General features: G+C 63.2%; 100 protein-coding genes and 1 tRNA gene (2 of these 101 running past the window's edge). 45 read left to right on the top strand and 56 right to left on the bottom strand.

Going from position 1 to position 114,017, the window contains the following annotated elements; genetic code table 11:
• Window positions 1-135: the 3' end of a precorrin-4 C(11)-methyltransferase gene (gene cobM / locus AYK65_RS14825; RefSeq protein WP_026616121.1), read on the top strand. The gene continues 624 nt to the left of window position 1, outside the view; the window shows 135 of its 759 coding nt (coding positions 625-759); its start codon lies off the left edge, out of view; its stop codon occupies window positions 133-135.
• 17 nt (window positions 136-152) lie between these two features.
• Here cobM and AYK65_RS14820 read toward each other — a convergent pair whose 3' ends face one another.
• Window positions 153-1,079 carry a LysR family transcriptional regulator gene (locus AYK65_RS14820; RefSeq protein WP_026616122.1) on the bottom strand — a complete coding sequence of 309 codons (927 nt, stop codon included), beginning with the start codon at window positions 1,077-1,079 and terminating at the stop codon, window positions 153-155.
• A gap of 93 nt (window positions 1,080-1,172) precedes the next feature.
• On the opposite strand from AYK65_RS14820, the gene AYK65_RS14815 reads away from it, so the two are divergent.
• A complete protein-coding gene (locus AYK65_RS14815) occupies window positions 1,173-1,985 on the top strand; it encodes an NAD(P)H-dependent oxidoreductase (RefSeq protein WP_046116552.1) in 813 nt (270 codons plus the stop codon).
• Here AYK65_RS14815 and mnhG read toward each other — a convergent pair whose 3' ends face one another.
• The 10 genes from mnhG to AYK65_RS14765 form a co-directional block, all read right to left on the bottom strand.
• A complete protein-coding gene (mnhG, locus tag AYK65_RS14810) occupies window positions 1,986-2,351 on the bottom strand; it encodes a monovalent cation/H(+) antiporter subunit G (protein ID WP_026616124.1) in 366 nt (121 codons plus the stop codon).
• Complete coding sequence (locus AYK65_RS14805) at window positions 2,348-2,629, bottom strand: K+/H+ antiporter subunit F (RefSeq protein WP_026616125.1); 282 nt, start codon at window positions 2,627-2,629, stop codon at window positions 2,348-2,350. The genes mnhG and AYK65_RS14805 overlap by 4 nt, the downstream gene beginning before the upstream one ends.
• Window positions 2,626-3,111, bottom strand: coding sequence for a Na+/H+ antiporter subunit E (locus tag AYK65_RS14800; protein WP_026616126.1), 486 nt, complete (start codon window positions 3,109-3,111; stop codon window positions 2,626-2,628). The genes AYK65_RS14805 and AYK65_RS14800 overlap by 4 nt, the downstream gene beginning before the upstream one ends.
• 3 nt (window positions 3,112-3,114) lie before the next feature.
• Entirely contained in the window at window positions 3,115-4,722 is a 1,608-nt protein-coding gene (locus tag AYK65_RS14795; RefSeq protein WP_172402002.1) for a monovalent cation/H+ antiporter subunit D, read from the bottom strand.
• Window positions 4,718-5,065, bottom strand: a complete 348-nt coding sequence (locus AYK65_RS14790; RefSeq protein ID WP_026616128.1) for a Na+/H+ antiporter subunit C — start codon at window positions 5,063-5,065, stop codon at window positions 4,718-4,720. The genes AYK65_RS14795 and AYK65_RS14790 overlap by 5 nt, the downstream gene beginning before the upstream one ends.
• Window positions 5,065-7,974, bottom strand: coding sequence for a monovalent cation/H+ antiporter subunit A (locus tag AYK65_RS14785; RefSeq protein WP_081158845.1), 2,910 nt, complete (start codon window positions 7,972-7,974; stop codon window positions 5,065-5,067). The genes AYK65_RS14790 and AYK65_RS14785 overlap by 1 nt, the downstream gene beginning before the upstream one ends.
• Window positions 7,975-8,299: 325 nt before the next feature.
• Window positions 8,300-10,885: a bifunctional diguanylate cyclase/phosphodiesterase gene (locus AYK65_RS14780; RefSeq protein WP_081158893.1), complete on the bottom strand. Its 2,586-nt coding sequence runs from the start codon at window positions 10,883-10,885 to the stop codon at window positions 8,300-8,302.
• Between the two features lie 244 nt (window positions 10,886-11,129).
• A complete protein-coding gene (locus AYK65_RS14775; RefSeq protein WP_046116548.1) occupies window positions 11,130-12,743 on the bottom strand; it encodes a cisplatin damage response ATP-dependent DNA ligase in 1,614 nt (537 codons plus the stop codon).
• Window positions 12,744-12,746: 3 nt separating this feature from the next.
• Window positions 12,747-13,757, bottom strand: coding sequence for a ligase-associated DNA damage response exonuclease (locus tag AYK65_RS14770; protein ID WP_034885702.1), 1,011 nt, complete (start codon window positions 13,755-13,757; stop codon window positions 12,747-12,749).
• Between the two features lie 128 nt (window positions 13,758-13,885).
• On the bottom strand, window positions 13,886-14,839 hold the full coding sequence (locus AYK65_RS14765) for a nucleoside hydrolase (protein ID WP_046116547.1): 954 nt from the start codon (window positions 14,837-14,839) through the stop codon (window positions 13,886-13,888).
• Window positions 14,840-15,069: 230 nt separating this feature from the next.
• Here AYK65_RS14765 and AYK65_RS14760 point away from each other — a divergent pair, with 230 nt between their 5' ends.
• Window positions 15,070-15,717, top strand: coding sequence for a hypothetical protein (locus AYK65_RS14760; RefSeq protein WP_026616134.1), 648 nt, complete (start codon window positions 15,070-15,072; stop codon window positions 15,715-15,717).
• A gap of 122 nt (window positions 15,718-15,839) precedes the next feature.
• Here AYK65_RS14760 and lysS read toward each other — a convergent pair whose 3' ends face one another.
• From lysS to AYK65_RS14740, 4 genes are all read right to left on the bottom strand, one after another.
• Window positions 15,840-17,336, bottom strand: a complete 1,497-nt coding sequence (gene lysS / locus AYK65_RS14755; protein WP_046116546.1) for a lysine--tRNA ligase — start codon at window positions 17,334-17,336, stop codon at window positions 15,840-15,842.
• 10 nt (window positions 17,337-17,346) lie between these two features.
• Window positions 17,347-18,804 carry a glutamate--tRNA ligase gene (gltX, locus tag AYK65_RS14750; protein WP_081158844.1) on the bottom strand — a complete coding sequence of 486 codons (1,458 nt, stop codon included), beginning with the start codon at window positions 18,802-18,804 and terminating at the stop codon, window positions 17,347-17,349.
• A gap of 401 nt (window positions 18,805-19,205) precedes the next feature.
• A complete protein-coding gene (locus AYK65_RS14745) occupies window positions 19,206-19,961 on the bottom strand; it encodes a TerC family protein (RefSeq protein ID WP_026616137.1) in 756 nt (251 codons plus the stop codon).
• A gap of 111 nt (window positions 19,962-20,072) precedes the next feature.
• Window positions 20,073-20,912, bottom strand: a complete 840-nt coding sequence (locus tag AYK65_RS14740; RefSeq protein ID WP_046116545.1) for a GyrI-like domain-containing protein — start codon at window positions 20,910-20,912, stop codon at window positions 20,073-20,075.
• Between the two features lie 220 nt (window positions 20,913-21,132).
• Here AYK65_RS14740 and AYK65_RS14735 point away from each other — a divergent pair, with 220 nt between their 5' ends.
• Window positions 21,133-21,459, top strand: coding sequence for a VOC family protein (locus AYK65_RS14735; protein WP_234706511.1), 327 nt, complete (start codon window positions 21,133-21,135; stop codon window positions 21,457-21,459).
• Between the two features lie 44 nt (window positions 21,460-21,503).
• Here the strand turns inward: AYK65_RS14735 and AYK65_RS14730 are convergent, their stop codons facing one another.
• The gene (locus tag AYK65_RS14730) at window positions 21,504-22,187 is read right to left on the bottom strand and encodes a TetR/AcrR family transcriptional regulator (protein WP_046116544.1); all 684 of its coding nucleotides are present in this window, start codon (window positions 22,185-22,187) and stop codon (window positions 21,504-21,506) included.
• A gap of 217 nt (window positions 22,188-22,404) precedes the next feature.
• On the opposite strand from AYK65_RS14730, the gene AYK65_RS14725 reads away from it, so the two are divergent.
• The 9 genes from AYK65_RS14725 to AYK65_RS14685 all read left to right on the top strand — a co-directional run bounded on the left by AYK65_RS14725 (window position 22,405) and on the right by AYK65_RS14685 (window position 34,817).
• Entirely contained in the window at window positions 22,405-23,619 is a 1,215-nt protein-coding gene (locus AYK65_RS14725; RefSeq protein WP_081158842.1) for an HlyD family secretion protein, read from the top strand.
• 23 nt (window positions 23,620-23,642) lie between these two features.
• Entirely contained in the window at window positions 23,643-25,232 is a 1,590-nt protein-coding gene (locus AYK65_RS14720; RefSeq protein ID WP_046116542.1) for a DHA2 family efflux MFS transporter permease subunit, read from the top strand.
• A gap of 210 nt (window positions 25,233-25,442) precedes the next feature.
• Window positions 25,443-26,528 carry a metallophosphoesterase gene (locus tag AYK65_RS14715; protein WP_026616143.1) on the top strand — a complete coding sequence of 362 codons (1,086 nt, stop codon included), beginning with the start codon at window positions 25,443-25,445 and terminating at the stop codon, window positions 26,526-26,528.
• An 86-nt stretch (window positions 26,529-26,614) separates the two neighbouring features.
• Entirely contained in the window at window positions 26,615-27,652 is a 1,038-nt protein-coding gene (locus AYK65_RS14710) for a LacI family DNA-binding transcriptional regulator (protein WP_046116541.1), read from the top strand.
• 8 nt (window positions 27,653-27,660) lie between these two features.
• Window positions 27,661-29,115 (top strand): xylulokinase, encoded by a 1,455-nt coding sequence (gene xylB / locus AYK65_RS14705; protein ID WP_081158840.1) that lies wholly within the window; start codon window positions 27,661-27,663, stop codon window positions 29,113-29,115.
• 122 nt (window positions 29,116-29,237) lie between these two features.
• On the top strand, window positions 29,238-30,548 hold the full coding sequence (xylA, locus tag AYK65_RS14700) for a xylose isomerase (protein ID WP_081158839.1): 1,311 nt from the start codon (window positions 29,238-29,240) through the stop codon (window positions 30,546-30,548).
• A gap of 287 nt (window positions 30,549-30,835) precedes the next feature.
• Window positions 30,836-31,888, top strand: a complete 1,053-nt coding sequence (locus tag AYK65_RS14695) for a sugar phosphate isomerase/epimerase family protein (RefSeq protein ID WP_081158837.1) — start codon at window positions 30,836-30,838, stop codon at window positions 31,886-31,888.
• 188 nt (window positions 31,889-32,076) lie between these two features.
• Complete coding sequence (locus tag AYK65_RS14690) at window positions 32,077-33,261, top strand: Gfo/Idh/MocA family protein (RefSeq protein WP_026616148.1); 1,185 nt, start codon at window positions 32,077-32,079, stop codon at window positions 33,259-33,261.
• A gap of 182 nt (window positions 33,262-33,443) precedes the next feature.
• Window positions 33,444-34,817, top strand: coding sequence for a GH1 family beta-glucosidase (locus AYK65_RS14685; RefSeq protein ID WP_081158892.1), 1,374 nt, complete (start codon window positions 33,444-33,446; stop codon window positions 34,815-34,817).
• Here the strand turns inward: AYK65_RS14685 and AYK65_RS14680 are convergent.
• The gene (locus AYK65_RS14680; RefSeq protein WP_026616150.1) at window positions 34,802-35,092 is read right to left on the bottom strand and encodes a hypothetical protein; all 291 of its coding nucleotides are present in this window, start codon (window positions 35,090-35,092) and stop codon (window positions 34,802-34,804) included. The genes AYK65_RS14685 and AYK65_RS14680 overlap by 16 nt on opposite strands.
• 58 nt (window positions 35,093-35,150) lie before the next feature.
• Here AYK65_RS14680 and AYK65_RS14675 point away from each other — a divergent pair, with 58 nt between their 5' ends.
• The 4 genes from AYK65_RS14675 (at window position 35,151) to AYK65_RS14660 (ending at window position 38,207) form a co-directional block, all read left to right on the top strand.
• Window positions 35,151-36,230: a methionine ABC transporter ATP-binding protein gene (locus AYK65_RS14675; RefSeq protein ID WP_046116539.1), complete on the top strand. Its 1,080-nt coding sequence runs from the start codon at window positions 35,151-35,153 to the stop codon at window positions 36,228-36,230.
• Window positions 36,220-36,885, top strand: a complete 666-nt coding sequence (locus tag AYK65_RS14670; protein WP_026616152.1) for a methionine ABC transporter permease — start codon at window positions 36,220-36,222, stop codon at window positions 36,883-36,885. The genes AYK65_RS14675 and AYK65_RS14670 overlap by 11 nt, the downstream gene beginning before the upstream one ends.
• Window positions 36,886-36,922: 37 nt before the next feature.
• Window positions 36,923-37,699 carry a MetQ/NlpA family ABC transporter substrate-binding protein gene (locus AYK65_RS14665; protein ID WP_081158835.1) on the top strand — a complete coding sequence of 259 codons (777 nt, stop codon included), beginning with the start codon at window positions 36,923-36,925 and terminating at the stop codon, window positions 37,697-37,699.
• 109 nt (window positions 37,700-37,808) lie between these two features.
• Window positions 37,809-38,207, top strand: coding sequence for a GFA family protein (locus tag AYK65_RS14660; protein WP_034885681.1), 399 nt, complete (start codon window positions 37,809-37,811; stop codon window positions 38,205-38,207).
• A 25-nt stretch (window positions 38,208-38,232) separates the two neighbouring features.
• Here AYK65_RS14660 and trhO read toward each other — a convergent pair whose 3' ends face one another.
• The 3 genes from trhO to AYK65_RS14645 form a co-directional block, all read right to left on the bottom strand.
• The gene (gene trhO, locus AYK65_RS14655) at window positions 38,233-39,192 is read right to left on the bottom strand and encodes an oxygen-dependent tRNA uridine(34) hydroxylase TrhO (protein ID WP_081158833.1); all 960 of its coding nucleotides are present in this window, start codon (window positions 39,190-39,192) and stop codon (window positions 38,233-38,235) included.
• Between the two features lie 207 nt (window positions 39,193-39,399).
• Complete coding sequence (locus AYK65_RS14650; protein WP_046116537.1) at window positions 39,400-40,308, bottom strand: CHAD domain-containing protein; 909 nt, start codon at window positions 40,306-40,308, stop codon at window positions 39,400-39,402.
• On the bottom strand, window positions 40,305-40,778 hold the full coding sequence (locus tag AYK65_RS14645; protein ID WP_026616157.1) for a CYTH domain-containing protein: 474 nt from the start codon (window positions 40,776-40,778) through the stop codon (window positions 40,305-40,307). The genes AYK65_RS14650 and AYK65_RS14645 overlap by 4 nt, the downstream gene beginning before the upstream one ends.
• Before the next feature lie 204 nt (window positions 40,779-40,982).
• Here AYK65_RS14645 and AYK65_RS14640 point away from each other — a divergent pair, with 204 nt between their 5' ends.
• The 4 genes from AYK65_RS14640 (at window position 40,983) to AYK65_RS14625 (ending at window position 43,569) form a co-directional block, all read left to right on the top strand.
• Complete coding sequence (locus tag AYK65_RS14640) at window positions 40,983-41,621, top strand: 2-dehydro-3-deoxy-phosphogluconate aldolase (RefSeq protein ID WP_026616158.1); 639 nt, start codon at window positions 40,983-40,985, stop codon at window positions 41,619-41,621.
• 179 nt (window positions 41,622-41,800) lie between these two features.
• Window positions 41,801-42,505 carry a tellurite resistance TerB family protein gene (locus tag AYK65_RS14635; protein ID WP_026616159.1) on the top strand — a complete coding sequence of 235 codons (705 nt, stop codon included), beginning with the start codon at window positions 41,801-41,803 and terminating at the stop codon, window positions 42,503-42,505.
• 153 nt (window positions 42,506-42,658) lie between these two features.
• Window positions 42,659-43,357: a GNAT family N-acetyltransferase gene (locus AYK65_RS14630; RefSeq protein ID WP_046116536.1), complete on the top strand. Its 699-nt coding sequence runs from the start codon at window positions 42,659-42,661 to the stop codon at window positions 43,355-43,357.
• Window positions 43,354-43,569 carry a hypothetical protein gene (locus AYK65_RS14625; protein WP_026616161.1) on the top strand — a complete coding sequence of 72 codons (216 nt, stop codon included), beginning with the start codon at window positions 43,354-43,356 and terminating at the stop codon, window positions 43,567-43,569. Before AYK65_RS14630 ends, AYK65_RS14625 begins: the two co-directional genes overlap by 4 nt.
• A gap of 11 nt (window positions 43,570-43,580) precedes the next feature.
• On the opposite strand, the gene AYK65_RS14620 is transcribed toward AYK65_RS14625, so the two are convergent.
• The 3 genes from AYK65_RS14620 to AYK65_RS14610 all read right to left on the bottom strand — a co-directional run bounded on the left by AYK65_RS14620 (window position 43,581) and on the right by AYK65_RS14610 (window position 46,252).
• The gene (locus AYK65_RS14620; RefSeq protein ID WP_081158832.1) at window positions 43,581-44,609 is read right to left on the bottom strand and encodes a nickel/cobalt transporter; all 1,029 of its coding nucleotides are present in this window, start codon (window positions 44,607-44,609) and stop codon (window positions 43,581-43,583) included.
• Entirely contained in the window at window positions 44,603-45,247 is a 645-nt protein-coding gene (locus AYK65_RS14615; protein ID WP_026616163.1) for a DUF1007 family protein, read from the bottom strand. The genes AYK65_RS14620 and AYK65_RS14615 overlap by 7 nt, the downstream gene beginning before the upstream one ends.
• Window positions 45,248-45,358: 111 nt before the next feature.
• Window positions 45,359-46,252 (bottom strand): LysR family transcriptional regulator, encoded by an 894-nt coding sequence (locus AYK65_RS14610; RefSeq protein ID WP_046116534.1) that lies wholly within the window; start codon window positions 46,250-46,252, stop codon window positions 45,359-45,361.
• A gap of 596 nt (window positions 46,253-46,848) precedes the next feature.
• Here AYK65_RS14610 and odc2 point away from each other — a divergent pair.
• Together odc2 and AYK65_RS14600 are read left to right on the top strand one after the other, a co-directional pair.
• The gene (gene odc2, locus AYK65_RS14605) at window positions 46,849-47,988 is read left to right on the top strand and encodes an ornithine/lysine decarboxylase (RefSeq protein WP_234706510.1); all 1,140 of its coding nucleotides are present in this window, start codon (window positions 46,849-46,851) and stop codon (window positions 47,986-47,988) included.
• Window positions 47,989-48,077: 89 nt separating this feature from the next.
• Window positions 48,078-48,668 (top strand): GNAT family N-acetyltransferase, encoded by a 591-nt coding sequence (locus tag AYK65_RS14600; RefSeq protein ID WP_046116533.1) that lies wholly within the window; start codon window positions 48,078-48,080, stop codon window positions 48,666-48,668.
• A 112-nt stretch (window positions 48,669-48,780) separates the two neighbouring features.
• Here the strand turns inward: AYK65_RS14600 and AYK65_RS32960 are convergent, their stop codons facing one another.
• The 3 genes from AYK65_RS32960 to AYK65_RS14590 are packed head-to-tail and all read right to left on the bottom strand — an operon-like array spanning window position 48,781 to window position 49,845.
• Window positions 48,781-48,981, bottom strand: coding sequence for a VOC family protein (locus AYK65_RS32960; protein ID WP_234706509.1), 201 nt, complete (start codon window positions 48,979-48,981; stop codon window positions 48,781-48,783).
• A gap of 7 nt (window positions 48,982-48,988) precedes the next feature.
• Entirely contained in the window at window positions 48,989-49,186 is a 198-nt protein-coding gene (locus AYK65_RS32955; protein WP_234706508.1) for a VOC family protein, read from the bottom strand.
• A 23-nt stretch (window positions 49,187-49,209) separates the two neighbouring features.
• On the bottom strand, window positions 49,210-49,845 hold the full coding sequence (locus AYK65_RS14590; RefSeq protein ID WP_046116532.1) for a LysE family translocator: 636 nt from the start codon (window positions 49,843-49,845) through the stop codon (window positions 49,210-49,212).
• A gap of 267 nt (window positions 49,846-50,112) precedes the next feature.
• On the opposite strand from AYK65_RS14590, the gene AYK65_RS14585 reads away from it, so the two are divergent.
• Complete coding sequence (locus tag AYK65_RS14585; protein ID WP_046116531.1) at window positions 50,113-50,556, top strand: glyoxalase superfamily protein; 444 nt, start codon at window positions 50,113-50,115, stop codon at window positions 50,554-50,556.
• A 157-nt stretch (window positions 50,557-50,713) separates the two neighbouring features.
• Here the strand turns inward: AYK65_RS14585 and AYK65_RS14580 are convergent, their stop codons facing one another.
• The 3 genes from AYK65_RS14580 to AYK65_RS14570 all read right to left on the bottom strand — a co-directional run bounded on the left by AYK65_RS14580 (window position 50,714) and on the right by AYK65_RS14570 (window position 53,759).
• On the bottom strand, window positions 50,714-51,703 hold the full coding sequence (locus AYK65_RS14580; RefSeq protein WP_046116530.1) for a WD40 repeat domain-containing protein: 990 nt from the start codon (window positions 51,701-51,703) through the stop codon (window positions 50,714-50,716).
• A gap of 64 nt (window positions 51,704-51,767) precedes the next feature.
• Window positions 51,768-52,859 (bottom strand): CobW family GTP-binding protein, encoded by a 1,092-nt coding sequence (locus tag AYK65_RS14575; RefSeq protein WP_081158830.1) that lies wholly within the window; start codon window positions 52,857-52,859, stop codon window positions 51,768-51,770.
• A gap of 108 nt (window positions 52,860-52,967) precedes the next feature.
• Window positions 52,968-53,759: a creatininase family protein gene (locus AYK65_RS14570; protein WP_026616172.1), complete on the bottom strand. Its 792-nt coding sequence runs from the start codon at window positions 53,757-53,759 to the stop codon at window positions 52,968-52,970.
• A 113-nt stretch (window positions 53,760-53,872) separates the two neighbouring features.
• Here AYK65_RS14570 and AYK65_RS14565 point away from each other — a divergent pair, with 113 nt between their 5' ends.
• From AYK65_RS14565 to AYK65_RS14555, 3 genes are all read left to right on the top strand, one after another.
• Window positions 53,873-54,376 (top strand): MarR family winged helix-turn-helix transcriptional regulator, encoded by a 504-nt coding sequence (locus AYK65_RS14565; RefSeq protein WP_026616173.1) that lies wholly within the window; start codon window positions 53,873-53,875, stop codon window positions 54,374-54,376.
• A gap of 92 nt (window positions 54,377-54,468) precedes the next feature.
• Window positions 54,469-55,491: a LacI family DNA-binding transcriptional regulator gene (locus AYK65_RS14560; RefSeq protein WP_046116528.1), complete on the top strand. Its 1,023-nt coding sequence runs from the start codon at window positions 54,469-54,471 to the stop codon at window positions 55,489-55,491.
• Between the two features lie 80 nt (window positions 55,492-55,571).
• Window positions 55,572-56,534, top strand: a complete 963-nt coding sequence (locus AYK65_RS14555) for a 2-hydroxyacid dehydrogenase (protein WP_046116527.1) — start codon at window positions 55,572-55,574, stop codon at window positions 56,532-56,534.
• Between the two features lie 21 nt (window positions 56,535-56,555).
• On the opposite strand, the gene AYK65_RS14550 is transcribed toward AYK65_RS14555, so the two are convergent.
• Entirely contained in the window at window positions 56,556-57,311 is a 756-nt protein-coding gene (locus tag AYK65_RS14550; protein ID WP_081158829.1) for a gamma-glutamyl-gamma-aminobutyrate hydrolase family protein, read from the bottom strand.
• Window positions 57,312-57,730: 419 nt separating this feature from the next.
• On the opposite strand from AYK65_RS14550, the gene AYK65_RS14545 reads away from it, so the two are divergent.
• The 5 genes from AYK65_RS14545 (at window position 57,731) to AYK65_RS14525 (ending at window position 63,803) form a co-directional block, all read left to right on the top strand.
• Entirely contained in the window at window positions 57,731-60,064 is a 2,334-nt protein-coding gene (locus AYK65_RS14545) for a putative bifunctional diguanylate cyclase/phosphodiesterase (protein WP_046116525.1), read from the top strand.
• A 210-nt stretch (window positions 60,065-60,274) separates the two neighbouring features.
• Entirely contained in the window at window positions 60,275-60,499 is a 225-nt protein-coding gene (locus AYK65_RS14540) for an aa3-type cytochrome c oxidase subunit IV (RefSeq protein WP_081158890.1), read from the top strand.
• Window positions 60,500-60,833: 334 nt separating this feature from the next.
• Window positions 60,834-61,982 (top strand): Re/Si-specific NAD(P)(+) transhydrogenase subunit alpha, encoded by a 1,149-nt coding sequence (locus AYK65_RS14535; protein ID WP_081158827.1) that lies wholly within the window; start codon window positions 60,834-60,836, stop codon window positions 61,980-61,982.
• The gene (locus AYK65_RS14530; protein ID WP_012709410.1) at window positions 61,983-62,393 is read left to right on the top strand and encodes an NAD(P) transhydrogenase subunit alpha part 2; all 411 of its coding nucleotides are present in this window, start codon (window positions 61,983-61,985) and stop codon (window positions 62,391-62,393) included.
• Between the two features lie 9 nt (window positions 62,394-62,402).
• Entirely contained in the window at window positions 62,403-63,803 is a 1,401-nt protein-coding gene (locus AYK65_RS14525; RefSeq protein WP_081158825.1) for an NAD(P)(+) transhydrogenase (Re/Si-specific) subunit beta, read from the top strand.
• Window positions 63,804-63,997: 194 nt separating this feature from the next.
• Here the strand turns inward: AYK65_RS14525 and AYK65_RS14520 are convergent, their stop codons facing one another.
• The 4 genes from AYK65_RS14520 to rpsU form a co-directional block, all read right to left on the bottom strand.
• Window positions 63,998-65,218: an adenylate/guanylate cyclase domain-containing protein gene (locus AYK65_RS14520; RefSeq protein WP_026616199.1), complete on the bottom strand. Its 1,221-nt coding sequence runs from the start codon at window positions 65,216-65,218 to the stop codon at window positions 63,998-64,000.
• Window positions 65,219-65,381: 163 nt separating this feature from the next.
• Window positions 65,382-65,855 (bottom strand): DUF992 domain-containing protein, encoded by a 474-nt coding sequence (locus tag AYK65_RS14515; RefSeq protein ID WP_046116522.1) that lies wholly within the window; start codon window positions 65,853-65,855, stop codon window positions 65,382-65,384.
• 259 nt (window positions 65,856-66,114) lie between these two features.
• Complete coding sequence (locus tag AYK65_RS14510; RefSeq protein ID WP_034885691.1) at window positions 66,115-67,002, bottom strand: tetratricopeptide repeat protein; 888 nt, start codon at window positions 67,000-67,002, stop codon at window positions 66,115-66,117.
• 251 nt (window positions 67,003-67,253) lie between these two features.
• On the bottom strand, window positions 67,254-67,466 hold the full coding sequence (gene rpsU, locus AYK65_RS14505; RefSeq protein ID WP_012709405.1) for a 30S ribosomal protein S21: 213 nt from the start codon (window positions 67,464-67,466) through the stop codon (window positions 67,254-67,256).
• A 343-nt stretch (window positions 67,467-67,809) separates the two neighbouring features.
• Between rpsU and AYK65_RS14500 the strand changes: the two genes are divergently transcribed.
• From AYK65_RS14500 to soxG, 4 genes are read left to right on the top strand one after another with little or no spacing between them, the layout of a single operon-like run.
• Window positions 67,810-69,063, top strand: coding sequence for a sarcosine oxidase subunit beta family protein (locus AYK65_RS14500; RefSeq protein WP_026616202.1), 1,254 nt, complete (start codon window positions 67,810-67,812; stop codon window positions 69,061-69,063).
• A 16-nt stretch (window positions 69,064-69,079) separates the two neighbouring features.
• On the top strand, window positions 69,080-69,421 hold the full coding sequence (locus tag AYK65_RS14495; protein ID WP_026616203.1) for a sarcosine oxidase subunit delta: 342 nt from the start codon (window positions 69,080-69,082) through the stop codon (window positions 69,419-69,421).
• Entirely contained in the window at window positions 69,418-72,411 is a 2,994-nt protein-coding gene (locus AYK65_RS14490) for a sarcosine oxidase subunit alpha (RefSeq protein WP_081158824.1), read from the top strand. Before AYK65_RS14495 ends, AYK65_RS14490 begins: the two co-directional genes overlap by 4 nt.
• Window positions 72,404-72,958, top strand: coding sequence for a sarcosine oxidase subunit gamma family protein (gene soxG, locus AYK65_RS14485; RefSeq protein ID WP_046116520.1), 555 nt, complete (start codon window positions 72,404-72,406; stop codon window positions 72,956-72,958). The genes AYK65_RS14490 and soxG overlap by 8 nt, the downstream gene beginning before the upstream one ends.
• A 167-nt stretch (window positions 72,959-73,125) precedes the next feature.
• Here the strand turns inward: soxG and AYK65_RS14480 are convergent, their stop codons facing one another.
• The 13 genes from AYK65_RS14480 to AYK65_RS14420 all read right to left on the bottom strand — a co-directional run bounded on the left by AYK65_RS14480 (window position 73,126) and on the right by AYK65_RS14420 (window position 95,595).
• Window positions 73,126-74,199 (bottom strand): DUF2332 domain-containing protein, encoded by a 1,074-nt coding sequence (locus tag AYK65_RS14480; protein WP_081158822.1) that lies wholly within the window; start codon window positions 74,197-74,199, stop codon window positions 73,126-73,128.
• Window positions 74,192-74,680 carry a MaoC family dehydratase gene (locus AYK65_RS14475; protein WP_026616207.1) on the bottom strand — a complete coding sequence of 163 codons (489 nt, stop codon included), beginning with the start codon at window positions 74,678-74,680 and terminating at the stop codon, window positions 74,192-74,194. Before AYK65_RS14475 ends, AYK65_RS14480 begins: the two co-directional genes overlap by 8 nt.
• Before the next feature lie 75 nt (window positions 74,681-74,755).
• Window positions 74,756-76,720 carry a glycogen debranching protein GlgX gene (glgX, locus tag AYK65_RS14470; RefSeq protein ID WP_081158821.1) on the bottom strand — a complete coding sequence of 655 codons (1,965 nt, stop codon included), beginning with the start codon at window positions 76,718-76,720 and terminating at the stop codon, window positions 74,756-74,758.
• 277 nt (window positions 76,721-76,997) lie between these two features.
• Window positions 76,998-78,626 carry an alpha-D-glucose phosphate-specific phosphoglucomutase gene (locus AYK65_RS14465; protein ID WP_046116517.1) on the bottom strand — a complete coding sequence of 543 codons (1,629 nt, stop codon included), beginning with the start codon at window positions 78,624-78,626 and terminating at the stop codon, window positions 76,998-77,000.
• 5 nt (window positions 78,627-78,631) lie between these two features.
• A complete protein-coding gene (gene glgA / locus AYK65_RS14460) occupies window positions 78,632-80,074 on the bottom strand; it encodes a glycogen synthase GlgA (RefSeq protein ID WP_081158820.1) in 1,443 nt (480 codons plus the stop codon).
• 6 nt (window positions 80,075-80,080) lie between these two features.
• Complete coding sequence (gene glgC, locus AYK65_RS14455; protein ID WP_026616211.1) at window positions 80,081-81,343, bottom strand: glucose-1-phosphate adenylyltransferase; 1,263 nt, start codon at window positions 81,341-81,343, stop codon at window positions 80,081-80,083.
• Between the two features lie 111 nt (window positions 81,344-81,454).
• Window positions 81,455-83,665: a 1,4-alpha-glucan branching protein GlgB gene (gene glgB, locus AYK65_RS14450; protein WP_081158819.1), complete on the bottom strand. Its 2,211-nt coding sequence runs from the start codon at window positions 83,663-83,665 to the stop codon at window positions 81,455-81,457.
• Window positions 83,662-86,127, bottom strand: a complete 2,466-nt coding sequence (locus AYK65_RS14445) for a glycogen/starch/alpha-glucan phosphorylase (RefSeq protein WP_139793188.1) — start codon at window positions 86,125-86,127, stop codon at window positions 83,662-83,664. The genes glgB and AYK65_RS14445 overlap by 4 nt, the downstream gene beginning before the upstream one ends.
• A gap of 233 nt (window positions 86,128-86,360) precedes the next feature.
• On the bottom strand, window positions 86,361-87,644 hold the full coding sequence (locus AYK65_RS14440; protein ID WP_046116514.1) for a vWA domain-containing protein: 1,284 nt from the start codon (window positions 87,642-87,644) through the stop codon (window positions 86,361-86,363).
• Between the two features lie 175 nt (window positions 87,645-87,819).
• Window positions 87,820-88,698, bottom strand: coding sequence for a transglutaminase family protein (locus AYK65_RS14435; RefSeq protein WP_046116513.1), 879 nt, complete (start codon window positions 88,696-88,698; stop codon window positions 87,820-87,822).
• A gap of 14 nt (window positions 88,699-88,712) precedes the next feature.
• Window positions 88,713-91,121, bottom strand: a complete 2,409-nt coding sequence (locus AYK65_RS14430) for a circularly permuted type 2 ATP-grasp protein (RefSeq protein WP_026616216.1) — start codon at window positions 91,119-91,121, stop codon at window positions 88,713-88,715.
• A complete protein-coding gene (locus tag AYK65_RS14425) occupies window positions 91,122-94,445 on the bottom strand; it encodes a transglutaminase family protein (protein ID WP_081158817.1) in 3,324 nt (1,107 codons plus the stop codon).
• Between the two features lie 115 nt (window positions 94,446-94,560).
• Window positions 94,561-95,595 carry an aldo/keto reductase gene (locus tag AYK65_RS14420; protein ID WP_046116510.1) on the bottom strand — a complete coding sequence of 345 codons (1,035 nt, stop codon included), beginning with the start codon at window positions 95,593-95,595 and terminating at the stop codon, window positions 94,561-94,563.
• Window positions 95,596-95,701: 106 nt separating this feature from the next.
• Here AYK65_RS14420 and AYK65_RS14415 point away from each other — a divergent pair, with 106 nt between their 5' ends.
• Complete coding sequence (locus AYK65_RS14415) at window positions 95,702-96,664, top strand: LysR family transcriptional regulator (RefSeq protein ID WP_081158816.1); 963 nt, start codon at window positions 95,702-95,704, stop codon at window positions 96,662-96,664.
• Window positions 96,665-96,743: 79 nt separating this feature from the next.
• Here AYK65_RS14415 and AYK65_RS14410 read toward each other — a convergent pair whose 3' ends face one another.
• The 3 genes from AYK65_RS14410 to AYK65_RS14400 all read right to left on the bottom strand — a co-directional run bounded on the left by AYK65_RS14410 (window position 96,744) and on the right by AYK65_RS14400 (window position 98,907).
• Window positions 96,744-97,505, bottom strand: coding sequence for a VOC family protein (locus AYK65_RS14410; protein ID WP_046116509.1), 762 nt, complete (start codon window positions 97,503-97,505; stop codon window positions 96,744-96,746).
• A gap of 87 nt (window positions 97,506-97,592) precedes the next feature.
• A complete protein-coding gene (locus AYK65_RS14405; protein WP_046116508.1) occupies window positions 97,593-98,066 on the bottom strand; it encodes a DUF1579 domain-containing protein in 474 nt (157 codons plus the stop codon).
• Between the two features lie 115 nt (window positions 98,067-98,181).
• A complete protein-coding gene (locus AYK65_RS14400) occupies window positions 98,182-98,907 on the bottom strand; it encodes a DUF899 domain-containing protein (protein WP_081158814.1) in 726 nt (241 codons plus the stop codon).
• Window positions 98,908-99,065: 158 nt separating this feature from the next.
• Here AYK65_RS14400 and AYK65_RS14395 point away from each other — a divergent pair, with 158 nt between their 5' ends.
• A complete protein-coding gene (locus tag AYK65_RS14395; RefSeq protein ID WP_046116506.1) occupies window positions 99,066-99,512 on the top strand; it encodes a MarR family winged helix-turn-helix transcriptional regulator in 447 nt (148 codons plus the stop codon).
• A gap of 5 nt (window positions 99,513-99,517) precedes the next feature.
• Here AYK65_RS14395 and AYK65_RS14390 read toward each other — a convergent pair whose 3' ends face one another.
• Window positions 99,518-99,979 (bottom strand): MarR family winged helix-turn-helix transcriptional regulator, encoded by a 462-nt coding sequence (locus AYK65_RS14390; protein ID WP_046116505.1) that lies wholly within the window; start codon window positions 99,977-99,979, stop codon window positions 99,518-99,520.
• A gap of 92 nt (window positions 99,980-100,071) precedes the next feature.
• Between AYK65_RS14390 and AYK65_RS14385 the strand changes: the two genes are divergently transcribed.
• Window positions 100,072-100,476, top strand: coding sequence for a GFA family protein (locus AYK65_RS14385; protein WP_026616225.1), 405 nt, complete (start codon window positions 100,072-100,074; stop codon window positions 100,474-100,476).
• 66 nt (window positions 100,477-100,542) lie between these two features.
• Here AYK65_RS14385 and ilvD read toward each other — a convergent pair whose 3' ends face one another.
• Window positions 100,543-102,381 (bottom strand): dihydroxy-acid dehydratase, encoded by a 1,839-nt coding sequence (gene ilvD, locus AYK65_RS14380; RefSeq protein WP_046116504.1) that lies wholly within the window; start codon window positions 102,379-102,381, stop codon window positions 100,543-100,545.
• Between the two features lie 299 nt (window positions 102,382-102,680).
• On the opposite strand from ilvD, the gene AYK65_RS14375 reads away from it, so the two are divergent.
• Window positions 102,681-105,959: an adenylate/guanylate cyclase domain-containing protein gene (locus tag AYK65_RS14375; RefSeq protein ID WP_046116503.1), complete on the top strand. Its 3,279-nt coding sequence runs from the start codon at window positions 102,681-102,683 to the stop codon at window positions 105,957-105,959.
• 94 nt (window positions 105,960-106,053) lie between these two features.
• Entirely contained in the window at window positions 106,054-106,734 is a 681-nt protein-coding gene (locus AYK65_RS14370; RefSeq protein ID WP_026616228.1) for a peroxiredoxin-like family protein, read from the top strand.
• Between the two features lie 277 nt (window positions 106,735-107,011).
• Here the strand turns inward: AYK65_RS14370 and AYK65_RS14365 are convergent.
• Window positions 107,012-107,086, bottom strand: a tRNA-Val gene (locus AYK65_RS14365).
• 265 nt (window positions 107,087-107,351) lie between these two features.
• Window positions 107,352-107,714, bottom strand: a complete 363-nt coding sequence (gene cpdR1, locus AYK65_RS14360) for a response regulator CpdR1 (RefSeq protein ID WP_003531148.1) — start codon at window positions 107,712-107,714, stop codon at window positions 107,352-107,354.
• 192 nt (window positions 107,715-107,906) lie between these two features.
• Between cpdR1 and AYK65_RS14355 the strand changes: the two genes are divergently transcribed.
• Together AYK65_RS14355 and hisN are read left to right on the top strand one after the other, a co-directional pair.
• Entirely contained in the window at window positions 107,907-108,788 is an 882-nt protein-coding gene (locus tag AYK65_RS14355) for an N-formylglutamate amidohydrolase (protein ID WP_026616230.1), read from the top strand.
• A 383-nt stretch (window positions 108,789-109,171) separates the two neighbouring features.
• Complete coding sequence (gene hisN / locus AYK65_RS14350; RefSeq protein ID WP_026616231.1) at window positions 109,172-109,954, top strand: histidinol-phosphatase; 783 nt, start codon at window positions 109,172-109,174, stop codon at window positions 109,952-109,954.
• Window positions 109,955-109,958: 4 nt separating this feature from the next.
• Here hisN and AYK65_RS14345 read toward each other — a convergent pair whose 3' ends face one another.
• Entirely contained in the window at window positions 109,959-110,942 is a 984-nt protein-coding gene (locus AYK65_RS14345; RefSeq protein WP_046116501.1) for an alpha/beta fold hydrolase, read from the bottom strand.
• A gap of 451 nt (window positions 110,943-111,393) precedes the next feature.
• Between AYK65_RS14345 and AYK65_RS14340 the strand changes: the two genes are divergently transcribed.
• A complete protein-coding gene (locus tag AYK65_RS14340) occupies window positions 111,394-111,852 on the top strand; it encodes an Hsp20 family protein (protein ID WP_046116500.1) in 459 nt (152 codons plus the stop codon).
• Between the two features lie 103 nt (window positions 111,853-111,955).
• Here AYK65_RS14340 and AYK65_RS14335 read toward each other — a convergent pair whose 3' ends face one another.
• Complete coding sequence (locus AYK65_RS14335; protein ID WP_046116630.1) at window positions 111,956-113,002, bottom strand: threonine aldolase family protein; 1,047 nt, start codon at window positions 113,000-113,002, stop codon at window positions 111,956-111,958.
• Between the two features lie 629 nt (window positions 113,003-113,631).
• On the opposite strand from AYK65_RS14335, the gene gltB reads away from it, so the two are divergent.
• A protein-coding gene (gltB, locus tag AYK65_RS14330; protein WP_476700515.1) for a glutamate synthase large subunit crosses the window boundary here: on the top strand, window positions 113,632-114,017 show its 5' end (the start). Its footprint extends 4,276 nt past the window's final position; only the first 386 of its 4,662 coding nucleotides appear in the window; it begins with the start codon at window positions 113,632-113,634; its stop codon lies off the right edge, out of view.

Genomic DNA, 114,017 nt, shown 5'->3' with positions numbered 1-114,017 from the left:
GCCGCGAGGGTCGCCGCCGAACCGATCGAGCGCACGGCGCTCATCTTCGTCGGCCCGGGCCTCGAAGCCTCGGACTTCCGCGAGAGCTCGCTCTACGATGCAGCCTATCAGCGCCGCTTCCGCGGACGCGAATAGGCGGAACAGCCGGTCGGCTATCGCCGCGCCTGCTCGACCCCGGGAACGCTGCCGATCTCATCTGCAAGGAAGTCGACGAGAAGCCGGACCCGGGCGATGCCCGCGCGCTCCGGAACGATCAACATGCTGAGCGGGACCGGTGGCAGCGAATAGTGGGGTAGGACCACTTCGAGCCTGCCCGCTGCCAGAAGGTCGCCGACAAGCCATCGATGCGCAGGCGCGATGCCGCGCCCGGCGACGAGCGCCTCGCGTGCGGCAAGCCCATGGTCGACCCGCAACCGTCCGCCGAAGGGCACCGCGTGATGACTGCCATCCGGCCCCTGCAGGACAAGAGTGTCGCTTCCTGCGACGTTCGACATCCGGATGCCCTCATGGCCGGTCAGATCCCGCGGAACGGCCGGCCTCCCCCGTTGGGCCAGATAGCCCGGCGCCGCCACGAGCAGGCGACGGCTCTGGCCGAGCGCCTTCAGCCGCATCGAACTGTCGGTGAGCGGACCCAGGCGGAGCGCGATGTCGACGCCTTCGCGCACGAGGTCGACCCGCTCGTCGGTAAGGCTCAAATCGACGCCGATGTCGGGATAGCGGTCCTGAAACGCGAAGATCAGCCGGCTGACATGGAGAACCCCGAAAGCCGCCGTGCACGAGACGCGGACCGTGCCGGCCGGCGCGCCTCGCGTGCCTCTTACCTCGTCGCCGGCCTGCTCCACGAGGCGGAGGATCTCGACGCTCCTGGCATAGTAGCGGCTGCCCTCATCGGTCATCGTCACGCGTCTGGTGGTCCTGGAGAGCAGAGGCACCCCGACTGCTTCCTCGAGCTCGCGCAAATGCCTCGTGACGGTCGACTGACCGACCCTAAGTTCGCGCGCGACCGCCGACAGGCTTCCGCGCTCTGCGACGCGCACGAAAGTGCGCATGCGCTCGAGAGTGACGTCGGATTTATCCATTATTCGGCACGATCTCATGCATTCCCTACACGTAGCGGATCGGGCGGATGCTGGCTACCTAGAGGGACGAAAATCTCACCAGGAGAATGATCCATGAAAGTTCTGCTCGTCTTTGCTCATCCGGAACCGCGCTCGCTCAACGGAGCGCTCCGCGACGTCGCGCTCAAGGAGCTCGAAGCACAAGGCCATGAAGTGCGGGTCTCGGATCTCTATGCCCAAGGCTGGAAATCCGAGGTCGACCGCGCCGACTTCCCCCTGCTGGCGCCGGACGCGCGGCTCGTGCCTGTCGCAGCCTCCAAGAAGGCCTTCGAAGCCGAGGCGCTGACGGAAGATGTCAAGGCGGAGATCGAGAAGCTTCTTTGGGCCGATGTCCTCATCCTCCAGTTCCCGCTCTGGTGGTTCTCCATGCCGGCCATTCTCAAGGGCTGGGTCGACCGCGTCTTCGCCTACGGCTTTGCTTACGGCGTCGGCGAGCATAGCGACAAGCGCTGGGGTGACCGCTACGGCGAAGGGAAATTGGCGGGCAAGCGCGCGATGCTGATCGTGACCGCCGGCGGCTGGGAAGAGCATTATTCGGCCCGCGGCGTCAACGGCCCGATAGATGACCTCCTGTTCCCCATCAACCACGGCATCCTCTACTATCCGGGCTACGACGTGCTTCCTCCATTCGTCGCCTATCGCGTCGATCGTTTCGACGAAGCGGCTTTCGAGCCGCTGGCCGAGCGCCTGCGCGAGAGGATGCGGAGGCTCGGCTCGACCCCGCCCATTCCCTATCGGCAACAGAATGGCGGCGACTATCTGATCCCGAGCATGCAGCTCCGTCCCGGCCTCGGCGAAGCAGGCGCAACCGGCTTCGCGCTTCACCTCAATGATGCGCGCGAGGCGTTTCGTCAGGCAGGCGAATAGCTATTCCTCATCGAGTGCGGGTCTCGGCTTTCGGGGAACGTCCTGCCGTTCCTCGAACCGGTCGCGGTAAAGGGCTGCCTGTCCGAGCAGCATCAGCGTTACGGGCGTCGTCACCGTAACGAAGAAGATGATCAGCAGCTCATGGAAGACCCAGCGGCCCTGCAACACGGCAAAGCAGAGGATCGACGCCAGGCAGATGAGGATCGTGCCGCCGCTGGTCGCGATCGTCGGGGCGTGCAGGCGCTCATAAAAATCGGAAAGACGCAGAAGGCCGAGCGACCCTATCAGCGTCGTCGCCGCGCCTAAAAGCAACAGCGCGCACACGGCAATCGCCGCCCAGGGCGGCAGGTCGGTCAGGTGGCTCATTCGATCACCTCGCCGCGCATGAGGAACTTGGCGAGCGCGATCGAAGAGGCGAAGCCAATCACGGCAATGATCAGAGCCGTTTCGAAGTAGACCGTGTTCGCGGTCCGGATGCCGAAGCTCAAGAGCAAGAGCATCGCGTTGACGTAAAGCGTATCGAGGCCGAGGATGCGGTCCTGCGCCCGCGGTCCCCTGGCGATGCGGTAGAGCGCGAAGGCCATGGCGAGCGCCAGCATGCTCTGCGCGAGAAGTACGGACCAGATGATCGCAAGCTCGATCATTGGAATATCTCCTTCAGTTGGGCCTCATACCCCTTGACGGTTCGCCGCCACAGGGCCTCGTTCTCGATGTCCAGCACGTGGATGAGTACCGTTTTCAGGCGGCGGTCATATTCGAGCCAGGCTGTTCCGGGCGTGGCTGTCACGATGCAGGCGAGCAGCGCCAACGCGTTTTCGTCATCGAGATCGAGATCGATGGTCAAGAAGCCGGCATTGGCTGGACGCCTGCGCGAGCGCAGGATGATGCCGGTGACGGCAATATTCGACCGTATGATGTCCCCCACGACGTGAACGGCAAGCCCGAAGGCGCGTCCCAGACGGTGCAGATTGGACCGCGCGGGCTGCAGCTTGAGCGTCACCCAGGCGAGCACCGCGCTCAGAACCAGGCCCAGCAGGATCGAGCCCGGTGCCACCGACTGGTTGAGCAGCAGCCACATGACGAACAGGCCGGTCGAAAGCAGTGGGTAGGGAAGCCAGGTGCGCATCGGCTAATTGCCTCCCGTCCTTGGCGCCGAAAGCACCCGCTCGCTATGAACGAGGGGCGAGAGCAGATCGTCGGCGGTCGCCTGCATGTAGCGCATGGCGGGCCCCGCCTGCAGGCTCAGGAAGACGCAGGCGCCGAGCAGAACGAGAACGGGCGCGATCTCGACGACCACGACGCGCGGTATCGTGCCCTCGATGGAGGCCCAGAAGGTGCGGATGCCGATGCGGTTCATGGCGATCATGGCGGCCAGGCCCGACAGGATGATGAGCAATACATAGGTCCAGTCGGCGGGCGATGTCGCGGCTGCAAGATCCGCTTTCGAACCGTCGAAGAGGCCATGCAGGAGCGCGAACTTGGCGATGAAGCCCGAAAGCGGTGGCAGGCCGGACAAGAGCACCGCGCACAGGCAGAAGCAGAGGCCGAGCACAGCCATCGTCCCGGGTATCGCGACGCCGACCTCTTCCTCTTCTTCATCCTCGTCGAAGTCGCCATAGGCCTCCATCGTCACCGCCAGCACGTCGGCCCCGGCATCGCGGCCGCGTTCGACGAGCTCGATGAGCAGGAAAAAGGCGGCGATCGTCAGTGTCGAACTGACGAGATAGAAGAGCGCGCCTGCCAGCATCCCCTGATGTCCGAGGCCGAGCGCGGCAAGTAGCGTTCCGGAAGAGACAAGTACCGAATAGCCCGCGAGGCGACCCATCGCCTGAGAGGCAAGCACGCCGATCGCGCCATAGGCGATCGTCAGCATGCCGCCGGCGACAAGCCAGTCCTGACCGAAGCCGGTCGAGGCTCCCGCCGCGGCGCCGAAGACGAGCAGATGCAGGCGGATGATAATGTAGATCCCGACCTTCGTCAGGATCGCGAAGGCGGCAGCGACCGGCGGCGTCGCCGCCGCATAGGCCGTCGGCAGCCAGAAGCTCAAGGGCCACATGCCGGCCTTCACGAGGAAGGCGACGCCGAGAATGGCGGCGCCCGCTTCCACGAAATTTCTGTTTTCTGGGGCAAGCGTTGCGAGTTTCGTTGCGAGATCCGCCATGTTGAGCGTGCCGGTCACCCCGTAGATCAGGCTTACGCCGATCAGGAACAGCGCCGAGGCGGCGAGATTGATGGCGATATAATGCAGCCCCGCTTTGACGCGCACCGGACCGGAGCAATGCAGCAGCAGGCCGTAGGACGCCGCCAGCATCATCTCGAAGAACACGAAGAGGTTGAACAGGTCGCCCGTCAGGAAGGCACCGTTGAGACCGGCCACGAGAAGCTGGAACAGCGAGTGGAAGTGGTGGCCCGCCGTGTGCCAGCGCGCCATGGAATAAACCTGGGCGGCGAGTGCGAGGCCGCTCGCAAGGCACAGCATCAGCGCCGAAAGCCGGTCGAGAACAAGCACGATGCCGAAGGGCGCAGGCCAGTTGCCGAGCTGGTAGACACCCGTTCCGGGCGAGCCGCCCGCTGCAAGGCGCACGAGGATCATCGTCACGACGAAGACGACGAGTGTCGAGGCGAAGCCGATGGCGCCCTTGAGCGTGCGCTTGCGCTCATCGATCGGGATCAGCACCGCCGCCACGGCGAGCGGCACGAGGATCGGCAGGACCAGGAGATGCTGCAGCCATTCAATCACCGCGCTGCTCCCTCCCGTCGACGTGGTCTGTCCCGGTGAAGCCGCGCGAGGCGAGCAGCACGACGAGGAAAAGCGCGGTCATGGCAAAGCCGATGACGATGGCTGTCAGCACCAGCGCCTGCGGAACGGGGTCGGTGTAACGAACGAGGTCGCCGACGCCGCCCGGTTCGAGCAAAGGTGGGGCGTTCACCCTGAGCCTGCCCATGCCGAAGATGAAGAGATTGACGGCAAAGGAGAGCAGTGAAAGCCCGATGATAACCTGATAGGTTCTCGGCCGCAGAAGAAGATATACGCCGGATGCCGTCAGCACGCCGATGCCGGTAGAGAGAACGAGTTCCATTACTCTGCCGCCTCCTTCTCCGGACGCGTGGCTCGGGCGTGTGCGCGCGGCGCGCGCACCGATTGGTGCGCTAGCGCAATGAGCATGAGCACGGTTGCGCCGAGCACGAGCGAGAATACCCCGAGGTCGAAGAGGCTGGCGCTCGCGAGTGGCACCTTGCCGATGATTGGCAGGGTCGCATATTCGGCGCGCGAGGTGAGGAACGGATAACCGAAGAGCCATGATCCTGCGCCCGTGGCGACGGCAATCAGGAGACCGATGCTCATCCAGCGAAGCGGATGGATGCGCAGGCGCTCCTCGACCCAGCGGGTTCCGCCCGACATGTACTGCAGGATGAAGCCGATCGACATGGCAATACCCGCGGCAAAGCCGCCGCCCGGCAGGTCATGCCCGCGCAGGAAGAGGAAGGCCGCGAGCATGCCGGTCACCGGGAACATCCAGCGCATGATCACGGACGGGACGAAGAGATATTCGGCGACACTGTCGCCCGCGGTGCGGTCGGGATGGTCGTCATCGAAGGCGTTCTGCACTCTTTGCTGTTCCGGAGTTTCGAGGCTGTCGGCCTGCGGTCGGAAGCGCAGGAGGAGCGCAAACACCGTCAGCGCGACGATGCACAAGACAGCGATTTCGCCAAGCGTGTCGAAGCCGCGGAAATCGACGAGGATGACGTTGACGACGTTGGTTCCGCCACCCTCCTGGTAGGCACGCGCGAGGAAGTAGTCGGCAACGGTCTCGGGGAGCGGTCGCGTCATCACCGTATAGGAGATGAGCATCAGTCCTCCGCCGGCGATGATCGCGAGCAGGAAATCGCGCAGGCGCCGGGCGCGGGTTCGCAACGGAATGTCCTCGGCGGTCTCCGGCCCCGCGATGCGTTTCGGCAGCCAGCGCAATCCGAGCAGGATGAGCACGGTGGTGACGATCTCGACGAGAAGTTGGGTGACGGCGAGATCCGGCGCGGACAGCCAGACGAAGGTGATGCAGGTAACGAGCCCCGCGCCGCCAAGGAGCACGAGCGAGGCGAGGCGATGGAACTTCGCCATGACCGCCGAGCCGACAGCGCAGGCTATCCCGACCGCCCAAAGCAGCGCGAAGGCGGGATCGATGCCGCGGATCACGAGTGGGGGCAGGGTGAAGCCGCGGATCAGAAGCGGCGACGCCCCTGCCACAAGGGCAAGAAAAACAAGGAGGCGCATCTGCGGCTGCAGGCGGCGCGTGCCGAGCTGCTGTTCGAGCGAGCGCGCCCATTTCCACGAAAGGGTCACCAGAACGCGTTCGAAGATGCGTTGCCCCTCCAGTAGGCGAAAGACCGGCGGTCCCTCTATGCCGGTCGCGAGATAGGAGCGCATCAGGAAATAGAGACCGACGCCGCCAGACAGCGCGACGAAGCTCATGATCAGCGGGATGTTCAGGCCGTGCCAGACCGCAAGGCTGTAGTCCGGCGTTGCGTCGCCGAGGATCGAGATGACGGCAGTGTGCAGGAAGGGGCCGATCGTCTGGGCGGGGATAATCCCGACGACGAGGCAGGCAAGCACCAGAAAATCGATCGGTGCCCGCATCCAACGCGGCGGTTCGTGCGGCTTGCGCGGCAGGTCCGTTGGAGTCGGACCGTAAAAGACACTGTGAATGAAGCGGAGCGAATAGGTCACGGCGAACATGCTGGCGATCGTCGCGACATAGGGCGTTGCCGTATCGAGCGGGTTGACGAGGTGCGTTTCGATCGCCTCGGCGAAGAACATCTCCTTTGACAGGAAGCCGTTCAGCAGCGGAACGCCGGCCATGGCGGCGCTGGCCACCATCGCGAGCGTCGCCGTGATCGGCATGAATTGGAAGAGCCCGCTCAGCCTACGCATGTCGCGCGTGCCGGTTTCATGGTCGATAATGCCGGCGGCCATGAAGAGCGAAGCCTTGAAGGTGGCATGATTGACGATGTGGAAGACCGCGGCGACGGCGGCGAGCGGGCTGCCGAGGCTCAGGAGCACGGTGATGAGACCGAGATGGCTGATCGTCGAATAGGCGAGCAGCCCCTTCAGGTCCTGCTGGAAGATCGCGAAATAGGCGCCGAGCAGCAAAGTCGTCAGGCCCGCGAGGCCGACGAGCCAGAACCAGGCCTCGGTGCCGGCCATCACCGGCCAGAGTCGCGCAAGCAGGAAGACGCCGGCCTTTACCATCGTCGCCGAATGCAGATAGGCCGAAACCGGCGTCGGCGCCGCCATGGCGTGCGGCAGCCAGAAGTGGAACGGGAACTGGGCGCTCTTCGTCAACGCGCCGAGCAGGATGAGGACGAGCACCGTCACGTAGAGCGGATGGTTGCGGATCGCATCGCCGGACGCGAGCACTGCGTCGAGATCGTAGCTGCCGACGATCCGACCGATGATCACCAGTCCGACCAGCATGGTGAGGCCGCCCATGCCGGTCATGGTCAGCGCAATGCGCGCGCCGTCGCGGGCGTGTGCATTGTGGTGCCAGTAGCCGATCAGCAGGAAGGATACGATGCTCGTCAGCTCCCAGAAGACCGCAAGCAGGATGAGGTTGCCGGAAAGGACGACGCCGAGCATCGAGCCCATGAAGGCGAGGAAGAGCGCGAAGAAGCGCGGCACCGGGTCTTCCTCGGCCATATAGTAGCGGGCGTAGAGAACGACGAGCACTCCGATCGCCGTGATCAGCGCGCAAAACAGCCAGGCGAAGCCATCCATGCGGAGCGTGAAGTTCAGGCCGAGCTCGGGGATCCATTCGAGCTGATAGCGAAGCACGTTGCCGGAGGCGACGATGGGGTAGAGGCCGGCCGTCACCAGGAAACAGACGAGAGCGATGGCGCCCGCGAACCAGGCTGTGGCACCACGTTGATCGGACGGAAAGAAGATTGCGATGAGGCTTCCCGCGAAGGGGGCGAGAATGAAAACCGAAAGCAATTTCTCCGCGTATTCGATCGTTCCGTCCCCTTATGGGTGTGTTGGAGATCGGGACTCCCGGTCCCGTAAGGACTGCCGCCGAGCGGCGGTCGCAGAAGGTGGCCCACTGCATGTTTCCTTAAATCGTAGCCGATTTAAGGATAAAACATGCAGCAATTCAAAGTGCTACAGCGACCTTTGCGCGTCTAAGACGCGCGGCGCTGTAGATCATCCGCGAAGCGGCAGAAGGCATATGTTTTTATGACTTTTTTCCGGACGGCTGCCAAGAGTCGGGGGCAAGAAAAAGACCTGCGCCGAGCGACTTTTGGGTCGTTGCGCTGTCACGTCAGGCGGCGCGCCATCTCCGCTCGAAGACGAAGGTGGCGAGATCGTTGGCGCTCATCGGCCGGGCGAAGGCATAGCCCTGCAAACCATGGCACTCCAGCTCTTTCAGGATATGGGCATGGTCGAGTGTTTCGACGCCCTCGGCGATGACCTCGATGCCGAGCGATGTGCCGATATCGATGATCGACTCCACGAGCCGGCGCTCAGCCGGAGAGTCGAGAATCGGCAGCACCAGTTGGCGGTCGATTTTCAGGCGGCGCGGCGTGAGTTTCAGAAGGCTCAAGATCGAGGCATAGCCGGTGCCGAAGTCATCGATCTCGATATCGATACCGAGCTCCTTGATGCGCCGGATATTCGACATGACCGTGACGTCGTTCTCGTCGAAGGAGATCGATTCAAGCAGTTCGAATGAGAGCCGCCCTTTCGGTATGGACATCTGCTCCAGCCGGGCGACCAGGCCCTCGTCCCGCAGACGCGAGTAGGAAAGGTTGACCGAAACTTTGGGGATGTGAATGCCGTTCGCCTCCCAGCGGCAGATCTGAAAGAGTGCCTGTTCCAGGATCTTCTGGTCGATCGCGGCGACCACGTTGATGTCTTCCGCCGTCTTGAGGAAGGCATGCGGTCCGATCAGCCCCTTGGTCGGATGATCCCACCGCGCCAGGGCTTCGACGCCGATAATGTCCAGCGACTTCGGAGAGAACTGCGGCTGGAAATAGGCGACGAATTCGTTCTGTTCCAGCCCACGCAGGATCTCGTCGGCCGTCTGTTTCGTCTGGAAGACGGCTGTTTTCAACGCGCCGGTGAAGGTTTCGTGCCGGTTGCGGCCGCGGCGCTTGGCCTCGTAGAGGGCGATATCGGCATTGACGAGAATCTGGGAAAGTTCGTCGGCCGCGGCAGTTTGCGCGGCGATGCCGATGCTGACGCCGATGCGGCACTCCTGATCCTTGTAACGAACCGGCGAGCTCATCGCCTCGATGATGCGCGAGGCCAGCGCCGTATCCTCCTCGGAGCTGCCGCCTGCGCGAATGATGACGAACTCGTCGCCGCCGATCCGGGCGACGAAGTCGCTCTCGCGCGCGTTCGAGCGCAGGAGCCCGGCGGCGTGCCTGAGAATTTCGTCCCCGGCCGCATGACCCATCGTATCGTTGATCTGCTTGAAGCGGTCGAGATCGATGTGGAAGATGCTGAGCCTGGCACCGGCGTCGAACTTTCGGACGCGGTCGGCGAGGATCTGGTCGAGGAAGCGGCGGTTCGGCAGGCCAGTCAGCGGATCGTGCAGCGCGTTGAATTCCATGCGGTGGCGAGCGGCTTCCAGCTCGGCGCTGTGCGCTTCGGCGAGGCGTTTGGCCTCCGATAGGGTCGCGCGCGTCTCGACGTCGGCCGTGACGTCCCAGTTGACGCCGACGATCTTCCTGTTGCCGTTCGCCCCGACATAGGTCGAACCGATGGCACGGATGTGGCGGATCTCGCCGCTTGGCAGGCGGATGCGAAATTCGGTGTTGTAAGCGCCGCCCGTCGCCAACGCCTCGGCGAATTCCGCTTCGGCGCGCGCGAGATCCTCCGGATGCAGCGTGTCCCTCCAGTCGTCATAGACCTCGCGCATCGAAGATCCGATGCCGTAAAGCTCCTTCATGCGGCTGTCCCACAGGAGCTTGCCGCTGTCTATATCGAGCTCCCATACGCCGATCTCGGAGGTGTCGAGGGCGATCTTCAGCCGGTGGGACAGCTCCTGTAGCTGGTCCTTGTTCTGCCGGAGGGCGCGCATGTTGTCTTGTCGTTCGGTCGTCAAATGCCCGGTCACGATCATCGGGACGACGATCATCAGGCCGCCGAGCAGGATGAGCAGTCGAACCAGCCAGGCATTCTGCGGCGTGGTCGGCCAGCCGCCCTTCGGTATGGCCGCCATTCGCCAGGTGCCGCCGGGCAGCATCACGTTCAACTCCACCGGCGCCTTATCGAAGATCGCCGCATCGCCAAAGAAAATCGCGCCACTTCGACCTTGGCCGTCACGGCCGGCAATGGCGATGTCTAGCGTAGAGGACACCAGGCCGCTGTCGCGGTAGAGCCGGTCGATATCGATGACCGCTGAAATCAGGCCCCAGAAACGTTTGTTGCCGCCGGCACTCGTCGTCACCGGAAACCGGCCGATCAGTCCGCGCCCGCCCTGGACAAGATCGACCGGGCCGGCAAGCACCATCTTTCCGCTTGCCACTGCACGCATGACGGATCCGCGTTGTTTGTCATTGGTGCGGTAGTCGAGCCCGATCGCCTTTTCGTTACCTGCCACCGGATAGACCATCGAAACGACCAGGCCAGGTGCGGCCGCAAGGTTGCGCAGTTGCGAACGCTCGCTGAAGACGCTTCGGGCCAGGTCACTGAACCGAGGCTGTTGCATGTCGGGCTCGGTCGCGACCGTACCGATCAGACCACGGACGAGCTGGACGTTTCCATTGATATAGGTCTCCAGTTTGGAACGGATCGGATTCAACTCGTCGGCCACGATCGAACGCATGCGGGCTTCCGAAATGATCCGATTCTGATTGTCGGCGAGAATGCCGGCAATCAGAACAACAAAGGTCGCGATCATTGCCGGCAGATAATTGAGCGTCAGAAATCGCGAGAGGCGGGATTTCCCAAGATGCTGAAGATTTGTTTCTGACACAAGACGGCCCTGCGAATGCGAACTGGTGCGTTAGTCAGCCTGAATATTCCCAAACTCTCCTTAACAATTCTTCATTCGCATTCGCTGAAATAGCTGAGTTCGCTTTAGCTCATTTGTTTTTGAGCATGTCGATGTCTTAAAACCGCTGCACATTTTTGGGCGACATGCATTAGGCTTTCATCCCGATCATCGCCTGCAAGGTCTCCAGCCTGTCGGCGTCGCGGGGCAGCTTGTCGGGCCTCAGCCGCGCGATGCGCGGAAAACGCATGGCCACGCCCGACTTATGCCGGGTCGAGCGGTTGAGACCTTCGAAGGCAACCTCGACGACGAAGCCGGCGTCGGGCTCGGCGCGCACCGCCCGCACCGGGCCGAAACGCTCGACCGTGTTGTTGCGCACGAACTGGTCGAGGATTTCGAGCTCGGCGTCGGTGAAGCCGAAATAGGCTTTGCCGACCGGCACCAGACTGGTCACGCCTTCGCTCTCGGTCCAGACGCCGAAGGTGAAATCGGAGTAGTAGCTGGACCGTTTGCCGTGGCCGCGCTGCGCATACATCAGCACGGCATCGATGTTGAACGGCGCCCGCTTCCACTTGAACCACGGACCCTTCGCTCGTCCGGCCACATAGGGCGAATCGAGCCGTTTCAGCATGACGCCCTCGATCACGGGATCCGGAGGGTCCGAGCGCAGGCGGTCGAGTTCTTCCCAGGTCGAGAAGGCGACGAGAGGCGAGAGGTCGAAATGCTGCGGCGAGGCGGCCTCGATCAGCGCCGACAAGGCCTCACGGCGGACGCGAAAGGGTTCGGGCCGGATATCACGCTCGCCTGAAAAGAGGATGTCGTAGCCGCGAACGAAGGCGGGATAATCCTCCAGCAGCTTGCGGCTGACGGTCTTGCGGTTCAGCCGTTGCTGCAAGTCGGCGAAGGTGGCGGTCGCGCGGTTGCTGCGCATCGTTCCGCCGACGAGCAGCTCGCCATCGATCACGCCGGAAAAGTCGGCCGCTTCGATGATTTCCGGAAAGGCGGCCGAGATCTCGTCGCCGCTACGCGAATAGAGGCGCCGAAGCCCGCCGACATTGGCAAGCTGGACCCGGATGCCGTCCCATTTCCATTCCGCCGCGAAGTCGGCCGGATTGAGCCCCTCGAGATCGCCTTCGCCGATCGGCGTCGCAAGCATGACCGAGTGGAAGACGGCGGGCGTCTTCAGTACCGGCATTTCCGCCTGGCCGGTGAGCCAGAGGAAGAGGGGCAGATAGGGCGGCGCCAATCCGTGCCAAAGCGTCTCTATCTCGCCCACTTCCTTGCCGCCCATTTCCGCCAGCGCCTGCTTGGCGAGCCGCGCCGAGGCGCCGATCCGCAAGCCTCCGGTGACGAGTTTCAGCAGCGCAAAACGGCCGGAGGTGTCCAGCCGGTCCAGCATGTCGCGGACGAGCGAACGCACCTCGGAACGCCCCGCCCTCTGAAGCCGCTCGACAGCCTCGCCGAGCGAAATGTCTGCAGGCGCAACACCCTCCGGCGGCTCCCAGGCAAGCGAAACCGTTTCCGCGAGGTCGCCGACATAGTCATAGGAGTAGTGGAACAGCACCTCGTCCATACGTTCGAGCAGCAGGTCGCGGATGAGCGCCGGCTTCACCGTGTTGAGCGAGAGCGTCCCGGCGATCGCCGCCAGCGCGTAGCCGCGGCTCGGATCGGGGGTGCTGCGGAAATAATCGGCGAGCAGCCGTATCTTGCCGTTCCGTTGCGGCGTGAGAACGAGGCGGTCGAGGAGTTCGGCGAAGGTTTTCATCCGTCATTCTCCCTCGTCCTCGTAACCGACCAAGTGAAGCGGGCGTGCCGGGATGCCCTGCAACTCGCACCAGCGCACCAGCGCTTCCTCGCGGCCGTGCGTCACCCAGACTTCCGCCGGCGCGACCTCGCGTATCGTTTCCGTCAGTTCCGCCCAGTCGCAATGATCGGATATGACGAGCGGCAGCTCGACGCCGCGCTGCTTGGCACGCTGGCGGATGAGCATCCAGCCGGAGGCGAAGCTGGCAAGCGGATCGGGGAAGCGCCGCGCCCATCGCTCGGCGAAGGCCGCCGGCGGGCCGATGACGATCATCCCGGCGAAGTCCTGGCGGCTTGCGGGGCCGAGGGTCGCCGGGCGGATGTCGCCGAGGTCGATGCCTTGGCTCTGGTAATAATCGCAGAGTTTCGCGAGCGCACCATGAATATGGATCGGCTCGTCGTAGCCTTGCCGCCGCAGGAGCGCGATGACGCGCTGCGCCTTTCCGAGCGCGTAGGCGCCGACCACATGGGCGCGCTCGGGAAACTGCTTCAGCGACATGAGGAGGCGCGCAATCTCTCTTTCGTCGTCCGGGTGGTGAAACACCGGCAGGCCGAAAGTCGCCTCAGTAATGAAGACGTCGCAGCCGATCGGCTCGAAGGGCGGGCAGGTCGGATCCGCCCGCCGTTTGTAATCGCCGGAGACGACGATCCGCGTCCCGTCCGCCTCGACGCATATCTGCGCCGAACCGAGCACATGGCCGGCCGGGCGGAAAGTGACCCTCACGCCGTTGATCGCAATCGTTTCGCCGAAGCGTGCTATTGCGCTCGCGCCGCAGAAGCCATCGCCATAGCGCAGGCGCATGATGTCCAGCGTCTCGCGCGTCGCGAGCACGTGGCCGTGCCCAGCGCGCGCGTGATCGGAATGTCCATGCGTTATCAGCGCCCTTTCGACCGGCTGCACCGGGTCGATATAGAAGTTCCCGAGTTCGCAGTAGAGCCCTTTTGGGGCGGGGTAGAGTAAGTTGTCCGGCTTCATGCCGAGAAAGATAGCCGGTGCTGGCATATCTGCCAGCTATCCGCGCAAGTTTTTCGCCGCAAGCCGCGGCGGATCGGATTGACCCGCGACCAAGGCCTCCCCCCAATGGGAGGGGCTCTTTCTGAGGCTCAGCGGCCGTTCGCGAGTGTCTCGCCGATGAGGCTCAACACCGCGCCGGCATCGATGCCGATGCAGGCCCGCTGGCTCGGCAGTCCGTCCCAGGCATTTGGGGGGAAAAGCCGCCCATCCGGCTTCTGGATCGTCTGGCCGTCGGCGATGCCGCCGCATATCACTCGGATGGCGCCGCTGCGGGTTCGAAACAGGTCCGGCGCGACGACATAGGCGCAGGCGCAACTGTCGTGCACGACCATGCCGTCCTCGACATGCTGCTCGTAGAAGTCGACGTAGAATTGCGAGATGTCGTAAAGAAGCCTGGCCGGCGCGCCGCCGCGCTCGGCGATGTCGGAGAGCATGGAGCGTGTCATCACGGTCCGCATCGTCACGTCGAGCCCGATGACGGTCACGGGCCAGGGTGCTGTCATCACGAGATCCGCCGCTTCCGGGTCACCGTGGATATTGGCTTCCGCGGCCGGGGTGATGTTGCCGGGAACGTCGAAAGCGCCGCCCATGATCACGACGCTCTTGACGAGGGCGGCGATGGCGGGGTCGTCGCGGAGCGCCCGCGCCAGATTGGTCATGCGGCCGACGGCGACGAGCGTCACTTCGCCGGGATTGGCCCGAACCGTGTCGATGATAAAGCGATGCGCGGGCCGCGGGTCGAGCGGCAGATCGATCTCGCTCGGCACGTCGATATTGCCGAGCCCGTCGTCGCCGTGAACGCTCGTCGGCCAGCCGACATGCGGCCGTTCGGAATCGAGCGTTTCGCCGATCCCCTTTGCGACTGGTGCCGCGATATCCCAGGACCGCTTGAGGAAGAGCGCGTTGCGGGTGGTCGTCTCGACTGAGGCGTTACCGAAAACCGTGGTGATGCCTACGAGGTCGATAGCCGGATGGCGGTGCAGGAAGAGAAGGGCCATGGCGTCGTCGACACCCGGGTCAGTATCGAAAATAACCTTGTGCATGTCGTCTTCTCTTCCTCAAAGGTGGCCGCCGGCTGCGTCCTGTTCGTAACGTCGTGAAAGGCGGCAAATGGACAAGATGCGAGCGAAAGTCAATCGGCGTTCCCATGCTTGAAGCGGCGTGCCACAGCCGCATGCTTTCCCGCTTAAACTTTCCGAAAGGTGGTTGGCCTATCGTTGAGGGAGCCCTTAAGTTTTTCTTGCAACCTTGACGACGACAGCGGAGCCGCCCCGTGAAGGCAATCCTCAGCAAATTGCGCCCTTCGAAGCGGCTGGTGGTCATCCTGTCCGCCGCGCTTGGGGTCTCTGCTGCCTCCGGCGGCGCCGCCGTCTATGTCGGCCGCGACAAGTTCCTGAACCGATTTGCGGAGCCGTCCGCTTCCGGTCTCGAATGCACGGCGCTTAGGACGCTGAAGCTCGATCACAACGGCCAACGCTGGATCCGCCTGCATGTGAAGACGGACAGGGCCGGCGGACCGGAGCGGATCAGAACGGCGCTGCGCGTCGTCGGCGCGCTCGCCAACAAGGAAAAGGCAGACCTCTATCAAGTGGTCGTCCTCGATGCGGCGGGTCCGGAGGATCGCGCCGGCGTGCGCGGAGCGGCCGTCGGCGCGGAGGTGCTCTTCGCTCCCGGCCCGCGCAGCGTCCCAGGTATGGATGAGCCGTTCCGCGCCTCCTACAACGAGGCCATGGCCAATGCGGCCGGCATGTTCCGCGGCAAGCTCGTCACGCTCGGGTTGGACGAGGTACGCGCCATCATGGCCAGGATGGACGATCGCTCCTTATGCATCGATCCGGCAGCGGCGCAGATAGAAGGTGCGGATACCGCGCCAGCAGCCAAGGAGACGACCGCGAATGCCGAAGGGCACGGCGGCCACTAGAGCAATTCCATGAAGAGGTAACGGTTTCCCGCTCGGAATTGCGTAGTTTCAAAGAGTTAACTCACAAAACGAAAAGCCCACCGCTTGCGCGGTGGGCCTGTCTCTGAGCGGCTGTCGCGGGCTCAATCAGCCTTGTGGCGTCGTGCCGGGAAGAGAATGACGTCGCGGATCGACGGCGAGTTGGTGAGCAGCATGATCAGCCGGTCGACGCCGATGCCCAAGCCCCCGGCGGGCGGCATGCCCTGGTCCATCGCGTCGAGGAAGTCCTCGTCCAGCGTCTTTTCCTTCTCACCGCGGGCATGCGACTGCTCCATCTGCTCGACCATGCGGGCGCGCTGCTCGACCGGGTCGTTGAGTTCGGAAAAGGCATTGCCGATCTCCCAGCCGTTGCAATAGGTCTCGAAGCGCTCGACGAGCCGCGGTTCACCCGGTACCTCCTTGGCGAAGGGCGAGATGTCCTTCGGGAAGTGGATGACGTGGGCCGGTTGAATCAGCGTCGCCTCGACCTTCTCCTCAAAGATGAAGGCGAGGACTTCGCCCCAGGTCGCATCCTTCTCAACCTCGATCCCGGCATTGCGGGCTGCCTGGCGCGCTTCCTCGTCGCTCTGGATCGCAAGGAAGTCGATACCGATCGCGTCCTTGACGGCAGCCGGCATGGAGACGCGCGGGAACGGCCCCTTGAAGGAGAGCTGCTTGTCGCCGAACTCGAACTCGGTCTTGCCGTGGATCGTCAGCGCCAGCGTCTCGAACAACCGTTCGACGAGGCCCATCATGTCCTCGTAATCGGCATAGGCCCAGTAGCACTCCATCATCGTGAATTCCGGATTGTGCCGGGTGGAGACGCCTTCGTTGCGGAAATTGCGGTTGATCTCGAAGACCTTGTCGGTGAGGCCCGAAACCAGCACGCGCTTCAGGTAGAGCTCGGGCGCGATGCGCAGATACATGTCGAGCTTCAGCGTATTGTGATGGGTCTTGAAGGGCTCGGCCGTGGCACCGCCGTAGATCGGCTGCAGCATCGGCGTTTCCACTTCCATGAAGCCTTCGTCCTCGAGGAAACGGCGAATACCGGAGACGATGCGGCTTCTCTGCTGGAAACGGAGCTTCGATTCCTCATTGACCATGATGTCGAGATAGCGCTTGCGGTAGCGCGTCTCGATGTCGGCAAGCCCGTGATACTTCTCCGGCATCGGCAGCAGCGACTTGGTCAGCATCGTGATCTGCTGCGCGTTGATCGTAAGCTCGCCGCGCTTCGTGCGGCGGACAAGGCCGGTGACGCCGATGATGTCGCCGAGGTCGATCATCGGCAGCAGGGCGCGTGCCTTTTCCGGCGTCGTATCCTTGTGAGAGAAGATTTGGATCTTGCCGGAGGCGTCATGGATGTCCATGAACATGCCGGAATTGCGCGAGGAATAGACGCGGCCCGCGACGGTGACGACGTCCTGCGTCTCGGTGTCCGGCGCGAGGTCCTGGTATTTCTCGGCCAGTTCCGCATTGGTCATCGTCCGGTGGAAATGCGCCGGATAGACATCGCCGATCTGCCCACGCAGGAGCTTCAGCTTCTGGGCGCGCACTTCCGTCGCGTCGGAGGAGAGGCCGGCGGTTTCTGTCTTGTCGTTCATGGTCCTGTCCTTACTTTCCGCTGCCCACCATGGAGGCGACCACCTGCGCGGCGACCTTCAGCCGCTGGCGCACGACGGAGCGGCCGAGGAGCTCCATCGAATCGAACAGCGGCAGCGAGCGCTGCGAACCCGAAACGGCGACGAAGAGGGGGGCGACAACCGCTTTCAGCTTCTTGCCCATGCGCTCGGCGCTGGCGCGCAGTTCCGCTTCGATCGATTCCTTGTTCCACTCGAAGATCTTTTCGAGATCCGGCTGGACGGTGTTGAGGACTTCGAGCATCTCCTCGGGCGAGGTCTTGACCCGGGCAAAGGCCGCCGGCTGCAGGCCGAGATCCGACTTGAAGAGGAAGCCGGCAAGGTCCGGCAGCTCGCCGAGCTTCGAAATGCGCGACTGCGACAGCTTCAGACCTTCCTTGAGACGATCGTTCTCCGACGCCCAGGCGAAGACCCGTGCGGCGAACTCCTCCTCGGAGAGCTTTTCGCGGATCCAGCGGGCATTCAGCCAGTCGAGCTTCTGGATGTCGAAGATCGCGCCGGCCTTCGAAAGGTTTTCCGGATCGAACTTCTCAGCCAATTCCTCCATCGTCAGCAGTTCCTCGCCTTCGGCGATCTGGATGAAGAACAGGCCGAGGAAGTTCATCAGCGCTTCGGGCAGATAGCCGAGCGCCGTGTAATAGGAGATCGAGGTCGGGTTCTTGCGCTTCGACAGCTTCGACTTGTCGGCATTGCGCATCAGCGACAGGTGCATGAACTTCGGCGGTTCGAGGCCGAGATACTGATAGATCAGGATGTGCTTCGGCACCGAGGCCAGCCACTCCTCGCCGCGCGCGACGTGGGTGATCTTCATCAGATGGTCGTCGACGACGTTCGCCATATGATAGGTCGGCATGCCGTCGGCCTTCAGGAGCACCTGCATGTCGACCGCATCCCACGGAATTTCGACATCGCCGTAGACGCCGTCGTGGAATTTGCACGAGCCTTCGGTCGGAATCTTCATCCGCACGACATGCGGTTCGCCGGCATTGACGCGCGCCGTCACTTCCTCGGCCGAGAGGCTCAAGCAGAGGCCATCATATTTCGGCGGCTTGCCGGCGGCGCGCTGAGCCTCGCGCATCTGTTCCAGCCGCTCGGGCGTGCAGAAGCAGCGGAAGCCGTGGCCGTTTGCGACGATCTTCTCGACGTAGGGCTTATAGATGTCCTTGCGGTCGCTCTGGCGATAGGGGCCGTAGGGGCCACCAATGTCGGGACCTTCCGACCATTTCAGTCCGCACCACTTCAGCGCGTCGAGGACCTTTTTCTCGAATTCCGGCGTCGAGCGCGTCGCGTCCGTGTCCTCGATGCGCAGGATGAATTCGCCGCCGTGCTTCTTGGCGAAAAGATAGTTGAACAGCGCGATATAGGCGGTGCCGACATGCGGTTCGCCGGTGGGAGAAGGTGCGATACGCACCCGGACTGCAGAATCTGCCATGGTCGTTGCCCGTCTTGACGTGCTTTCGAGGCCCTTGCCGGAGTGTCCTCCGGCCCGCGGGCGCGTATTTTATGGGAAGGAAAGGCCCGCATGGGTGTCGCACCAGCGGTATCGGCGGGCAATTCCAGTCGGCAGGGGTGAGACCATAGAAAGCCCCACATGTCAACGGAAAGAGCAGAGGCCGACCCTGGAACGTTCGCGAGGCTGACGCGTTAGAGGCACGAGGACGCGCGGGCCATGGCAGCCGAGCGTGACGGAATCGCGAACAAGGATCGTTCCGGGTTCCGTCCGTGCCCGATGAGATGGCAGCCAATTCCTCCCCTTCCGGCCCGCATCCTCATCCCTCCCGCAGCAAGAGGCCCGCATTCGCGAATGCGGGCCTCCGTTTGCGACGTGAACGGTCAGTGCAGCTTCTGGGCCTGTTGTTTCCTGAGGCGCGCGTTGCGGGCCATCATATTCAGCGCTTCGACGAGCGCCGAGAAGGCCATGGCAGCGTAGACGTAACCCTTCGGCACGTGGAAGCCCATGCCTTCCGCGATCAGCGTGGTGCCGATCATCAGGAGGAAGGCGAGCGCCAGCATGACGATCGTCGGATTCCTCTCGATGAAATTGGCAAGCGGCGTCGCCGCCAGCAGCATTACGGTGACGGCGACGACGACCGCGGCGACCATGATCGGCAGATGCGGAGTCATGCCGACGGCGGTGATGATGCTGTCGACGGAAAAGACGAGATCGAGCAGCAGGATCTGGCCGATGGCGGCGGCGAAGCTGTTGATCGCCGAGCTCGCGATGAAATCCTCTTCATGATCGCTCGGATCGACGCTGTGGTGGATTTCTTTGGTCGCCTTCCAGACGAGGAAGAGGCCGCCGGCAATCAGGATCATGTCCTTCCAGGAAAAGGCGTGGCCGAAGATTTCGAAGACCGGCTGCGTCAGTTGCACGATCCAGGCGATGGTACCGAGCAGCGCCAGACGCATGATCAGGGCGAGGCCGATGCCGATGCGGCGGGCGCTGACGCGGTTCTCGGCGGGCAACTTGTTGGTGAGGATCGAGATGAAGATCAGATTGTCGATGCCGAGGACGACCTCCATGACGATGAGTGTGATGAGGGCGACCCATGCCTCGGGGCTTTGGGCGAGCGTGAGGATTTCCTGCATCGGCGATCTTTTCCTTTCCTAAACCACGCGTCATCGCGCGAGACCGCCGCAGTATTTAAGGATACTTCCGAAAGTGGCAAGGCCGCCGCGCCTTCGCGGCGGCCTTTCGGATCAGGCTTTGAGCGGCACCCAAATCTCCACCGCCCCCATGCCCGAGTGCGGATCGAAGCGCTCGTCGTAGCGCTCGAACATGTCCGGTACTTCGCCGTGCTGGTACCCCGATTGCGGCAGCCAGTTCGCGAAAATGTGATGCGCAGTTGCGGCGATCGTCGAGATATGCCCGCGATGCACGAAGACTGCATAGCGCTGCCGGGGCAGCTTTAGCGTCGAAAAGCCGGCCGGCAGAGCATCCGTGTCCTCCACCTCCAGGGCAGTCATGTAGCGGAAGCTGCCGGCCTCGGCATCCGAGTGCGTGCAGACGCCATAGGCAATGTTGCCGCGCTGGCCGGGAACATGGCCGAAATGCGCGTTGAAGCGCTGCCAAAGCGAAGGAATGCCCTCGGTGCGGTCATAGGCGTAAGTTTCCGCGAGACCCGCGAGAAGAAGCTCGGGACTCTCCTCGAAGCGGGGCGGTTCGATTTTCGATGTGCGTGCGTCGTCCATCCTGATCGGCTCCATCAGCTCGATGTTGCGGACGTGCCCTTGCTTGCGGACGGATTCGGGTGTCACGCCGAATTGCTCGCGAAAGGCACGAGTGAATGCCTCATGCGAGCTATAGCCCGCATCGAGGGCCACCTCGAGAATGGTCGAGGTGCCGTTCGCCAGGAGGAGCGCCGCCGAGCTCAGGCGGCGCCCGCGGATATAGGCACTGATCGACCGCCCGGTCGCAAGGCCGAACATGCGCGACAGATGATAGCGCGACTGGCCGGCGGCGTCGGCGATCTGGTCCAGCGATATATCCTTTGCGAAATGGCTCTCGATGAACCAGATCGCCCGTCCGACGGCACTCATGGTCACTCCCGTGATAGACAGCTCGCTCATACGGACTTATCGGAAAGCGCGCTTGATCGCGCTTGCTCGATTGTAGGGACGTAGCGCTGCGCGTCGACAGCAAACTCTCCGGTTCGGCCGCAACAACCAGCCATTGCACTCGCATTTCGGTGATCTATGTTCATCGTCATGGAAACGACCGGCGCTCTTTTTTCGTGGGATCAATGTCGTCTCGATTTCGGTGACGGATCTCGATCGTGCGCGAGAGTTTTACGGGAACGTGCTCGGCTTCGGGCGGCCGGTCTACGACCTTCCAGACGCGGGCTGGATCGAGTTCTCATCGGGTGGAGCGGGCGGAAACGTCGCAGTGGTTCTGGCGGAGAGCGGCTGGGTACCCTCCACCGGGACGACGCTCGTCCTTGACGTCGAGGATTGCCGCGCAGCGGTCGACGAATTGCGTCGCCGTGGGGTCGATTGCGAGGACGCGCAGGTGTTTCCCGGTTTCGTGACCTACGCGAGCTTTTACGATCCTTTCGGCAACCGCCTGCAGATGTGCAGTCCGGCGTAGCGTTCTTGCACTAGCAACAAAGCCATGTGCGGTACCCGCTGCCTTTATCGGGCCCGCCGAGCGTAGGCGGCGAGGAAGATACGGACTGCCGAGGCCACATTCTTTTCGATCCGGTCCGCCGGAACCGTGTCGCACATGCCGAAGAGGCGGCCTTTGAAGATGCCAGCGTTCGACAGTTCGATGAACTGTTTAGCCGCCAGTTCCGTGTCGTCGATTAAGAGCGCGCCTGCCTCCACCTGCCGATCGAGATAGGCTTTCAGCACGGTGTAGCCGTTCTCCGGCGTTGCCGTGAAGAAGCGCTGCGCCAGCCGCGGCATTCGGTCGATGACGCCGAGCACGGTGCGCATGGCGCGGATCGTGTAGTCGGAGGTAATGCTCGTGACCAGCGTTACGCCGAAATCGTGCAACGCCTCCTCGATCGGTGCATCGTCGTTCAGGGACTGCTTGGCGCTGCTGACGATGCGGCTACGCTCGCGTGCGATGAGCGCCTCGAAAAGGTCTTCCTTGTTTTCGAAATAGACATAGAGCGTGCCCTTCGAAACGCCCGCCTCACGGGTGATGTCGTTCATGCTGGCAGCGTCGAAATTGCTGCGCATGAACACGCGCTTGGCGCCTTCGAGGATCTGCTCGCGTTTGACCGGATCCTCGCCGGCGGCGCGCCGCCCCGAAGCTTGCTGTTCCTGGTCCCGCAGGGACTTTTCCTGCCGTGCGCTTTTCTCTGACGTCATGACGCCGGGTGTTTCCAATCCTTCAGATCACGAGATCATAAACGCGATCGATTCCGACAAAAAGCAAGGGGCGCGGGAAGGGGCCGCACATTTTCCCTCGTTTTCATGTATCGAACCGCTTGGTTCGATTTGCTCTTGATATGCGATGCAAAAGGCATTATGTCAAGTGCAATCGAACCGAACGGTTCAGTTCAATTTTAGCGAAAATCGGTGTTCCATGTCCGCTTCCAGCACCTCCAGCGCCGCCCGTGTTCGCCCCGTCGGCGACGATTTCGAAGTAATCGATACTCAGAAGACCACGGCCAAGGACGTCACAGACGAGGCCCCATCCGTTGCCGAAGTCCCGGCTGCCGAGGCTGCGGTCCCGCAGAAGAAACGCCGCAAGCTGATCGTCCCCATCCTGGGCCTGGCGCTCCTCGGAGCCGCCGGCTGGTACGGTTACGACTGGTGGACCAACGGGCGTTTCATGGTCTCCACCGACGACGCCTACATCGAGGGCGACATCGCCACCATCTCGCCTAAGGTTTCCGGCTATGTCGCCAAGGTCGATGTCGTCGCTAACCAGCATGTGAAGGCGGGCGATCCGCTCGTCACGCTCGATCACGGCGATTATCGCATCGCGGCCGAGCAGGCTGAGGCGCAGATCGCGACGCAGAGGCTGGCGCTCAGCCGTTTCGACGCGCAGATTGCCGGCGCCAAGGCGAGCCTCATCCAGGCCGAAGCGCAGAAGAGGGCCTATGAGGCGACCGTGCGCGGCGCGGAACTGACGCAGAAGCGCGCCAGCGACCTTCAGTCCAAGGCCTTCGGAACGGACGCTTCGCGCGATAGCGCCGATGTCGCGCTCGACCAGGCGCGGGCAAATCTCGCCGGTGCCGAGGCCAACATCGCCGCCGCCAAGGCCAACATCACCGTACTCGAGGCGCAGCGGACCGAAGCGGAAAGCACGATCCGCTCGCTGGAGCTCGCGCGTGACAAGGCGAACCGCGATCTCGGCTTCACCGTGCTCAAGGCACCCTATGACGGCGTCATCGGCAATGTCGCGGTTCAGGTCGGCGATCTTGTATCGGCCGGCCAGCGGCTCGCCGCCCTCGTGCCGACCGATCAGCTCTATATCGATGCCAATTTCAAGGAGACACAGATCGCGCATCTCGTGCCAGGCTCCAAGGTCCAGATCCATGTCGACGCCTATGAGGATCATCCGATCGAAGGCACCGTCGCATCGATTTCGCCGGCTTCCGGCTCGGTCTTCTCGCTGCTGCCGGCGGAGAACGCGACCGGCAACTTCACCAAGGTGATCCAGCGTGTACCGGTGCGCATCACGCTTCCGGCCGACGTGCTCGCCGCAGGGCATCTACGTGCGGGTTTGAGCGTCGTTGTCGACGTCGACACCCGTACGGCCCCGGAACAGTCGAAGGTCGCAGAGGCGAAGTAAGCGCGCAGCGAGGAGTGGCGGAAATGGCCGCAACGGCAACAGCGGGCGCGGCTGCGCCGAGCGTACCTCAAGCCGAGGAGCAGATGGACCCGCGGCGGCTCATCGCTTTCTTCGCGATGGTCGTCGGCATGTTCATGGCTATCCTCGACATTCAGATCGTCTCGGCCTCACTTGCCGAAATTCAGGCAGGCCTCTCTGCCGGGTCGGACGAGATCGGCTGGGTTCAGACCTCCTATCTGATCGCCGAGGTCATCATGATCCCGCTGTCGGGGACGCTTGCCCGCATCGTCTCGACGCGGGTGCTCTTCTTCGTCGCCGCCGCCGGCTTCACCGCCGCGAGTGCGCTTGCCGCCACCGCCACCAATATCGAGCAGATGATCGTCTATCGGGCGATCCAGGGCTTCATCGGCGGCGGCATGATCCCGTCGGTCTTTGCCGCGGCCTTCACGATCTTCCCGCCCTCGAAGCGCAACATCGTCTCGCCGATCATCGGCCTCATCGCGACGCTTGCGCCGACCATCGGCCCGACGGTCGGCGGTTATCTCAGCCACGCCTTCTCCTGGCACTGGCTCTTCCTCGTCAACGTCATTCCCGGCATCATCGTCGCGACGCTCGCCTGGACCTTCATCGACTTCGACAAGCCGGAACTCGGGCTGATCAAGAAGTTCGACTGGTGGGGGCTCGTATCCATGGCGATCTTCCTCGGTTCGCTCGAATATGTGCTGGAGGAGGGCAACGCCAACGACTGGTTCAGCGACGAGCACATCGTCATGGGCGCGGTCGCCACGGCACTTGGCGCCGTCGTGTTCTTCTACCGCGCGTTCAAGGTCGAGTTTCCGGTGGTGGATCTCAGGGCCTTCGCCAATCGCAACTTCACTTTCGGTTCGCTGTTCTCCTTCGTGATGGGCATCGGCCTCTACGGCCTCACCTATCTTTATCCGCTCTATCTCGGGCGCATCCGCGGCTACGATTCGCTGATGATCGGCGAGACCATGTTCGTCTCAGGCCTCGCCATGTTCTTGACGGCGCCGGTCGCAGGCTTCCTCGCGGGCCGGGTCGATCCGCGGGTGATGATGACCGTCGGCTTTGCCGGCTTCGCGGCGGGCACCTGGACAATGAGCCAACTGACGGCCGATTGGGATTTCTGGGAACTGCTCGTGCCGCAGATCCTGCGCGGCTGCTCGCTGATGCTCTGCATGGTGCCGATCAACAATATCGCGCTGGGCACGCTGCCGCCGGCGCGCATCCGCAATGCCTCCGGTCTCTACAACCTGACGCGCAATCTCGGCGGCGCCGTTGGTCTCGCGATCATCAACACGATCCTGACGCAGCGCCAGGATTTCCACTACGCGCGGCTTGCCGAGCATGTCCAATGGGGCAATCCGGAGGCGGTGGAGCGGCTCAACAATATGGCCTCGAATTTCACCGCCCACGGCCTCGACGGAACCACGGCCGCCGTCAAGCAACTAGCGGCGATGGTCCAGCAGCAGGCGGTGATCATGTCGTTCATCGACGTTTTCCTGCTGCTGACGGCGCTGTTCCTGTCGATGATCATCGGCGTCATGATGATCAAGAAGCCAGAGGGTGCCGGTCCTGGGGGTGGTGGGCACTAAAGAGTTGGTGCCAGGGATTCTCAGCCCCACATCCGCCTGCGGCGAGAGGGCTAGGGTGACGGGCCGGCTACGCCGCGTGATCGAACGGCACGCTTTACGCGCTCCCAGCGTTGCTGCAAAATCCCGCGTCGTCCGAGCTGACGGAGGCGCGTGGAGGGACCGCGCGGGCGCCGCATGAATGATTATCCTCTCTTTCGCCCATCGCGGCGCATGTTTCTTGCCGGCGCCGGCGGGTTTGGCCTGTCGCTGGTGGTGTTCAGCAAAGGTGCGAAGGCGGCCGCTCCTCCAGTCGATGCCACCTTTCTTTTCTCCTGTGACATCCATGCCTGTCTCATTTCGACGGAGGGGCTCGCGCCGAATTGCGAGGAGGAAGGTAAGACCGATGCGAGCCTCCTGCGCCACGTCGCGGCGCTGAACGCGATTTCCGCGCTTGATTGGCCGGAGACGATCGAAGGCAAGCCGAGCGGTCTTGCGGGGGCCGGTACGAAGATCGGGCGTCCGCTCGGCCTCGTGCTCGGCGGCGACATCACCGACGACGGTGGCGGCCAGGTTCGCGAGCCGCGCGAAGGGCGGCAGTTGCAGCAGTTCCAGAGCCGGTACGAGCAGGCGCCAGGCCCGCATCATATCCACGTTCCCGTCTATGTCGGGCTTGGAAACCATGACCTCGACCAGGACGGTCCGCCGCCCAATGTCGACTGGTACCGGCGGGAATTGCGCGACTACGTCGAACTCACCCATCGCCAGACCGTATTCTACAAGCCGCCGGTGCCGGTCGCGAATTACGATCCGCTATCGGACAGCTATTCCTGGGACTGGGGCGGCCTTCATCTCGTGCAGTTGCAGCGTTTCGGCGGTGATGAGAACAAGGGCGCCGTGAGCGGCCTGCCGTGGCTCAAGCGCGATCTTTCCTCCTTCGCCGTCGACGGCCGGCCGGTCGTGCTTTTCCAGCATTATGGCTGGGACCCGTTTTCGATCGAGGTCTGGGACCCGGCGGCGAAGACCTTCGACGATCAGGGGACGGGCGAGCCGCATTGGTGGAGCGCCGGCGAGCGCCAGGCCCTCCTCGATCACCTGAAAGGATACAATGTCGTCGGCCTCTTCCACGGACACGAGCACGACCGGGTCATGACGTACAGGGTCGGCGACATCGACATCTTCAAGCCCAAGGCCGCGTTTCTCGGCGGTTTCGCGGTCGTCCGCGTGGCCGGCAGCTTCATGGACGTGGCCTTCGGCGAGGCGCAGGACGAGCCCGGCCGCGTCGTCTTCACGCAGGCCTTCAGCAAGCGTTTCGACTGAGACATTTCACCCTTTGCGTGCCCGCTTCGAGATTTTTGATTTACGTACATCAAAAATTCCTCTATGGGGTTTGCCGGGAGGAAGAAATGCGACCGACAGTTCACGATATCGCCGCCGAGGCGGGCGTCAGTCTCGCGACCGTCGACCGGGTCCTGAACAATCGCCCAGGGGTCAGAACCGTCACGCGCCACAAGGTCGAACGGGCGATCGCCACGCTCGGCTATGTGCGCGATGTCGCCGCCGCCAATCTCGCCAAGGGCCGGAGCTACCCCCTTGTCTTCATCCTACCCGCCGGCGAAAACTCGTTCATGCGCGGCCTCGAAGCCGAGGTGAGGGCCGCGATGGCGCGCTCTGCGGCCGAGCGGACGGATATCACCATCCTTTCCGTTCCGGCCTTCGACGCGCCGGCGCTTGCCGCTGCGCTCATGGAAGCGCGCGAACGGCGGCCTGCGGGCGTGGCCGTGGTTGCCGTCGAGGCACCCGAGGTGACGGAGGCGGTGAAGCGGCTGCGCGAAGACCGCATTGCCGTCGTCACGTTGGTTTCCGATTTGCCGGGTTCGGGCCGCGACCATTTCGCCGGCGTCGACAATATTGCGGCCGGGCGGACCGCCGGCAGCCTGATGGGCCGCTTTATCGGCGGCCGCGAGGGCGCGGTGGCGGTGGTCGCGGGTTCCATGCTGGTGCGCGACCATCGCGATCGGCTGGAAGGATTCCGGGCGGTGATGACCGAGGACTTTGCCGGGCGCTGCATCCTGCCGGTGATCGAAGGCCAGGATAATCCGACACTCGTTGAGAAACTCGTAGGCGCACTCCTTGAACGGCAGCCCGACCTTGCCGGCATCTACAGCCTCGGCGCCGGCAATCGCGGTCTTGTCGCCGCACTCGAAAAGGCTGGCAGGGAAAAGACCATTTGCGCGATCGCGCATGAGCTGACGCCGCACAGCCGCGCGGCGCTCGTTTCCGGCACGATCGACGCGCTCCTCAATCAGAATGCGGGCCACGAGGTCAGAAGCGCAATCCGGGTTCTGAAAGCCAAGGCGGATGGCCTGCCGGTTATCTCGGCGCAGGAGCGTATTCGCATCGACATTTTTCTGAAGGACAACCTGCCCCTCGAGCAGGCATAGGAGGACCCATGTATCTCGGACTGGATCTCGGCACGTCCGGCGTCAAGGCCATGCTGATCGATAGCGGGCAGAAGATCGTCGGGTCCGCTTCCGCCGCGCTCGATGTCTCGCGGCCGCATCCCGGCTGGTCGGAGCAGGACCCGGCGGATTGGATTCGCGCCGCCGAGGTGGCGATCAATGGCCTCAAGGAGACGCATGCGCAAGCGCTTGCCGCCGTCCGTGGGATCGGCCTCTCCGGTCAGATGCACGGCGCGACGTTGCTCGACGAGAAGGACGCGGTGCTCCGGCCTTGCATCCTCTGGAACGATACCCGCAGCTTCCGTGAGGCGGCGGCGCTCGACAGCGATCCGCAGTTCCGGGCGCTGACCGGCAATATCGTCTTTCCCGGCTTCACCGCGCCGAAGCTCGCCTGGGTGCGCGAGAACGAGCCGGAAGCTTTCGCCAAGGTGCAGTGGGTGCTCTTGCCGAAGGACTATCTGCGCCTGTGGCTCACCGGCGAGCATATGTCGGAAATGTCGGATTCCGCCGGCACGTCCTGGCTCGACACGGGCAAACGGAAGTGGTCGGAAAATCTGCTGGCGGCGACCCATCTTGACGAGCGGCAGATGCCGACCCTCGTCGAAGGGACCGACGGTGCCGGCACATTGCGCCAGGAACTCGCCGCACGCTGGGGCATGGGTTCCGGCGTCGTCGTTGCCGGCGGCGCCGGCGACAACGCGGCCTCCGCCTGCGGCATGGGCACAGTGGCCGAGGGCCAAGCCTTCGTATCGCTCGGCACATCCGGCGTGCTCTTTGCCGCCAATGCAAGTTATCTTCCCAATCCGGAGAGCGCGGTTCACGCGTTTTGCCACGCGCTGCCCAATACCTGGCACCAGATGGGCGTGATCCTCTCGGCGACGGATGCGCTGAACTGGCATTCGAGTATTACCGGCCGGAGTGCTGCCGATCTCACCAATGAGCTCGGCGACAGCCTCAAGGCGCCGGGTTCGGTGACGTTTCTTCCCTATCTTTCCGGCGAACGCACGCCGCACAACGATGCGGCGATCCGCGGCGTCTTTGCCGGTCTCGGCCACGAAAGCTCCCGCGCTGTCCTGACGCAGGCGGTGCTCGAGGGTGTTTCCTTTGCGATCCGCGACAGTCTTGAGGCCTTGCGCGCCGCCGGAACGAGGCTCACGCGCGTGACGGCCATCGGCGGCGGTTCACGTTCGCGCTACTGGCTGAAATCGATCGCGACCGCGTTGAACCTGCCGGTCGACCTGCCGGCGGATGGCGATTTCGGCGCCGCCTTCGGCGCGGCCCGGCTCGGCTTGATCGCCGCCACCGGGGCTGATCCCGTCGCCGTCTGCACCGCGCCCGAGACGGCCGAGACAATCGCTCCGGAGGCATCGCTCGTGCCGGCTTACGAGGATGCCTATCGGCGTTATCGCCGGCTTTATCCAGCGATCAAGGAAGCGACAATGTAACCAGCCCGCCCAGCCGGTCCGCGCCGGTCGCCGCGAGCGAGAGAATGAAAACGATTACCTTTCCACCTAACGGCCGGCCCGGCGAACGGTACCGGCACCACATTCCATGAGAGGAGACTGTCGTGAGCACGGGATTTTTCGGCGATATCGCCAAGATCAAATATGAGGGGCCGGAAAGCACCAATCCGCTTGCCTTCCGCCACTACAATCCAGACGAGATCGTCCTCGGCAAGCGGATGGATGATCATCTGCGCTTCGCCGTTGCCTATTGGCACACCTTCGTCTGGCCGGGCGGCGATCCCTTCGGCGGACAGACCTTCGAGCGTCCCTGGTTCAAGGATTCGATGGAAGCGGCCAAGCTGAAAGCCGACGTCGCCTTCGAGTTCTTCCAGCTTCTCGGTACGCCGTTCTACTGCTTCCATGACGCCGACGTTCGTCCAGAGGGCCGGAACTTCGCCGAGAATACCAGCAATCTCAACCAGATCGTCGATTACTTCGCCAAGAAGCAGGCGGAGACCGGCGTCAAACTGCTCTGGGGCACGGCGAACCTCTTCTCCAACCGTCGCTACATGGGCGGTGCAGCGACCAATCCGGATCCGGACGTTTTCGCCTTTGCCGCCGCGACGGTGAAGACCTGCATCGACGCGACGCAGCGGCTCGGCGGCGAGAACTACGTGCTCTGGGGCGGGCGCGAAGGCTACGAAACGCTGCTCAACACGGACCTAAAGCGCGAGCTCGACCAGCTCGGCCGCTTCGTCAACTTGGTCGTGGAATACAAGCACAAGATCGGCTTCAAGGGCACGATCCTGATCGAGCCGAAGCCGCAGGAGCCGACCAAGCACCAGTACGACTTCGACGTCGCGACCGTCTATGGGTTCCTCAAGAAGTACGGTCTCGAGAACGAGGTGAAGGTGAATATCGAGCAGGGCCATGCAATCCTTGCTGGCCATTCCTTCGAGCACGAGCTGGCGCTTGCCAATGCGCTCGGCATCTTCGGCTCGATCGACATGAACCGCAACGACTACCAGTCCGGCTGGGATACCGACCAGTTCCCGAACAATGTTCCCGAAATGGCGCTTGCCTATTACCACGTGCTTGCAGGCGGCGGTTTCAAGACCGGCGGCACCAATTTCGACGCGAAGCTCCGCCGCCAGTCGATCGATCCGGAAGACCTCTTGATCGGCCATGTCGGCGGCATGGATTGCTGCGCACGCGGCCTCAAGGCTGCGGCGAAGATGATCGAGGACAAGGCGCTCTCCGCGCCGCTGGAAAAACGCTATGCCGGCTGGAACGTGCCGGAGGCGAAGAAGATGCTCGAGGGCGGCTTCTCGCTTGACGAGATCGAGGCCTGGGTGCGCAAGGCCGATCTCAATCCGCAGCCGAAATCCGGCAAGCAGGAACTGCTGGAGAACATCGTAAACCGCTACGTCTGATGGCGGCATCGGCCGGAAACGGACGGGCGGCCTCGCACGACCCGACGCCCTTCCGCCGTTTCCGGAACTTATTCGCGGCTCCTGTTTCGGCGCCTGCGGATGCAATAAATCCTCTTCGCAGTGGGGCAGAAGCGGATTGCCCCTTGCGGAGAATCTGCTAGCTTCTCGCTCCTGCAACGTTGCAGGTTTATGAGTTATCACGAGTTTGCGGAGCGAGGCGGTTAGAGATCATCAGTCGACCGGCGTGCCGGTTTCTTAGACAGTGATTCACCAGGGAGGAAATTTGCATGAAGACGATCAAAGGACCGGGGCTCTTTCTTGCGCAATTCGCCGGCGATGCGGCGCCGTTCAACTCGTGGGACACCATCACCAAATGGGCGGCGGATTGCGGCTACAAGGGCGTGCAGGTCCCAAGCTGGGACGGCCGGCTCTTCGACCTCAAGAAGGCTGCCGAATCGAAGACCTATTGCGAGGAGATCTCCGGCAAGGCACGCGAGAACGGCGTGGAGATAACCGAGCTCTCGACCCACCTGCAGGGACAGCTCGTTGCCGTACATCCGGCCTATGACGAGGCTTTCGACGGCTTCGCCGCACCGGAAGTGCGCGGCAATCCGAAGGCGAGGCAGCAATGGGCAGTGGAACAGGTGAAGTTGGCGCTGACGGCGTCGAAGAACCTCGGGCTCAATGCGATGGCGAGCTTCTCCGGCGCGCTCGCCTGGCCCTTCGTCTATCCTTGGCCGCAGCGTCCGGGGGGGCTGGTGGAAACCGCTTTCGACGAACTCGCCCGTCGATGGAAGCCGATCCTCGACCACGCGGAGGACTGCGGCGTCGATGTCTGCTACGAGATCCATCCGGGCGAGGACCTGCACGACGGCATCACCTATGAGATGTTCCTCGAGCGCACCGGCAATCACGCCCGCGCCTGCATGCTTTACGATCCGTCGCATTACGTACTGCAGTGCCTCGACTATCTCGAGAATATCGACATCTACAAGGACCGCATCCGGATGTTCCACGTCAAGGACGCGGAGTTCAACCCGACCGGACGGCAGGGCGTCTATAGCGGCTATCAGAGTTGGGTGAACCGCGCCGGCCGGTTCCGCTCGCTTGGCGATGGACAGGTCGATTTCGGGGCGGTGTTCTCGAAGATGGCGGCGAATGATTTTTCCGGCTGGGCGGTGGTCGAGTGGGAATGCTGCCTGAAGCATCCGGAAGACGGCGCGCGCGAGGGGGCCGAGCTCGTCAAGGCCCATATCATCCGCGTCACCGAGAAGGCCTTCGACGATTTCGCCGACAGCGGCACCGACGAGGCGGCGAACCGACGGATGCTGGGGATCTAGCTCGGGATCTAATTGTCTGCCCCTCACCCTAACCCTCTCCCCGCAAGCGGGAGAGGGGATCCACCCCGCTCTCCCGCTGCGACAAGAGGCGGCGTCGCCACGAGTCCTTTCTCCCGCCTCGGGGAGAAGGTGGCGGCAGCGGGATGAGGGGCAATTCCACGCCAAACACTTCAGGAGAGGAAAACACGATGGCAATAGAGGGAAGCAGTACGGAAACGCGTCAACAGCGCATCCGTCTCGGCATGGTGGGCGGCGGCTCGGGTGCCTTCATCGGGGCGGTGCACCGGATCGCGGCACGGCTCGACGACCACTATGAGCTCGTCGCCGGCGCTTTGTCGTCGACGGCAGAGAAGGCGCAAGCATCGGGCCGCGAGCTCGGGCTCGATCCGGCGCGCGTCTATTCGGATTTCAAGGAAATGGCGATCCGCGAAGCTAAGCTCAAGAACGGCATCGAGGCGGTGGCGATTGTGACGCCGAACCATGTGCACTACGCCGCCGCCAAGGAATTTTTGAAGCGCGGCATCCACGTCATCTGCGACAAGCCGCTGACTTCGACGCTTGCCGATGCGAACAAGCTCAAGAAGGCCGCGGAGGAAAGCGATGCGCTCTTCGTGCTGACGCACAACTATACAGGCTATCCGATGGTGCGGCAGGCGCGTGAAATGATCGCCAGCGGCGACATAGGCGCGGTCCGCCTCGTGCAGATGGAATATCCGCAGGACTGGCTGACCGAGAACATCGAACAGTCCGGGCAGAAGCAGGCGTCGTGGCGGACGGACCCGGCCCGCTCCGGCGCGGGCGGCTCGACCGGCGATATCGGGACGCACGCTTACAACCTCGGCTGCTTCGTCTCCGGCCTCGAACTGGACGAGCTCTCCGCCGACCTCGACAGCTTCGTCAGCGGTCGTCAGCTCGACGACAACGCGCATGTGATGCTGCGCTTCAAGGAGAAGGACGGCGCACGCGCCAAGGGCATGCTCTGGTGCAGCCAGGTGGCGCCCGGCAACGAGAACGGCCTGATGCTGCGCGTCTATGGCACCAAGGGCGGCCTGGAATGGACGCAGAAGGATCCGAACTACCTCTGGTACACGCCCTTCGGCGAGCCGAAGCGCCTGCTGACGCGCGCCGGCGCCGGGGCCTCGCCGGCGGCGGCTCGCGTTTCGCGCATCCCCTCCGGCCACCCCGAAGGTTACCTCGAAGGCTTCGCGAACATCTACTCGGAGGCTGCGCGGGCGATCTACGCCAAGCGCAACGGCGAGAAAGTTGACCCTGCTGTCACATATCCGACGATCGACGATGGCATGAAGGGCATGATCTTCGTCGATGCCTGTGTGCGCTCCTCCAAGCGCAACGGTGCCTGGATCAAGGTCTGAGCCGGGTCGATACCTCCGGGGGAGGGCGACGCGCGCGTCGCCCTCTTTGTTGGGGTTGACATTTGTCGCCGCGGCCTTAGGCCACGCTCACGAACGAGAGCCGGCACTGTGTGCTTCCGGTTCCCTACAATCAGATGCAGCGGCATCCGTGCGCCGACTGCGCAGAAGACGAGGGCTCACTGATGATCGAAGCCAAGAAACTGGCAGAGCGCTTCCCCGGCGATTTTGTTTTCGGCGTTGCCACCGCATCCTTCCAGATCGAGGGCGCCAGCAAGGCGGATGGGCGCAAGCCGTCGATCTGGGACGCCTTCTCCAACATGCCGGGCCGTGTTTACGAGCGCCACAACGGCGACGTCGCCTGCGACCACTACAACCGGCTGGAACAGGATCTCGACCTCATCAAGAATCTCGGAGTCGAGGCCTACCGCTTCTCGATCGCCTGGCCGCGCATCATTCCGGAGGGCACGGGGCCGATCAACGAGAAGGGGCTCGACTTCTACGACCGTCTCGTTGACGGCCTGAAGGCCCGCGGCATCAAGGCCTTCGCGACCCTGTACCACTGGGATCTGCCGCTGGCGCTGATGGGTGATGGCGGCTGGACGGCTCGTACGACCGCCTATGCGTTTCAGCGCTATGCGAAGACGGTCATCGCCCGCCTGGGCGATCGGCTCGATGCGGTCGCGACCTTCAACGAGCCCTGGTGCTCGGTCTGGCTCGGCCATCTTTACGGCGTCCATGCGCCGGGTGAGCGCAACATGGATGCGGCGCTCGCCGCGCTCCACTTCACCAATCTCGCTCATGGCCTCGGCGTCGAGGCGATCCGCTCGGAGCGGGCGGACCTGCCGACAGGCATCGTCATCAATGCCCACTCGGTCTATCCCGGCAGCAACGGTGCCAAGGACAAGGCCGCCGCCGAACGGGCCTTCGATTTCCACAACGGCGTCTTCTTCAGCCCGATCTTCAAGGGTGAGTATCCGGAAGGCTTCCTTTCGGCGCTCGGGTCCCGCATGCCGCTCATCGAGGACGGCGACATGGCGACGATCGCCCAACCGCTCGACTGGTGGGGCCTCAACTATTACACGCCGATGCGGGTCTCGCACGATGCGGCCGCGGGTGCCGAATATCCGGCGACGATCAACGCCAAGCCCGTCAGCGACGTGAAGACGGATATCGGCTGGGAAGTCTACGCGCCGGCTCTTGGCACATTGGTCGAGACGCTGAACGCCGGCTACAAACTTCCCGATTGCTATATCACCGAGAACGGCGCCTGCTACAACATGGGCGTCGAGAACGGCGTCGTCGACGACCAGCCGCGGCTTGACTACATCTCCGATCATCTCTCGGTGACCGCGGACCTCATCGCCAAGGGCTATCCGATGCGCGGCTATTTCGCCTGGAGCCTCATGGACAATTTCGAATGGGCGGAAGGCTACAGGATGCGCTTCGGCATCGTGCATGTCGACTATGAAACGCAGGTCCGCACCATCAAGAAGAGCGGCCACTGGTACAAGGAACTGGCGGAGCAATTCCCCAAGGGCAATCACAAGCCGGCCTGAAGCAGACGCTTCTCCGAGTGCGACCGTTCTGCATAAAAAGAGTAGACTTTTTTGCTGAACACCGCGGCTTCGAAAAAACGTACCTGTGAAACCGGACTCTCGGCGGCGATAAGAAGCACATGTTGCGCGGCATGCCTGCCATGCCGCAGATGCGTTGAACCGATCGGTTGTCCGATGATAGAAAGTTGCTCCCCGTTCCGAATGCGTTGTCGAGTGTCGGTTTGACAGACAGCGTTCCCGTCCCGGCAGCGCGCTTGGGCCAGAGTTTCGAACATCCGAGAGCATCATGTATCCTTCCATCGCTCAGATCCCTCTTTCGGGGGCGACCGGACAATGACCATTCCTCCTTCCGACATTTCGCCTGAAGATGCGTCCGTCGTCTTCGATGCCGTTTCCAAGCGCTTCGCGGCGTCCGGCGGAAATGCGGCCTTCACCGCGCTCGACAATGTCAGCCTGACCGTCGCGCGCGGCTCGATCACCGGCATCATCGGCCGTTCGGGCGCCGGCAAATCGACGCTGATCCGGCTCGTCAACGGCCTCGAAAAGCCCTCGAGCGGCAAGGTGCTCGTCGACGGCGTCGATGTCGGCGCTCTCGACGAGGCGGGCTTGCGCGATTTGCGCCGCTCGGTGGGCATGATCTTTCAGCATTTCAATCTGCTTTCCTCGCGCACCGTGTTCGGCAATGTCGCGCTGCCGCTCGAGATCGCCGGCATGGATCGGCGAGCGATCGAGCAGCGCGTGCGGCCGCTGCTCGATCTCGTCGGCCTCGCCGACAAGCATGGCCGCTATCCGGCCGAGCTTTCCGGCGGCCAGAAGCAGCGTATCGGCATTGCCCGGGCGCTCGCCACGGAGCCCAAGCTCCTGCTCTCGGATGAGGCGACGTCGGCGCTCGATCCGGAAACGACGCAGTCGATCCTGGAGCTCCTGAAGCGGATCAATGCGGAACTGGGCCTCACCGTTCTGCTCATCACCCATGAGATGGAGGTGGTGAAAGCCGTCACCTCCGACGTGGCGGTGATCGACAGGGGCGAGATCGTCGAGCGCGGCCGGACCTTCGATGTCTTCACCCATCCCAAACACGAGACGACGCGGGCGCTTCTCTCCGGCCTGCCGGGCTCGAAGCTGCCGGAAGCGGTCGCCAGGGGCCTGAAGTCCGCGGCGGCTGCCGGCGACCGTGTCGTGGTGCGTCTTACCTTCTTCGGCGCGGCGGCTGAGCGGCCCTTAATCTCGCAGCTCATCCAATCGATCGGCGCCGAGGTCAACATAATCGCCGGCACCATCGACGAAATCGGCGGCAAGCCCTACGGCTCGCTCGTCGTCGCTTATGGTGCCGACGCCGAAACCGCCGGGAAGGCCGAGCACTTCTTCGCCGAGAACGGACTGGTCACGGAGGTGCTCGGCTATGTCGCCTGATCTTCTCATGCTCATCGGCAAGGCCACGCTCGACACGCTGCGCATGGTGGCGATCGCCGGTCTCATCGGTTCGCTGATCGGTCTGCCGATCGGCATCTTCCTTGCGACCAGCGGCAAGGGCGAGCTGTTCCCGGCGCCCAACGTGAACCGGATCGTTGGCCTCTTAGTCAATGCCACGCGTTCGACGCCTTTCATCATCCTCGTCGTCGCGATCATTCCCTTCACGCGCCTCGTCACCGGCACCTCGATCGGCACCAAGGCGGCGATCGTGCCCCTGACGATCGCGACCATTCCCTTCTTCGCGCGTCTCGTCGAGGCGGCGATCCGCGATATCGACAAGGGGCTGATCGAGGCGGCCCGCGCCATGGGCGCCACCCCGATGCAGATCGTCTTCAAGGTGCTGCTTGCCGAGGCGCGGCCGGCGCTGACCTTGGCACTCACCATGACCCTCGTCAGCTTGATCGGCTATTCGGCCATGGTCGGTGCCGTCGGCGGCGGCGGCCTTGGCGATCTCGGCATCCGCTACGGCTACCAGCGCTTCAGGCCGGACGTGATGCTCATCGTGGTCGTGGTGCTCATCGTGCTGGTACAGCTCGTGCAGAGCGCCGGCGACCGGCTGGCACGCCGCTTCGACAAGCGCAGCCGCAAGACCTGATCCTTCCAAGGCACCAACAGCGACAAAGGAGATATCCATGAAGAAGCTCATTCTAGCGGCGGCATTCGCCGCCCTTGCTGCCGGTACGGCGCTTGCAGAGACGATCAAGGTGGGCGTAACCCCGGGTGAACATGCCCAGATCATGGAGAAGGTGAAGGAAGTCGCCGCTCCCAAGGGCCTCGACATCGAGATCCTCGAATTCTCCGATTATGTTGTTCCGAACCAGGCACTCGCCGATGGCGAGCTCAATGCCAATTCCTTCCAACACCGGCCCTATCTCGACAACCAGATCGCCGACCGGGGCTACGAGATCGTCAGCGTTGGCCTGACCATCACCACGCCGATGGGCGTCTATTCGAACAAGGTGAAGAGCCTCGATGAGCTCACGGATGGCGCGACGATCGCCATTCCGAACGATCCCACCAATGGCGGTCGCGCGATCCTGGTTCTCGCGTCGAAGGGCCTCATCAAGGTCAATCCGGATGCCGGATTGAAGGCCACCCCGGCCGACGTCACGGAAAATCCGAAGAACATCCAGTTCGCCGAGCTCGACGCGGCCCAGCTTCCACGCTCGCTGGCCGACGTCGATGCGGCCGTGATCAACACCAACTACGCGCTTGAGGCTGATCTTCATCCAAAGGAAGACGCCATCGCCATCGAAAGCGAGAAGTCTCCCTACGCCAACGTCATTGCGGTGCGGGCCGCGGACAAGGATGCACCCTGGGTGAAGACGCTCGTCGAATCTTATCACGACGAAACGGTCAAGGCGTTCATCAACGAAACTTTCAAGGGTGCGCTCATCCCGAGCTGGTAAGCCTACCTGTGAGCGAGAACATGGACCGCGCACCGCGAGTCGGTGCGCGGTTTTCTTTGACGGCGAGAGCCGCTTCGCTATCCTCCGGGCAGTTCGAGGAGGAGCTGACATGAGCGGCATGAAGGGTGGATGTCTGTGCGGAGCGGTGCGCTACGAGGCGAAACGGGCGCCGCTTTACTCCGGCTTCTGCCATTGCCGGGATTGCCAGCGGGCCACGGGTACCGGCCATTGCTGTTATATGATGTTCTCGCGCGCCGACGTCGACGTCACCGGCGAGCTCCGCGCTTACGAGAAGCTCGCGGAAAACGGTAATGTGACGATCCGCTACTTCTGCCCCACCTGCGGCAGCCAGATCTTCTCGTCCGGTCCCGACCGCTGGACGGTCTATGCCGGCACGCTCGACGATATGTCGCTGTTTGAGCCCACCAATGCGGTCTTCACCCGCAGTCGCCCGCACTGGGACCGACCGGCCCATTGCGTGGACGAGTACGAGGCGTTGCCGGGCTGATCGGCCCGGAAGGTATCCAGCCGCCTCAGCTTCCGAGATGCCGTTCGCCGCGCTTCTTTGCTAGCGTGATCTGCCGCTGCCGTTCGCGGTAGCGCTCGCGGTCCTCTTCGGTTCGCGTGTCATGGCAGTGCACGCAGGAGACGCCTTCCTCGTGCAGGGGCGACAGGAGGTCTTCCTGCGTCAGCGGCTGCCGGCATGCGTGGCAGAGAGTATGCTCGCCTTCCTTGAGCCCGTGGGTTACCGACACGCGCTCGTCGAAGACGAAGCAAGCGCCATCCCAGAGGCTCTCCTCCGGCGGGATCTCCTCCAGATATTTGAGAATGCCGCCTTTGAGGTGATAGACCTCCTCGAAGCCCTGCTCCTTCATGAAGGCGGTCGCCTTCTCGCAGCGAATGCCGCCGGTGCAGTACATGGCGATCTTCGGCCTGTTGTTGAGGCCGTTATTATTGCGCACCCAGTCGGGGAATTCGCGGAAGGTCTTGGTCTTCGGGTCGACGGCGCCGCGAAAGAGGCCGATTGCCGTCTCGTAGTCATTGCGTGTGTCGATCACCAGCGTGTCCGGATCGGAGATCAGCGCGTTCCAGTCCTTCGGCTCCACATAGGTGCCGACCACATTGTTGGGGTCGATGTTCTCGACGCCCATGGTGACGATCTCCTTCTTCAGCCGCACCTTCATGCGCAGGAAGGGCATGGTGGAGGCCCGGCTCTCCTTGTGTTCGAGGCCGGCGAATTCCGGCTGCGCGCGCAGGAACGCAAGCACCGACCCTATGCCTTCATCGGTGCCCGCAATCGTGCCGTTGATGCCCTCATGTGCGAGAAGCAACGTTCCCTTCACGCCGTTCGCATGGCAGGCAGCCTGCAGCGGCTCGCGGAAAACTGCGAAACGCGGGAAGGAAACGAAATGATAGAGCGCAGCCACCAGAAACTGGCCTTGCTTTTCTGGGCTTTGTGTTACTGGGCGCGGTGTCGTAAGCATGTCCGTCATGCGGCACGCAAATACAGCTTTCGGGTCTCAAGCGCAATTGCGGCGAATCGCGCCGTGACCGCCCCTCGCGCGAGATGGCCCCTCACCCTAACCCTCTCGCCGCACGCGGCGAGAGGGGATAGAGGCGGCGCGGCATCGTCCCTTCTCCTCGTCTCTTACGGGGAGAGGGTCGCGGCAGCGGGATGAGGGGCAATTCTGCCAACGAGCCTACCTTCCGGCCTCGAGCCAGAGCAGCGCGACTGTGCGGCTCTCGCTCTCCGGATCGTCGAGGAAGACCGCCTCTGCTCGTTGCAGCACTTCCGTCCTCAGTTCCTCCTGCCGGGCGATGACCGCGGAGAGGAGATGCGCCTGGTTCTGGCTGTCGCCGGCAAGTTCCGGCTGCTCGTTAATGAGCGACGTCATCGTCGAAAGGTCATTCAAGTGGCCGAGCACATCGACCAATTCCTTCGCGTCCGCCCTTTTTGCTTGCATCGCCGAAGGCCATGCCGCGCGCAGCAGGGCCAATTGCATTCGATAGTCTTGCACACGCTTGCGCAGTTCGTGGAAGACCGAGGCATCAGTGCTTGTTTCGCAAGCGCATTTGGTGCGTGCTGCGCGCCTCAATGTTCTTCGCCAACCCTTCTCCAGTCGGCTCGCGGATTTGCGCCGACCATCGTTGAAGGAAACATGGGCGAGGGCTGCGAGTGCCTGTTCGCAATTGACGATGGTCACGTCGATCTTGCCGTTGAGGTCGGTTTCGCTTGTCGCAATCTGGTCACGGCGCGCCGTCAGGATCGAGCAGACCTTGTCTAGCGCGACCTGCTGCTCTTCGTTTGCCGCGTGCAGGCGCAGATAATTGGCGTTCTCGACAAGAGCGGCTGCGTCGCGAACGGTCGACAGATTCCGCGCCATGTCGCGGATGCGGGCGTTTTCCTGTCGCTGGAATTCCGGCGCGTCGGCGGCGACGAGCCGATAGAGCGAGCGCAGGCGTTTGAAGCTCTTGCGGGCGTCGTGGATCGCCTCGTGCACGCCAGCCGGCTTTTCCCGCAGCACAGCCACGGCACGCTCGATCTGTTCCGCTCCGACGGCGCGGAAGCCCTCGGTGAAAGGCCGACCCGGATCGAGCGCATAGGTCATGATTGCGCTTCCAGGAGCCCCTCTGTGGCAAGCGCCTGGTTGGAATAACGGCGGTCGCCGGTGATCTCGCGCCCGAGCCAGGCCGGCAAGGCGGGCAAGTCGGTTTCCCGCTTCATCTCGACTTCGGCGACGACCAGCCCTTCGAGCGCGCCCTCGTAGACGTCGACCTCCCAGGTGAAGCCCTTGTACGGCACGCGGTACCGCCGCTTCTCGATGACGACCCCCACCGCCTGCGTCAGCAGCTCTCGGGCGTCGTCCATGGGCAGGTCATATTCATATTCGTGACGCACGAGCGCCGATTTGCCGATCTTGATTGTGAGGCGGGCCCGTTTGTTGCCATGGATGCGGACGCGCACCGAGCGGTCCTCCATGGTTACGATATAGGCCTGCCGGAGCCTGGTGCCGCCGTCGGCATGCTCGCGCCAGCCGCTGGAAGCGACCAGGAATTTGCGCTCAATCTCCTTCGCCATGGATGTCCTGCCATCTCGAGAGGTCGACGGCCATCAAAGTACCGTATTGCGGCTGAGGCTCAAGCCATCTCGTTGCCGCAGATGATATTTATCGTCTGCTTCCAATCGGCGCCGGCGCGGCGCGGCAGCTTTCGGTCTCGACAATGACGAACAGGGAGGCTATGCGAAGTGCGGCATTCAATCGTTTTAAAAGGGACGGCGGGCATGAGCGTGAAGACCGACAAGCTTCTTTCCATCCTCAAGCTGCAACCGGTGGTGCCGGTGCTGGTGATCGACGATGCGGCAACCGCAGTTCCGCTCGCGCGGGCGCTCGTCGCCGGCGGATTGAAGGCGATCGAGATCACGCTCAGGACACCGGCGGCGCTGGAGGCGATCCGCGCCGTTGCGGCCGAAGTCGAGGGTGCGGTTGCCGGCGCCGGAACCATCCTCAACGCCGCCCAGTTCGAAGAGGCGGTAAAAGCCGGATCCGAGTTCATCGTGAGCCCCGGCACGACGCAGGAATTGATCGAAGTCGCCAATGACCACGAGGTACCGCTGCTTCCCGGTGCGGCGACGGCCAGCGAAGTGATGGGCCTGCGTGAAGAGGGCTACAACGTCATGAAATTCTTCCCGGCCGAGCAGGCCGGCGGCGCCGGCTATCTGAAGGCGCTCTCTTCGCCGCTTGCCGGTACCCTGTTTTGCCCGACCGGCGGCATCTCGCTTGCCAACGCGCGTGACTATCTGTCGCTGCCGAACGTTATCTGCGTCGGCGGTTCCTGGGTGGCGCCGAAGGATCTGGTCGCCAAGGGCGATTGGGCCGGCATCACCAAGCTTGCGGCCGAGGCCTTCGCGCTGAGAGGTTGATCCGGCAGCAGGCATGCGAGCAGGTGAGGGCCGGCCCTGTCCGGCCCTTCTTCGTTCGGGGCGCCAATTTGTATTTGCGCCGGAGCGTTCCTATGTCTCAATTCGCCAACAAAAGAGCGGCATGGGAGCGATAGTCGCGTGCATGTAAATCGCGCGTGGAACCTAAAGGAGCAAGACCGATGTTCGATGCGAAGAAATTGCTGGATCAGTTCCTGGGTTCGCAGGTACCCGGCGCCGGCGGCACCGTCCGCGGCCGGGCGGATCAGGTGACGAAGCTCGCCAAGGACAATCCGCTCGCCACCGGCGCGATTACGGCTGTCCTCCTCGGAACCAAGTCGGGGCGCAAGCTTGCAGGCAATGCGGCCGTGCTCGGCGGCCTCGCCGCGATCGCCGGTCTCGGATATCAGGCCTACAAGAACTATCAGGCCGGACAGGCGCCGGCGGCGGAGCCTGCCTCAAAGCCGCTCGCCGAATTGCCGCCGCCGCCGGCCAATTCCGGTTTCACAGCACCCCATGCCTTGAGCGAGGACTTCGCACTGGTGCTCGTTCGGGCGATGATCGCTGCCGCGCGGGCGGATGGCCATATCGACGAGGCCGAGCGCCGCCACATCATGGACAAGCTGTCCGTCTCCGGCCTTTCGGCGGATGCGGCGGCTTTTCTGGAAGCCGAGCTTTCCAATCCGATCGATCTCGACGCCATCGTCGCCGCCGCCAAGACCGAGGAGGAGGGGGTGGAACTCTACACGGCATCCCGTCTGGCGATCGAGCCGGAAAGCCGGGCGGAGCGCGGCTATCTCGATCTGCTCGCCGGAAGATTGGGACTTGCCGATGCGCTGGTCGACCACATCGAGGCGACGGTTTCGGCGGCAAAGGTTCCCGCCTGATCGGGGGACGCGCGATCTGAAGTCCGAAGGGAGGCGGGGGCCGCGCCTCCCTTCGCGCCGTTTCATGGGTTCATCAACCAGTTTGAATTTGTAACGGTCCGGCCTCTGTCCTATTGCGAAGGCAATTGGAGTGGGATGAGGGAAGGTTGGTCAATGCGTGATCTCAGCGATTGGAAAGGCTGCCCGGCGCCGAAACCGGTGACCATCGAAGGGCGCTATGTGCGGATCGAGCCCTATGATCGGGCGATGCATCTGCAGGCGCTCTGGAACGAGGCCTTCGGCGGCATGGCCATCAACCCGCTCTTGAAATATTTCTCCCAGGACGATTTTTCCGGCATCGAGGACTTCGACGCTTGGCTGTCTGGGGTTCAGCAAAAATCCGGATGGATCACCGAAGTCTTCCGCGACAAGGCGACCGGCAAGATCGTCGGCATGGCGAACTACATGCGCGCGGACCCGGCCAACGGCGTCGTCGAGGTCGGCGGTGTGGCGCACGGAGCGGCCATGGCGCGCTCGCCGCTTTCGACGGAAGCGCATTATCTGATGGCGAGGCACGTCTTCGAGGATCTCGGCTACCGGCGCTACGAGTGGAAGTGCCACAGCGAAAACCAGCCGAGCCGGACCACGGCGGCGCGCCTCGGCTTTACCTTCGAGGGCATCTTCCGCCAGCATATGATTTCAAAACGCGCCAATCGTGATACCGCCTGGTATTCGATGATCGACAGCGAATGGCCGCTTCTCAAGGCGGCGTTCGAGCGCTGGCTCTCGGCCGACAATTTTGACGGCCAGGGACGGCAGAAGCGGCGCCTCGAAGAGATTCGCGAGGAGCTTGCGACGAAGGAGCAAACGTGACCGCACCCGATAAAAAGGAAAAATCCGCGGCAGTCGCCGCCGCTGTCATCCTGCTGGTGGTCGGGATCGGCTTTTTCGCGCTGCCGTCGATCATGCTGGTCCTTGGCGATATCTCGCCCTGGCTCGCCGCCGGCTTCGGCGCACTCTTCGTGCTTGCCTTCTTCCTGATCTTCTGGCTGCGCGCCCGCCATCAGCGCCGGAAAGGGCTGTAGCTGACTGCGTCTCACCCCTGCAGCGCAGCGCCCAACAGAACGAGCCCAAGAACAAGCACCATGAGCGCCCCCGCGATCTCGATGCCGTTGGAGATTCGCGTCGCGGCCGAATCGCTCGAGGCGTAACGCACGGCGACGCCCTTGGCCGTGACGGCCAAGGTTGCGAGGATCGAAACGGTGATCGCCGTGCCGATCGACATGGCGAAAACCGAAAGCACGCCGCCGAGATAGAGCCCGTTCAGAAGCGCGAAAGAAAGCACGATGAGCGCGCCGGAGCAGGGGCGCAAGCCCACAGCGACGATCGCCGACCAGGCTTCGCTGAGCGCAAATCGGTCGCCTTTCAATAATGCCGGATCGGGGGCATGGGCATGCCCGCAGGTTGCGCAGACCTCACCCGCCCCATGTGCATGGTCGTGATGATGATCGTGGCTGTGGCCGTGATCGTGATGGCCATGGTCATCGTGGGTGTGCCCGCCGGCGAGCTGGGATGCCGGGCGTGCCATTGCGCGCAGCTTGCGGAAGACCAGCCAGCCGCCGAAGGCGGCGATCAGCGCGTAGCTTGCGACCTCCAGCGAATGGGTGGCGTTCGTCATGCTGATCGACGAGCCGCGCAGCACGAGATAGACGGCGCCGATCAGCAGGATGGCGACGACGCCCTGCAGGAGCGAGGAGAGAAAGGAGAGCAGCACCCCGCGCTTAAGTTCCGTCTCGTTGGCGATCATGTAGGAAGAGATGACCGCCTTGCCATGGCCGGGACCGGCGGCGTGAAAGACGCCATAGGCAAAGGAAAGGCCGATCAACGACCAGAGCTGCCAGGGGTTCTCGCGCATGCCTTTGAGCGCGCCGGTCAGCATACGGTAGAAGCCCTGCTGCTCCATGTTCACCCAGGCGAAGAAACCGCCGAGAAAACCGGTCGTCTGGACAGAGGGTTCGGCCGTACCGATGCCCAGCGGCGACTGTGCCATCGCCATCGTCGCGGAAAGGGCCGTCAACAACAGCGCAGCCGCGAGCGGGCGGCCGATCCGACGGGCGTTCAGCATGTGACCTCGATCCTCGTTGCGAAGAGCTTCGACATGTCGGTCCCGGTCGGATCGTTCCAGAAGGCGTCTGTAAGCGTGTCCTTGTTCTCGGCCAGCACTTCGTCCGGATCGGGGCGCACCACCTGATGCTCGCAGGCCTCGATCTTGTCGCCGACAACCTTGAGGTCCTCGTCGGTCGGAAAGTCCATCGCCGTATACATGGTCGGGTCGTAGACGCCGAAGGAGAGCTTGCCCTTGAGCGGCATCGCCTCGGCCGGTTTGACCGCGAACATCATGAGGAGCTGGTTGTCCTTGTAATCGACGGTGATGCTGTCCGGCCTACTGACCTTCACCGATTTCCCGTTGTCGGAAATCGTCGTGTAATAGTTGTACTCCGCAAGCGATTCGAGCACCGTCTGGCCGACTTCCTTCAACTCATCCGGGTCGAGGGTAGCATTGGAGTTCTTGTCGAAGTCGAGCACCACGCTTGCCGAGAACAGCTCGTCGAACCGCCAGACATTCCTCAATTCGCCGATCTCGCCCTTGTCGTCGGAGACGATCTCCAGCCGTGCTTCGGCGAAGATATGCGGATGGGCGAAGGCGAGCGTGGGCGCAACGAGCGTCGCAAGGCCGGCTATGGCGAGGCTTTGTATTTTCATGGGAATGGAAATCCTTTCGGCCGGAGCCGTGCGAATCGTCTTCCGAATGTACTGCAAATGGGACGGAATTGGGACTTGGCACCTTGGCTTTGGTCCCGATGCGCAAAGACTCTAACGGATCTTGCGGAACCAGCCATGCAGGAAATCGACGAAGGTGCGTACCTTGGCCGGAAGATAGCGGCGATGCGGATAGATCGCGTAGATTCCGCGATCCTTGGGCAGGAAGTCCTCGAAAAGCGTCACGAGCTCGCCGGAATTGATTCTCGGCCGGGCAATGAAGTCGGGCAGGATCGCCACTCCGATGCCGCTTACGGCGGCGCGAGCCGCGGCAAGCGGGCTGTTGACCTCGATCGGCCCGCTCACGGGCACCGTGAAGGGCGAACCGTCCGGCTCGACGAAACGCCAGTTCGAGTAGGATCGGCCGTTGGTGTCGAGGATGCACGGGACATGCGCGAGGTCGGTCGGATGCGCAAACGGACCGGCCTTCGCCAGGAAGTGCGGTGAGACGCAGACCAGTATCTGGAAGTCGTCGAGCTTGCGCGCGATCAGCGTCGAGTCCTCTAGCCGCGTTATGCGCACCGCGACGTCGAAGCCTTCTTCCACCAGATCGATGAAGCGGTCGTCGGAGACGATCTCGAGCGACAATTCCGGGTGCTCCTTGCCGAAGTCGATCAGCGACTGGCCGATATCCGCATCGACGAAGGTCCGCGGCACGGTGATTCTGAGCCGGCCGCGCAGGTCGGAATTGTTGGCGCGCACGAGATCGGCGAGGTTATCGATCTCCTTCAGGATCTCGGACGCCGTGCGGTAATAGGTGTGGCCGGCCTCGGTGAGCGAAAATTGCCGCGTCGTCCGGTTAAGGAGGAGGGCACCGAGTTCGTCTTCGAGCTCCCGCACATATTTCGAGAGCAGAGCCTTGGACTTGCCGACGCGCCGAGCGGCCGCCGAAAAGCCCTCCGCGTCCACGACATCGATGAAGGCGCGGATGCGGGTTAGGGTATCCATGATTCGTCTTTCTCTTCTCGCCTGCGGGCGCCCGCAGACTCTCGGAATCCCGATATTTCGCGCCTCTGCCCGCACGCACCGGCGTCGCTGCGATCGTTCATTGAAAGTGAACACTGGCGCCGCTGCCCGGTCCAGAAAAATTTATAGCCGAGGCGGAAAAAACTCTTGATTACGACAGTGATTTTTCTTACCTACGCCCTTGCCCAAAGTCGCACGTGCCTGTGGGTGTCCGCCGACCCTCGATTAGGTGAGGTCATCGGTAAGGTACCTGGAACTAACCCCTCCAGTCGCTATTCCGGCCAACCGGGAAATGCGAGGACATCTTGAAGCAACGACGGTGCGGGCCTTTCTGGTGTCTGCCGGCTTTCCATCAGCCGGGGTTACTGAAGAGGCACACCTTCATTGCCGGAAGTGCGGTTGGGTTATTCCCTCCAATCCATGGCAGACAAAGCCGAATCTTAGCCTTCGCGGGCTTCGATTCATCGTTCGCGCATCGAGCGCATGCATGGTTCCGGGGTCTCCACCGGCTGGTTCCAGAGCAAGCGCGCGTATGCCCTTTGTCCTCCACAGTTGTGGACTTTAATGGATCGGGGAATATGGCCATGACCACCGCACGCATCATCGACTTCCTCAACACCCGACGACCCGAAGGTCCTTGCCTCGTTGTCGACCTCGACGTCGTGCGTGACAATTTCAGGGCCTTCCGTCATGCGCTGCCCGACAGCGCGATCTACTACGCCGTCAAGGCCAACCCGGCGCCGGAAATCCTGCGCCTTCTCGCCGGTCTCGGCTCCAATTTCGATTGCGCGTCCGTCGCTGAAATCGAAATGGCGCTCGATGCCGGTGCGACCCCGAGCCGCATTTCTTATGGCAACACCATCAAGAAAGAGCGCGACATTGCGCGTGCCCATGCGCTGGGGATCAACCTTTTTGCGGTCGACAGCCATGAAGAGGTCGAGAAGGTTGCGCGAGCGGCTCCGGGTGCCCGTGTCTTCTGCCGCGTGCTGACGGACGGCGAAGGCGCCGAATGGCCGCTGTCGCGCAAGTTCGGCTGCGTACCACAGATGGCGGTCGACGTGCTCGTCTACGCGCATCAGCTCGGCCTCGTCTCCTATGGCGTGTCGTTCCATGTCGGCTCGCAGATGACGAAAGTCGACGCCTGGGATTCGGCGCTCGCCGACGCCAAGCGCGTCTTCGTGCAGCTTGCCAAGCAGGGCATCGAGCTCAAGATGGTCAATATGGGTGGCGGCTTCCCGACGAAGTACTTGAGGGACGTCCCGTCGGCAGAGGCCTATGGTCAGGCGATCTTCGGTGCGTTGAAGAAGCACTTCGGCAACAATATCCCGGAGACGATCATCGAGCCGGGCCGCGGCATGGTCGGCAATGCCGGCGTGATCAAGGCGGAAGTCGTTCTCGTCTCGAAGAAGTCGGACAACGACAATCATCGCTGGGTCTTCCTCGACATCGGCAAGTTCGGCGGTCTCGCCGAGACGATGGATGAGGCGATCCGTTACCCGATCCGCACGGCGCGTGACGGCGACGCGATGGAGCCCTGCGTGCTCGCCGGCCCGACCTGCGATTCGGCCGACGTGCTCTATGAGAAGAACATGTATCCGCTGCCGATCTCGCTGACGATCGGCGACGAGGTTCTGATCGAAGGCACGGGCGCCTACACGACCACCTACTCGGCCGTAGCCTTCAATGGCTTCGAGCCGCTGAAGGCCTACGTGATCTGATCCAGCCTGCTCCCGCGGTTCCGCGGGAGCGGCGATTTCACAATTCTTCTCTGGTCCGCCTGAAGCGGTTTTGATGACGGGAGGCCCCGATGGCCGCTGTTGTTGATACCCTGCGCGCGTTCTTCGCGCCGTCCACCTTTGTGATCGACTCCGAAAATCCGGGCGACGTCGTCGCGCGCGAAAACCTGCTCGACCGTGCCATGGGTCCCGGCCGCCGCAGGAAATCGTCGGAGAAACTGCGGCGCGGGCGCGTGCCGGCCGAGGGGCTGGCCCTCGTTGCCCGTGATGTCGACGGTCACGTCATCGGTACCGTCCGTCTCTGGAACGTCGAGGCGGGCGTCAATCGCGAGGGTCAGGCCGTGCCGGCATTGCTGCTCGGTCCGCTCGCAGTCGATCCGGCGTATGAGGGCAAGGGCATCGGCGGTACGCTGATGCGGGCAGCGATTGAGGAAGCCAAGAACCGCGGGCATGGCGCGATCCTGCTCGTCGGCGACGCAGCCTACTACGAGCGCTTCGGCTTCTTCGCCGCGCGGGCGCAGCATCTCGTTATGCCGGGCCCGTTCGAGCGCAATCGCTTCCTCGCGCTCGAACTGAAGGAAGGCTGGCTCGAAGGGGCCGCCGGCATGCTCGTCGCCAGCGGGCGGAAACTCGCGCTGCCCCCGGTCAGACGCGCCGCGTGAACTTTCTTCCGCCTCTCACCCTGCGGAGGCGGATAACGAACAGCGCTCCTGCCTTCGGCGGCGGGAGCGCTGTAATGTTTTCAGAAATCTTTTTCGAGGCCCCGCCGTTGCCTCACGGTGCAAAGGGCTTCCTCGCGTCGTAGCAGACGAAGGCAAGCTTGTTTCCATCAGGATCGCGCGCGTAGGCGGCGTAAAAGCCTTCCCCGTATTGCGGGCGAAAGCCAGGCGCGCCTTCGCTGCTGCCGCCATTCTCAAGCGCAATCCGGAAAAGGCGATTTATGACGTCCGCCGTTTCGATAAGAAACGCCGTCATTATGCCATTACCGACCGTCGGCTGCCTCGCCGTTGAACGGATAGCCCGTGAAGAAGCGCGGAGTTCGATCGTCATCCTTGCGTCCCCAAGAGGCGACCTGTTCGTCGCAATAGCAGCGCTCCTGACCTATAAGGGCCATCAGCGGATCGTAGAATCGCATAGCCCGCTTCAGATCTTTCGTTCCGACCATCGTATATCCGATCATCCACTGTCCTCTCTGCGAGCGCGTTAGTTGGCGGCACGCCGGTAGAATGCCAGCGAGCCAGCGAGCGCCAGGAGCGCGCCGCCGCATGCGCGGTCGAGCCAGATCGCGCCGGAGCGTTTGAGGAAGCGCACGGCCTGCGAGCCGAGCAGCGCATAGCCGAACATCACGGCGAAATCGATCGAAGCGAAGACGAGAGCGAGCATCGCATATTGCGGTGCCTGCGGCAGCGTGGGCTCGATGAACTGCGGCAAGAAGGCGGAAAAGAACAGATAGCCCTTGGGATTGGTGACGGCGACGAGGAAGCTCTTCATGAAGATCGAGCGCGGAGTTCCGCCTCCCGCCCCTTGCGGTGCTTGCGACGAGATATCCAGCGTGCCCTGAGAACGCAGCAGGGTGACGCCGAGGAAGGCGAGATAGGCGGCGCCCAGCCATTTGACGACCGAGAACCAGAACTCCGATGCCGCAAGCAGCGCGCCGAGGCCGAGCGCCACGGCGCCGATCAGCACGAAGTCGGAGAGCACTGCCCCGACCATGCCTACCGTTGCCCGCTTCACCCCATAGCGCGAGCCATTGGTGAGCGCGAGAAGCACGGTTGGCCCGGGCGTCGCGATGCCGATCAACGCGACGAGCGCAAATGCAAGAATGGTGACTTCGCTCATGGTGTCCTCCCCTGCCGATAGCCAAGTCCTCCCACAGCTTTCGCGTGTGCGCAAGGCGCCAATTCGTGGTCGTAGGCATCGGCCGCCTCGTTTGACAGCCTCCGCAGTTTCCCCTATGGAGGCGCCGGGCGAGGGCCCCCGCCGTCCGCGAGCGTCAAGCTTTGGTGAAGCCCCTCTTTGCGACACGGTCACGCCGAAACGGCATGCGCGCCGATGGCAATGCGGACACCCATCCTGAAATCGCATGCCGCAGCAGGAGACCCTGTCATGACGCATGAAACACGAAGACTTCCCTCGCTCGACGTGCTGAAGGATCAGGCAAAACGCCTGCGTTCCCGGCTTGCGTCAGAGGGCGAGGAAATCAGTCATTCCAAGTCGCTTGAGTTGATCGCTGCTCAATACGGCTTTCGCGATTGGAACACGCTCCACGCCGCCGCCGGCAACCGGCCGCCCTTCAATCCCTGGATGCTAGGCTCGCGTGTCACAGGCCACTATCTCGGCCAGGCCTTCGAGGCGGAAATCCTCTCGGCCCAGGCGCTCGGAGCAACGGGACGCTATCGTCTGACGTTCAGGTTCGACGAGCCGGTCGATGTCGTCACCTTCGAAAGCTTCTCGGCGTTTCGTCACCGGGTGACGGCAACCATCGATGAAAGCGGGCGGACGGTCGAGAGGACTTCGAACGGCCGGCCGCATCTGGAGCTCGAGTGGTGAGGATCGGCGGGAGATTTGCCCCCAATCCGGCTGCCGCCACCTTCTCCCTCAGGCGGGGAGAAGGCACACGCGGCGCTGCCTTCGCCCGCCTTGGCGGCTTCGCACGTCCCCTCTCCCCGCGTGCGGGGGGGAGGGGCTATCGCATGCACAAGGCTAGCTACCCGGCAATGTCCACCACGCCGCAGTCGCCGGCTGCCGAACCAAAGGCGAGCTGACGGCCGCTTCTGTTCCAGGCCATGGCAGTGACCGCGCCCTTGCCGGGGCGGCGTAAAAGCACTTCCTTGCTGTCGGCGAAGCGGGCGGCGAGGATCATGCCGTCCTCGTAGCCGATCGCGACGATATCCTCCGCCGGATGGCAGGCGACCGTCGTCACCATCGTGTTGCCCCGCGTGCCGAGTTCGAGCGGCGCCTTGCCCATCGGGCCGTCCTTTCCCTGGAAGGGCCAGACGATCGCCGCCGGGGCGCCGGAGGAGGCGAGCCATTTGCCCTTGGCGGACCAGGAAAGCGACTTCACCTTGGCGGGGTAGCCGGTCATGCGCATGTGCCGCGTTTCGGCGCCGGGTTTCGCATCGAGTTTCCAGCCATGCAGCGCGTTTTCCTGCATGGTGGTGACGACGAAGCGGCCGTCCGGGGAGAAGGTGACGCCCGTATGCGCTCCCTTCCACTCGAGGTCGATCGGCTGGCCTGTCATCGCGACCCAGTGCAGCGACACGCCATTGTAGCGCGCGACCGCAATGCGCAGCCCTTTGGGAGCAAAGGCAATGCCCTCGACCGTGCGCTCCTCCGGGAATTCCCTGGTCGTGCCGTCGCCTAGGCGGACGAAGGTGGTCTTGCCATAGGCGTAGGCGACCGCGCCTTGCGGTCCGGCGGCGACTTCGGAAATCCACTTGCGTGCGGTTTCGGCCACGGGAGTTGCGCTGCCGTCTGCCGAAATGCGCATCACCTTGCCGTCTTCGCCGCCCGTCAAAAGCGTGTCGCTGGCCTCGTCATAGGCGAGCGAAAGCAGGCCATCATGGGCTTCGGTCGTCTTGTGGCCCTGGTCGAGGCGATGAATCGTGCCGGCGGCCCCGGCGAAGAAGGGGACATCCTTGAGAAAGGCCACGCTGACGACGTGGCCTTCGAGATCGAGCGGAGCGACGGTCGGCATCAGTTGGTCAGGCTCTCTTGTTTCAGCATGATCTTATCCGAAAACCCGTAGGCGCTTTCCCGCATCATGCCTGGACTTCACATGCCTTGAAGGTGCGCTCGATTTTCTCGCGGTCGAGATCGCGCCCGATGAAGACGAGCCGGCTCTCCCGCTTCTCGCCGTCCTTCCAGGGGCGCTGGTGGTCGCCCTCGATGATCATGTGGACGCCCTGGACCACATAGCGCTCGGCGTCGCCGGCAAATGCGATGATGCCCTTGAGGCGCAGGATGTTCGGCCCGTCCGTCTGCGTGATCTTCTGGATCCAGGGGAAAAAGCGGTCCGGGTTCATCTCGCCGCCCCTGAGCGAGATCGACTGCACCGTCACATCGTGGATCGGTGAGGGGCCATGGTCGTGGTGATGATGATCGTGATGGTGGTGATGATCGTGATCATGATCATGGTGATGGTGGTGGTCGTGATCGCAGTCGGGCCCGCAGACATGGTCGTCGTGCTCACCCTGCTCAAGGAAGTGCGGATCGTTTTCGAGCGCCTTTTCGAGGTTGAAGGCACCCTGGTCGAGCACTTTGGTGAGGTCGATCTCGGAGCGCTGCGTCCGGTAGATGCGGGCCGACGGGTTGATCACGCGCACGGTCGCCTCGATGCGCTCGAGTTCTTCGGGCGTCACCAGGTCGGTCTTGTTGAGGAGCACGACGTCGGCGAAGGCGATCTGGTCTTCCGCTTCGCGGCTGTCTTTCAACCTCAGCGGCAGGTGCTTGGCATCGACCAGCGCCACGACGGCGTCGAGCTCGGTCTTCGCACGCACGTCATCATCCATGAAGAAGGTCTGGGCGACCGGCACCGGGTCGGCAAGGCCGGTGGTCTCGACGATGATGGCGTCGAAACGACCGGGCCGGCGCATCAGTCCTTCGACGACACGGATCAGGTCGCCGCGGACCGTGCAGCAGACACAGCCGTTGTTCAACTCGTAGATTTCCTCGTCGGACTCGACGATCAGGTCGTTGTCGATGCCGATCTCGCCGAATTCGTTGACGATGACCGCATATTTGCGGCCATGGTTCTCGCTCAAGATGCGGTTGAGCAGCGTCGTCTTGCCGGCGCCGAGATAGCCCGTGAGCACGGTGACGGGGATCGGCTTCTGCGTGGTCGTTTCGGTCATGGGAGCCTCGGTGATTGGCGATGCGCCGCGGGCATCGGTGTTGGCGTTTGATATAGGAGATCAAGCGGCGATGCGCAAATGCGACGGGACGTTTTCGCCGACGGGCGCTCACGCAAGATCGCTGACATCGAAAGCGTTCACGTCCTCGAGCAGTTCGACAATGCCCTTCACCGCATGATCGAGTAGGAGCTCGCCGCGTTCGGCCGTCGCTGCGGCGGCATTGCCGGCAACGCCTTCGGGGTTCAAATCCAACATCTTCCAGCCGAAGGCATGCGTGCCATAGGCACTCAGGTGCCTGAAGCGGCGGGCAAATTCGCTCTGGCGCGAGGGGAAGCGGCGGGCCTTCGACATGTCCACCTTGTCCGGTGAGAGCGCCAGCATCACTGACGTTTCGATATCCCCGCCATGGATGTCGATCGCCTTGTCCTCGGCCCCGATCCATCCCTCCGGCTGGCCGAAGCGCGTCCAGCTCGTCGCGACCGCAAGCATGGAGAAACGCATGCGCGCCTCGGTTGCGACAATCGTCATCAGGGGCGAGTTGCCGCCATGCGCATTCAGCATCACGAATTTGCGGATGCCGAGCCGCGCCAGGTTTTGCGCGATCCCGAGCCAGCGCGCGATCGCTTCGTCATAGGCAAGCGTGAGGGTGCCCGGTACGTCCATGTGCTCGACCGAATAGCCGACGGGTTCGACCGGCAGGAAGGTCACCGGCAGGCCGTCCGGGAGCGCCGGGATTACCCGCTCGACGATGCCCTCGGCGATCAGCCGGTCGGTCTCGAAGGGAAGATGCGGCCCGTGCTGCTCGTGCGCGCCGAGCGGTAGCACTGCGATCCAGTCCCTCCTCTCGAAGGGCGCGAGATCGGCGGGATTGTCGTCCCAGCGGGCTTTCGGCAGCGACATTTCTCTTCGGTCCTACGCGTCGTTTGTCGTAAAATTGTTATTTGAGTCATACAGTTCGTAATCTCAAGCGGTATTGCTATAAAGGCAATGTACGGGATTCGGCGGGAGGTCCAATGGGCAAGAAGAGCAAAGCCGAAAAGAAGGGCAAGAACGGCAAGAAGAGAGACGAGATCGTCGCCGAGGCGCACGATCACGATCTGGCGTCGATTCTCGTCCAGGCGGCGCGCTCGATGCGAACGGTGCTGTCCCGCAACCTCGTCGAAAGCGGTCTCTACGCTGGCCAGGACGGCGTCATGCTCGCGCTTGCCGAGACCGACGGCCTGACGGCCGGGGCGTTGGCGGCGAAACTCGGCGTCAAGGCGCCGACAATGACGCGCACGATCGGCCGCATGGAAGCGCAGGGCTTCCTCGAACGTCGGCCGGACAAGGACGATGCGCGGCTGACCAAAGTGTATTTGACCGGCCCCGGCCGCGACCGCCTGCAAACCATCGCGGAAGCCGGCCATCATTCCGAGAAGCTCGCGACACGCGGCCTGACCGACAAGCAGGTGCGTACGCTTTTGAAGCTCCTGCGCGTCGTCGACAGCAACCTTCAGGCCGCCCGGGCTGCAGATTGAAGCGGCAGCCGCCCGACTTGCAGCGATGATTTAAACAGTTTAAAGAGGGTTTAAATCGGGCTGACACCATAAACGGGAAATCGGGGGGAACGGTGGCGCAAAAGGTCAAGCTTTCTACAATCGCGGAAACACTCGGCCTTTCGACGGCGACGGTATCTCTGGCACTACGCGACAGCCCGCTCGTGGCGGCAGTCACGCGTGACAAGATCAAGGAGCAGGCGCGCGCGCTCGGCTATATCTACAATCGCCGCGCCGCGAGCCTCAGGACGTCGCGTTCCGGCATCATCGGCGTCGTCGTGCACGACATCATGAACCCGTTCTATGGCGAGATCCTGAAGGCGATCGAGGCGGAGCTCGATCGCGACAAGCAGACCTTCATTCTCTCCAATCACTACGATTCCGTCGAGAAGCAGCGCGATTTTATCGAGACGCTGCTGCAGCTCGGCGGCGACGGCGTGATCATGTCGCCGGCTATCGGCACGCCGGCGGAGGACATTCAGCTTGCCGAGGACAACGGCATGCCAGCGATCCTAATCGCACGCTCGATCGATGGCCTGGATGTGCCGATCTTCCGTGGCGACGACGCCTACGGCATCGCCCTTGCCACCAACCACCTGATCGGCCTCGGGCATCGCTGCATCGCGATGGTCGGCGGGACCGACCAGACCTCAACCGGGCGCGATCGTTACCAGGGCTATGTCAACGCGTTGCGCAAGGCGAATATCGACGTCGATCCGAACTTGCGCATTCCCGGCCCGCGTTCGAAACAGGGCGGCTTCGAGGCCGCGGTGCATCTACTGTCGCTGCCGCAAAAGCCGACGGCCGTTGTCTGCTGGAACGACCTTGTTGCGATCGGCATGATGAACGGTATCGCCCGCGCCGGGCTCGTCCCCGGCGTCGATATCTCCGTGACGGGCTACGACGACCTCGAGGAGGCGTCGATTGCGACCCCAGCCTTGACCACTGTCTGGAACGGCCAGGCGGAAGTGGGCCGCAGCGCCGCACGCGCGCTCCTCGACAAGCTTTCCGGCAGTCACGAACCGGACGGCATACACCTGATCAAGCCGGAAATGCGCATCCGCCAGTCGACCGGCCCGCTTCGCGTCACCGCTTGATCGCTTCTCGCCTGCATGTTTCCTTACAGCGACCTTTGCGCATCTGATAAGACGCGCGGCGCTATAGAAGAGGAACATCGATGAGCCGTCCCAGAATTCTCGTGCCCGGCAAGATCAATGAACGCGTGCTCGAACGCCTCCCGGAGATGTTCGACACGGTGAGGATCGAGCGTGCCGATGTGGCCCTGGTGACAGCGGAGATGGCCGACGTCGCCGGCATCGCCGTTTCCGGGCGCCTGCCGGTGGATCTGATGGATGCCTTCCCCAAGCTTGAAATCGTCGCCAATTTCGGCGTCGGCTATGATGGTGTCGACGTCGCGCGTGCCGCGGCGCGCGGCGTCGTCGTCACCAACACGCCGGATGTCTTGACCGAGGAAGTCGCCGACACCGCGATCGGCCTTCTCATCAATACCGTGCGCCTGCTGCCGCAGGCGGAGCAATGGCTGCGGCAGGGCCGCTGGATTCGTGACGGCGCCTTTCCGCTCTCGCCGCTGTCGCTCAGGGGCCGAAAGGTGGGGCTTTTCGGCCTGGGCAGGATTGGCCTCGCGATCGCCCGGAGGCTAGAAGCCTTTGGCCTTTCGATCGCCTATCACACGCGCACCCCGCGCGAGGGGCTCGCCTTTGCCTATCATCCAACCCTGCGGGGCTTGGCCGAGGCCGTTGATACGCTGATCGTCATCGTGCCGGGAACGCCGAGCACGCTGAAGGCGATCAATGCCGACGTTCTCGCCGCGCTCGGGTCCCAGGGCGTTCTGATCAATGTCGGCCGCGGCTCGACGGTGGACGAGGCAGCGCTTGTCGCAGCGCTTCAGAACGGCACCATCGCCGGCGCCGGCCTCGACGTCTTCGAGAACGAGCCGCACGTGCCGGAAGCGCTGCTCGCGCTTCCTAACGTTACGCTGCTGCCGCATGTCGCCTCTGCGTCGGTCGTTACCCGCAACGCCATGGCCGACCTCGTCGTCGACAATCTGAAAGCGTGGTTTTCGACCGGAGAGCCCCTCACACCCGTCGTCGAGACGCCGTTCCGGCGCGAGGGCCGATAGGGCGGCGTCTGGGCGCCTGCATTATTGGGTCTTGCTCTCCCGGTAAGCACGCACAGCATCGCCAAACGCCTTGAAGAGGGCGGCCGACGGGCCGTCGGTCCGGACCCAATATTCCGGATGCCATTGGACACCGACGGCGAAGGCCTTGGCGCCGATCACCGATACCGCTTCGATCGTTCCGTCGTCAGCAACGGCCTCGACGGCAAGGCTCGGCGCGGTGGCGGCGATCGCCTGGCGATGCAGCGAATTGACCCGGATCCGCCCGGCGCCAAGAACGGGGGCCAGGCAGCTTCCCTCCTTCACGACCACGTCCTGGCGAATGCCGTAGGCGACATCGAGATCCGGCACGTCCGGCTTGCGATGGTCCCAGATGCCCGGTTGCTCCTGAATCTCGGTCGCGAGCGTGCCTCCGAGCGCGACATTGAGTTCCTGTATGCCACGGCAGATGGCGAGCAGCGGGATGCCGCGGTCGAGCGCCCGGCGGATCAGCGGCAGGCTGGTTGCGTCGCGGTCCGGATCGAAGGGGCCGTCAGCCTCCGTCGCCTCTCTGCCGTAGAGCGACGGATGGACGTTGGAGCGGGCGCCGCTCGCCAGTACCCCGTCGACTCGGTCGAGGATTTCATCGGCGTCGTTGCCGGTTTCGAGCGCGGGAATGAGGAACGCCATGACGTCGCCGCCCTCGACCGCCGCGCGTACATATTGATTGGCAGCAACATGCCAGATATTGCCGTCGAATTCGCGAAAATCGCACGGAATGGCAACGACAGGTTTCGACATCGTCAGACTCCGGTTATCGTTGGGGAAAGCCTTGCCGTCAGAATCTCTTTAAAGTCAACTGCGGAGAAACGCGGGTTGTGCGCACCTCTGTTGTCGAAGGCGCGGGGCTTGGGAAAGGCAGGAATTCGCGAGCATTTCTTCAAGATCCGGTAACCATTTCGCAGGGAAATGCCTCGACGCTGGCGCAAACGCCTGACGCGCTGAAGTTGTATTATCGTCCCTCCCTATTGAAGGCACCTATTCTCGGCTGTAAGGTGCAGGCATTACTTGCGCTTCATGCAATGTTCGGTTGAGCTGCCGGCGCATACTACATCCCATCTGCCGGTTGTTCTGCGTTTCGGCTGATTTTACGCGATATTAGACGAAATCTTTCGTTAAACCCTCGATCCTAACAATCCGGCAAACCGGAGCTTAAGTTCATGACGCGCAATGAACGGGGCGCTCTTCCGACAGATATATACCTGTCGTTCGTAAGCTCGCTCTACCAACATCGCCGCACGTTGGTGATCGGCGTGCTGTCTCACGTCGTGACCTTTCTGCTCGTGTTCCTGAAGACCGCCGATGCGCTTTATCTTGGCTGCGCGGCAGCGGTCGTCGTTTTGTGGGTCCTGCGCAACCTCGACATGATCCGGTTCGACCGGCAGGATTTTTCCAATGCGGATCACGCGACGGTCAGGAAATGGGAGAACCGGTACATCGTCGGCGGCGTCGCAGTGACGCTGACCTGCGGCATCGCCTGCGGATATGCGATTGCCGTCACACGGGATCCCTTCGCCCAGCTCGCATGTATTTCGGTGACGCTCGCGTCGATGATTTCACTGGTGGGGCGCAATTACGGGTCGGAGCGGGCGGTGCTGTTGCTGTCGTCGTCGGCCTGCCTGCCGATGATGATCGGCGCCTTGTCCCTGGGCGATCCCTTCATGGCCGTGCTCGCGGTCCTGTTGTTGCCCTTCATCCTGTCGACCTGGGCGATGGCGAATAATGTGCGCGCCTTCCTGTACGAGAACGTGCTTGCTGCCCGCGACGAGAACGTGCTTGCCGCCCGGGAAATCAGGACGATCGCGGGACAATTCGACACTGCGCTCAACCATATGACGCACGGCCTCTTCATGCTCGACGGCGACAATTGCGTCGTGGTGGCGAATGAGCGTGCCTGCGAACTTCTCCGTCTCGGCAACAAGGCGGAGCTCAAGGGCCGCCACCTTGATGAAGTACTCGCGCGCGGTGCTCGCGGAATGGAGCTCGACCTCGAAAAGAGCGAGAACATCGCCGGCCAGGTCGATCTCCTTATCAAGGGGAAGCGTTCGCGCGCGCTCGTTTCGCTTGCGGAAGATCTCTTGCTGGAATTCTCGGCGAGCCGTCGGGAGAATGGCGAAATCGTGCTGATTTTCGAAGACGTGACAGCGCGGGTACAGGCAGAAAAGCAGATCCTGCAGATGGTGCGCTTCGACGCACTGACCGGACTGCCGAGCCGCGATTACTTTGCCGAGCTCACCCACAACGCAGTCGCCGCCGACGCCGCACATGATCGCGACATCGGTTTCTTGCTCATCGACGTGGCCGAATTCAAGCACGTCAACGACACGAAGGGCCATGTCATCGGCGACAAGCTGCTTCAGGCGATCGCCGATCGCCTGAAGAGCCTCGCGGCGAACGAAGCGATTGCGGCACGCTTGATGAGCGACGAATTCGTCGTATTTTTCCACAACAAGGCGGGCCGCTCCGATCTGGAGGAGCGGATTCGCGCTCTTCACGCGAATCTGCATGGCATCTATGTGGCCGGCGGCTTCACTTTCAACATGGCCATGAATGCCGGCTTCGTCGTCGTGAAGAGCCGCGATTTCCGCTTCGAGGAGCTGCAGATCAAGGCGGATTTGGCGCTAGCAGAGGCCAAGGCCCGCGACAACGGAGGCTGCACCGCCTTCGAGGGTGAAATGGAAGCGCGCTATCTCGATCGCCAAAAGCTCAAGAGCGATCTGCGCGCGGCGATCGGCGCGGGTGATCTCAGCGTCTCCTATCAACCGATGTTCACGCCTGACGGTTCGCGCGTCGAATGCTGCGAGGCCCTGGCGCGCTGGACCCACGCCGAGCGCGGGCCGGTGCCGCCCAACGTCTTCATCCAGCTCGCGGAGGAAATGGGGCTCGTCACAGAAGTGACGCGCTTCGTCCTCAGACAGGCTTGCCGCGACTGCCTGGATTGGCCGGGAGAGGTGGCGGTGTCCGTCAATCTGTCCGTTCTCGACCTTCGCGGCGACGAAATCGTCGCGATCGTGATTGAAGCCCTGGAGGAGACCGGTCTTGACCCGGCCCGCCTGCACCTTGAAATGACGGAAAGCTGCCTGATGGACGAACCGGAGAAGGTTCAGGCCGTCCTTCACGAGCTGCGCAAACGCGGCATGACGATTGCGATCGACGACTTCGGGACGGGTTATTCGAGCCTTAGCTATCTCGATGTGCTGCCGGTGAGCGTCATAAAGATCGACCGATCTTTCGTTCACAACATCCGCGAGGATTCGCGACGCTTCAAATTGCTGCTCGGCACGGTCAATCTCGCCCGCGCGCTTGAACTCAAGGCGGTCGTCGAGGGGGTGGAGACGACAGATCAGCTGCAGCTCATAAACGAGCACAATTGCGCCGATCTGATTCAGGGCTTTGTCTTCGCGGCTCCAATGTCGGCCTCGGCCGTGAGAACTCTTTGTGAGCAGGGGGTGCGCAAACAAACCGCAGCTATCTCCGCCGAGTTCATCGCCTGACGGCTCAATCCTGTTAACGGCGACCGCTTGCCGCTTGCTTTCCCTCCATCGATTATGCCGCAGCTTCGCGGGCGGGTTTTCGTTGCGAATGACCCGCGCATTGTGTATGCGGAGCTAAAGGATCGCTCGCGCGCCTGCGCGAAAGCGGCCCATGGGTGGATCAAGGCGGACCGCCGTCGGCGGTACCGCGGCATTCTGGAGAATTGGACGATGGCAGAGCATCAGTCGGGACCGGTCGAGACGGGCGCACCGATGGACTATTCCGAGCACGAGAAGACTTACACGCTCTTCATCAACGCAACGAAGTACGGCACGCTCTTCTGTGTGGCGTTGCTGATCGCCATGGCTGCCGCTTTCTTCACGACCATGGGCTTCTTCAGCTCTTTCGTGCTTTTCATTCTTCTCAACGTTGCCGGTTATTTCATGCTTCGCTAACCGGTATTCCCGATAGGTCCGTTCGAGGCGGGGGAGGAGGCTCCCCGTCTCGGTTGCCGCACCGGTCGGGCTTTTCCCTCACGGCGTGAGGAGCACTGTCGCGGCGGCGGATAAAGCTCCGCCTTCGAAGGAGGGAGTGCCTGCGGCTCACGGCGCCGCGGCATCAGGTGGACTAAGGTCGCTATGGCACTTTGAAGTGCTGCATGGTCTTTCCCTTGAATCGGCTCCGATTCGAGGAACCATGTGAGTAAGGGGTGGCGTGCCAGCGATCGCCCCGGCATCGAAGACAACGTCCGCAACCCAGCCTGACTGGTGCGGGCCAGGAGGGGGACTTGTGAGCGAGATTGTCTTTATCGCCAAGGAATCGGATCCGAACGAGGGGCGCGTTGCCGGTTCCGTCGAAAGCGTCAAGAAGCTGAAATCGTTGGGTTTCGACGTGGTCGTGGAAGCCGGTGCGGGTTTGCGTTCGCGCATGCTCGATGCCGAGTATGAGAAGGCCGGCGCCCGGATCGGCACGGCCGCCGACGCGAAGGGCGCCGATGTCATCCTCAAGGTCCGCCGACCGACGGAAGCGGAGATCGCCGGCTACAAATCCGGCGCGATCGTCATCGCCATCATGGATCCCTACGGCAACGAAGAGGCGATCGCCGCCATGGCCGGCGCGGGGCTCACCGCCTTCGCGATGGAACTGATGCCGCGCATCACCCGCGCCCAGTCGATGGACGTGCTCTCATCCCAAGCGAACCTCGCCGGTTATCAGGCGGTGATCGATGCGGCGCACGAATACGACCGGGCCCTGCCAATGATGATGACGGCGGCCGGCACCGTGCCGGCGGCCAAAGTCTTCGTCATGGGCGCCGGCGTCGCCGGATTGCAGGCGATCGCGACAGCGCGGCGCCTGGGGGCGATGGTGTCGGCCACTGACGTTCGCCCGGCGGCAAAAGAGCAGGTCGCCTCGCTCGGCGCCAAGTTCATCGCCGTTGAGGACGAGGAGTTCAAGGCGGCCGAGACCGCCGGCGGCTACGCCAAGGAAATGTCGAGGGACTATCAGGCGAAGCAGGCCGCGCTCGTCGCCGAGCACATCGGCAAGCAGGACATCGTCATCACCACGGCGCTGATTCCCGGCCGCCCGGCGCCGCGCCTCGTCACCCACGAGATGCTTCATTCCATGAAGCCCGGCTCGGTCGTTGTCGATCTCGCCGTCGAGCGCGGCGGCAATGTCGAAGGCGCGGAGGCCGGCAAGGTCACGGAGGTCGGCGGCGTCAAGGTTGTCGGACACCTGAACGTGCCGGGCCGCATCGCCGCCTCCGCCTCGCTGCTCTACGCCAAGAATCTCGTCACCTTCCTGGAGACGATGGTTTCCAAGGAGACGAAGACGCTCAAGCTCGACATGGAAGACGAGCTCGTCAAGGCGACGGCGCTGACCCACGGCGGGGCGGTGGTGCACCCGGCCTTCGGCGGCGCGAATCGGGGGGAGAAGTAAATGGCGAACGAACTTCTGGACAAGGCACTGACCGATCTCGAACGGGCGGTCGAGGCGGTTCGGACGGCGGCCGAATATGTGCCGGACGCGGCCGGAGCGGTGGCGCATGGCGCAACCGGCGGGGCGATCGATCCTTTCGTCTTTCGCCTGGCGATTTTCGTGCTGGCGATCTTCGTCGGCTATTACGTCGTCTGGTCGGTGACGCCGGCGCTGCACACGCCGCTGATGGCGGTTACCAACGCGATCTCCTCGGTGATCGTCGTAGGCGCGCTTTTGGCGGTCGGCATCTCCGCCTCGGGGCTCGCCACCGGCTTCGGCTTCGTCGCGCTGGTGCTCGCTTCGGTGAATATCTTCGGCGGCTTTCTCGTCACCCAGCGCATGCTCGCCATGTACAAAAAGAAAGACAAGTGAGGTCGGCCGATGAACGCTAATTTCGCAGCCTTCCTCTATCTCGTCTCCGGCGTGCTCTTCATCATGGCCCTTAGAGGCCTGTCGCATCCGACCACGAGCCGGAGGGGCAATGCCTATGGCATGACCGGCATGGCCATCGCCATCGTTACGACGCTTCTCCTGGCGCAGCCCTCGGTCGGCGGCTTCCTCTTGATCGTGCTTGGCCTCGCTGTTGGCGGCGGCGTCGGCGCCTATATAGCCAAGCGCATCCCGATGACGGCGATGCCGCAGCTCGTCGCCGGTTTCCACTCGCTCGTCGGTCTGGCCGCGGTGCTGGTCGCCGCCGGCGCGCTCTATGCGCCGTCCTCCTTCGGCATCGGCGAGGTCGGCTCGATCCATGCCCAGGCGCTCGTCGAGATGGCTCTCGGCGTGTCGATCGGCGCGATCACCTTCACCGGTTCGGTCATCGCCTTCCTGAAGCTCGACGGTCGCATGTCGGGCAAACCGATCCTGCTGCCCTATCGCCATCTGATCAATCTGATGCTCGGAGCCCTTGTCGTCTTCTTCATCATCGGGCTGGCGCTGACGGAGAGCCATTTCAATTTCTGGGCGATCGTGCTCCTGTCGCTAGCGCTCGGCGTCCTGATGATCATCCCGATCGGCGGCGCCGACATGCCGGTGGTGGTGTCGATGCTCAACTCCTATTCCGGCTGGGCGGCCGCCGGCATCGGCTTCACGCTCGGCAACTTGGCGCTGATCATCACCGGGGCGCTGGTCGGCTCCTCGGGTGCGATCCTCTCCTACATCATGTGCAAGGGCATGAACCGGTCCTTCATCTCGGTCATTCTCGGCGGTTTCGGCGGCGAGACGGCGATCGCCGGCGGCGACGGCGGCGTGCAGAAAACCGTGAAGCAGGGCTCGGCCGACGATGCCGCCTTCCTAATGCAGAACGCCTCGAAGGTGATCATCGTGCCCGGCTACGGCATGGCGGTGGCACAGGCACAGCATGCGCTTCGGGAGATGGGTGACAAGCTCAAGGAGGCGGGCGTCGAGGTCAAATACGCCATCCATCCGGTCGCCGGCCGCATGCCGGGGCATATGAACGTGCTCTTGGCGGAAGCGAATGTGCCCTATGACGAGGTGTTCGAGCTTGAGGACATCAACTCGGAATTCGCCCAAGCGGACGTCGCCTATGTCATCGGCGCCAACGACGTCACCAACCCAGCTGCGCGCGACGACAAGACCTCGCCGATCTACGGCATGCCGATCCTCGACGTCGACAAGGCCAAGACCTGCCTGTTCGTCAAGCGCTCGCTCGGCTCCGGCTATGCCGGCATCGACAACACGCTGTTCTACAAGGACGGCACGATGATGCTGCTCGGCGACGCCAAGAAGGTGACCGAGGAAATCGTCAAGGCGATCAATCACTGAGGACACTTTTGCTACCGAGCTGAATGCCCGCCTCGTACAGCGCCGTGCGTCTTTTCAGACGCACAAAGGACGCTGTAGCACTTTAAATGCATGTTTTTGTCCTTGAATCGGGTACGATTCAAGGAAACATGCAGTGAGGCGGGCATTTGCGTAATTGGCGGACGAACAGTGTCGGGTCCAATTTGGTCACGCGCTCAGCCGGGGTGGATGTCCGGATCCCAGGTGAAGAGCTCCTTCGCTTTAGCGACGCCGCGAAGCGCGAAGCGCCCGAGCGACACGGCATTGGCGCGATGCGCGGCCGGCGAAGCCTCGATGAATTCCGAAGACATGATGACGTGCCGTTCCATCGAGCGACACATCGAGACGATGCGGCTCACCTCGTTGACGGCGGGGCCGACAACGGTGAAATCGAGTCGGCTCTGGCTGCCGATGTTTCCGTAGAAAACCTCGCCGATATGCAGCCCGAGATAGACGTCGGTGGTCGGCTCTCCCTTCTCGAGCCGTCGCGTGTTCAGGTCGGCGAGCATGATGCGCAGTTGCCGCTCGGCGGCGATCGCCGCACTGCAGGCGTCGGCCGGTTTGCGGCCGTTGAAGATGGCGAGGACACCATCGCCGATCAGCTTCAGCACGCTGCCGCCGTGCTCCTCGATCGCTCTGATCACCGTGCCGGTATACTCGTTGAGGAACGGAATGACCTCTTCCGGCGCGACACTCTCGGCGATGCGCGTGTAGTTGAGCAGATCGGAGAACCACATGACCGCCTCGATGCGCTCGGCCGCCCCCCGTTCGATGCTGCCCTCGACGACCCGTCTGCCAGCATCATGGCCGAGGTAAACGTCTGCGAGGGTGCCGATGATGCGCACGCATGAGGCCGCCTTCACGGCGAGCGCAAGCGTCGGCAACAGCGTTCGGAGCGCGTAGAAGTCCTCGTCGTTGAAGCCTCCACGTCTTTTCGTCGTCCAGTAAGAATAGAAACAATCCATCTGTCCGACGCGGCCGCGGTCGGTGAAGTGATGGATGAAACCGACGCAGTCGGTATGCCCTTCGGCCTTCAGCTTGTCGAACATGGTGAAGGGGACATGCGGCTCCTGTGCAAGGCGGACGCGGCGTTCGGTTTCGTTTTCCTGGAGCATGTGGAAGAAGATCGAGCGCTGCCAGTTCTCCTGGGCCTCGCCGCCGCTCGTCGATCCGTAGTGCACGACGTCCGGCACTTCATCGCTTTCGCTGTTCCACTGGAAGGCGCGGCCTTCGAATTCCGGGTGGAGCGTGTCGATCAGGCCGAGGGCGCGGTCGATGTGGATACCTGCTGCGCGGCACTGATCGCAGAAACCTGCGAGGAGGTCCTGTTCCTTGAGGCCGCGAATTCCCTCCTCCGACATCCACAGAACGATGTTGCGGATTACCTGATCCTTCATCCGAGTTCCCGTTGACCTGTCGCGCCGGTTCCACCGACGACCGATAGCACAGTGGCGCGCCTTGCCCCGGCGCGCAAGTCGCCTGGTCTTCATGTCGAGGAACAAGAGGTTCGCAGCAGGGGAGGGGTGAAAGGCCTCGGGGGCCTCTCCGCTATTTACGTGGTCAACCTGCCGGCGCCAGAACCAGATGATCGATACCGAGGGCGACGTTCAGGCCTTCCTGAACCTGGACATTGACCGGCTGCAGCATGAAGGCCTTGTTCGTGCCGCCGGCAATAACCTTTGCTCCACCGCCGACGGCAAAGCTCGCATCGGCGCCGACGCCGACATATTCTCCAGCCAAGGCATATTCGGTCAGCGGCGTGCCGGTTTTCGCCAGCACATCCCAGATCATGACGGTTTTGCCGGTGGCGCCGATATCGATGCCGATTTTGGTGATCGTGCCGGCATAGACGGCTCCGGGCGAACCATCGGCCGGCCTGAAGGTGCACATGAGGTTCTTGGTGGAGGTGACGATGAGCCCGGTGCCGCCTTCAGAGCCGCAGGTGAGGCGGCCGAGCGTCACGTAGCTTTGGGCAGAGGCAGCGCCGGAAAGGGCCGCAAGGGTGACTGCCGCAATGAAGGTTCGTTTGAACATCGCTCAGATCTCCGTGTTGAAGGTCCATGGTCTAACCGATCGAGCGTGGGATGGTTCCGTGCCCTGATCTACAGCGCCGTGCGTCTGTCAGACGCACAAAGAACGCCGTAGCGCTTGGGTTGCTGCGTGTCTTTGTCCTTAAATCGGCTACGATTCAAGGAAACATGCAGTAGCGAAGACTGAGACAAATGTCGGATCGCCGAAACGAAAACGCCCGCGGCAGTTGCCGCGGGCGTCCCAAATCGAATGGAGCGTGGCGTCAGGAGGTCGCCTTGACGCGGGCAAGGCCCGCGCGCGCCGGCTCGTATTTGGGATCGAGCGAAAGCGCGTGCGAATAGGACTTCGAAGCCTTGGCCCTTTCGCCGCGGCGCTCGTAGACCAGTGCCTGGTTTGCCCAGGACTCGGCCAGCTTGCCGTTGAGATTGATAGCCGTGTTGAAATCCGAGAAGGCGTTGTCGTCGTCGCCCTGGGCAACATAGGAAATGCCGCGCCCATTATAGGGTTCGGGCGAGCTCGGCGACAGCGAAATCGCCTTCGAGAAATCCTCGATCGCCTCGCCGTGCTGGTTGCGCGCCTGATAGATCAGGCCGCGATTGTGATAGGCGCGGGGATCGGTGGTGTCGAGCTCGATCGCCTTGTTGAAGTCGTTGAAAGCGGCATCGAGCTGGCCCGCCTGCCGATAGAGATTGCCGCGACCGATATAGGCGACGTCGTAGGTCGGACTGATCTGCAGCGCCGCATTGTAGTCGGCGAGAGCGGCTTGCTGGTTGCCCATGTTGCGCTGGACGAGCGCGCGGTTGGCATAGGCCTGGAAGAAGCGCGGATTCAGTCGGATCGCCTCGTCGAAATCGGCGAGCGCGCGGCGGAATTCCCCGGCGCGTCCGTAAGCCGAGCCGCGCACGTTGTAGCCTTCCGGGTCGCTCGGATTGGAGGCAATGACGCTTGAGAGCGAGGCGATGTTCTCTTCCGAGCCCTGCGCCCGTTCGACGCGAAACATCGATTCGGAATTGTCGGTCTGGCAGCCTGCAAGAAGCAGGGCAGAGCCGAGCATGAGAAAGGCGGCAAGCTTCGGCTTGCGCTGGTGGCGGCGGTTCGCCTCTTGGATGGTGTGACCGGAGACGTCCGCAGTCATGGCAGCAAGTGTCAAAGTCGATCCCTCAATGCGACAAGGTCCCGAAAGCCAATGGCTTTCCGTTTACGGAGACCAGCGAAGGCGCGGGCTCCACCCGGGCATCAGCGCCTCCGGCGATCCGGCCGGCGCTCCCGTTCGAGCGGCTGACCGTCGAACTCACACGGTCACGCTAGACCGACGACGGACAGGGTGTCCATATCGAAAAAAAAGCGGCGGCGATACCTCGCCCCCGCCATTTACATTGGAAAGCGTCGAAAAAACGACAATCAGCGGGCCAGAAGGCCTTCACGCTGTGCGCGCTTGCGAGCCAGCTTGCGGACGCGGCGGACGGCTTCAGCCTTTTCGCGCGCACGCTTCTGGGACGGCTTTTCGTAGAAGTCACGCATCTTCATTTCGCGGAAAATGCCTTCGCGCTGCATCTTCTTCTTGAGAGCGCGGAGCGCCTGGTCGACATTGTTATCGCGGACAAGTACCTGCACGTGAATCCCGTTCCTTTGTTCGAGTTGTAAAGCCTCACCATCAGGTTTGGGGAGGCAATAAATCTGCGTTCGCTGAGCTGAAAGCTCTACGATTAAAGGAGCGGATACCAGATCAGGGGCCGAAAGTCCAGCGGCGAGATCGTAGCTCTCGGGAAAAATGCGCCACAGCTGGGGCAAAAAAAGGCAAGCCGCGCGCTCGCACACTTGTCGCACTTAGTCGGCCATGTCGCAAGTCCGCGCAAGTCCGCCGGATCGCGTCGCAAAAGAAACGTTGCGTGGGCCTCGGATTTGCGATTTCTAACGCCAACAGAACATCTATCGAGGTTCATGGAGTAGCAGGCGGATGCGCAAATATTCTGTTTTTGCCGTGGCGCGCGAGGCGCTGCGCGGCCACAAGGGCTGGGGACCTCATTGGGCCTCGCCGGAGCCGCGCCAGCAATATGATGTGATCATCATCGGCGGCGGCGGCCATGGCCTCGGCGCCGCCTATTATCTCGCGAAGGAGCACGGCATCACCAATGTCGCCGTGCTCGAAAAGGGCTGGATCGGCGGCGGCAATACCGGCCGCAACACGACGATCATCCGGTCCAACTATCTGTATGAAGAGAGCATGGACATCTACGAGCATTCGCTGAAGCTCTGGGAAAACCTGTCGCAGGACCTGAACTACAACGTGATGTATTCGCCGCGCGGCGTCATGATGCTGTCGCACAACATCCATGACCAGCAGTCGTTCAAGCGGCACATCAACGCCAACCGGCTCTACGGCATCGACAATGAATGGCTGACGCCGGAGGAGGCCAAGGCCTATTGCCCGCCGCTCGACATTTCGAAGACCGCCCGCTATCCGATCAACGGTGCAGCACTTCAGCGCCGTGGCGGCACGGCGCGCCATGATGCGGTCGCCTGGGGCTATGCGCGCGCCGCCTCCGACCGCGGCGTCCACATCATCCAGAATTGCGAAGTGACCGGCATTCGCCGCGACGAAACCGGCCGTGTGACCGGCGTCGACACCAATCGCGGCTTCATCGGCGCGAAGAAGGTCGGTATTTCCGCAGCCGGCCATAGTTCGGTACTGATGCAGATGGCGGACGTGCGCGTGCCGCTGCAGAGCCAGCCGCTGCAGGCGCTCGTCTCCGAGCCGCTGAAGCCGATCTTCCCCTGCGTGGTGATGTCGAATTCGGTGCACGCCTATATCTCGCAGTCCGACAAGGGCGAATTCGTCATCGGCGCCGGTACCGACCAGTACAATTCCTATTCGCAGACCGGCGGCCTGCAGATCATCACCCATACGCTTGACGCGATCTGCGAGCTCTTTCCGATGTTCCGCCGCGTCAAGATGATGCGGCAATGGGGCGGCATCGTCGACGTGACACAGGACCGTTCGCCGATCCAAGGCGTGACACCCGTGCCCGGGCTCTATCTCAATGCCGGCTGGGGAACGGGCGGCTTCAAGGCGACCCCGGGCTCGGCCAATCTCTTTGCCTATCTCATCGCACGCGGGGAGCCGCATAGGCTCGCTGCGGGGCTGACGCTCGAGCGCTTCCGCACCGGGCGGCTCATCGACGAGGCGGCCGCCGCCGCCGTTGCGCATTGATGCGAGGACTTTCCAGATGCTTCTGATTTACTGCCCCTACTGCGAGGAAGAGCGCTCCGAGCTCGAGTTCCGCAACGGCGGCGATGCTCACATCGCCCGTCCGACCAATATCGCCGAGATCAGCGACGAAGAATTCGAGGCCTATTTCTTCCTGCGCGACAATCCGAAGGGTGTGATTTACGAAAGATGGCGGCATATCCATGGCTGCGGCCGCTTCTTCAACGCGGCGCGCGACACCGTCAGCGACCGGTTCATTACCACCTACAAGGCCGGCGAGCCGAAGCCCGATCTCGACGTCGAGCCGAAGACGCCTGAGACGGTCGAAACCTACGAGGCCCTGGAAGGAGCAGCGCAATGACTGGGGTCAATCGTATTTCGGGTGCCGGGCGCCTGACGCCCGCGCGCACCGCGCGCTTCACCTTTGACGGCCGGACGCTCACGGCGCTCGAGGGCGATACGGTCGCGTCAGCGCTGATTGCCAATGACATCCATCTCGTTGGCCGTTCGTTCAAGTATCACCGTCCGCGCGGCATTCTGTCCGCCGGCGCCGAGGAGCCGAATGCGTTGCTCGACGTCTCGCGCGATGCGGCCCGCCGGCAGCCGAACGTGCGGGCCACCGTCCAGGAGGTCTTCGACGGCATGAAGGTGTCGTCGCAGAACCGCTGGCCCTCGCTCGCCTTCGATGTCGGTGGGTTCAACGATCTCCTGTCACCTTTCTTCGCGGCCGGTTTCTACTACAAGACCTTCATGTGGCCGAAAGCCGCGTGGCACAAGCTCTACGAACCCTTCATCCGCCGCGCCGCCGGCCTTGGCGTTGCGCCGACGGAGCCCGATCCGGATCATTATGCGAGCCGTTACGTCCATTGCGACGTGCTGGTGATCGGCGCCGGCGTCGCCGGTCTCGCGGCCGCGCTTGCGGCGGCGAAGGCCGGCGCGAAGGTGATCCTGTGCGACGAACAGCCGGAGGTCGGCGGGGCGCTGCATTACGACAGCGGCACCGTCATCGACGGCAAGCCCGGTTACGACTGGGCGCAGGCGACCGGCCGGGCGCTTGCCGCCATGGGCAATGTGACGCTGCTCACCCGCACGACGGCATTTGGCTACTACAATCACAATTTCGTCGGCCTGGTGGAGCGCGTGACGGATCATCTCGCCGCCGTCGACAAGACGCTTCCGCGAGAGCGGGTTTGGCAGGTGCGGGCGAAGAAGGTCATCCTCGCCAATGGCGCCATCGAGCGCCATATGGTGTTCGCCAACAATGATCGCCCGGGCATCATGCTGGCCTCGGCGGCTCGCACCTATCTCAATCACTTCGGCGTCGCAGTCGGCAAGAAGGTCGGCGTCTATGCGGCGCATGATTCGGCCTACGAGGCGGCCTTTGACCTCAAGAGGGCTGGCGTCGCCGTGGCAGCGATCGTCGATTGCCGCGAGAGGCCGGGAGATGCGGTGCTGGCGCAAGCGCGTGAGCTAGGTATCGAGGTGCTGGCCGCTCACTCGGTCGTCAACACCACCGGCAAGCTCCGGATCACCTCGATCAATGTCGCGCGCAACGGCGGCGGCACGACGCGCAAGATCGCCGTCGATGCGCTGCTCGTCTCGGCGGGCTGGACGCCATCGGTGCACCTCTTCTCTCAATCGCGCGGCAAGGTGAAGTTCGACGCCGCGACCGAGCGCTTCCTTCCCGGCACCTACGCCCAGGAGTGCCTCTCCGTCGGCGCCTGCAATGGCACCGACGATCTGCAGGCGACGATCGATGAGGCGCTTGCCGCCGGCGAACTGGCGGCTCGTGCCGCCGGCGCCGAAGGCGGTGCACAGGTCGCTCTCACCGGCCGGAACGCTTTCGATTGGACGGGCGGCATGCATGGAGCGGCCGAAGGCGCGGGGGCGGACACGACCGTGAAGGCCTTCATCGATTTCCAGCACGACGTCTGCGCCAAGGACATCCGCCTTGCCGTGCGCGAGGGGATGCACTCGATCGAGCACATCAAGCGCTTCACCACCAACGGCATGGCCTCCGACCAGGGCAAGCTTTCCAACATGCATGGTCTCGCGATCGCGGCGGAAGCGCTCGGCAAGGAAATCCCGGCAGTGGGTCTCACGACCTTCCGCCAGCCCTATACGCCGGTGACCTTCGGCGCGATCGTCAGCCACTCGCGCGGCAGCCTCTTCGATCCGGCGCGCAAAACGCCGATCCATGCCTGGGAGGAGGCGCACGGCGCCGAGTTCGAGGACGTCGGCAACTGGAAGCGCGCCTGGTTCTATCCGAAGGCAGGCGAGAACATGCATGAGGCGGTCGCGCGCGAGTGCAGGACCGTTCGCGAGGTGGCAGGCGTCTTCGACGCATCGACGCTCGGCAAGATCGAGGTGGTAGGCCCGGATGCGGCGAAGTTCCTGAACCTCATGTACACCAATGCCTGGGACAATCTGAAGCCCGGCCGCTGCCGCTACGGCATCATGCTGCGCGATGACGGCTTCATCTACGATGACGGCGTTGTCGGCCGTCTTGCGGAGGACCGCTTCCATGTCACGACCACGACGGGCGGTGCGCCGCGCGTCCTGCACCACATGGAAGACTATCTCCAGACGGAGTTCCCGCATCTGAACGTCTGGCTCACCTCGACGACCGAGCAATGGGCGGTCATCGCGGTGCAGGGGCCGAAGGCGCGCGAGATCATCGCGCCGCTCGTCGAGGGCATCGATCTCTCCAACGAGGCCTTCCCGCATATGAGCGTCGCCGAAGGGCGGATCTGCGGCGTGCCGACCCGGCTCTTCCGCATGTCCTTCACCGGTGAGCTCGGCTTCGAGGTCAACGTCCCGGCGGACTACGGCCAGGCGGTATGGGAGGCGATCTGGGCGCGAGCCGAGCCGATGGGCGCCTGCGCCTACGGCACCGAGACCATGCACGTGCTGCGCGCCGAAAAGGGCTACATCATCGTCGGCCAGGACACGGACGGTACCGTGACCCCGGACGATGCCGGGCTCAACTGGGCGGTCTCGAAGAAGAAGCCGGACTTCGTCGGCATTCGCGGCATGCGGCGGCCCGATCTCGTTAAGGACGGCCGCAAGCAGCTTGTCGGGCTCCTCACCAAGGATCCGAAGGTTGTACTGGAAGAAGGCGCGCAGATCGTCGCCGATCCGAACGAACCGAAGCCAATGACCATGCTAGGCCACGTGACCTCGTCCTACTGGTCGCCAAATTGTGGTCGATCGATCGCGCTGGCCGTCGTCGCTGGCGGACGGGCGCGCCTCGGTGAGACGCTCTACGTGCCGATGGCCGACCGGACGATCGCCGTCGAGGTGAGCGACATGGTATTCTTTGACAAGGAAGGAGGTCGCCTCCATGGCTGACCAGGCAATCGCATCCCGCAAAGCTCCGCTCGCCGGCCGCCGCGGCGGCTCGCCCGCGGCGATCCTCACGCCCGCGGAACCGGCCTCGCGGATCTCGGTGCGCGCCGCGGCCGACGCAGTTGCCGGTCTGTCGGCCGCGCTCGGCGTTACCCTGCCCGTGCGGCCGAAGACGTCCGCTTCGAGCGGCCGGCGCCATGCGCTTTGGCTCGGTCCCGGCGAGTGGCTGGTGATCGACGAGGACGGCGCCGACCTGATGGCCGCGGCCGCATCGAGCGGGACCGTGCACTCGGCCGTCGACGTCTCTCATCGCAACACCGCTGTCATCGTCAGCGGACCGGGCGCGGAAGTGGCGATCAACAGCGGCTGCCCACAGGATCTGTCGCTTGCTCTCTTCCCGGTCGGCGCATGCTCGCGCACAATCTTCGGTAAGGCGGAAATCGTCCTCCTCCGCACCGCAGAGGATACGTTCCGCGTCGAATGCTGGCGGTCGTTCTCGCCCTTCGTCTTCGGCCTGTTGTCCGAAGGCGCCGAAGACGCGGGGCATTGAGAGAAAGCGCTCACTTCAATCGGAAGCGGCGGAGTGATCTGCTCGTCCTTCAATTTCTGTCGATCGACCAGAAATCATGACGTGACCATAAGTTGCAGCGGGGTGGGCGGAAAACCGCACACGCTCATCCCGCTCTCCGGTCCCTATCGTTGGCCGTTCTTCAAGGTTCAGGCGTTTATCCGCCACCCTTCCCACGCGATCCACCGGCCATGGAAGTCTGCGCGGCCGATCACTTGCCTTTCGCCGCCCGGCCATATTTGCAGCGACAGTGCCGCACCAGGCGCCTGCCCGTCGGTTTCCATCTGCAGTCGAGCGAGCGGTGCCTCTTCCGTCGCAGCCGCGCCAGCGGCGGCAATCAGAGCCTCGCCTTCTCCCTTTGCCGACTCCGGCAGGTATTGCCAGGCGACCGAGTGATAGACGACGTGGGTGGCGCCGAAAAAAACGCGTATCAACCGCTTCTTCAGCCAGTCGATCGCGTCGGCGCGCTCGACCAGGTCCCCTTGACCTGCCGCGATATCGAGTGCTTTCCTGGTTCGATCAAGTCGGTCGAACTGGTCTGCCCAGATGTAGGAGAGAAGCCGTAGTCGATCGTCGTCGCTCGCCGGGTCGAGCGGATGGAGGTCGCAGCCGGCGCGCTCGACGATTTCGATAGGTTGAAGGGGAGGGGTTTCCCCAGACCAGTCCGGAGCGATAAGCACCGCGGCGGTTTCGTCGCCCCAATGATCATTGCCAAGAACGTAGTGGTAGCGGTCCCAGTGCAGGTTCAGGCCGGCGCTGGCGCCGACCTCGGAGAGAACCAGCGGTTTTCCGAAGAGCTGTGCAACCGTGAGGAAACCCGGAAGCAGGGCGCCAGAGCGCCGCACCTCGTTGGTCTGCGGCGCGGAGGCGAGACGATCGAGGATGAGGTCGGCTTCCTGCCGGAGTGCCCGCCCGACCGCCTGCCAGAGGATTTCGTCGTCGACGCGATTCGGCGGATAGCTTGCTTTGAGACCGTCGTCGCGACCGGAGAGCACAAGCGCGTGCAGCGCGCCGGCGAGGCGCAGCGCGACGGAATCGCCACTCGACGTCGGGTTGCCGGGCCAGCGGAGAATCCGGTTGCCGACGGGCGAGCTTGCAAGTAGGCGGTCAGCGACGAGACGGCAGAGCCGGGCTGTGAAAGGCGAGCCCAAATCGTTGCAGGCTTTCGCCTGGTCGCGGAAGGCGTCGCGAACGCGCGCCTCGATGGCCGCCTCCTCAGGCATCCGCCGGCCGATCCTTGGGATCGAACTGGATGATCGTCTGCCAGGTCGCCGTCAGCGCGGGCTTTCTTTCTCCCTCGATCTCCACCGTGACGTCATAGGTGATCATCAGCATGCCGGCGCCGCGGAAGCGGGCATCGGCCATGGTGAAGCGGCCGCGCACGCGTGCGCCGCTCTTTACCGGCGCCATGAAGCGCACCTTGTCGAAGCCGTAATTGATGCCCATCGTCTGCTCGCGGATCTTCGGCAGGCAATTATAGTTCATTGCCGAGAGCAGCGAGAGCGACAGGAAGCCGTGCGCAATGGTCCCGCCGAAGGGCGTCTCCGCCGCGGCGCGCACCGGGTCGGTGTGGATGAACTGAAAATCGCCGGTCGCCTCGGCAAAGCTGTCGATAGTCTTTTGCGTCACGGTGATCCAGTCGGAGACACCAAGCTCCTTGCCGATCAGCTCCTTGATATCGGAAAGCGAAATTTCGTGCGGCATTTGATTGTCCTGAAGAAGGCCTCCCGATCGATCTATAGGCCGGTAGGGCGGGGCCTAGCAAGCGGTTGTAAGACTTTAGAAAACCTCGACAAAGAAAGTGACCGAACGGGCGGGAGCAAAGACCGGAGGTGCCGCGTCCGATAGTGCGTCGCACCATTCGCCGTCGAGACTCGCCGGCAACCGGAAGGGATGCGGTGCGTGGCTGCGATTGAGGACGACGGCGAGCCGCGTCGGTCGCTTCTGCTTGCGGTCTTCGGTCGCCAGCACCATGACGAGGTTGTCGGTCGCGGGGTGTTCCCAGTCCTCGACCGTCATCGGATGACCGTCGAGGCGCAGCCAGGCAACGTCGCCCATGCCGGTGAAGAAACGAGTGTCGGCAAAGACGCCGAAACGCCGGCGCATGGCAGAAAGCCGCGCGGTGTGATCTATCAGCTTGTCGTCGAGTTTGCTCCAATCGAGCCAAGTGACGGCGTTGTCCTGCGCATAGGCATTGTTGTTGCCGCGCTGGCTGCGCCCGCCTTCATCGCCGGCCGTCAGCATGATCGTGCCGCGCGAGGCAAAAAGGGTGCCGAGGAGAGCCATGGCATCGTGCTGCCGGGCCGCGGCGATTTCTGGATCGTCGATTGGGCCTTCGGCGCCGTTGTTCCACGAGTAGTTCTCATCGTGTCCGTCGCGATTGCCTTCGCCGTTCGCCTCGTTGTGCTTGCGGGCATAGGAGACGAGATCCGTCAGTGTGAATCCGTCATGGGCGGCGACGAAATTGACGCTGCGGGTCGCGGTTTCCCCCCAGCGGGAAAAGGTGTCGGAGGAGCCGGCAAGCGCGGTCGCGAGCGCGCCCATCGCATGCCGGTCGCCGCGCCAGTAGCGGCGGATATCATCGCGGGCCCGGTCGTTCCATTCGAGAAAAGGCTCCGGGAAATTGCCGAGCTGATAGCCGCCGGGGCCCGTGTCCCAGGGTTCGGCGATGAGGACACGGTCGCTGAGCACCGGATCGGCGGCAATGGCCGCGAAAAGGGCGGCATCGCGATGGAAGCCGCTCATGTCGCGGCCGAGGATCGAGGCGAGGTCGAAGCGGAAGCCGTCGACACCCGCGGTAAGCACGAAATGGCGCAGGCTGTCGAGGATCAGGCGCTGAACGACCGGATGGTCGCAGGCGATCGTGTTGCCGCAGCCGGTGTCGTTGATGAGCTCGCCGGGCTGGTCGGTCGCGTGGCGATAATAGGTGAGGTTGTTGAGGCCGCGCATCGAAAGCGTCGTGCCGAGCCGGTCGCTTTCGCCGGAATGGTTGAAGACCAGGTCCAGGATGACGCCGATACCCGCCTTATGCAGCGCATCCACGGTCTTGCGAAGTTCCTTGAGGCCGCCGGGTACCAGCCGCGGATCGAGCGCCATCGGCGCAATCGGATTGTAGCCCCAGCCGTTGTGAAGGCCGAGCGGCGGCAGGTGCCGCTCGTCGATCCAGGCGACGATCGGCATGAGTTCAACCGCCGAGACGCCGAGACGCTTGAGGTGATCGAGGACGACCGGATCGGCGAGAGCCGCCAGCGTGCCGCGTTTCCTTTTCGGAATGTCCGGGTGGAGAATCGTGAACGGCTTGACGGCCACCTCATAGATCAGCCCGCCGGGCTCAAAAAGCGGCGGCTTCGTCTTCACCGTTTTCGCCTCGGTGACGATCGCCTTCGGCACCAGATCGGCGGTCTCCTCGCCGAAGACCGTCAGCCGAGAGTCGTGACGAAAGGGGCGGTCGAGCTCCGTCGCATAAGGGTCGACCAGCAGCTTCGAGGGATCGAACCATAGGCCATGTTCGGGCGAGTAGATGCCGTCGGCGCGCAGGCCGTAGCGGGTGCCGACGGCTATGTCGGCGAGGGTGACGCTATGGACATCACCCTCGCGCAGCATCGCCAGGCGGCGCAGTTCCTTTGTGCCCGTCTTGTCGAAGAGGCAAAGGTCGATGCGCGCGGCATTGTGCGACCAGACGGCAAAGCGCGTTCCGTCGGGCGTCCGCGTCACGCCGAGAGGTGGAATTCCGGTCGTCGGCATGAGTGCAGGCCCCTGTTTATATTGCAGCTGAAGTCAATGCCGGCGTTCACCCCCCTCTCGCCTGCCGGCCATCTCCCCCACAAGGAGGGAGAATATGTGTGGCTTGCGCCTCACTCCGACCGAGTCGCTTCCGCAAGTGGAACGGTCACGTGAGGTACGAGGAGAGCCGCGGGGTCGTCTCCCCCCTGTGGGGGAGATGTCCGGCAGGCCAGAGGGGTAACCGGGGGCTCGATTTCGGAAGAGAGGGGCCAAGCCGCGGCCGCCTCCGTGCAACCCGTCAGGTAATGACGCTTGGTCCGTCGCGGCCGGTGCGTTTCTTGATCTCGGCGATCTCGTCGGCAACGGCGATCAGATCGGCGAGCGCTGCCTGTGTGTCGAGATCGTGGCGCGCCGGATCCGGCTCGTAGCGCTCGATATAGACGCGCAGCGTCGCGCCCGACGTTCCCGTGCCCGATAGACGGTAGACGACGCGTGATCCGCCCTCGAAGAGGATGCGGATGCCCTGATTCTTGCTGACCGACTTGTCGACCGGATCGTTGTACGAAAAATCGTCGGCCGTCTCGACCTTGAGCGCGCCGAAGCTGTTGCCGGGCAGTGCCGCGAGCTTGTCGCGAAGCGCCGCGATCAGGCCGTTCGCGGCATCGGTGTCGACCGCCTCGTAGTCATGGCGGGAATAGTAGTTTCGGCCGTAAGTCAACCAGTGCTTGCGCGCGATATCGAGCGCGCTCTCCTTGCGCGCTGCGAGAATGTTGAGCCAGAGCAGAACGGCCCACAGCCCGTCCTTCTCGCGCACATGGTTCGATCCGGTGCCGGCGCTTTCCTCGCCGCAGATTGTCGCGAGGCCCTCGTCGAGCAGGTTGCCGAAAAACTTCCAGCCGGTCGGCGTTTCGTAAAGGCCGATGCCGAGCTTCTCGGCGACGCGGTCGGCTGCGCCGCTCGTCGGCATGGAGCGTGCGATCCCGGCAAGCCCCTTGGCATAGCCCGGCGCCAGATGGGCATTGGCGGCGAGCATGGCGAGGCTGTCGGAGGGGGTGACGAAGATGCCCTTGCCGATGATCAGGTTCCGGTCGCCGTCGCCATCGGAGGCGGCACCGAAATCCGGCGCGTCCGGCGCCATCATCGTCTCGTAGAGCGCGCGGGCGTGCACGAGGTTCGGGTCCGGATGATGGCCGCCGAAGTCCGGTAGCGGTATGAAGTTCATGACCGAGCCCTTCGGCGCGCCGAGCCGCTTCTCGAGAATTTCCTTGGCATAGGGGCCGGTGACGGCGCTCATCGCGTCGAAGACGACGCGGAAGCCGCCGGCGATGAGCCTACGGATCGCGTCGAAATCGAACAGGCTCTCCATCAATTCGGCATAGTCGGCGACCGGATCGATGATCGTCACCGTCATGTTCTCGACCTGCTGGTTGCCTTCGACGTCGAGATTGACGTCCGGCACGTCGGCGATCTTGTAGCTGTCGATCACCCTGCTGCGGGCGAAGATCGCATCCGTCACCTTCTCCGGTGCCGGACCGCCATTGCCGACATTGTACTTGATGCCGAAGTCCTCGGTAGGACCGCCGGGATTATGGCTTGCCGACAGCACGATGCCGCCGAAGGCCTTGTATTTGCGGATGACATTGGAAGCGGCCGGCGTCGAGAGGATGCCGCCGCGGCCGACGAGCACGCGGCCGAATCCGTTCGCTGCCGCCATCTTGACGGCCTTCTGGATGACTTCACGATTGTAGTAGCGGCCGTCGCCGCCGATCACCAGCGTCTGGCTCTCGTAACCCTCGAGCGAATCGAAGATCGACTGGATGAAGTTCTCGGCATAGTTCTTCTGCTGGAAGACCGGGACTTTCTTGCGCAGGCCCGAGGTGCCGGGTTTCTGGTCGCTGTAGGGATTGGTGGAGACGGTTTTTATCATCTGTCTTAGCCTTTCGCGAGAAGACCGGAGTAGAGCGAAGCATAGCGTTCCGCACTCTTGGCCCAGGAAACGTCGGACTTCATGCCCTGGTTCTGCAGGCGCGCCCACACTTTCGGCTCGCTGTATGCACGCATCGCGCGCCGGATCGCAAGACGCAAGCCGTCGGCGTTGACCGGGTGGAACTGGAAGCCGGTCGCGACTCTGGCCGATAGCGCCGCCTCGTTGGCGTCGATGACCGTGTCGGTCAGGCCGCCGGTACGGGCGACGATCGGCACGCAACCATAACGCAGACCATAGAGCTGCGTCAGCCCGCAGGGCTCGAAGCGCGACGGAATGAGGATCGCGTCGGCGCCCGCCTGCATCAGGTGCGACAACGGCTCGTCATAGCCCGTTACCATGCCGATGCGGCCGCGATGGCGCGAGGCAGCGGCCATCAGCGCCCCCTCAAGCGCCCTGTCGCCGGAGCCGAGCACGACGAGCTTGCCACCACGCGCTACGACATCGTCGGCCACTTCCGCCAAGAGGTCCATGCCTTTTTGCCAGGTGAGCCGGCTGATGACGCAGAAGATCGGGCCGGAGCTCTTGTCGAGACCGAAGCGCTCTTCCAATGCCTCGCGGTTGGCCGCCCGTTGCTTGATCTTGGTGGGACCGTAGTTCCGTGCGATGTGCGGGTCCGTCTCGGGATTCCAGGTGTCGACGTCGATACCGTTGACGATCCCGGTGAGGTCTGCGGCCCGGCTTGCCAGAAGGCCTTCCATGCCCATGCCGAATTCCGGTGTCAGGATTTCATGGGCGTAGGAAGGGCTGACGGTGGTGATCGCCGTGGCCGTCTGCAGGCCGCCTTTCAGAAACCCGACATCGCCGTAATATTCGACGAACTGCATGGAGAAGGCCTCGGGCGGCAGGGAGAGTTCGGGGAAGATGGACGCGCCGAACTGACCTTGGAAGGCGATGTTGTGAATGGTCAGAACGGTCGGCATGTTCCGCGCCGAGCCGAAGCGCATATAGACCGGCGTCAGCGCCGCCTGCCAGTCGTGAACATGGACGATGTCCGGCTTCCAGCCGGCAACGACATCGTCTCCGGCGATTTCTGCGGCCGCGAGCGACAGGGCGGCGAAGCGGCGGAAATTGTCCGGATAGTCGCGGCCGGTCGGATCGAGATAAGGGCCGCCGTCGCGGTCATAGAGGACCGGCTGATCGAGAACGAGGAGGTCCAGTCCGTCAAGTTCGGCCGCAAGCACCGTCGCGGGGTGGCCGAACAGATTGCCGATGCCGCCGACCGCCTTCCTCTTTTTCAGCTTGTGGAGCACGGCGGGATAGCCGGGCACCAGCGTGCGCGTGCGGATGCCGTGGGGAAGAAGAGCCGCCGGAAGCGCGCCGACGACATCGGCGAGCCCCCCGGTCTTGACCAGCGGGAAGACCTCTGACGCAACGGACAGGATGTTCATGCAGACCTACATTCCCAGCTTGTCGATCATCGTTTGCGTGATCAGGCAGACACCGTTTTCCGTGCGGCGGAAGCGTTTCGCATCAAGCTCCGGATCATCGCCGACGACCAGCCCTTCCGGGATCACGACCCGACTGTCGATGACGACATTGCGCAGAATCGAGTGCCGCCCGATGGTCACGTCGGGAAGAACTACGGCATTTTCGAGTCGGGAGTATGAATTGACCCGGACGCCGGTGAACAGCAGGCTTTTGTTGAGCGCCGCACCGGAGATGATGCAATCGCCGGAGACGAGCGAGGAAGTCGCCGAGCCGCGGCGGTCTTCGTCGTCGTGAACGAACTTAGCGGGCGGTTTGATTTCGGAGAAAGTCCAGATCGGCCAGGTGCTGTCGTAGATGTCGAGCTCCGGCGTGATATGAGTGAGGTCGATATTGGCCTGCCAGTAGGCGTCGATCGTGCCGACGTCGCGCCAATAGGCCTCGCGCTCGAAGTCAGAACGGACGCAGGAGTGAGTGAAGCGGTGGGCGACCGCTTTGCCGTGCTCGACGATATAGGGGATGATGTCCTTGCCGAAGTCGCGGCTCGACTTCGGATCGGCGGCGTCCCGGCGCAACATGTCCATCAGGAACTTGGTATGGAAGACGTAGATGCCCATAGAGGCGAGCGCCAGCTCCGGGTTTCCCGGAATGCCGGGCGGATCGGCCGGCTTTTCGACGAAGGCGATGATCCGGTCTTCATTGTCGACATGCATGACGCCGAAGCCGGTTGCCTCCATCCGCGGCACTTCGAGGCAGCCGATGGTGACGTCGGCGCCGGAATCCACGTGCTGCTGCAGCATCAGCTCGTAGTCCATCTTGTAGACGTGGTCGCCGGCGAGGATCACCATGTATTCGACGCCGTGATCCTCGATGATGTCAATGTTCTGGAAGACCGCGTCGGCGGTGCCTTCATACCATTGCGTCTCCGAGACGCGCTGGCTCGCCGGCAGGATATCGAAGCTCTCGTTGCGCTCGGGGCGGAAGAAATTCCAGCCGCGCTGCAGGTGGCGTATCAGCGAATGGGCCTTGTATTGCGTCGCCACCCCGATGCGGCGGATACCGGAATTCAGCGCATTGGAAAGCGCGAAATCGATGATGCGGGCCTTGCCGCCGAAATAGACCGCGGGTTTGGCACGCCGGTCTGTCAGTTCCTTCAGACGACTGCCGCGGCCGCCGGCGAGAACATAGGCCATGGCATCACGAGCCAGAGGTTGCGTACGTTTTTCCACCATTTGTCCTCCCCAGGTCAGTTCGAGGACTGCTTGGCGGCATTCTGCGACGCCTCGCGGCCCACATGATTTCTCTACTCCGCCCGCCGGGCAATCCCGGCGGGACAAAATGCGCTACTCCTGCTCCAGCATCAGCGTCGCCAAAGGCGGCAGCGTGATGGTGGCGATTGTCTCTCCGTTCGATCTCTTCTCGGCATAGACGGCACCGCCGTTGCCCTTGCCACTTCCTCCATAGATTTCCGCATCGGTGTTGACGATTTCCTTCCAGCGCCCCGCGACCGGAAGCGGCACGTCGTAATGCTCCCGGTAGACCGGGGTGAAGTTGGTGACGACGGCGACCAGCTTTTCTCCGGGAGCCTTTCTCAGCCAGGCGAAGACGGAGTTTTCGCGATCGTCGGCGATCATCCACTCGAATCCATCGCCCTCGCAGTCGCGCGCATGGAGCGCCGGCTTCGACCGATAGGTGCCGTTCAAGTCGCGCACCAGGCGCCGCATGCCCTCGTGCAGATGATATTCGAGCAGGTTCCAGTCGAGCGCGCGGTCTTCTGCCCATTCGCGCCATTGCGCAAATTCCTGCCCCATGAAGAGGAGCTTCTTGCCGGGATAGCCCCACATGAAGCCGTAATAGGCCCGGAGATTGGCAAACTTCTGCCAGTCGTCGCCGGCCATCTTGGCGACAAGCGATCCCTTGCCGTGCACGACCTCGTCATGAGACAGCGGCAAGACGAAGTTCTCGCTAAAGGCGTAGAGCAGGCCGAAGGTCATGTCGTTGTGGTGGAACTTGCGGTGCACGGGCTCGCGCGCGAGATATTGCAGCGTGTCGTGCATGAAGCCCATGTTCCACTTGAAGCCGAAGCCAAGCCCGCCCGCATGGACGGGATGCGAGACCTTCGGCCAGGAGGTCGATTCCTCGGCAAGGGTGATCACGCCCTGGTGGATGCCATAGAGGCGGGTGTTCAACGTCTGCAGGAAACGGACGGCGTCGAGATTCTCGTTGCCGCCATATTCGTTCGGCACCCATTCGCCATGCTGGCGCGAATAGTCGAGGTAAAGCATCGAGGCGACCGCATCGACGCGCAGGCCGTCGACATGGAACTTTTCCGCCCAGTAAAGAGCGTTGTTGACGAGATAGGCGACGACCTCGTCACGCCCGAAATTGTAGATCGCCGTGTTCCAGTCGGGGTGGAAACCCTGGCGCGGGTCGGCGTGTTCGTAAAGCGCAGTGCCGTCGAACCAGCGAAGCCCGTGCTCGTCGGTCGGAAAATGCGCCGGGACCCAGTCGAGGATGACGCCGATGCCGACCTTATGGCAGCCGTTGACGAAGCGGGCAAAGCCTTCCGGCTCGCCGAAGCGGGCGGTCGGCGAATAGAGGCCGGTCGTCTGGTAGCCCCAGGACGGATCGTAGGGGTACTCGGAGATCGGCAGGAATTCGATGTGGGTGAAACCCATATCGACGCAATAGGGGATCAGCCGGTCAGCGAGTTCGTCCCAGGTGAGCATTTCGCCGTTGTCGCGGCGCTGCCAGGAGGCGGCATGGACCTCGTAGATGGAAATCGGCTGGCGGCGTGGGTCGACCTCCTCCCAATGCTGCTGGTGCGCCTCGTCCTCCCAGACCTGGGCGATTTCACCGGTCGTCACCGACGCAGTGTTGGGGCGGAGTTCGGAGCGCCTGGCGAAGGGATCGGCTTTCAGCGGAAGGAGCGTACCGTCCTTCCCGAGGATTTCGTATTTGTACGGGGCACCGGCGGGCACGTCGGGGATGAAGATTTCCCAGATGCCCGTATCAGTGCGCAGGCGCATGACGTGCCGGCGTCCGTCCCAGTCGTTGAAGCTGCCGACGACGGAGACGCGGCGCGCGTTCGGCGCCCAGACTGCGAAGTGGAAGCCCTCCGCTCCGTCATGCCAAATCTGATGAGCGCCCATCTTTTCGAAAAGACGAAGGTGCGATCCCTCACGGATATAATAGTCATCCATGGGCCCAAGCACGGGGCCGAAGCTGTAGGGATCGACGATGATCCACTCGCCGCCACTGTTGCGGGCGCGGTAGCGGATGGGCTGCTCTTTCCGGAGCGACACCGGTCCCTCGAAGAAGCCGGCGTCGTCGCGCCGCTCCAGTGCGCCGATTTCCTTGCCGGAGAGGGTTTCCGCCACTACCGCTTCTGCGCCGGGGATGAAGCACCGGGCGACATAGGTCTCGCCCGCTGCATGCACGCCGAGGACGGAGAAGGGGTCGTTATGGGTGCCGGAGAGTATTGCGACAATCTCCGGCGCTGGCAGCGTGCCTGACGGGGCGGGGGCTGGATCCTTGCCGGGAGCAGACGTCATCCGGCTCTCCAGATTTCTCCGGCATATTGCCGGATCGTGCGATCGGACGAGAACCAGCTCATGCGGGCGGTGTTGCGGATCGCCTTCGAATACCAATCCGAGGGCGTGGTCCAGAGCTGGTCGATCTCGCGCTGCGCTTTCGCATAGGCCTCGAAGTCCGCTGCGACCATGAACCAGTCATGGTTGTAGAGCCCGTCGACAAGGCTCGAAAAGCGACTGCGGTCGTCGGGCGAGAAGACGCCGGACGCGATCGCGGAGAGCGCCTGCGACAGCTCGCGCGAGGCTTCGATGATGGCGCGCGGATTGTGGCCTTCAGCCCGTGCGCTGGCCACCTCCTCGGCGGTCATGCCGAAGATCTTGATGTTTTCCTCGCCGATCCAGTCGCGCATCTCGACATTGGCGCCGTCGAGGGTGCCGATGGTCAGTGCACCGTTCAAGGCAAACTTCATGTTGCCGGTGCCGGATGCCTCCATGCCTGCGGTCGAGATCTGCTCGGAGAGATCTGCCGCCGGAACCATCACCTCCGCGAGCGAAACGTTGTAATTGGGGATGAAGACGATCTTGAGCAGGCCGCGAACGGCCGGGTCGTTGTTGATGACACGGGAGATATCGTTGGCAAGTTTGATGATCAGCTTGGCATTGTGGTAGCTCGGAGCTGCCTTGCCGGCGAAGAGCTTGACGCGCGGCACCCAGTCGAGCTCGGGATGCGAGCGGATCTGGTCGTAGAGGGCTACGGCCTCGATGAGGTTCAGAAGCTGGCGCTTGTACTCGTGAATGCGCTTGATCTGGATGTCGAACATTGCCGAGGGATCGAGGCGGATGCCGAGACTCGTCTGGACCAGCTTCGCCAGCCTCACCTTGTTGGCGCGCTTGACGGCGGCGAAATGCTCCTGGAAATCCGCCTTGTCGGCGAAGGCGTCGAGCGCCTGCAGCGCCTCGGTATTGTCCATGAATTCGTCGCCGATTGCCTCGCGGATCAGCGCGAACAGGCCTGGATTGCATTGCATCAGCCAACGGCGCGGCGTGATGCCGTTGGTCTTGTTGTTGATGCGGTCCGGGTAGAGCCGGTGCAGGTCGGCGAAGACCGTCTCCTTCATCAGTTCCGTGTGCAGGGCCGAGACGCCGTTGATCGAATGGGAGCCGACGAAGGCGAGATTGCCCATACGCACGCGCCGCTCGCCCGCCTCGTCGATCAGCGAGATGCTGCGGATCTCCTCGTCCGTCGCATGCTTCTGCCTGCGCGCTTCGATCAGGATCTTGGCGTTTATGGCATAGACGATCTGCATGTGGCGCGGCAGCAGCCGTTCGAAGAGCGGCACCGGCCAGCTTTCGAGCGCCTCCGGCAGCAAGGTATGGTTGGTGTAGGCGAAGGTCCGCCGCGTGATCTCCCAGGCCTGCTCGAAATCGAGTCCGTGTACGTCGGTCAGGAGACGCACGAGTTCGGCCACGGAGACGGCCGGATGGGTGTCGTTCAGCTGGATGGCGACGGCGTCCGGCAGAGAGGTGAAGTCGGGATATTGCTGCAGGTGCCGGCGCAGGATGTCCTGGAGGGAGGCCGAGGAGAAGAAATATTCCTGCCTGAGCCTCAGTTCCTGGCCAGCGGGGGTCGCATCGGCGGGATAGAGCACGCGCGTCAGGCTCTCCGCCTTGTTGCTTTCGCGGAGCGCCCCGATATGGTCGCCGGCATTGAAGGCATCGAGCAGGATCGGATCGATCGGTTGCGCGGCCCAGAGGCGCAGCGTGTTGACACGGGTCGCCCGCCAGCCGACGGCCGGCGTGTCGAAAGCCGTGGCGATGACGCGTTCGGCCGGCTTCCAGACGTAGCGCTGCACTTCCTCATCGAGATTCACGGTTTCGACGCTGCCGCCGAAGCCGATCTCGTAGGAACTTTCGCGCCGTTCGAACTCCCAGGGGTTGCCGTGCGCCAGCCAGGTTTCCGGCAGTTCGACCTGCCAGCCGTCGGCCATTTGCTGGCGGAACAGGCCGTGCATGTAGCGGATGCCGTAGCCATAGGCGGGCACGTCGACGGTGGCCATGGATTCCATGAAGCAGGCGGCGAGACGGCCAAGGCCGCCATTGCCGAGTGCCGCGTCGGGCTCGAGCCCGGAGATCACGTCGATATCGACTCCGAGCGAGGCGAGCGCGTCGCGCATCTCGTCCATCAGGCCGAGATTGGTCATGGCGTCGCGCATCATGCGGCCGATCAGGAATTCGAGCGACATGTAGTAGACGCGCTTGGCGCCGGTCGCATAGGTCTTGCGTGTGGATTCCATCCACCTGTCGGTAATGCGGTCGCGGGCGACGAGGATCGCGGCAGTCAGCCAGTCATGCGGCTTGGCGACTTTCGGGTCCTTGCCGATGCGGTACTTGAGGCGCTCGAGGATCTCCACCGCGAGCTGGCCGGGTTCGGACGACCGGGGAGCGGGATGCGGCAGTTCGGTGGTGGAGAGCCGATTCATCATGAGAACTGTCGTAACCCTTATTGCATTTCAGGAGGCTGCAGGCCGGAACCGACCTGGATCGAGGCAATTTATGCATCGATCCGAAGCGCTTGCAACAGGTGTTTTTCAAAGGTTTAAAATAGCAAGCGCTTGTCGGCGGGCGGGGCCGTGGTGATTTTCGACTGGCTCCGCACAAAGAAAAATGCCGCCCGGCGAGCCTGGGCGGCATCAAGGGGATATGTGGCGGCGCGGCCTTATTTGGTCAGGCGCGACGCCATGGCCGCCGCCTTTTCACCGATCTTCTTGAACTCGGCGACGAGTTCTTCTGCATTCTCCGCCTCGAGATAGTGCTCGCTGGATGTGGCGCAGTATTGGAGAAGGTCCTTGCCTCGCTGCGGGGCCATAAACGCGACCGCAAACACCTGAATGCCCGCAGTCTTAGCTTTGTCGCAATAGCTTTTGGTCATCGCATCCGAGGAAAGGTTGTCGGGTCTTCCGTTGAAATGCGTGTTTTCACCATCCGTCATGAACACGATGTACTTTTCCGGGATCTGGCCATTCTTCACGGCGTGCGCCTTGTCCTCAAGGTTTGCGCCTGCGCTGTCCTTTGCCGTCAGCTTTTCGTATGCGGTTTTGAATGCCGAGCTTGAATCGGTGCCGCCAATGGCCTTGAGCGCTTTGACATAGGTGCCGGCTGTCGGCGAGCCCCAGTTCAGCTTCGTTGCCGGATCCTGCTTGTCGTTATAGGAAACTGCGCCGGCACGCATGTACTCCTGTTCCGGATCTGCCAGCACCAGCGGCGCGAACATATCGTTTACGGCCGTCTTCAGCGTGCTGATCTTGTCAATATAGCATGGGCTGGTGGCCACCAGATTGGGATATTGCCACCAGTTCGACGAGGTATAGTTCGGACACCTGGTTCTCGTCTTATCGACCGTGGTGGTCTTCCACGCCATCGAGCCGGAGCGATCGAGCACCAGATACATGGAAATGGCATTCCTGGCCTCCGTGGCGCTTTCCGCCGTCGCCCGCGTCTCAAGCTCGATCGACTCCTGGCCGAGCAAGCGGGTCATTGCGTTGAACTGCAGCAGGTGCTTGTTGACGATGGAGACCTTGAACGACTTCCCTTTCGTGCCGTTCGGCGTTTCGGTGATGTTCACCTCCGACGTATTTACATCGTCCCACTCCGGCCGCGAGGCCGCATCGGTGCCCTCGGTCGCAGACTCGTCCCCCGCCCCAGGGAGATCCGCTGCGTTGCTGGCGGCCATCTGAGCTTTCAGGAACTTGCGTGCTATCGCCTTGGCTTCCTCGACGTCCGGCCTGGCATCAGATACCAGCGCGGAGGCCGCCGCAAGGGCGGCCGCATCGGTCGCATCCTGGAGCTGATTCTTGGTCATCAGCATGTTGGCCATATCGATGGAAACACCGCCGGCGGCAAGCAGCAGCGGCGCGAGCAAGGCCGTCATCATCGCGAAATTACCGCCCCGATCCTGGAGCATCGCCGCCAAGGATCGGCTTACAGTGGATCGTTTTCCCATCGTTGCATACCCCAGAAGAACACGTTGCAAGCCTGGGGCAAGATCTAACAGGTGACATCTTACCGTCCGCTTCAAGCGATCGGTTCAATCTTAATGAATGGGCGGAAAATCCCCGATTTTTTGGGGGTTCGCGCTCCCGCTACCGTGCGGAAATGAACGGTTGTGCCAATTCGGATCAGCCGACCGGAATGACGTCGACGGCCTGTTCCGTTGTGTGACTGCCGTAGCTTTTCAGCACGCCGATCACGGGTGCAACGTCGCCATAATCTCGGCCGTGGCCGACGACGATGTGATCGGTGCCGGCGGGAATGTTGTTCGTCGGGTCGAGTTCCATCCAGCCGCCGGTGGTGCCGCACCAGAAGCGGACCCAAGCATGCATCGCATCGGCGCCTTCGAGCCGCTCTTTGCCCGGCGGCGGCAGTGTTCTGAGGAAGCCGCTGACATAGCCGGCGGGGATGCCGAGGCTGCGCAGCGCCACGATCATCACATGGGTGAAGTCCTGGCACACCCCTCGCTTCAGCTTGAAGGCCTCGCCGGGCGTGGTGTTCACGGTCGTCGCTTCGCCGTCGTAGACGAAGTCGCGATGGATGCGATCGCAGACGGCGACGCCGATCTGCTGCACCGTCATGCCCTCTTTGGCGATCGCTCGCGCATAGGCCGCGATCTCCGGCACATCCGACAGGAGCGGGCTCGGACCAACGAAATGGTGAGGCGATTCGGCGTCGATCGACCAGCAGGCGGAAAGCTGGGGCGGCAGTCCGGCGAGCGGTGGCGAGAAATCGGCAGTGAGCGCGGACGCTTCCGCCTGAACCCGTGCCTGCATGCGGATGACGAGCTGGTCGTGCACCGAGCGGAACAGAATGGAGGTGGTCGGATTGGCGAAGAAGTCGACGCTTTCCGCCCGCTCGTCAGGCGTGGGCTGGCAGGTGACCGACCCGGCGATGAGGCGCTGGCGGCCGGGGATCGATGCGGGCAGTACGTGCACCAGATGCCGGCCGCCGCTCACCGGAACCTCGTAGCCATAGGTGATCTTCAGGCTGATGTCATAGAGCATGAAGCCGCCCTCCGTCAGCCAAGATAGGTCTGCGCGAGCAGGTCCGACAGTCTTTCGAGGTCCTGCTCCAGTCGCTTGTACACGCCCGCGTTCAGCGCGTCGGGCGTCATCACTGCGAGGCCGGAATGGAGCCGCATCGTTTCTCGGTAGAAGGGCGACATCTGGCCGTTGACGAAGGCGTTCGGCAGCAGTTCGACCTCCGTCTTGATCTCGTTCAGCTGATAGAGGATCGAACGTGGGTTGAGCGGGTCGAGCGCCAGGAGGTCCGTCACGGTCAAGGCGGCGGTGTTGACGTTGTAGCGGCGGCGGTGAGTCATGACGCTGTCTCCGATCTCGAGGAGCATGTCATAGGCCCCGTCGGGCGCCTCCGGTCCGGACATGTGGCCGAGCAGCCTCGTCATATGGAGGCCGCGTTCGAGATAGCGCCCGATCGACAGGAATCGCCAGCCGGTGAAGCGATACATGTTTTCGTGCACCAGGCCCGCAAAGCCGGCGAGTTTGCGCAGGAGGATCGTCATCGCGTGAGTGGCGTCGTCCCCCGCTTGTACAGTCGTATGGAACTTCCGCGCCGTCTTGGACAGGTCGTTGAGCGCGAGCCAGCCGTCCGGCGAGAAGCGGTCGCGGATGTTACCGGCGCTGAAGAGGGCACTTTCGACGTTGGAGAGCAGGCTGTCCGGCACCGGCTGGCGCGTGCTGATGTCGAGCGCGGCGAGATAGTCGCTCACGTCCTTCAAGAGCGGCATGTTCGGATCGGCCGCTTCGGCGAAACGACCGTGCCAGGCGCGCAGGATCCGAAGCGCCCCTTCCGCCCGCTCGATGTACCGGCCGAGCCAGAAGAGGTTGTCTGCCGCGCGGCTCGGCAGGCTTCCCGGCAGGTTGCGGGTGAAGCTCTCCTCCGCCGGAAGCAGCGTCGTGTGTTCGACCGGCTTGTCGCTGACGATCCAGACGTCGGCCGCAGTGCCGCCGGCCTGCATCGCGATTGCCGCCACATCGTCGCCGGAACCGATGCGGGCGAAGCCGCCCGGCATGATATGCCAGCCGTCGCGTGTGCGCGCGGCGAAGACCCTGAGGCTCATCGGCCGGGGCGTCAGTCGCCCGCGCACCCAGGCCGGCGTCGTCGACAGGGTGACGACCTCCTGCCCGACCAGCTTGCCGCCGTCCGTCGCGAGCCATTCGGCAACCGAGGTCTTGGCCGTTTCGCGCAAGGAAGCTCCGAGTACTGACCGGCCGTTGTCGTCGAAGAAGGGACGTGTCGAATAGGCCGGCCCGATGACCATGCCCTCGATATTGCCGGCGACCTGCGCGCGTTCGGACTCCTGCCCGCACCACCAGGTGGCGATCGACGGCAGCTTCTGCTCTTCGCCGGTGAGATGACGACAGATCGCCGGCAGGAACGCCAAGAAGGCGCGCGTCTCCAGGATGCCCGAGCCGAGCGCATTGACGATCGAGACGGAACCTGCTCTTAGCGCCTCGACGATGCCGGGCGTGCCGATGTGAGAGGACTGGTTGAGTTCCAGCGGATCGGCGAAGGACGCATCAAGGCGGCGCCAGAGCACGCCGACCGGCTTCAGCCCGGCGACGGTGCGCACCATCACCCGGCCGCCGACGACGGTCAGATCCTCGCCTTCGAGCAGCATGAAGCCGAGATAACGGGCTATATAAGCGTGTTCGAAATAGGTCTCGTTGGCGATGCCGGGCGAAAGCACGGCAATGCGGTCGTCGGGGTGCTGCTTGCGGGCCTGGAGCGTGTCGCGGAAGGCGCCGAAGAAGCCTGCCAGCCGATGAACGTGGGTTTCGGCATAAAGGTCGGAGAAGGCGCGTGTCGTCGCCACGCGGTTCTCGAGCGCGAAGCCGGCGCCGGATGGCGCTTCGGTCCGGTCGGAGAGCACCCACCAGTTGCCGTCGGGCCCGCGTCCGATCTCGAAGGAGCAGAAGTGCAGGAAATGCCCGTTGGCGGGCTTGATGCCGACGAGCGGGCGCAGGAACTCCGGATTGGAAGCAACAAGCGCCGGCGGCAGCAGCCCCTCCCTGACCAGCCGGTTTTCGCCGTAGATATCGGCGACCACCCGCTCCAGGAGTTCGGCCCGCTGCACGAGGCCCTCGGAGACGGCCGCCCATTCCGCGTCGTCGATTAGGACCGGGATGTGCGACAGCGGCCAGCTTCGTTCCGAGCTTTCCTTGCCGTAGGCGCGATAGAAGACGCCGGCATCGCGGAGATACCTGTCGGCGCGGGCAAAGCGGTTGGCGAGCTCGGTCTCATCCATCCGGTCCAGCGTCGCCAAAAGCCGTTGCCATACCGGACGGACATTGCCCTTCGCGTCGAGCATCTCGTCCGCGACGCCCGGCAGCGCGCGATAGCCGAACACCGGGTCGCTTTCGAGCCGGCTCTTCTCCGTTGCCTCTGCCGCCTGCTTCTTCGCCATTTACGCTCCTGCCGGACGCCTCAGGTCGAGCGTCAGGGGAAATTCCGCCGGCGGGGTCTCCGGCTGCAAACGATACATTCCGGCGGTGTGGCCCCAGGGTTCGAAGCGCGCCAGCCGACGTGCTTCGGCCTCGTTGCCGTTGACCGGAAAGGTCTCATAGTTACGCCCGCCCGGATGCGCAACATGATAGACGCAGCCGCCGATCGCGCGATTCGACCATGTATCATAAATGTCGAATGTGAGGGGAGAGTTCACCGGCAACACAGGATGCAGACCGGAGGTCGGTTGCCAGGCCTTGTAGCGGACGCCGGCAACGGCAACGCCGCTCGTGCCGGTTTTCGTAAGCGGTACCGGGCGGCCGTTGCAGGCGACCGTGTAACGGTCGGGATTGGCCGTTTCGAGCTTCACCTGCAGCCGCTCTACGGAGGAATCGACATAGCGGACGGTGCCGCCGATGGCGCCCTGCTCGCCCATCACGTGCCAGGGTTCGAGGGCTTGGCGGATTTCGAGCTTCGCTTCCGCGTATTCGACTTCGCCGCAGAAGGGGAAGCGGAATTCGAGTTGCGCCTCGAACCATTCGGGACGGAGATCGAAGCCATGGACGCGCAGGTCGGCGAGGACTTCGAGAAAATCCTGCCAGACGTAATGGGGCAGCATGAAGCGGTCGTGAAGCGTCGTACCCCAACGCACGAAGCGGCCCTCTATCGGGCTCTTCCAGAATCGGGCGATGAGCGCGCGCACCAGCAATTGCTGCGCCAGCGACATGCGCGCGTTGGGCGGCATCTCAAAGCCGCGGAACTCGATCAGCCCGAGCCGCCCCGTCGGACCATCCGGCGAAAACAGCTTGTCGATGCAGATTTCCGAGCGGTGCGTGTTACCGGTGACGTCGACGAGCAGGTTGCGGAACAGTCGGTCGACGAGCCAGGGCAGAGGCGGCAGACGACCGGCGCCCGGCGGCACCTGAGCGAGCGCAATTTCGAGCTCATAGAGCGAGTCGTGGCGGGCCTCGTCAATGCGCGGCGCCTGGCTGGTCGGTCCGATGAAGAGACCGGAAAAGAGATAGGAGAGCGACGGGTGGCGCTGCCAGTGAAGCACGATACTCTTCAAAAGATCCGGTCGGCGCAGGAACGGGCTGTCGTTAGGGCTGCGGCCGCCGACAACGACGTGATTGCCGCCGCCCGTCCCCGTATGGCGGCCGTCGATCATGAACTTGTCGGCGCCGAGCCGGCTCTGGCGCGCCTCCTCGTAGATCGCCGTGGTGATGTCGACGCATTCGCGCCAGGTGGACGCCGGATGGATGTTGACTTCGATCACCCCCGGATCCGGTGCGACCCGGATGACGTTGATGCGCTCGTCATGCGGCGGTGCATAGCCCTCGATATGGACGGCGAGGCCGAGCGCGGCGGCGGCGCGCTCGGTCGCGGCGATGAGATCCAGATATTCCTCGATGCTCGTCGTCGGCGGCATAAAAACGGAGAGTCGGCCATCCCGCGGCTCGACGGTGATGGCTGTGCGGACGTGGCCGTCGATTTCGTCGCGCGAAGGGGGGACCGGTGTCGGGGGCTCCTCGAAAGCCTGAAAGCGCGACTGCTGCGCGCGGCCCTTCGTTTCGGCGAAATCCGGCAGGTCGTCGCGCGGCACCGTCGGGTCGACGGGATTAATGTAGGGATAGGACGAAGGGGAAATATAGGGCAGGGAGCCAAGCGGCAGGCGATAGCCGACAGGGCTGTCGCCGGGCACGAGAAAGAGGCGGCCGCGCCGGGTCTTCCACTTCTCGCTCATCCATCGCCGGTCCGATGCACGCGCATTCCACGCCTGCACCGGCAGCACGTAGCCGGTCGGCGTCGTCAGGCCACGCTCGAAAACGCGGGCAAGGCGGCTTCGTTCCTCCGGATCCTTGAGCTTGGAGTTGGACGGATCGACATTGTCCGGGAGGTTTGCTTCCTTGATGATCCATTCGGCGGGATCCTCATAGGCCGGAACGACCATGTCCGCCGCAATGTCGAGTTCGCCGGCAACCGCGGCGAGCAGGCGCTCGGCGTCGCGCTCCGTCACTTCGTGGCGCCCGCGTTCCTCGGCGATGAGGTCGGGGCGCTGCCAGATCGGCAGGCCGTCCCGTCGCCAATAGAGCGAGAAGGTCCAGCGCGGCAGGCTCTCGCCCGGATACCACTTGCCTTGTCCGTAATGCAGGAAGCCGCCGGGCGCGAAGCGCTCGCGCAGCCGGCGGATGAGGGCGTCGGCCTTTTCGCGTTTGGTCGGGCCGACGGCGGCGGTGTTCCACTCGTCGGACTCGAAATCGTCGATCGACACGAAGGTCGGCTCGCCGCCCATCGTCAGCCGCACGTCGTTCTCGGCCAGCACCCGGTCGACCTTGTCGCCAAGCGTGTTCAGGGCTTCCCAGCTCTCGTCGGAAAAAGGCTTGGTGATGCGCGGATGCTCGGCGACACGAGCGATCTTCATATCGAAGGCGAAATCCGATTTCGTCTCCGGATCGCCGAAGAAGCCGCCCGAGATCGGCGCGGCGTTGCGATAATGTGGCGTTGCCGCGAGCGGGATGTGGCTTTCGCCGGTCAACAGACCGGAGGTCGGGTCGAGCCCGATCCAGCCCGCGCCGGGAAGATACACCTCGGCCCAGGCGTGGAGGTCGGTGAAATCGTGATCGGTACCGGAGGGTCCGTCGAGGGCCTTCAGGTCGGGCGTCAACTGGATGAGATAGCCCGAGACGAAACGCGCCGCAAAACCGAGGTTGCGGAGAATCTGCACGAGCAGCCAGCTCGAATCGCGGCACGATCCCCTGGCGAGGCCGAGCGTCTCTTCCGGCGACTGTACACCCGGCTCCATGCGGATGACGTAGCCGATTTCCTTCTGCAGCCGCGCATTGAGGCCGACGACCATGTCGACGGTGCGCTGGCGCGAGCGGTCCACGCTCTCCATGAATGCCGAAAGCCTCGGCCCCATCGGCTCCGGCGTCATATAGATCTTCAGGTCCTCGCTTAGGTCTTCGGCGTAGCGGAAGGGCCAGTGCTCGGCCTCTTCCTCGACGAAGAAGTCGAACGGATTGTAGACGGTCATATCGGCGACGAGGTCGACTTCGATCTTCAGCTCCGTCACCGGATCGGGAAAGACGTAGCGGGCGAGATAGTTGCCGTACGGGTCCTGCTGCAGATTGACGAAGTGGTTCGCCGGCGAAACTTTCAGCGAGTGGCTGATGACCTTCGTTTTCGAGTGGGCCGCCGGCTTCAGCCTGATGATTTGCGGCGAAAGCCTTACCGGTCGGTCATAGGTATAGTGGGTCAGGTGGTAGATACTGGCCTTTATCGACATGCGGCTTTTTCCCCTCGATGGCAGGTCCTTCGCCCGCCATTCGAGAAGACTTTTGTGCAATGCAAAGAAGAAAGCAAGCCGAAACCGGGGCGGCTCCGGCTTGCCTCCCGTCTCGTCAAACCGGCGGCGGATTGATCCGGGCGAAGCCCTCCTGCCGGTAGTAGGGAAAGTAGGGATAGGGCGCCGTCGCCGCGCTTGCCGCATCGAGTCGCGCGATCTGATCGGCGGCGAGCGACCAGCCGACGGCGCCGAGATTCTGGCGCAACTGTTCCTCGTTGCGCGCGCCGATGATGACGCTCGATACGGTCGGGCGCTGAAGAAGCCAGTTGATGGCGATCTGCGGGATGGTCTTGCCGGTTTCCTTTGCGATAGCGGTGAGCACGTCGACGACATCGTAGAGCTTCTCCTCGTCGACCGGCGGCCCGAAGGCGGCAGTATCGTGCAGGCGGCTTCCCTCCGGCCAGGGCTCTCCACGGCGAATCCTGCCGGTCAGCCGCCCCCAGCCGAGCGGGCTCCAGACGAGCGCACCGACGCCTTGGTCCAGGCCGAGCGGCATCAGTTCCCATTCGTAGTCGCGGCCGACCAGCGAATAATAGACCTGGTGGGCGACATAGCGCGGATAGCCGTGGCGCTCGGCGATTGCGAGCGACTTCATCAATTGCCAGCCCGAGAAATTCGAGACGCCGACATAGCGAAGCTTGCCGGAGCGCACCAGCGTGTCGAGTGTCGACAGCACCTCCTCGATCGGTGTCCCGGCATCGAAGGCGTGCAACTGCAGGAGGTCGATATAGTCCGTTCCAAGCCGCTTCAGCGCGTTTTCCACGCCCTTGATCAGCCGCGAGCGTGAGGAGCCCGCCTCGTTCGGTCCCCCGCCCATGGGAAGCGATATCTTCGTCGACAGGATCACCTCGTCGCGCCGCCCCTCTATCGCTGCGCCCAACACCTCTTCGGATGCGCCGTCGGAATAGACGTCCGCCGTATCGAAGAGATTGACGCCCGCCTCCAGGCAGATGTCGACGAGGCGGCGGGCTTCGGCCGCATCCGTCTTACCCCAGGCGCTGAAGAGCGGGCCCTTGCCGCCGAAGGTGCCCGCGCCGAAGCTGAGCGCGGGGACCTTCAATCCGGATGAGCCAAGCCGTCGATATTCCATTTCGCAAACTCCATTCTTGCCGATGATGTGGTTGACACAAGGATGGGGCCGGCTCTCTCTTGGATGTAGACCGCTGGCCGGAACATTATTTGTGAGTTGAATTCATATGTCGCGACCCTCCATCAATCGCTCGGGCGAAATGGAAGTCTTCGCTAAGGCGGTGGAGCTCGGCGGCTTTTCCGCCGCCGCCCGCCACTATCGGATGACACCGTCGGCCGTCAGCAAGCTTGTGCTGCGCCTGGAAGAGCGGCTGGGCGTGAGGCTCGTGAACCGGTCCACGCGTAAGTTGCAGCTTACGCCGGAAGGACATGCGTTCTATGAGCGCACCGTTCGCATCCTTGCCGATATCGACGAGGCGGAGCGCTCGGCATCGGCCGGCGAAAGCCCGACAGGCAGGGTGCGGCTGAATGTGAATGCGTCGTTCGGAACCCACATACTGATCCCGCTCGTGCCGGAATTCCAGAGGCGCTTTCCGGCTGTCACGCTCGATATCGTCATGACCGATGCGGTGGTCGACCTGATGGAGGCGCGCGCCGATGTGGCGATCCGGGCGGGGCCGCTCAAGAGCTCGACCTTGATCGCGCGCAAGCTCGGCGCGACGCGCATGATGGTCGTGGCGGCGCCATCCTACCTGGAGCGCTGCGGCACACCCTCCACGATCGAAGAGCTGAAGAGCCACGACCGGCTCGGCTTCTGCTATGCGCGCGCCGTCGACGGTTGGCCGCTGAGGACTGGGAGCGAAACGATTGTGCTGCCCGCTTCGGGCGCGGTGCAGGTGAGCGACGGCGAGGGGTTGCGCCATCTCGCCCTTACCGGTGCCGGCCTGGCGCGGCTTGCGGAATTCACCGTGCGCGGGGACGTTCGCGCCGGACGGCTCGTGCCCGTTCTGGAGGACCTCAATCCGGGAGACCTCGAAGAGATCCACGCCGTCTTTCTCGGCCAGGGCGGCGCGTTGCCAGCGCGCGTCAGGGCCGTTCTCGATTTCCTCGCCAGGTACGCTCGCGTCACGCCTGAGCCGGATATGAGAACGACGCAGGGCCAGGCCCCGGCACGAAGAGATCGAGCATAAACATGCGGTCGCCGGAACAGGACGAGGACGCATGTTTGCGCCCGTCCCGCTCCGGCGGATCAACGGCTTTCCACGGGGATCAGCGTTTCGGCGCGACCAGCGCGAAAAGCGCCCCTTGAGGATCGGTGAACTGCGCGATCCAGGCCCCGCCGGGCACTTCCATCGGTTCCATCATCGCTTGCGCGCCGCCGGACTTCGCGCGCTCGATCGCTGCGTCGAGCGCCTCGACATTGAAGTAGTAGAGCCAGTAGGGATTGGGAACCTCCTTCGGCTTGGTCATCATGCCGCCGATCGGCTGACCGTTGTGAGCGAAGATCTGATAGACGCCCATGTCGCCCATATCCATCGCCTGGTCCTTGGTCCAGCCGAACAGCTTCGAGTAGAAGCCGAAGGCGGTGTCGAGATCGCCCGCCATCAGTTCGTGCCAGCCCACATTGCCGGCGGCCATCTGCTCCATGGAAGGCGGCGGTTCGCCGGCACCCTTGAAGAGGGCAAAGGCCGCGCCGTGCGGATCCGTGACGATCGCGAAGCGGCCGATATTCGGTATGTCCTCCGGCGCGCGATGAACCGTTCCGCCCTCTGCACTGACCTTGGCGGCGGTGGCATCCACGTCGTCGACCGCCACATAGCCGAGCCATGCCGGCGGCACCTTCATCTCGAGCGCGCCATCGGGCATCGTCATCAATCCGCCCACCTGGTGCTCGCCGGCGTAAAACAGCGTGTAGTTCATGCCCGGCACGCCCGCGTCGCGGGCGCTCCAGCCGACGACATTCTTGTAGAATTCCTCGGCCGCCTTCGTGTCCGTCGTCATCAGTTCGTACCAGACGAATTTCCCATGCATTGTCGGTCCTCCGGTTTTTTGGCTTTGGCAGGCTGTTCCGGCGAGGCGACGACTCGCTCGTCCCGACCAAGATCGTCGCAGTCCCGGTTAGCGGCGGCGATAGTCCGCCTGCATTACTTCTTTCCAGTCGCCGCTTTCGGTCTGGACGCGGGCCGTCAGCGTACGGCGGTTCGCGTCGATGAAAGTTATCCTATCCTGATATCGGGCGGACCGGCCGGGATTTTCGAAGTCAGGCCCTTCACAATTGAGGGCGAGCGTCTTGCCGTCGTCCTCGATCACGCCGTCATAGACCCACATATGGGTCATCATGGAGCCGACCCACGTGCCGACGTAGCGCTTCGTTTCCGGGTTGAAACCGAGCGTCATCAAGGTCTGGCCGGGGGTGCCGTCCGGCATGGTCCCTTGCCCTTCGCAGACGACCCAGAGGCCCTGCATCGAGCGAACCTTCTCCACCCATGGCGGGCTGTTCTCGCCCGTCCCCGTCGAATCTTCGGACGTGACCGTCCATTCGCCGAGCAGCTGTTCCAGCCATCGGTGTTCTTCCTGCGGTTCTGCTTTCACTGCTATCCTCCCATGGTGAGACGCGGCCGACGCTTCCCCAGTTCGCCGCGCAAAGAGCGACAACGTTGGCAAACGCCGAAGGTTCCCTGAACAATCGCGCGATTGAACGTTTCCGTCACGCCCGCCGCCGTGGCGTTTCGTCGTACTCGTCGTGCCGACGGACGAAATCCATGACCTCGCCTTCGTTGCGGCCCTTAGGTGCGCGGTCGAGCAGCATGAAGGTGCCGACCAGCTCCTCCAGTCCGCGGGCATAGGTCGAATAGGTATGATAGACGGTGCCGTCCTCGTCCTTGTAGAAGGCGCTGAGCCCGGGCAGTTCCTCATAGGCGTCGCCGCCGTCGATTTCGGTGAAGTTGTAGACGACCTTGCCGCCCGCGAGCTCGGCGGGCGTGAAGGACACGTGGAAATCGCTGTTGAAGCCATTGCCGAGAGCCGAGACCCAGGGGAAGTGCCAGCCCATGCGTTTACGATAGGCGTCGATCTTTTCCAGGGGCGCATTGGACGCGGCAATCAGGGTTACGTCATGATGGTTGAGGTGGGGAAGCGCGCCGGCGAAGTGATCGGCGACAAAGGAACAGCTCTTGCAGCCGGCTTCCCAGTTTGCACCGAGCATGAAATGATAGACGAGAAGCTGGCTGCGCCCGTCGAAGAGTTCGGCCAATGTCTTCGGCCCGGCTGCGGTGTCGAAGACGTAGGTCTTTTCCATCTTCACCCATGGCAGCGCCTGGCGCTCGGCGTTGATCTTGTCGCGCAGACGGGTGTGCTCCTTCTCCAGAGCGAGCAGCCTTTTGCGCGCCTCCAGCCATTCCCCCGGCGATACGACAGCGTGGTTCGGTGTCATGCCCGTTTCTCCTCCCTCGTGCACGATCCGAAGATCGGCAGACTTTACGGAATGAATTACGCAGCAATTCAAAGTACAGCGGTTTTTGCGCCTCAAGAGATGCCTGGCGCTGCGATGTAGCGCTTGACTAATTATGTTGATATCAACATTACTGTTCTATGTCAAAGTCGCCGCCGATACCTTTTTCCACCACCATTTTTGTCAGGGATACCTGTCTGTGCCTGCATGTTCAGCGCGCCGCCCGGGCGCTCGCCCGTCAGTTCGACGACGCGCTGAGGCCGCTCGACATAACGAACGGCCAGTTCTCGCTGCTGATGTCGCTCAACCGACCGGAGGCGCCTAGCATGAGTGCGGTGGCATCACTGCTTGCCATGGACCGCACGACGCTGACGGCGGCGCTGAAGCCGCTTGAGCGCCGCGGTCTGGTCGAGGTTTTCGTCGACCCGAACGATCGACGTCTGAGGCGGCTGAGGCTGACGGCCGACGGCGGGCGGTTGCTCGCCGAAGCCCTTCCGATCTGGAAGGAAACGCATGCGGCGGTCGACGAGCGTCTCGGCGAGCACGGCGCGGACCGTTTGCGCGCCGATCTGCTGGCGCTGACCTAATGTGATCAACGCCTCATTCCACGCTCCTTAAGGATTGCAATGACATCGGCGATCAGCGTCGTCGCTTGCCGCACTCTTTCTTCTCCCGTTTCCGCGCCAAGCGCATCCGCCCAGACGGTCTGGCGGGCGGTGATTTCGTCGAGCACCGTCTTGCCCCGTTCCGTAAGCGTCATCAGCTTCGCACGCTGATGCGCGGGGTTGTCCCTGTAGGCGATCAATCCCTCGGCTTCGAGGAGATCCGCGATGCGTTGCACGCCCTGTCGGGCGAGCCCGAGTGTGCGGGCGGCATCGGCGACCGACATCGCATTGTGTCTTGCTGCCGCCAAGACTTGCCAGCGGGCACTGGTCTGGCCGGATGGTTGCGCCAGCCTATCTCCTTCGGAGGTCAAGTGGCCTGCCAAGCGAAGCACGGAAATGGCGAATTCGGCGAAAGCATCGCCGGAGGGTGTACGCGAGCGTCTTTTCATATTGACAACATATTGTCATTATCCTAAATGACAATATGTTGTCATGTAGATTCAAAATTGGCAAGACGGCATTTCAACCGGGAGGAATGATGATGAAGACCACGTATAAAGGTAGCTGCCATTGTGGACGCATTCGCTACGAGGTAGACGTCGATCTCGAGGCGGGGACCAGCCGGTGCAATTGCTCCTACTGCTCGAAGCTGCGCTATTGGGGCGCGACCGTGAAGCCGGAGGATTTCCGGCTGATGTGCGAGGAGACCGGTATCGGGGACTATCAGTTCGCCACGATGAGCGGCCATCACCGGTTCTGCACGACGTGCGGCGTTGCGCCCTACGGCCACGGATATGTCGAGGAGATCGGGGGCGCCTTCGTTTCCATCAACGTCGCCTGCCTCGACGATGTCGAGCCGGCCGTGCTCGCTGCCTTGCCGATCCAGTATATGGACGGGCTGCATAACAACTGGTGGAATCCACCGGCCGAGACGCGCTACATGTGATTTCGACGCTCCACAGCAAAAGCTCCCGCTGCGAACGGGAGCCTTCTTAAGCGTGTAGCGCGCCGATTACCTGCCGCCGAGATCCCTGACGGCCCCACGGTCGGCCGAAGTCGCAAAGGCGGCATAGGCCTTGAGCGCGGTCGTCACTCGGCGCTTGCGGTGCTCGGCGGGCTTCCAGCCCTTGGCGTCCTGCTCCTGCCGGCGGGCGGCGAGTTCCGCCTCGTCGACCCTGAGACCGATGGTGCGGTTCGGGATATCGATGTCGATCATGTCGCCGTCGCGCACGAGCCCGATCGTGCCGCCGTTCGCTGCCTCCGGCGAGACGTGGCCGATCGATAGGCCGGAGGTGCCGCCGGAGAAGCGGCCGTCGGTGATCAGCGCGCAAGCCTTGCCGAGGCCTTTCGACTTCAGGTAGCTCGTCGGATAGAGCATTTCCTGCATGCCCGGCCCGCCCTTCGGCCCCTCGTAGCGGATGACGACGACGTCGCCGGCCTTGATCTCGTTGCCGAGGATCGCCTTGACGGCGGCGTCCTGGCTCTCGAACACTCGGGCGGGGCCGGAGAACTTCAAAATGCTCTCGTCGACACCGGCGGTCTTCACGATGCAGCCGTCGAGCGCGATGTTGCCCTTGAGCACGGCAAGGCCGCCGTCCTTCGAGAAGGGATGTTCGACCGAGCGGATGACGCCGTTTTCGCGGTCCATGTCGAGCTCGTCCCAGCGCGCGTCCTGGCTGAAGGCGACCTGCGTCGGGATGCCGCCCGGCGCCGCGCGGAAGAAGTTGCGCACCGTCTCGCTAGACGTGCGGGTGATGTCCCAGCGGTCGATGGCGTCGCCGATCGTTTCGCTGTGCACAGTGACGCAGTCGCGATTGATCAGGCCGCCTTTGTCGAGCTCGCCGAGGATCGACATGATGCCGCCCGCACGGTGAACGTCTTCCATATGCACGTCGGCCTTCGCCGGCGCCACCTTCGAAAGGCACGGCACCTTGCGCGACAGCCGGTCGATGTCGTCCATGGTGAAGTCCACTTCGCCCTCGTAGGCCGCGGCGAGGATGTGCAGCACCGTATTGGTCGAGCCGCCCATGGCGATGTCGAGCGCCATGGCGTTTTCGAAGGCCTGCTTGGATGCGATCGAGCGCGGCAGGACGCGTTCGTCCTCCTGCTCGTAGTAACGGCGCGCCAGATCGACAATGAGGTGACCGGCCTCGACGAAGAGACGCTTGCGGTCGGCGTGCGTTGCCAGCGTCGAGCCGTTGCCGGGCAAGGAGAGGCCGAGCGCCTCGGTCAGACAGTTCATCGAGTTCGCCGTGAACATGCCGGAACAGGAGCCGCAGGTCGGGCAGGCGGAGCGTTCGATGACCTTGACGTCCTCGTCGCTGACCTTGTCGTCGGCGGCGGCGACCATCGCGTCGACGAGATCGAGCGCGTGCGTCTTGCCGTGCAGTACGACCTTGCCCGCTTCCATCGGGCCACCGGAAACGAAGACGGCCGGGATGTTGAGGCGGAGCGCGGCCATCAGCATGCCGGGGGTGATCTTGTCGCAGTTGGAGATGCAGACCATGGCGTCGGCGCAATGGGCATTGACCATGTATTCGACGCTGTCGGCGATGATCTCGCGCGAGGGCAGCGAATAGAGCATGCCGTCATGACCCATGGCGATGCCGTCGTCGACGGCGATCGTGTTGAATTCCTTGGCGACACCGCCGGCCGCTTCGATTTCGCGGGCAACGAGCTGGCCGAGGTCTTTGAGGTGCACGTGGCCGGGCACGAACTGCGTGAAGGAGTTCACCACGGCGATAATCGGCTTGCCAAAGTCGCTGTCCTTCATGCCCGTCGCGCGCCAGAGGCCGCGGGCGCCGGCCATGTTGCGGCCGTGGGTGGTGGTACGAGAGCGATAGGCAGGCATGAACGTGTTCCTTCACGAACGAATGTCATCACGCGAATATGGCGATCCTTAAGCGCCAGCGCAGGGGGTAGTAGCGCAAAACTGCGCGCGCGTCATCTTTTGCGTCAGATTATTTCCGGTGCCGCTGTTCCGCGAACGCGCCCGCATCGCGGCAATGTTCCGGAGAGTGATGCGAGCGACGGCGGCAGGTGCTCCCATGCTTGCCAAGCCGGCGCAACAAGTCCATTGTTTTTTCTCGGCATTCACGCCTAGGGCCCTGGAAATCCGGAGCAAGCAGGCACGCTCGAGGTTCATCCGGGATGAACTGCCACGAATGCGGGTTTGAGATCGAAAGCGGTTTTGCATTCTGCCCGCGATGCGGTGCGAAACAGCCGGTGCCGTGCCCGGCCTGCGGCTATCCGTGTCCAGAGCACTTCGCCTTCTGTCCGCGGTGCGGCACCCAGGTGGGTTCCCCTTCCGTATCCAGATCGGCCGCGAAGTCTGCGTCGCAACAACCGCCGGCCAGGATCATTCCCGCCACGCCCCCCTTGCCGCCGGGGCCGGAGGCCGGCGCCGACCGCCGAACGGTCACAGTCGTCTTTGCCGATCTCTGCGGGTTTACGAGCCTCAGCGAGCAGGTCGATCCGGAGGTGCTTCAGGCGCTGCAGAACGAGCTCTTCGAGGAACTGACGCGTTCCGTGGAAGCCTTCGGCGGATTTGTCGACAAGTTCATCGGCGATGCTCTGCTCGCCCTCTTCGGCGCACCCGTGGCGCATGAGGACGATGCGGAAAGGGCGCTTCGCGCCGCGCTGGAGATGGTGACCAGGGCAGGGCGGGTCGGCGAACACTGGCGAAAGCGCATCGGCCTGCCGCTGAGCCTCCACATCGGCGTCAATACGGGAACGGTCGTTGCCGGTGCCGTCGGCGCCGGCGACACCAAGTCCTATTCGGTAACGGGCGACACGGTGAACACGGCGCAGCGGCTGCAGACCATGGCCGGTCCGGACGAGATCCTTGTCGGTCCGGTGACGCACAAGCTCACACGGCATGCTTTCGCCTACGAGACGCTCGGCGCCGTTGCGCTCCGCGGCAAGGCCGGCAGCTTGCAGGTGCATCGTGTGACCGGGGCGCTCGAAACGCCGCGCCCGGCAAGAGGACTCGACGCGCTCGGCCTCAGCGCGCCGCTGATCGGCCGCGACACTGAACTCGCCCGCTTGCGGGACTGCCTGACGCTTGCCTGCAGCGGGGCTGCGCAAATGGTCAGGCTCGTAGGCGAGGCCGGCATCGGCAAGTCACGCCTCGTCGGCGAGTTCCTGGCCGGCCTCGGCGAGGATCAGTGTTTCGCCCCTGTCGTCGTCAGGCGGGCGGCCTGTTCTCCCCTCGGAGAGCCGTCCTACGGGACACTCGCCACGGTGCTGCGCAGTGCCTATGGCATAGCGATCGGCGACTCTGCGGAGAAGACGCGGGAGCAGCTCGAGGCAGGCCTCGCGGAGATCGGCTTTGCCGCCGCCGAGGTCGAGGACGCGATGCCGCTCCTGTTTCATATCCTCGGCATGGGGGAGCGCGACGGAATCTTGCAGCATGTTCCTCCCGAGCAGCTCCGACGCCAGCTCTTCTCGCTCATTCGCACCCTGTTCGAGCGGCGGCTTGAACGAGCACCGCTATTGCTCCTCATCGAGGACCTGCATTGGGCGGATTCAGCCTCGCTGGAGGCGCTGCGCTTCGTGCTTGACCGGCTGGAACGCAAGCCCTTCATGCTCATCGCCACGCAGCGACCGGATGCCGGGCCGGAGCGGCTGGCGCCGGGCCGCACGAGCGTCACTGCCTTGCGGCTCGCGCCGCTCTCGCCAGCCACCGGCGAGCGCCTCCTGTCAGCTTACTTTGGGGAGGAGGGGCTTCCCAAGCAGCTCAGAAAGCGGATTTTGGCGCGTGCCGGCGGCAATCCGCTTTTCATCGAGGAGATTCTCCGCGGCCTCATCGATCTCGAAATGCTGCAGCGCGAGGGGCCGCATTGGCAGGTGGCCGAGGGTGAGGCGAGCGTCGACATTCCTGTCGGCATCGAGGCGGTGGTGCTCGCGCGTATCGATCGGCTGCCGCAGGAGGTGCGGCGCCTCGTCCATTGCGCCGCAGTGATCGGTCCGCGCTTCGATGCGGGACTGCTCGCTGCCATTTCCGCCGATCCGGCAGGAGTGGACGCGGGCCTAGAACGGCTATGCGATGCGGAAATCATAGAAGAGACGGCCGGAGAAGCTTCGCGAACATCGCAGGCCTACCGTTTCGTGCAGTCGCTCCTGCACGAAGTCGTCTACAACAACCTGCTCGTGAAACGGCGAACGGAAATCCACGCAGCGATCGCCAACGCGCTGGAGCGGCGCTATGGCGAGAACCCGGAACGGCTCGAGGAATTGGCGCTGCTGGGCCATCATTTCAGTCAGTCGGCGGACCGCGCCCGTGGCGCGCGTTATCTGATGGCGGCTGGGGACCGCGCGCGTCAGCTCTACGCCAACGAGGACGCGATCCGCTACTACCGGCAGGCCATGGCGGCCCTTGCCGCGCTCGGCGACGAGACGGCGGAATGGTACGTGGCGCGTGAGCGCATCGCCGACCTGCTGGTGCCGAGCGGTCATCGGGCCCAGGCCGAAGAGCATTATCGCGCGCTTCTCGCAAGCGAGCGCATCGCGGCGGATCCCGTCGCTTCCGCCCGAATCCTGCGCAAGCTCGGCCATCTCCTCTGGGAGGCCGGAAATCGCGGCGAGGCACAGGCGAACTTCGTCGAGGCCGGCGCCCGGCTCGAAAGGGCGGATGCGCCTGTCGAGAGCGCCTCGCTGCTGCAGGAGCGGGGGCATCTCGCCTTCCGCATGGGCGATTATCTCGCTGCCTCCGAATGGGCCGATGAGGCGCTGCGCCGGGTCAAGGGGCTTGATCCCGGTGCGGGTGAGGAGATGCGGCGCGAGGCGGCGCTGGTCACCGCCGAGGCGCTGAACACAAAAGGGGTTGCGCTCGCCCGGCGCGGCGACACGCGCGCGGCAATCGACGCGGTCGAAGAGAGTGTTGCCGTCGCGGAGGGGGCCGCCCTCATGCATGCGGCCTGCCGGGGATATACGAACCTTGGAGTGCTCTACACGATCGTCGACCCGAAGCTCGCCATCGATGTCTGCCGACGCGGTCTCGACATGGCCCGCCGCATCGGAGACCTCGGCTTTCAGGCGCGGCTGCTCGCGAACCTGGCGGTTGCCTATTGCACCTTCACTCATCGTTGCAGCGGCGACGGCGTCCCGGCGGCGCAGAAGGCGGTCGAGCTCGACCGGATGTTAGACCAGCGGGATCATCTACCCGTGTCCCTGCTTGTGCTCGGCCAGATCTATCAATGCCACGACCGGCCTCACGAAGCCCGCCGACTCTATTGCGAGGCGCTCGAGCTTGCCGGCGAGACAGGCGAAGCGCAGGTACTGTTTCCATGCTATGATGGTCTGGCGACGCTTTGTCTCGATGAAGGCGAACTTGCCGAGGCCGAGCGCTATTTCGGTCTGGCCCGCGACGTTTGCGACCGTCATGAGCTCGACCCCGAAGCCTTGGTGATATTGCCGTTCCTCGATTGAGGTTTTTTCGTCAGATTGGGCCGCGGGAGTGAAGCAGCGCCTCTCCTAATTTAGCTGAGGCGGACCCCACAACGCGTAACGGGAGGAAACAGCCATGGAAGAATATCGCAGTTCCGGGCCGTTGCAGCCGGGCGATCGGGCGCCCAACGTGGTGCTCGATGCGATCACCCATGAGGGCAAGATCGCGATTGATGATTTTCGCGGGCGGAAGCCCGTCTTGGTGGGCCTGTTCAGGGGCCTGCAATGTCCATTTTGCCGCCGCCAGATCGCAACGATGGCACAGCTCAAGGCCGCACTGAACGAAAAGGGTGTCGAAAGCCTGACCGTCGTGAATACGCCGATCGAGCGGGCGCGGCTCTATTTCCGCTACCATCCCCTGCCGAACCTTCTTGCCGCCGCGGATCCCGAACGGGTTTCGCACCGGGCCTTCGGTCTTCCCAACCCGGAGTTCACCGAGGACGAGGACGACTGGCCTCATAAGATCAGCATGCAGACCATAATGTCCATGCGCGTCGAGCTGCCCGACGAGCTGCCGGAACCGATGAACCCCATGGCGGCATCCGAATATCTCCAACAGGCGGACGGCTATGAGATGACGGAGGACGACAACCGCATGGCCGCAACGGCTATGGCACAGCTCGTCGGCGAGTTCCTCATCGACCGCGACGGCGTCGTGCGCTGGAGTTTCACCGAGGCGGCCGGAGGCGGAAGCAACATGTTCCGCGCTCCGACGCCGGAAGAGGTGATGTCGGCGGCCTCGCAGGTCGTGCATTGAGATGCGACATCCCTGGGCGGCATAGCAGACGCTCCTGTCGCCCCCGCGGCGCGCGCAACAAAAAAGGCCGGGTTGAACCCGACCTTCATCACCTGTAGCCACTGCCAGTACATCCGTGGTCAATGGCGAGGTGGGTATTTCCTAACCGCATACCATGACGATCGCGTGACAATGTCTCGAAAAAGAGCCGGACAGGTTCAATCGATTCGACGGGGGAAATACATAGACTCGACTCGATCCAGAGGTCGAAATCATCAACGTTGTGGAGAGATCGGAATGGTGGGCGTGACAAGGATCGAACTTGTGACCCCTACGATGTCAACGTAGTGCTCTCCCGCTGAGCTACACGCCCATCCGATGCGGCGCATAGACCACAAAACCGGCGTCCGCGTCAATAGGCTTTTCGAAGGTTTTTTGACAGAAATTTCTCGGGGCGCCTGCGGCGGGATTTCCGGTGCGGCGCTCGCACCTCAGCGCCGGTTTTCTGTCCGGTTTGATCGGCTAAGCCCTTGAAATAGCAAAAGGCCGCTGCTCGACCATGTTGATAGGCGGCGGCCTCGAAGCGGTTTCTTGCGTATCAGTCGGCCGGCAAAGCGGGCGGGCAATTCTGCCCTTTCTCAGGCCGCCAGCATCTTGTTGACCTCGTTGACGAGGTCGCGCAGGTGGAAGGGCTTGGAGAGCACCTTTGCATCCTTCGGCGCCTTGGAATCGGGGTTGAGCGCCACGGCGGCGAAGCCGGTGATGAACATCACCTTCAGGTCGGGGTCGAGTTCGGTCGCCCGGCGGGCGAGTTCGATGCCGTCCATCTCGGGCATGACGATGTCGGTGAGGAGAAGCGAAAAGGGTTCTTCACGAAGCCGGTCATACGCGCTGGCGCCGTTGTCATAGGAAAGGACCTTGTAGCCAGCCTTTTCCAGCGCCTTCACGAGGAAGCGGCGCATGTCGTTATCGTCTTCGGCAAGGAGGATTTTCGCAGTCATGTATTCGGCCGTGGCTACTTCTTTTCGATGCTTGTGGATAGCGGCAGCTTAGCCAACCGCAACATGGTAAATATCTGGTGAACAGGGGCGATCAAGTCCCCGAAACCAGCGGGAGGCCACTATGGACACAGAGGCGGCCAGCTGGCAACATGATCCGAACAGCAAGATCCCGACATGGTAAAAAGGGTTCCGATGGGGGAAGCGGTCGAGTTCGCGTTTTTCGAGGTTCTGGATCCCGCGAATCAGCGGATTCCTTTCGTGTTCAACTCCCCGCACAGCGGTCGCCATTATCCCCAGTCCTTTCTCGATCAGTCGCGCCTCGATCCGCATTCGATCCGCCGTTCGGAAGATCACTTCGTCGATGAACTGTTCCGCAGCGCCACCTTTCTGGGGGCGCCCTTGCTCCGGGCCCATTTTCCGCGTGCCTTCCTCGACGTCAACCGTGAACCCTACGAGCTCGACCCGCGCATGTTCGAGGGCGCGCTGCCGGCGCATGCCAACATCAGCTCGATGCGCGTTGCCGGCGGCCTTGGCACCGTGCCCCGTCTTGTTGCCGAAAATATGGAAATCTATCGCAGCCGCTTCCCGGTCGAGGAGGCCCTCGCGCGGATCGAGACGATCTACAAGCCTTATCACGCCACACTCCGGAAGCTGATCGCCCGCACCCATGTGCGGTTCGGGATGTCGATCCTCATCGACTGCCATTCGATGCCCGGCAATGTCCATCTTCCCGGAAGCGGCCAGCGCCCCGATTTCATCATCGGCGACCGTTATGGAACGAGCGCGGCGGCGGAACTGTCGCGCGCCGCCGTGGATCTGCTGGAAGGGCTCGGCTATGCGGTCGCCCGCAACAAGCCCTATGCCGGCGGCTTCATCACCGAACACTACGGCCGGCCGACTCGCGGGCTGCATGCGCTTCAGATCGAAATCAACCGTAGTCTCTATGTCGACGAAACGACCCTCGCCAAAAAGCCCGGATTTGCCGCCTTGGAGGCCGACCTCGCAACATTCATCGCCGCACTCGCGCGCCACGTCGAAGATTATGGCGCCTACCTGCCGCTGGCGGCGGAATAGCCGGCTACTGCCCAAAACGGCTCACATGCAAGAACCGGAACCGGTTTCAGGACCAAGTTCTGCGGCAAATTTAAAACGTTGAGCGGGGTGGTGCCAGCGGCTTGAGGGGTAAAAAGAACCGCGCCAGCGGCGCGGTCAAGTCTAGGGAGGAAACACCCAAGGAGGGTATTTGCAGCCACGAGTGACTGCAGGAGAACACTAATATTGCGCTGCACAATTGTCAAGTTTTAGGGGTACAGACTTTTGTATGATCGGCGTTTATTCGTCTGCTGGTTGTACAGCCGCAAATGATCGCCGCAGTGCCGGCCGGAGCGGACGTTGCCTTTCGGCGAATTTCGTCTATTCAGGATGACACTTCCCCTTTGCTCCTCCGAGAAAGTGCCATGCTACCGGATCGCTCCTTCTTCGACCGTCTCGCCGACGCCGCCAGGGCGCAAACCATGCCGCTTTTCCGGACGGGCGCCTGCGTGACGAACAAGCTGGAAGGCGGCTTCGATCCGGTGACCGAGGCCGACCAGTCGGCCGAAGCGGCGATCCGGGCGCTGATCGAACGCACCTTTCCCGGCCACGGCATTCTTGGCGAGGAGTATGGGAATGTCGGCCTCGATCGTGAACATGTCTGGGTCATCGACCCGATCGACGGCACGCGCGCCTTCATTTCCGGCCTGCCGGTGTGGGGCACCTTGATCGGTCTCTATCGTAACGGCAAGGCGATCATGGGGTTGATGGACCAGCCCTTCACAGGCGAGCGCTATTTCGCCGACGGGGAGAAGTCGGTCTATCGCGGCCCCGATGGCGAGAAGGTGCTTTCGACGCGGAACTGCGGCGGGCTTTCGGACGCCGTGCTCTTCACCACTTCGCCGCATCTTTACACGGGCGAGCTCAAGGAGCGCTTCGAGGCGCTGCAGGAGAAGGTCAGGCTCTTCCGCTACGGCTGCGATTGCTATGCCTTTGCGCTTCTTGCAGCGGGCCACGTCGATCTCGTCGTCGAGTGCGGCCTCAAGCCCTATGACGTCGGCGGACTCATTCCGCTGATCGAACAGGCGGGCGGCGTGATCACCAACTGGCAAGGCGGGTCGGCGGAAATGGGCGGCGAAATCGTCGCCGCCGGCAGCCGCGAACTCCACGCTCAGGCGCTGGAAACGCTGAACGGAAGACGCGTCTAGTTTTTTAAGTCTCTTCCAGGTGACGAAGCACGGGACCGTCGTCGTCGGGATCGGCGCCCGGCAGGAAAGCGAGAATCGCCGCCATTGCTTGGGCGCGATAACGGTCGGCCTCATGGAGGAGTTCGTGGCGCCCGCCGTCGATCGGGATCAGGTGGCCGGCCCGGAAGTTGCTGGCCAGGTATTCGATGGCAAGATAGGGCACGAGCCGGTCGGCCGTCGGCGCGAGAATAACGGTTGGAACCGTGATCCTCGTCAGGTGCTCTCGCTCCATGACGTGCCGGATCGTCCGGAAGGCCTCGCTCAACCAGCGGGCTGTCGGAGGGCCAACCCTGAGGCGCGGGCAGGCGTCGATCAGCGCCAGATTGCGCGCGTAGCGGCGGCTGTCCGTCGTTAGCACGTTGTTCTCAAAGGGAAGATGCTTGCCCCTGTCGGCGCGCAAGGGCAGGCTTCCAAAGCCGAAGCGGCGCATGGATGTCGCAATCGTCACGGCGCCGCGCTCGCCGACAACTTGGCCGCTCAACCCCACGAAGGGAGCGAGCAGCACCATGCGCTCGATGCGGCTTGCGAGGAAAGGCGCAAGCGACAGGGCGACAAGGGCGCCCATGGAATGGGCGACGATCGAGAAGGGCAGGCGCGTGTCGGGCAGGACGATCTCGTGAAGGAAAGCGGTGAGATCGCGCTCATAATCGTCGAAACGCTCCACATGGCCGCGGCCCGGCTGCGGCAGCAGCCTTTCGGAACCGCCTTGTCCGCGCCAGTCGAAAGTGGCGACCCAGAAGCCCGCCTCCATCAGTTCGCCGATCGTCTCGAAGTATTTCTCGATCGATTCGTTGCGGCCCTGCAGCAGGACGATCGTGCCGCGAATGTTGGCCGCCTTCGACTTGAACACCGCGTAGCGGATCTTGCGGTGGCCGGCGCCATCGAAATAGCCCGCCACGGGATTGCCCGGCATCGGGTTGTCGGGCGTGGAATAAAGGATCGTCGTCATGGAGGCGGTGGCCGGATCGGAAGCGTTGATCGACTGCGATAGAACTGGAGCGGGATGTGGGGCGGAAAATCGCTCCCTTTTCCTCACTCTCTAGCGATAGGCGGCGGCCTTTCGTCCGTCAAAGAAAAAAGCCGGAAACGGTGGATGAAATCCGGACGATCACCGTTTCCGGCCGCTGAAGGAGAAGGGACATGTCACTTCAGCCCTGGGCCATTCCGCCCAGTATCTCTCTTTTAACACTCGGCGGCTGAACCGCGGCCGAACCGGCCGTTCATATGCGGTTCACGAATCGCCCGAAAAGTTCCTCCAAGGGGTCCTCTTGAACTCATGCGCGTGCGATCCCATGTCTTGGTCGCGGACGCCGATGACGGGTCCGTTTACCGGTCGCGCCACAGCCGGGATGGGGTGGCAGGCCAGATCGCAAACCGTTGCTCTTAAGGAGGACGACACCATGCGTCACTTTGATTTTTCTCCCCTCTACCGCTCCACGGTCGGCTTCGATCGCCTGTTCACCATGCTTGACAGCCTTGGCCAGCCCGAAGCGCAGACCTATCCGCCCTACAACATCGAGCGCACCGGCGAGAACGCCTACCGCATCACCATGGCGGTTGCCGGCTTCGATGAAAGCGAGCTTTCTGTCGAAGCGCGCGAAAACACGCTGACGATCAAGGGCGAGAAGGGCGAAGAAAAGGGTGAGGAAACCCAGTTTCTCCACCGCGGCATCGCCAAGCGCGCCTTCGAGCGTCGCTTCCAGCTTGCCGACCATGTCGAGATCAAAGCCGCTTCGCTGAAGAACGGCCTGCTCCATGTCGATCTCGTTCGCGAGATCCCGGAAGCAGCCAAGCCGCGCCGCATTGAAATCTCCTCGGTTACCTCGCAGCCGAAGCAGATCGAGGCGCAGAGCGCTTAAGCCCCGCACGAAGTTCGAGACCACGAAGCTCGAGACGAATGGCGGCGCCCTCAGGGGCGCCGTTTTTTATTGCGGCTTTGTTTCCCCCAATCCGCTCCAGCTCTCAACAGCCGGCGACGAAGCGGTCGACGTCTTCGGCTCGCGTGGCAAAGCTCGTCACAAGGCGGTAGAGGGCTTCGTCCTCGGCGAGGCTGCCCTTGAGATCGTGCGGCACCGGCCAGTCGTAGAAAAGCGCGCCTCGTTCCTGCAATCGTGCGGCGACCGCCCGTTTCAGCACCACGAAGACCTCGTTGGCATCGGGCGCCCAGGCGAGCCGGCTCTCCGCCGAAGCCGTGACGCCGTCGGCGAGGCGCTGCGCCATGGCATTCGCGTGATGGGCGAGATCGAGCCAGAGGTCGCCGTCGAGATAGGCGTCGAACTGGGCGGCGATGAAGCGCGATTTGGAAAAGAGCTGCGCCGAACGCTTGCGCAGGAAATGCATCTCGTTCGCCCTGGAGAGATCGAACAGGATCAATGCCTCGGCGCACCAGCAGCCGTTTTTCGTTCCGCCGAAGGACAGAAGGTCGACGCCGCGTTTCCAGGTCATTTCGGCCGGCGTCGCGCCAAGGCTGACGAGCGCATTGGCGAAGCGGGCGCCGTCCATATGCAGCGGCAGTTGATGCGATTTGGTGATAGAGGCGATCGCTTCGATCTCTTCGAGCGAATAGACGGTGCCGCTCTCCGTCGCCTGGGTCAGTGTGACCGCCATCGGCTGGCCGCCATGGACGTTTTCCAGCGGGAACTGGCGGATCTCCGCGTCGAGCTTCGCCGCCTCCATCTTGCCTCGGGCACCGTCCACAGGGTTGAGCCTTGCACCGTGGGAGAAGAAGGCCGGCGCGCCGCATTCGTCGACGTTCAGATGCGCCTCGCGATGGCAGAAGACGACGCCGCCCGCCCGGTTGGCGCTTGCGAGCGCAAGCGAGTTGGCGGCCGTGCCGGTGGCGACGAAGAAGACGGCGACGTTCTTCTCGAATATCTCCGAAAACCTCTTCTCCACCTTCCGATCGAGCTCGCTCGTCCCGTAAGCGGAAGCATAGCCCCCCGCATGCATCACCAGGCTTTCGGCAATCGCCGGATGGGCGCCGGCCCAATTGTCGGAGGAAAAGATCATCTTGACGTCACCCTGTTTCCACAATCCGCGCCCGATCAGACGCCCGTCGACGAGACCATAGCCAAGATCGAGCGCCAGGCAATCTGTCTCGTCCGGCGGGGAGCCAAAGCGAGACCAGTTTGAAACCAAAGCGAAGAAAGCGGTGGCGGCTCGTAATAAAATTTCAAAAGTGCGAAATTTCCGGCAATGTTCTGCAAAATCTCTGCCATTATTTGCGGCGGCGCCCTTGCGAAGGGGGGCGCTTTCTGGCATAGAGCGCATGAAATAGGACAGGTTTGCTGTCCTATTTCGGTCTAGGGACCGGAGCAATCGCCGGAAGGCTCGCGAAAAGCGGCTGCCGGCGTGGAGAGCGAGGGGGTTTCGCCGGATTTCATTCGGCCGTTATCACCTGCCATCAGGATGGTCGCGGACATTCGTGCCTGATGAAGCCGCGCTTCATTTGCGACCTGATCAGGATCATGCGACGATAGTGCCCCAGCTTGCCGCAGTGCGAAATGCGCGACGCGGCGATAGGCGTGCGGGCCGCGGTATGCCCGGAATCCCCGGGTGCAACAGGAGGGAATAGGATGACGGATCATTCGCCATCACAACGGTTTGGGCTCAACCTCGCGCAAGATGCTGCGACGGCTGTGAAAACGCCCGCGTTCCCGTCTGGACTGCCGCGAAAACAGGGCCTTTACGATCCGCGAAACGAGCATGATGCCTGCGGTGTCGGCTTCGTCGCGCATCTGAAGGGCGAGAAGTCGCATCAGATCGTGCGCGACGGCCTATTCATGCTCGAGAACCTGACGCATCGCGGTGCGGTCGGTGCCGACCCGCTGATGGGCGACGGCGCCGGTATCCTCGTGCAGATTCCCGACCGCTTCTTCCGCGAGGAGATGGCGAACCAGGGCGTGACGCTGCCGAAGGCCGGTGAATACGCCGTCGGCTATTTCTTCATGCCGCGCGACGAGAAGCTGATCGCCCATTTCAAGGACGTGATCAGCGAGGTCGTGGCCGAGGAGGGCCAGCATCT

It is taken from the genome of Ensifer aridi (assembly GCF_002078505.1).
Taxonomy (GTDB): Bacteria; Pseudomonadota; Alphaproteobacteria; order Rhizobiales; family Rhizobiaceae; genus Sinorhizobium; species Sinorhizobium aridi.
The sequence above is the reverse complement of the archived record's forward strand: the minus strand, read 5'-3'. Positions and strand labels throughout refer to the sequence as shown.

What these genes read in the sequence shown, in the direction of transcription:
- AYK65_RS14375 (WP_046116503.1), top strand. Translation starts at nt 102,681, where the DNA reads ATGAACTGCCACGAATGCGGGTTTGAGATCGAAAGCGGTTTTGCATTC.
- lysS (WP_046116546.1), bottom strand. Translation starts at nt 17,336, where the DNA reads ATGAACGACAAGACAGAAACCGCCGGCCTCTCCTCCGACGCGACGGAA.
- AYK65_RS14645 (WP_026616157.1), bottom strand. Translation starts at nt 40,778, where the DNA reads ATGGCGAAGGAGATTGAGCGCAAATTCCTGGTCGCTTCCAGCGGCTGG.
- AYK65_RS14495 (WP_026616203.1), top strand. Translation starts at nt 69,080, where the DNA reads ATGCTTCTGATTTACTGCCCCTACTGCGAGGAAGAGCGCTCCGAGCTC.
- AYK65_RS14435 (WP_046116513.1), bottom strand. Translation starts at nt 88,698, where the DNA reads ATGCTCTATGACATCAGCCTGAAGATCACCTATGGCTACGAGGTTCCG.
- AYK65_RS14355 (WP_026616230.1), top strand. Translation starts at nt 107,907, where the DNA reads ATGGGGGAAGCGGTCGAGTTCGCGTTTTTCGAGGTTCTGGATCCCGCG.
- AYK65_RS14415 (WP_081158816.1), top strand. Translation starts at nt 95,702, where the DNA reads ATGTCGCGACCCTCCATCAATCGCTCGGGCGAAATGGAAGTCTTCGCT.
- AYK65_RS14490 (WP_081158824.1), top strand. Translation starts at nt 69,418, where the DNA reads ATGACTGGGGTCAATCGTATTTCGGGTGCCGGGCGCCTGACGCCCGCG.
- AYK65_RS14650 (WP_046116537.1), bottom strand. Translation starts at nt 40,308, where the DNA reads ATGACCTATGCGCTCGATCCGGGTCGGCCTTTCACCGAGGGCTTCCGC.
- AYK65_RS14730 (WP_046116544.1), bottom strand. Translation starts at nt 22,187, where the DNA reads ATGACGTCAGAGAAAAGCGCACGGCAGGAAAAGTCCCTGCGGGACCAG.
- AYK65_RS14370 (WP_026616228.1), top strand. Translation starts at nt 106,054, where the DNA reads ATGGAAGAATATCGCAGTTCCGGGCCGTTGCAGCCGGGCGATCGGGCG.
- AYK65_RS14545 (WP_046116525.1), top strand. Translation starts at nt 57,731, where the DNA reads ATGACGCGCAATGAACGGGGCGCTCTTCCGACAGATATATACCTGTCG.
- AYK65_RS14635 (WP_026616159.1), top strand. Translation starts at nt 41,801, where the DNA reads ATGTTCGATGCGAAGAAATTGCTGGATCAGTTCCTGGGTTCGCAGGTA.
- AYK65_RS14335 (WP_046116630.1), bottom strand. Translation starts at nt 113,002, where the DNA reads ATGATCTTTTCCTCCGACAATTGGGCCGGCGCCCATCCGGCGATTGCC.
- mnhG (WP_026616124.1), bottom strand. Translation starts at nt 2,351, where the DNA reads ATGAGCCACCTGACCGACCTGCCGCCCTGGGCGGCGATTGCCGTGTGC.
- glgA (WP_081158820.1), bottom strand. Translation starts at nt 80,074, where the DNA reads ATGAACATCCTGTCCGTTGCGTCAGAGGTCTTCCCGCTGGTCAAGACC.
- AYK65_RS14670 (WP_026616152.1), top strand. Translation starts at nt 36,220, where the DNA reads ATGTCGCCTGATCTTCTCATGCTCATCGGCAAGGCCACGCTCGACACG.
- AYK65_RS14675 (WP_046116539.1), top strand. Translation starts at nt 35,151, where the DNA reads ATGACCATTCCTCCTTCCGACATTTCGCCTGAAGATGCGTCCGTCGTC.
- AYK65_RS14720 (WP_046116542.1), top strand. Translation starts at nt 23,643, where the DNA reads ATGGCCGCAACGGCAACAGCGGGCGCGGCTGCGCCGAGCGTACCTCAA.
- AYK65_RS14580 (WP_046116530.1), bottom strand. Translation starts at nt 51,703, where the DNA reads ATGCCGACCGTCGCTCCGCTCGATCTCGAAGGCCACGTCGTCAGCGTG.
- odc2 (WP_234706510.1), top strand. Translation starts at nt 46,849, where the DNA reads ATGGCCATGACCACCGCACGCATCATCGACTTCCTCAACACCCGACGA.
- AYK65_RS14340 (WP_046116500.1), top strand. Translation starts at nt 111,394, where the DNA reads ATGCGTCACTTTGATTTTTCTCCCCTCTACCGCTCCACGGTCGGCTTC.
- AYK65_RS14800 (WP_026616126.1), bottom strand. Translation starts at nt 3,111, where the DNA reads ATGCGCACCTGGCTTCCCTACCCACTGCTTTCGACCGGCCTGTTCGTC.
- AYK65_RS14685 (WP_081158892.1), top strand. Translation starts at nt 33,444, where the DNA reads ATGATCGAAGCCAAGAAACTGGCAGAGCGCTTCCCCGGCGATTTTGTT.
- AYK65_RS14690 (WP_026616148.1), top strand. Translation starts at nt 32,077, where the DNA reads ATGGCAATAGAGGGAAGCAGTACGGAAACGCGTCAACAGCGCATCCGT.
- AYK65_RS14590 (WP_046116532.1), bottom strand. Translation starts at nt 49,845, where the DNA reads ATGAGCGAAGTCACCATTCTTGCATTTGCGCTCGTCGCGTTGATCGGC.
- AYK65_RS14725 (WP_081158842.1), top strand. Translation starts at nt 22,405, where the DNA reads ATGTCCGCTTCCAGCACCTCCAGCGCCGCCCGTGTTCGCCCCGTCGGC.
- soxG (WP_046116520.1), top strand. Translation starts at nt 72,404, where the DNA reads ATGGCTGACCAGGCAATCGCATCCCGCAAAGCTCCGCTCGCCGGCCGC.
- glgX (WP_081158821.1), bottom strand. Translation starts at nt 76,720, where the DNA reads ATGCCGACGACCGGAATTCCACCTCTCGGCGTGACGCGGACGCCCGAC.
- AYK65_RS14385 (WP_026616225.1), top strand. Translation starts at nt 100,072, where the DNA reads ATGAAGACCACGTATAAAGGTAGCTGCCATTGTGGACGCATTCGCTAC.
- AYK65_RS14660 (WP_034885681.1), top strand. Translation starts at nt 37,809, where the DNA reads ATGAGCGGCATGAAGGGTGGATGTCTGTGCGGAGCGGTGCGCTACGAG.
- AYK65_RS14395 (WP_046116506.1), top strand. Translation starts at nt 99,066, where the DNA reads ATGTCAAAGTCGCCGCCGATACCTTTTTCCACCACCATTTTTGTCAGG.
- AYK65_RS14745 (WP_026616137.1), bottom strand. Translation starts at nt 19,961, where the DNA reads ATGCAGGAAATCCTCACGCTCGCCCAAAGCCCCGAGGCATGGGTCGCC.
- AYK65_RS14410 (WP_046116509.1), bottom strand. Translation starts at nt 97,505, where the DNA reads ATGCATGGGAAATTCGTCTGGTACGAACTGATGACGACGGACACGAAG.
- glgB (WP_081158819.1), bottom strand. Translation starts at nt 83,665, where the DNA reads ATGACGTCTGCTCCCGGCAAGGATCCAGCCCCCGCCCCGTCAGGCACG.
- AYK65_RS14520 (WP_026616199.1), bottom strand. Translation starts at nt 65,218, where the DNA reads ATGAAGGATCAGGTAATCCGCAACATCGTTCTGTGGATGTCGGAGGAG.
- hisN (WP_026616231.1), top strand. Translation starts at nt 109,172, where the DNA reads ATGCTACCGGATCGCTCCTTCTTCGACCGTCTCGCCGACGCCGCCAGG.
- AYK65_RS14820 (WP_026616122.1), bottom strand. Translation starts at nt 1,079, where the DNA reads ATGGATAAATCCGACGTCACTCTCGAGCGCATGCGCACTTTCGTGCGC.
- AYK65_RS14680 (WP_026616150.1), bottom strand. Translation starts at nt 35,092, where the DNA reads ATGTTCGAAACTCTGGCCCAAGCGCGCTGCCGGGACGGGAACGCTGTC.
- gltX (WP_081158844.1), bottom strand. Translation starts at nt 18,804, where the DNA reads ATGGCAGATTCTGCAGTCCGGGTGCGTATCGCACCTTCTCCCACCGGC.
- AYK65_RS14805 (WP_026616125.1), bottom strand. Translation starts at nt 2,629, where the DNA reads ATGATCGAGCTTGCGATCATCTGGTCCGTACTTCTCGCGCAGAGCATG.
- AYK65_RS14430 (WP_026616216.1), bottom strand. Translation starts at nt 91,121, where the DNA reads ATGGCGAAGAAGCAGGCGGCAGAGGCAACGGAGAAGAGCCGGCTCGAA.
- AYK65_RS14610 (WP_046116534.1), bottom strand. Translation starts at nt 46,252, where the DNA reads ATGGATACCCTAACCCGCATCCGCGCCTTCATCGATGTCGTGGACGCG.
- ilvD (WP_046116504.1), bottom strand. Translation starts at nt 102,381, where the DNA reads ATGCCTGCCTATCGCTCTCGTACCACCACCCACGGCCGCAACATGGCC.
- AYK65_RS14565 (WP_026616173.1), top strand. Translation starts at nt 53,873, where the DNA reads ATGGGCAAGAAGAGCAAAGCCGAAAAGAAGGGCAAGAACGGCAAGAAG.
- AYK65_RS14665 (WP_081158835.1), top strand. Translation starts at nt 36,923, where the DNA reads ATGAAGAAGCTCATTCTAGCGGCGGCATTCGCCGCCCTTGCTGCCGGT.
- AYK65_RS14555 (WP_046116527.1), top strand. Translation starts at nt 55,572, where the DNA reads ATGAGCCGTCCCAGAATTCTCGTGCCCGGCAAGATCAATGAACGCGTG.
- AYK65_RS14815 (WP_046116552.1), top strand. Translation starts at nt 1,173, where the DNA reads ATGAAAGTTCTGCTCGTCTTTGCTCATCCGGAACCGCGCTCGCTCAAC.
- AYK65_RS14515 (WP_046116522.1), bottom strand. Translation starts at nt 65,855, where the DNA reads ATGTTCAAACGAACCTTCATTGCGGCAGTCACCCTTGCGGCCCTTTCC.
- AYK65_RS14550 (WP_081158829.1), bottom strand. Translation starts at nt 57,311, where the DNA reads ATGTCGAAACCTGTCGTTGCCATTCCGTGCGATTTTCGCGAATTCGAC.
- AYK65_RS14420 (WP_046116510.1), bottom strand. Translation starts at nt 95,595, where the DNA reads ATGGAATATCGACGGCTTGGCTCATCCGGATTGAAGGTCCCCGCGCTC.
- trhO (WP_081158833.1), bottom strand. Translation starts at nt 39,192, where the DNA reads ATGACGGACATGCTTACGACACCGCGCCCAGTAACACAAAGCCCAGAA.
- AYK65_RS14710 (WP_046116541.1), top strand. Translation starts at nt 26,615, where the DNA reads ATGCGACCGACAGTTCACGATATCGCCGCCGAGGCGGGCGTCAGTCTC.
- AYK65_RS14540 (WP_081158890.1), top strand. Translation starts at nt 60,275, where the DNA reads ATGGCAGAGCATCAGTCGGGACCGGTCGAGACGGGCGCACCGATGGAC.
- AYK65_RS14600 (WP_046116533.1), top strand. Translation starts at nt 48,078, where the DNA reads ATGGCCGCTGTTGTTGATACCCTGCGCGCGTTCTTCGCGCCGTCCACC.
- xylB (WP_081158840.1), top strand. Translation starts at nt 27,661, where the DNA reads ATGTATCTCGGACTGGATCTCGGCACGTCCGGCGTCAAGGCCATGCTG.
- AYK65_RS14475 (WP_026616207.1), bottom strand. Translation starts at nt 74,680, where the DNA reads ATGCCGCACGAAATTTCGCTTTCCGATATCAAGGAGCTGATCGGCAAG.
- AYK65_RS14715 (WP_026616143.1), top strand. Translation starts at nt 25,443, where the DNA reads ATGTTTCTTGCCGGCGCCGGCGGGTTTGGCCTGTCGCTGGTGGTGTTC.
- AYK65_RS14575 (WP_081158830.1), bottom strand. Translation starts at nt 52,859, where the DNA reads ATGACCGAAACGACCACGCAGAAGCCGATCCCCGTCACCGTGCTCACG.
- AYK65_RS14630 (WP_046116536.1), top strand. Translation starts at nt 42,659, where the DNA reads ATGCGTGATCTCAGCGATTGGAAAGGCTGCCCGGCGCCGAAACCGGTG.
- AYK65_RS14695 (WP_081158837.1), top strand. Translation starts at nt 30,836, where the DNA reads ATGAAGACGATCAAAGGACCGGGGCTCTTTCTTGCGCAATTCGCCGGC.
- AYK65_RS14790 (WP_026616128.1), bottom strand. Translation starts at nt 5,065, where the DNA reads ATGGAACTCGTTCTCTCTACCGGCATCGGCGTGCTGACGGCATCCGGC.
- cpdR1 (WP_003531148.1), bottom strand. Translation starts at nt 107,714, where the DNA reads ATGACTGCGAAAATCCTCCTTGCCGAAGACGATAACGACATGCGCCGC.
- AYK65_RS14765 (WP_046116547.1), bottom strand. Translation starts at nt 14,839, where the DNA reads ATGCACAAGGTTATTTTCGATACTGACCCGGGTGTCGACGACGCCATG.
- AYK65_RS14780 (WP_081158893.1), bottom strand. Translation starts at nt 10,885, where the DNA reads ATGATCGCGACCTTTGTTGTTCTGATTGCCGGCATTCTCGCCGACAAT.
- AYK65_RS14500 (WP_026616202.1), top strand. Translation starts at nt 67,810, where the DNA reads ATGCGCAAATATTCTGTTTTTGCCGTGGCGCGCGAGGCGCTGCGCGGC.
- glgC (WP_026616211.1), bottom strand. Translation starts at nt 81,343, where the DNA reads ATGGTGGAAAAACGTACGCAACCTCTGGCTCGTGATGCCATGGCCTAT.
- AYK65_RS14345 (WP_046116501.1), bottom strand. Translation starts at nt 110,942, where the DNA reads ATGACGACGATCCTTTATTCCACGCCCGACAACCCGATGCCGGGCAAT.
- AYK65_RS14615 (WP_026616163.1), bottom strand. Translation starts at nt 45,247, where the DNA reads ATGAAAATACAAAGCCTCGCCATAGCCGGCCTTGCGACGCTCGTTGCG.
- AYK65_RS14480 (WP_081158822.1), bottom strand. Translation starts at nt 74,199, where the DNA reads ATGCCTGAGGAGGCGGCCATCGAGGCGCGCGTTCGCGACGCCTTCCGC.
- AYK65_RS14585 (WP_046116531.1), top strand. Translation starts at nt 50,113, where the DNA reads ATGACGCATGAAACACGAAGACTTCCCTCGCTCGACGTGCTGAAGGAT.
- AYK65_RS32955 (WP_234706508.1), bottom strand. Translation starts at nt 49,186, where the DNA reads ATGATCGGATATACGATGGTCGGAACGAAAGATCTGAAGCGGGCTATG.
- AYK65_RS14445 (WP_139793188.1), bottom strand. Translation starts at nt 86,127, where the DNA reads ATGATGAATCGGCTCTCCACCACCGAACTGCCGCATCCCGCTCCCCGG.
- AYK65_RS14740 (WP_046116545.1), bottom strand. Translation starts at nt 20,912, where the DNA reads ATGAGTGCCGTCGGACGGGCGATCTGGTTCATCGAGAGCCATTTCGCA.
- AYK65_RS14775 (WP_046116548.1), bottom strand. Translation starts at nt 12,743, where the DNA reads ATGAAAACCTTCGCCGAACTCCTCGACCGCCTCGTTCTCACGCCGCAA.
- AYK65_RS14465 (WP_046116517.1), bottom strand. Translation starts at nt 78,626, where the DNA reads ATGATAAAAACCGTCTCCACCAATCCCTACAGCGACCAGAAACCCGGC.
- AYK65_RS14640 (WP_026616158.1), top strand. Translation starts at nt 40,983, where the DNA reads ATGAGCGTGAAGACCGACAAGCTTCTTTCCATCCTCAAGCTGCAACCG.
- AYK65_RS14425 (WP_081158817.1), bottom strand. Translation starts at nt 94,445, where the DNA reads ATGTCGATAAAGGCCAGTATCTACCACCTGACCCACTATACCTATGAC.
- AYK65_RS14530 (WP_012709410.1), top strand. Translation starts at nt 61,983, where the DNA reads ATGGCGAACGAACTTCTGGACAAGGCACTGACCGATCTCGAACGGGCG.
- AYK65_RS14620 (WP_081158832.1), bottom strand. Translation starts at nt 44,609, where the DNA reads ATGCTGAACGCCCGTCGGATCGGCCGCCCGCTCGCGGCTGCGCTGTTG.
- AYK65_RS14400 (WP_081158814.1), bottom strand. Translation starts at nt 98,907, where the DNA reads ATGACACCGAACCACGCTGTCGTATCGCCGGGGGAATGGCTGGAGGCG.
- AYK65_RS14525 (WP_081158825.1), top strand. Translation starts at nt 62,403, where the DNA reads ATGAACGCTAATTTCGCAGCCTTCCTCTATCTCGTCTCCGGCGTGCTC.
- AYK65_RS14770 (WP_034885702.1), bottom strand. Translation starts at nt 13,757, where the DNA reads ATGAAGCCGGACAACTTACTCTACCCCGCCCCAAAAGGGCTCTACTGC.
- AYK65_RS14390 (WP_046116505.1), bottom strand. Translation starts at nt 99,979, where the DNA reads ATGAAAAGACGCTCGCGTACACCCTCCGGCGATGCTTTCGCCGAATTC.
- AYK65_RS14440 (WP_046116514.1), bottom strand. Translation starts at nt 87,644, where the DNA reads ATGGGAAAACGATCCACTGTAAGCCGATCCTTGGCGGCGATGCTCCAG.
- AYK65_RS32960 (WP_234706509.1), bottom strand. Translation starts at nt 48,981, where the DNA reads ATGACGGCGTTTCTTATCGAAACGGCGGACGTCATAAATCGCCTTTTC.
- AYK65_RS14570 (WP_026616172.1), bottom strand. Translation starts at nt 53,759, where the DNA reads ATGTCGCTGCCGAAAGCCCGCTGGGACGACAATCCCGCCGATCTCGCG.